Source organism: Eubacterium maltosivorans (assembly GCF_002441855.2).
GTDB classification, from domain to species: Bacteria; Bacillota; Clostridia; order Eubacteriales; family Eubacteriaceae; genus Eubacterium; species Eubacterium maltosivorans.
Window position 1 is genome coordinate 2,586,590 of sequence record NZ_CP029487.1, and the last position, 115,343, is coordinate 2,701,932.

104 protein-coding genes, 1 tRNA gene and 1 other RNA gene (2 of these 106 running past the window's edge) are annotated in these 115,343 nt (G+C 47.2%); 19 read left to right on the forward strand and 87 right to left on the reverse strand.

Going from position 1 to position 115,343, the window contains the following annotated elements:
• The 3 genes in view from CPZ25_RS12270 to amrA are tightly spaced (at most 18 nt apart) and all read right to left on the reverse strand, a layout consistent with a single transcriptional unit that may run on beyond the window.
• On the reverse strand, positions 1-439 hold the 5' portion of the coding sequence (locus CPZ25_RS12270; protein ID WP_096918714.1) for a response regulator transcription factor. 254 nt of this gene lie to the left of the window's left edge; only the first 439 of its 693 coding nucleotides appear in the window; it begins with the start codon at positions 437-439; its stop codon lies off the left edge, out of view.
• A gap of 1 nt (position 440) precedes the next feature.
• Positions 441-1,955 (reverse strand): HAMP domain-containing sensor histidine kinase, encoded by a 1,515-nt coding sequence (locus CPZ25_RS12275; protein ID WP_096918715.1) that lies wholly within the window; start codon positions 1,953-1,955, stop codon positions 441-443.
• Between the two features lie 18 nt (positions 1,956-1,973).
• Positions 1,974-3,440: an AmmeMemoRadiSam system protein A gene (amrA, locus tag CPZ25_RS12280; protein ID WP_058696158.1), complete on the reverse strand. Its 1,467-nt coding sequence runs from the start codon at positions 3,438-3,440 to the stop codon at positions 1,974-1,976.
• Between the two features lie 165 nt (positions 3,441-3,605).
• Between amrA and CPZ25_RS12285 the strand changes: the two genes are divergently transcribed.
• A complete protein-coding gene (locus tag CPZ25_RS12285) occupies positions 3,606-4,607 on the forward strand; it encodes a zinc dependent phospholipase C family protein (RefSeq protein ID WP_096918716.1) in 1,002 nt (333 codons plus the stop codon).
• A gap of 232 nt (positions 4,608-4,839) precedes the next feature.
• Here the strand turns inward: CPZ25_RS12285 and eno are convergent, their stop codons facing one another.
• The 5 genes from eno to CPZ25_RS12310 form a co-directional block, all read right to left on the reverse strand.
• The gene (gene eno, locus CPZ25_RS12290; RefSeq protein ID WP_096918717.1) at positions 4,840-6,135 is read right to left on the reverse strand and encodes a phosphopyruvate hydratase; all 1,296 of its coding nucleotides are present in this window, start codon (positions 6,133-6,135) and stop codon (positions 4,840-4,842) included.
• A 153-nt stretch (positions 6,136-6,288) separates the two neighbouring features.
• The gene (locus CPZ25_RS12295; protein ID WP_013382635.1) at positions 6,289-6,483 is read right to left on the reverse strand and encodes a DUF6440 family protein; all 195 of its coding nucleotides are present in this window, start codon (positions 6,481-6,483) and stop codon (positions 6,289-6,291) included.
• A 126-nt stretch (positions 6,484-6,609) separates the two neighbouring features.
• Entirely contained in the window at positions 6,610-7,845 is a 1,236-nt protein-coding gene (locus CPZ25_RS12300; RefSeq protein ID WP_096918718.1) for a phenylacetate--CoA ligase family protein, read from the reverse strand.
• A gap of 328 nt (positions 7,846-8,173) precedes the next feature.
• Positions 8,174-10,324, reverse strand: a complete 2,151-nt coding sequence (locus tag CPZ25_RS12305) for an ATP-dependent helicase (protein ID WP_243129301.1) — start codon at positions 10,322-10,324, stop codon at positions 8,174-8,176.
• A gap of 23 nt (positions 10,325-10,347) precedes the next feature.
• Complete coding sequence (locus CPZ25_RS12310) at positions 10,348-11,088, reverse strand: alpha/beta hydrolase (protein ID WP_096918720.1); 741 nt, start codon at positions 11,086-11,088, stop codon at positions 10,348-10,350.
• Positions 11,089-11,245: 157 nt separating this feature from the next.
• Here CPZ25_RS12310 and CPZ25_RS12315 point away from each other — a divergent pair, with 157 nt between their 5' ends.
• The gene (locus tag CPZ25_RS12315; protein WP_096918721.1) at positions 11,246-11,947 is read left to right on the forward strand and encodes an ABC transporter ATP-binding protein; all 702 of its coding nucleotides are present in this window, start codon (positions 11,246-11,248) and stop codon (positions 11,945-11,947) included.
• Between the two features lies 1 nt (position 11,948).
• Positions 11,949-13,523, forward strand: a complete 1,575-nt coding sequence (locus tag CPZ25_RS12320) for a putative ABC exporter domain-containing protein (protein ID WP_167495225.1) — start codon at positions 11,949-11,951, stop codon at positions 13,521-13,523.
• Positions 13,524-13,740: 217 nt separating this feature from the next.
• Here the strand turns inward: CPZ25_RS12320 and CPZ25_RS12325 are convergent, their stop codons facing one another.
• On the reverse strand, positions 13,741-15,228 hold the full coding sequence (locus tag CPZ25_RS12325) for a hypothetical protein (protein WP_074616495.1): 1,488 nt from the start codon (positions 15,226-15,228) through the stop codon (positions 13,741-13,743).
• A gap of 230 nt (positions 15,229-15,458) precedes the next feature.
• Complete coding sequence (locus CPZ25_RS12330; RefSeq protein ID WP_058696167.1) at positions 15,459-16,616, reverse strand: 1-propanol dehydrogenase PduQ; 1,158 nt, start codon at positions 16,614-16,616, stop codon at positions 15,459-15,461.
• 303 nt (positions 16,617-16,919) lie between these two features.
• Between CPZ25_RS12330 and CPZ25_RS12335 the strand changes: the two genes are divergently transcribed.
• The gene (locus tag CPZ25_RS12335; protein ID WP_096918723.1) at positions 16,920-18,650 is read left to right on the forward strand and encodes an ABC transporter ATP-binding protein; all 1,731 of its coding nucleotides are present in this window, start codon (positions 16,920-16,922) and stop codon (positions 18,648-18,650) included.
• Positions 18,650-20,533 (forward strand): ABC transporter ATP-binding protein, encoded by a 1,884-nt coding sequence (locus CPZ25_RS12340; protein ID WP_058696169.1) that lies wholly within the window; start codon positions 18,650-18,652, stop codon positions 20,531-20,533. The genes CPZ25_RS12335 and CPZ25_RS12340 overlap by 1 nt, the downstream gene beginning before the upstream one ends.
• 58 nt (positions 20,534-20,591) lie before the next feature.
• On the opposite strand, the gene ffs is transcribed toward CPZ25_RS12340, so the two are convergent.
• The 4 genes from ffs to CPZ25_RS12355 form a co-directional block, all read right to left on the reverse strand.
• Positions 20,592-20,857, reverse strand: an RNA gene (gene ffs, locus CPZ25_RS12345) — signal recognition particle sRNA large type.
• Positions 20,858-21,034: 177 nt separating this feature from the next.
• Positions 21,035-21,571 (reverse strand): DUF1097 domain-containing protein, encoded by a 537-nt coding sequence (locus tag CPZ25_RS12350; protein WP_096918724.1) that lies wholly within the window; start codon positions 21,569-21,571, stop codon positions 21,035-21,037.
• Positions 21,572-21,582: 11 nt separating this feature from the next.
• On the reverse strand, positions 21,583-21,723 hold the full coding sequence (locus CPZ25_RS20520; RefSeq protein WP_167495226.1) for a hypothetical protein: 141 nt from the start codon (positions 21,721-21,723) through the stop codon (positions 21,583-21,585).
• Between the two features lie 9 nt (positions 21,724-21,732).
• Positions 21,733-22,887, reverse strand: coding sequence for a uroporphyrinogen decarboxylase family protein (locus CPZ25_RS12355; protein ID WP_058696171.1), 1,155 nt, complete (start codon positions 22,885-22,887; stop codon positions 21,733-21,735).
• A 141-nt stretch (positions 22,888-23,028) separates the two neighbouring features.
• Between CPZ25_RS12355 and CPZ25_RS12360 the strand changes: the two genes are divergently transcribed.
• Positions 23,029-23,709, forward strand: coding sequence for a TetR/AcrR family transcriptional regulator (locus CPZ25_RS12360; RefSeq protein ID WP_058696172.1), 681 nt, complete (start codon positions 23,029-23,031; stop codon positions 23,707-23,709).
• A gap of 31 nt (positions 23,710-23,740) precedes the next feature.
• Here the strand turns inward: CPZ25_RS12360 and CPZ25_RS12365 are convergent.
• Positions 23,741-23,832 (reverse strand) — tRNA-Ser (locus tag CPZ25_RS12365).
• 191 nt (positions 23,833-24,023) lie between these two features.
• Here CPZ25_RS12365 and CPZ25_RS12370 point away from each other — a divergent pair.
• The 3 genes from CPZ25_RS12370 to CPZ25_RS12380 are packed head-to-tail and all read left to right on the forward strand — an operon-like array spanning position 24,024 to position 25,582.
• Positions 24,024-24,632: a TVP38/TMEM64 family protein gene (locus CPZ25_RS12370; RefSeq protein WP_058696173.1), complete on the forward strand. Its 609-nt coding sequence runs from the start codon at positions 24,024-24,026 to the stop codon at positions 24,630-24,632.
• A gap of 2 nt (positions 24,633-24,634) precedes the next feature.
• The gene (locus tag CPZ25_RS12375) at positions 24,635-25,123 is read left to right on the forward strand and encodes a hypothetical protein (protein WP_074616490.1); all 489 of its coding nucleotides are present in this window, start codon (positions 24,635-24,637) and stop codon (positions 25,121-25,123) included.
• A gap of 3 nt (positions 25,124-25,126) precedes the next feature.
• On the forward strand, positions 25,127-25,582 hold the full coding sequence (locus CPZ25_RS12380) for a YaiI/YqxD family protein (protein WP_074616489.1): 456 nt from the start codon (positions 25,127-25,129) through the stop codon (positions 25,580-25,582).
• Position 25,583: 1 nt separating this feature from the next.
• Here CPZ25_RS12380 and CPZ25_RS12385 read toward each other — a convergent pair whose 3' ends face one another.
• From CPZ25_RS12385 to CPZ25_RS12455, 15 genes are all read right to left on the reverse strand, one after another.
• Positions 25,584-26,297, reverse strand: a complete 714-nt coding sequence (locus tag CPZ25_RS12385; protein WP_058696176.1) for a hypothetical protein — start codon at positions 26,295-26,297, stop codon at positions 25,584-25,586.
• A gap of 1 nt (position 26,298) precedes the next feature.
• Positions 26,299-26,658 (reverse strand): arsenate reductase family protein, encoded by a 360-nt coding sequence (locus CPZ25_RS12390; protein WP_096918725.1) that lies wholly within the window; start codon positions 26,656-26,658, stop codon positions 26,299-26,301.
• Positions 26,655-27,089 carry an N-acetyltransferase gene (locus CPZ25_RS12395; RefSeq protein ID WP_167495227.1) on the reverse strand — a complete coding sequence of 145 codons (435 nt, stop codon included), beginning with the start codon at positions 27,087-27,089 and terminating at the stop codon, positions 26,655-26,657. Before CPZ25_RS12395 ends, CPZ25_RS12390 begins: the two co-directional genes overlap by 4 nt.
• 1 nt (position 27,090) lies before the next feature.
• Complete coding sequence (locus tag CPZ25_RS12400; RefSeq protein WP_058696179.1) at positions 27,091-27,447, reverse strand: GIY-YIG nuclease family protein; 357 nt, start codon at positions 27,445-27,447, stop codon at positions 27,091-27,093.
• 1 nt (position 27,448) lies between these two features.
• On the reverse strand, positions 27,449-27,931 hold the full coding sequence (locus CPZ25_RS12405) for a DUF6530 family protein (RefSeq protein WP_013382657.1): 483 nt from the start codon (positions 27,929-27,931) through the stop codon (positions 27,449-27,451).
• Positions 27,932-28,023: 92 nt separating this feature from the next.
• Positions 28,024-29,565 (reverse strand): ABC-F family ATP-binding cassette domain-containing protein, encoded by a 1,542-nt coding sequence (locus tag CPZ25_RS12410; protein WP_096918727.1) that lies wholly within the window; start codon positions 29,563-29,565, stop codon positions 28,024-28,026.
• Between the two features lie 362 nt (positions 29,566-29,927).
• Positions 29,928-30,788 (reverse strand): Cof-type HAD-IIB family hydrolase, encoded by an 861-nt coding sequence (locus CPZ25_RS12415; RefSeq protein WP_074616485.1) that lies wholly within the window; start codon positions 30,786-30,788, stop codon positions 29,928-29,930.
• A gap of 178 nt (positions 30,789-30,966) precedes the next feature.
• Complete coding sequence (locus CPZ25_RS12420) at positions 30,967-32,496, reverse strand: aryl-sulfate sulfotransferase (RefSeq protein ID WP_058696182.1); 1,530 nt, start codon at positions 32,494-32,496, stop codon at positions 30,967-30,969.
• A 74-nt stretch (positions 32,497-32,570) separates the two neighbouring features.
• Positions 32,571-34,169 carry a ClC family H(+)/Cl(-) exchange transporter gene (locus tag CPZ25_RS12425; protein WP_096918728.1) on the reverse strand — a complete coding sequence of 533 codons (1,599 nt, stop codon included), beginning with the start codon at positions 34,167-34,169 and terminating at the stop codon, positions 32,571-32,573.
• 188 nt (positions 34,170-34,357) lie between these two features.
• Positions 34,358-35,392, reverse strand: coding sequence for an ABC transporter ATP-binding protein (locus CPZ25_RS12430; protein WP_096918729.1), 1,035 nt, complete (start codon positions 35,390-35,392; stop codon positions 34,358-34,360).
• Positions 35,393-35,395: 3 nt separating this feature from the next.
• Entirely contained in the window at positions 35,396-36,139 is a 744-nt protein-coding gene (locus tag CPZ25_RS12435; protein WP_096918730.1) for a tyrosine-protein phosphatase, read from the reverse strand.
• Positions 36,140-36,142: 3 nt separating this feature from the next.
• A complete protein-coding gene (locus tag CPZ25_RS12440) occupies positions 36,143-36,976 on the reverse strand; it encodes a carbohydrate ABC transporter permease (RefSeq protein ID WP_058696185.1) in 834 nt (277 codons plus the stop codon).
• 9 nt (positions 36,977-36,985) lie between these two features.
• Positions 36,986-37,960 (reverse strand): carbohydrate ABC transporter permease, encoded by a 975-nt coding sequence (locus CPZ25_RS12445; RefSeq protein WP_096918731.1) that lies wholly within the window; start codon positions 37,958-37,960, stop codon positions 36,986-36,988.
• Positions 37,961-37,978: 18 nt separating this feature from the next.
• Positions 37,979-39,322 (reverse strand): ABC transporter substrate-binding protein, encoded by a 1,344-nt coding sequence (locus tag CPZ25_RS12450; protein WP_096918732.1) that lies wholly within the window; start codon positions 39,320-39,322, stop codon positions 37,979-37,981.
• Positions 39,323-39,348: 26 nt separating this feature from the next.
• Positions 39,349-40,209, reverse strand: coding sequence for a metallophosphoesterase family protein (locus CPZ25_RS12455; RefSeq protein WP_096918733.1), 861 nt, complete (start codon positions 40,207-40,209; stop codon positions 39,349-39,351).
• A gap of 173 nt (positions 40,210-40,382) precedes the next feature.
• On the opposite strand from CPZ25_RS12455, the gene CPZ25_RS12460 reads away from it, so the two are divergent.
• A complete protein-coding gene (locus CPZ25_RS12460; protein WP_074616479.1) occupies positions 40,383-41,039 on the forward strand; it encodes a GntR family transcriptional regulator in 657 nt (218 codons plus the stop codon).
• A gap of 24 nt (positions 41,040-41,063) precedes the next feature.
• Here the strand turns inward: CPZ25_RS12460 and CPZ25_RS12465 are convergent, their stop codons facing one another.
• From CPZ25_RS12465 to CPZ25_RS12505, 9 genes are all read right to left on the reverse strand, one after another.
• Positions 41,064-41,975, reverse strand: a complete 912-nt coding sequence (locus CPZ25_RS12465) for a sensor histidine kinase (protein WP_096918734.1) — start codon at positions 41,973-41,975, stop codon at positions 41,064-41,066.
• 24 nt (positions 41,976-41,999) lie between these two features.
• Positions 42,000-42,749, reverse strand: coding sequence for an ABC transporter permease (locus CPZ25_RS12470; RefSeq protein ID WP_096918735.1), 750 nt, complete (start codon positions 42,747-42,749; stop codon positions 42,000-42,002).
• Between the two features lie 13 nt (positions 42,750-42,762).
• Positions 42,763-43,497, reverse strand: a complete 735-nt coding sequence (locus CPZ25_RS12475; RefSeq protein WP_096918736.1) for a hypothetical protein — start codon at positions 43,495-43,497, stop codon at positions 42,763-42,765.
• A gap of 9 nt (positions 43,498-43,506) precedes the next feature.
• Positions 43,507-44,229: an ABC transporter permease gene (locus tag CPZ25_RS12480; RefSeq protein WP_096918737.1), complete on the reverse strand. Its 723-nt coding sequence runs from the start codon at positions 44,227-44,229 to the stop codon at positions 43,507-43,509.
• Positions 44,222-45,145, reverse strand: coding sequence for an ABC transporter ATP-binding protein (locus CPZ25_RS12485; protein ID WP_096918738.1), 924 nt, complete (start codon positions 45,143-45,145; stop codon positions 44,222-44,224). Before CPZ25_RS12485 ends, CPZ25_RS12480 begins: the two co-directional genes overlap by 8 nt.
• 85 nt (positions 45,146-45,230) lie before the next feature.
• Entirely contained in the window at positions 45,231-45,917 is a 687-nt protein-coding gene (locus CPZ25_RS12490) for a response regulator transcription factor (protein WP_058696195.1), read from the reverse strand.
• A gap of 14 nt (positions 45,918-45,931) precedes the next feature.
• Entirely contained in the window at positions 45,932-47,893 is a 1,962-nt protein-coding gene (locus CPZ25_RS12495; protein ID WP_096918739.1) for a GTP-binding protein, read from the reverse strand.
• Between the two features lie 215 nt (positions 47,894-48,108).
• The gene (locus CPZ25_RS12500; protein WP_058696197.1) at positions 48,109-49,512 is read right to left on the reverse strand and encodes an aspartate ammonia-lyase; all 1,404 of its coding nucleotides are present in this window, start codon (positions 49,510-49,512) and stop codon (positions 48,109-48,111) included.
• A gap of 259 nt (positions 49,513-49,771) precedes the next feature.
• Positions 49,772-50,758, reverse strand: coding sequence for a D-isomer specific 2-hydroxyacid dehydrogenase family protein (locus CPZ25_RS12505; protein ID WP_096918740.1), 987 nt, complete (start codon positions 50,756-50,758; stop codon positions 49,772-49,774).
• Positions 50,759-50,872: 114 nt separating this feature from the next.
• On the opposite strand from CPZ25_RS12505, the gene recQ reads away from it, so the two are divergent.
• Positions 50,873-52,714: a DNA helicase RecQ gene (recQ, locus tag CPZ25_RS12510; RefSeq protein ID WP_096918741.1), complete on the forward strand. Its 1,842-nt coding sequence runs from the start codon at positions 50,873-50,875 to the stop codon at positions 52,712-52,714.
• Between the two features lie 38 nt (positions 52,715-52,752).
• Here recQ and CPZ25_RS12515 read toward each other — a convergent pair whose 3' ends face one another.
• The 3 genes from CPZ25_RS12515 to CPZ25_RS12525 form a co-directional block, all read right to left on the reverse strand.
• Positions 52,753-54,024 carry an HD-GYP domain-containing protein gene (locus CPZ25_RS12515; protein WP_096918742.1) on the reverse strand — a complete coding sequence of 424 codons (1,272 nt, stop codon included), beginning with the start codon at positions 54,022-54,024 and terminating at the stop codon, positions 52,753-52,755.
• Positions 54,025-54,302: 278 nt separating this feature from the next.
• The gene (locus CPZ25_RS12520) at positions 54,303-54,629 is read right to left on the reverse strand and encodes a branched-chain amino acid transporter permease (RefSeq protein ID WP_341473475.1); all 327 of its coding nucleotides are present in this window, start codon (positions 54,627-54,629) and stop codon (positions 54,303-54,305) included.
• On the reverse strand, positions 54,626-55,324 hold the full coding sequence (locus tag CPZ25_RS12525; protein WP_341473476.1) for an AzlC family ABC transporter permease: 699 nt from the start codon (positions 55,322-55,324) through the stop codon (positions 54,626-54,628). The genes CPZ25_RS12520 and CPZ25_RS12525 overlap by 4 nt, the downstream gene beginning before the upstream one ends.
• A gap of 153 nt (positions 55,325-55,477) precedes the next feature.
• Here CPZ25_RS12525 and CPZ25_RS12530 point away from each other — a divergent pair, with 153 nt between their 5' ends.
• A complete protein-coding gene (locus CPZ25_RS12530) occupies positions 55,478-56,029 on the forward strand; it encodes a helix-turn-helix domain-containing protein (RefSeq protein ID WP_058696200.1) in 552 nt (183 codons plus the stop codon).
• A 17-nt stretch (positions 56,030-56,046) separates the two neighbouring features.
• On the opposite strand, the gene CPZ25_RS12535 is transcribed toward CPZ25_RS12530, so the two are convergent.
• Together CPZ25_RS12535 and CPZ25_RS12540 are read right to left on the reverse strand one after the other, a co-directional pair.
• Positions 56,047-57,327, reverse strand: coding sequence for a serpin family protein (locus CPZ25_RS12535; protein WP_096918743.1), 1,281 nt, complete (start codon positions 57,325-57,327; stop codon positions 56,047-56,049).
• Between the two features lie 92 nt (positions 57,328-57,419).
• Positions 57,420-57,878 carry an Lrp/AsnC family transcriptional regulator gene (locus tag CPZ25_RS12540; protein WP_058696202.1) on the reverse strand — a complete coding sequence of 153 codons (459 nt, stop codon included), beginning with the start codon at positions 57,876-57,878 and terminating at the stop codon, positions 57,420-57,422.
• 161 nt (positions 57,879-58,039) lie between these two features.
• Between CPZ25_RS12540 and CPZ25_RS12545 the strand changes: the two genes are divergently transcribed.
• A complete protein-coding gene (locus CPZ25_RS12545; protein WP_096918744.1) occupies positions 58,040-59,377 on the forward strand; it encodes an MATE family efflux transporter in 1,338 nt (445 codons plus the stop codon).
• A 42-nt stretch (positions 59,378-59,419) separates the two neighbouring features.
• On the opposite strand, the gene CPZ25_RS12550 is transcribed toward CPZ25_RS12545, so the two are convergent.
• The 10 genes from CPZ25_RS12550 to CPZ25_RS12595 form a co-directional block, all read right to left on the reverse strand.
• Entirely contained in the window at positions 59,420-60,370 is a 951-nt protein-coding gene (locus CPZ25_RS12550) for a 2-hydroxyacid dehydrogenase (RefSeq protein WP_058696204.1), read from the reverse strand.
• Positions 60,371-60,464: 94 nt separating this feature from the next.
• Positions 60,465-61,358 (reverse strand): ATP-binding cassette domain-containing protein, encoded by an 894-nt coding sequence (locus CPZ25_RS12555; RefSeq protein ID WP_096918745.1) that lies wholly within the window; start codon positions 61,356-61,358, stop codon positions 60,465-60,467.
• Positions 61,358-62,392 (reverse strand): ABC transporter ATP-binding protein, encoded by a 1,035-nt coding sequence (locus CPZ25_RS12560; protein WP_058696206.1) that lies wholly within the window; start codon positions 62,390-62,392, stop codon positions 61,358-61,360. Before CPZ25_RS12560 ends, CPZ25_RS12555 begins: the two co-directional genes overlap by 1 nt.
• Before the next feature lie 76 nt (positions 62,393-62,468).
• Entirely contained in the window at positions 62,469-64,025 is a 1,557-nt protein-coding gene (locus CPZ25_RS12565) for an ABC transporter substrate-binding protein (protein WP_096918746.1), read from the reverse strand.
• A 43-nt stretch (positions 64,026-64,068) separates the two neighbouring features.
• Positions 64,069-64,971 (reverse strand): ABC transporter permease, encoded by a 903-nt coding sequence (locus CPZ25_RS12570; RefSeq protein ID WP_096918747.1) that lies wholly within the window; start codon positions 64,969-64,971, stop codon positions 64,069-64,071.
• Entirely contained in the window at positions 64,968-65,918 is a 951-nt protein-coding gene (locus tag CPZ25_RS12575; protein WP_074616518.1) for an ABC transporter permease, read from the reverse strand. Before CPZ25_RS12575 ends, CPZ25_RS12570 begins: the two co-directional genes overlap by 4 nt.
• Before the next feature lie 354 nt (positions 65,919-66,272).
• Positions 66,273-67,025: an ABC transporter ATP-binding protein gene (locus CPZ25_RS12580; protein ID WP_058696208.1), complete on the reverse strand. Its 753-nt coding sequence runs from the start codon at positions 67,023-67,025 to the stop codon at positions 66,273-66,275.
• Positions 67,022-68,089: a FecCD family ABC transporter permease gene (locus tag CPZ25_RS12585; protein WP_058696209.1), complete on the reverse strand. Its 1,068-nt coding sequence runs from the start codon at positions 68,087-68,089 to the stop codon at positions 67,022-67,024. The genes CPZ25_RS12580 and CPZ25_RS12585 overlap by 4 nt, the downstream gene beginning before the upstream one ends.
• A gap of 23 nt (positions 68,090-68,112) precedes the next feature.
• Positions 68,113-69,192, reverse strand: coding sequence for an iron ABC transporter substrate-binding protein (locus CPZ25_RS12590; RefSeq protein ID WP_096918748.1), 1,080 nt, complete (start codon positions 69,190-69,192; stop codon positions 68,113-68,115).
• A 14-nt stretch (positions 69,193-69,206) separates the two neighbouring features.
• Positions 69,207-69,731 carry an FmdE family protein gene (locus CPZ25_RS12595; protein ID WP_074616516.1) on the reverse strand — a complete coding sequence of 175 codons (525 nt, stop codon included), beginning with the start codon at positions 69,729-69,731 and terminating at the stop codon, positions 69,207-69,209.
• 352 nt (positions 69,732-70,083) lie between these two features.
• Between CPZ25_RS12595 and CPZ25_RS12600 the strand changes: the two genes are divergently transcribed.
• Both CPZ25_RS12600 and CPZ25_RS12605 read left to right on the forward strand, forming a co-directional pair.
• Positions 70,084-70,620 carry an ECF transporter S component gene (locus tag CPZ25_RS12600; RefSeq protein WP_058696212.1) on the forward strand — a complete coding sequence of 179 codons (537 nt, stop codon included), beginning with the start codon at positions 70,084-70,086 and terminating at the stop codon, positions 70,618-70,620.
• A 7-nt stretch (positions 70,621-70,627) separates the two neighbouring features.
• On the forward strand, positions 70,628-71,212 hold the full coding sequence (locus tag CPZ25_RS12605) for a class I SAM-dependent methyltransferase (protein WP_096918749.1): 585 nt from the start codon (positions 70,628-70,630) through the stop codon (positions 71,210-71,212).
• Between the two features lie 34 nt (positions 71,213-71,246).
• Here the strand turns inward: CPZ25_RS12605 and CPZ25_RS12610 are convergent, their stop codons facing one another.
• Positions 71,247-71,585, reverse strand: a complete 339-nt coding sequence (locus tag CPZ25_RS12610; RefSeq protein WP_074616462.1) for a helix-turn-helix domain-containing protein — start codon at positions 71,583-71,585, stop codon at positions 71,247-71,249.
• Positions 71,586-71,984: 399 nt separating this feature from the next.
• The gene (locus CPZ25_RS12615; RefSeq protein WP_058696216.1) at positions 71,985-73,025 is read right to left on the reverse strand and encodes a uroporphyrinogen decarboxylase family protein; all 1,041 of its coding nucleotides are present in this window, start codon (positions 73,023-73,025) and stop codon (positions 71,985-71,987) included.
• Between the two features lie 276 nt (positions 73,026-73,301).
• On the opposite strand from CPZ25_RS12615, the gene CPZ25_RS12620 reads away from it, so the two are divergent.
• On the forward strand, positions 73,302-73,925 hold the full coding sequence (locus CPZ25_RS12620) for a GTP-binding protein (protein ID WP_096918750.1): 624 nt from the start codon (positions 73,302-73,304) through the stop codon (positions 73,923-73,925).
• Here the strand turns inward: CPZ25_RS12620 and CPZ25_RS12625 are convergent.
• From CPZ25_RS12625 to CPZ25_RS12690, 14 genes are all read right to left on the reverse strand, one after another.
• On the reverse strand, positions 73,886-74,629 hold the full coding sequence (locus tag CPZ25_RS12625; RefSeq protein ID WP_096918751.1) for a putative ABC transporter permease: 744 nt from the start codon (positions 74,627-74,629) through the stop codon (positions 73,886-73,888). The two genes, CPZ25_RS12620 and CPZ25_RS12625, sit on opposite strands and share 40 nt — an antisense overlap.
• A 137-nt stretch (positions 74,630-74,766) precedes the next feature.
• The gene (locus CPZ25_RS12630) at positions 74,767-77,106 is read right to left on the reverse strand and encodes a hybrid sensor histidine kinase/response regulator (RefSeq protein WP_096918752.1); all 2,340 of its coding nucleotides are present in this window, start codon (positions 77,104-77,106) and stop codon (positions 74,767-74,769) included.
• Positions 77,107-77,268: 162 nt separating this feature from the next.
• The gene (locus CPZ25_RS12635) at positions 77,269-78,354 is read right to left on the reverse strand and encodes a radical SAM/SPASM domain-containing protein (protein ID WP_096918753.1); all 1,086 of its coding nucleotides are present in this window, start codon (positions 78,352-78,354) and stop codon (positions 77,269-77,271) included.
• On the reverse strand, positions 78,338-78,979 hold the full coding sequence (locus CPZ25_RS12640; protein WP_158577866.1) for a TetR/AcrR family transcriptional regulator: 642 nt from the start codon (positions 78,977-78,979) through the stop codon (positions 78,338-78,340). Before CPZ25_RS12640 ends, CPZ25_RS12635 begins: the two co-directional genes overlap by 17 nt.
• 84 nt (positions 78,980-79,063) lie before the next feature.
• Entirely contained in the window at positions 79,064-79,807 is a 744-nt protein-coding gene (locus tag CPZ25_RS12645; RefSeq protein WP_074616455.1) for an ABC transporter permease, read from the reverse strand.
• Positions 79,794-80,522, reverse strand: coding sequence for an ABC transporter ATP-binding protein (locus CPZ25_RS12650; protein ID WP_058696223.1), 729 nt, complete (start codon positions 80,520-80,522; stop codon positions 79,794-79,796). Before CPZ25_RS12650 ends, CPZ25_RS12645 begins: the two co-directional genes overlap by 14 nt.
• 172 nt (positions 80,523-80,694) lie before the next feature.
• The gene (locus CPZ25_RS12655) at positions 80,695-81,609 is read right to left on the reverse strand and encodes a helix-turn-helix domain-containing protein (RefSeq protein ID WP_096918755.1); all 915 of its coding nucleotides are present in this window, start codon (positions 81,607-81,609) and stop codon (positions 80,695-80,697) included.
• 69 nt (positions 81,610-81,678) lie between these two features.
• Positions 81,679-82,542, reverse strand: a complete 864-nt coding sequence (locus tag CPZ25_RS12660) for a S66 family peptidase (RefSeq protein WP_058696225.1) — start codon at positions 82,540-82,542, stop codon at positions 81,679-81,681.
• 118 nt (positions 82,543-82,660) lie between these two features.
• On the reverse strand, positions 82,661-84,700 hold the full coding sequence (locus CPZ25_RS12665; protein WP_096918756.1) for a copper-translocating P-type ATPase: 2,040 nt from the start codon (positions 84,698-84,700) through the stop codon (positions 82,661-82,663).
• Between the two features lie 54 nt (positions 84,701-84,754).
• Entirely contained in the window at positions 84,755-85,438 is a 684-nt protein-coding gene (locus tag CPZ25_RS12670) for an ABC transporter ATP-binding protein (RefSeq protein ID WP_096918757.1), read from the reverse strand.
• Positions 85,439-85,448: 10 nt separating this feature from the next.
• Entirely contained in the window at positions 85,449-87,944 is a 2,496-nt protein-coding gene (locus CPZ25_RS12675; protein ID WP_096918758.1) for an ABC transporter permease, read from the reverse strand.
• 105 nt (positions 87,945-88,049) lie between these two features.
• Positions 88,050-89,447, reverse strand: coding sequence for a sensor histidine kinase (locus tag CPZ25_RS12680; RefSeq protein WP_096918759.1), 1,398 nt, complete (start codon positions 89,445-89,447; stop codon positions 88,050-88,052).
• A complete protein-coding gene (locus CPZ25_RS12685) occupies positions 89,444-90,163 on the reverse strand; it encodes a response regulator transcription factor (RefSeq protein ID WP_074616449.1) in 720 nt (239 codons plus the stop codon). The genes CPZ25_RS12680 and CPZ25_RS12685 overlap by 4 nt, the downstream gene beginning before the upstream one ends.
• 80 nt (positions 90,164-90,243) lie before the next feature.
• Positions 90,244-90,627, reverse strand: coding sequence for a carboxymuconolactone decarboxylase family protein (locus CPZ25_RS12690; protein WP_058696230.1), 384 nt, complete (start codon positions 90,625-90,627; stop codon positions 90,244-90,246).
• 86 nt (positions 90,628-90,713) lie between these two features.
• Between CPZ25_RS12690 and CPZ25_RS12695 the strand changes: the two genes are divergently transcribed.
• Complete coding sequence (locus tag CPZ25_RS12695) at positions 90,714-91,064, forward strand: MerR family transcriptional regulator (protein ID WP_096918760.1); 351 nt, start codon at positions 90,714-90,716, stop codon at positions 91,062-91,064.
• On the opposite strand, the gene CPZ25_RS12700 is transcribed toward CPZ25_RS12695, so the two are convergent.
• On the reverse strand, positions 91,065-91,538 hold the full coding sequence (locus CPZ25_RS12700; protein WP_096918761.1) for an LURP-one-related/scramblase family protein: 474 nt from the start codon (positions 91,536-91,538) through the stop codon (positions 91,065-91,067).
• Positions 91,539-91,632: 94 nt separating this feature from the next.
• Here CPZ25_RS12700 and brnQ point away from each other — a divergent pair, with 94 nt between their 5' ends.
• Positions 91,633-92,961, forward strand: coding sequence for a branched-chain amino acid transport system II carrier protein (gene brnQ, locus CPZ25_RS12705; protein ID WP_341473477.1), 1,329 nt, complete (start codon positions 91,633-91,635; stop codon positions 92,959-92,961).
• A 15-nt stretch (positions 92,962-92,976) separates the two neighbouring features.
• On the opposite strand, the gene CPZ25_RS12710 is transcribed toward brnQ, so the two are convergent.
• The 10 genes from CPZ25_RS12710 to CPZ25_RS12755 form a co-directional block, all read right to left on the reverse strand.
• A complete protein-coding gene (locus CPZ25_RS12710; protein ID WP_096918762.1) occupies positions 92,977-94,812 on the reverse strand; it encodes a penicillin-binding transpeptidase domain-containing protein in 1,836 nt (611 codons plus the stop codon).
• A gap of 154 nt (positions 94,813-94,966) precedes the next feature.
• A complete protein-coding gene (locus tag CPZ25_RS12715; RefSeq protein WP_058696234.1) occupies positions 94,967-95,470 on the reverse strand; it encodes a YbhB/YbcL family Raf kinase inhibitor-like protein in 504 nt (167 codons plus the stop codon).
• A 19-nt stretch (positions 95,471-95,489) separates the two neighbouring features.
• A complete protein-coding gene (locus CPZ25_RS12720) occupies positions 95,490-95,945 on the reverse strand; it encodes a hypothetical protein (protein ID WP_074616444.1) in 456 nt (151 codons plus the stop codon).
• Between the two features lie 15 nt (positions 95,946-95,960).
• Positions 95,961-96,812 carry an AraC family transcriptional regulator gene (locus CPZ25_RS12725; RefSeq protein ID WP_058696236.1) on the reverse strand — a complete coding sequence of 284 codons (852 nt, stop codon included), beginning with the start codon at positions 96,810-96,812 and terminating at the stop codon, positions 95,961-95,963.
• Positions 96,813-97,012: 200 nt separating this feature from the next.
• Positions 97,013-98,338: a sensor histidine kinase gene (locus tag CPZ25_RS12730; RefSeq protein WP_058696237.1), complete on the reverse strand. Its 1,326-nt coding sequence runs from the start codon at positions 98,336-98,338 to the stop codon at positions 97,013-97,015.
• A gap of 325 nt (positions 98,339-98,663) precedes the next feature.
• On the reverse strand, positions 98,664-99,362 hold the full coding sequence (locus CPZ25_RS12735) for a triose-phosphate isomerase (RefSeq protein WP_058696238.1): 699 nt from the start codon (positions 99,360-99,362) through the stop codon (positions 98,664-98,666).
• A 2-nt stretch (positions 99,363-99,364) separates the two neighbouring features.
• Positions 99,365-99,886 carry a YjbQ family protein gene (locus CPZ25_RS12740; RefSeq protein ID WP_058696239.1) on the reverse strand — a complete coding sequence of 174 codons (522 nt, stop codon included), beginning with the start codon at positions 99,884-99,886 and terminating at the stop codon, positions 99,365-99,367.
• 22 nt (positions 99,887-99,908) lie between these two features.
• The gene (locus CPZ25_RS12745) at positions 99,909-100,748 is read right to left on the reverse strand and encodes a class II fructose-bisphosphate aldolase (protein WP_096918763.1); all 840 of its coding nucleotides are present in this window, start codon (positions 100,746-100,748) and stop codon (positions 99,909-99,911) included.
• A 15-nt stretch (positions 100,749-100,763) separates the two neighbouring features.
• Entirely contained in the window at positions 100,764-101,411 is a 648-nt protein-coding gene (locus CPZ25_RS12750) for a ribulose-phosphate 3-epimerase (RefSeq protein WP_074616441.1), read from the reverse strand.
• A 27-nt stretch (positions 101,412-101,438) separates the two neighbouring features.
• Entirely contained in the window at positions 101,439-102,980 is a 1,542-nt protein-coding gene (locus CPZ25_RS12755) for an FGGY-family carbohydrate kinase (RefSeq protein WP_074616440.1), read from the reverse strand.
• A 256-nt stretch (positions 102,981-103,236) separates the two neighbouring features.
• On the opposite strand from CPZ25_RS12755, the gene CPZ25_RS12760 reads away from it, so the two are divergent.
• The gene (locus tag CPZ25_RS12760) at positions 103,237-104,178 is read left to right on the forward strand and encodes a sugar-binding transcriptional regulator (protein WP_074616439.1); all 942 of its coding nucleotides are present in this window, start codon (positions 103,237-103,239) and stop codon (positions 104,176-104,178) included.
• A gap of 253 nt (positions 104,179-104,431) precedes the next feature.
• On the opposite strand, the gene CPZ25_RS21185 is transcribed toward CPZ25_RS12760, so the two are convergent.
• From CPZ25_RS21185 to CPZ25_RS12790, 6 genes are all read right to left on the reverse strand, one after another.
• Entirely contained in the window at positions 104,432-104,641 is a 210-nt protein-coding gene (locus CPZ25_RS21185) for a DUF6429 family protein (RefSeq protein ID WP_082669421.1), read from the reverse strand.
• 3 nt (positions 104,642-104,644) lie between these two features.
• A complete protein-coding gene (locus CPZ25_RS12770; RefSeq protein ID WP_096918764.1) occupies positions 104,645-105,394 on the reverse strand; it encodes a plasmid pRiA4b ORF-3 family protein in 750 nt (249 codons plus the stop codon).
• 79 nt (positions 105,395-105,473) lie between these two features.
• Complete coding sequence (locus tag CPZ25_RS12775; protein WP_096918765.1) at positions 105,474-107,642, reverse strand: DUF3841 domain-containing protein; 2,169 nt, start codon at positions 107,640-107,642, stop codon at positions 105,474-105,476.
• Between the two features lie 31 nt (positions 107,643-107,673).
• Positions 107,674-112,200 (reverse strand): DEAD/DEAH box helicase, encoded by a 4,527-nt coding sequence (locus CPZ25_RS12780; RefSeq protein WP_096918766.1) that lies wholly within the window; start codon positions 112,198-112,200, stop codon positions 107,674-107,676.
• Between the two features lie 277 nt (positions 112,201-112,477).
• Positions 112,478-114,427, reverse strand: a complete 1,950-nt coding sequence (locus CPZ25_RS12785) for a UvrD-helicase domain-containing protein (RefSeq protein ID WP_167495228.1) — start codon at positions 114,425-114,427, stop codon at positions 112,478-112,480.
• Positions 114,406-115,343: the final stretch of an AAA family ATPase gene (locus CPZ25_RS12790; protein ID WP_096918768.1), read on the reverse strand. 1,210 nt of this gene lie beyond the right edge of the window; only the last 938 of its 2,148 coding nucleotides appear in the window; its start codon lies beyond the right edge, outside the window — the gene reads right to left on this strand; it ends in the stop codon at positions 114,406-114,408. The genes CPZ25_RS12785 and CPZ25_RS12790 overlap by 22 nt, the downstream gene beginning before the upstream one ends.

Sequence of the window (115,343 nt, forward strand, 5' to 3'; positions counted from 1 at the left end):
TTCTGGCGTCCTTATCAATTTGAAGGCGGTTTATTTCTATTATATGGTGCCGCTCTCTTTTTTCCTGGCTGGTCAGCCGCTCAAACCTGGCAATATGCGCCTTAACACGGGCTACCAGCTCCGCAGGGCTGAAAGGTTTGACCATATAGTCATCAGCGCCTAAACCGAGTCCTCTTACTTTATCGACATCATCTCTTTTGGCTGAGACCATTATAATCGGAGTTTCCTTTTCTTCACGGATGCTCCTGCAAATTGTAAAGCCGTCTATACCAGGCAGCATTAAATCCAATACAATCAAATCAAAGTCATCATTCACAGCAGATGAAAGTCCGGTGCCGCCATCGGCCGCAAGTTCTACCCGGAAACCGTTAATTTCCAGGTAGTCTCGTTCCAGCTCTGCGATTTTCAGATCGTCTTCTATAATCAGAATTTTTTTCATTTTAATCCTCCGCTATCGGCAGCACTATAACTATCGCCAGCCCACCCAGTTTTGAAGCCTCTGCATAGATTCTCCCGCTAAAGCCCTCAATAATCTCACGGGCAACAGAAAGCCCTAACCCGCTGCCTTTTTTCAAGCTGCTTCTGGCAGGATCTGTCCGATAAAAGCTGTCAAAAATTTTTTCGAGCGCTTCCTGCTCCACGCCTGGTCCGTTATCTTCAAAGCGCAGCACCACTTTTTCTGCTTCTTCGGCCAGGGTTATTGTTATTTTCACATTTTTTTCTTCGGCGTATTTGAGACTGTTTTCAAGTAAATTCCAGAGCACCCGCCCAAACTGTGTCTGGTCAATACTCACAAACTTTTTGTCTTTTAGCTGATTATCCAATTGAATCTCCACTGAACGTCCCTGTATCTTTAAACCTGCCTCTGCACAAAAATCTGTAAGATACGCTTTTATCGGGATACTTTCCATTTGAAAATCCATTTTACCCATATCCAGCTTAGAAAACAGAAAGAGATTATCTACAAGCCCCTCCATATCACAGGCAGTATCGTAAATGGTTCGCAGATAATGCTTTTGCTTTTCCGGGGTGTTGGCTACACCGTCCAAAAGACCTCCGGCATACCCTTTAATGGAGGTAAGCGGCGTTGACAGGTCGTGGGATATTCCTGCAATCAATTCTTTTCTGGAGCTCTCATAACGCTGCTGCAGCTCAACGGACTCCTTAAGGCGAATCCGCATTTCTTCAAAATCATCACACACTTCGCCAAGCTCATCTTTACTGTAGACCTCTACCGGATGGTCCAGTACGCCGTCTCGAATCTCCCGGGCGCCGTCTCGGATACTTTTAATGGGATAGATCATGGTTTTGTAAAGCTTCCCCGCCAATACCAGTCCAGTCAGCACTACGATGACCACCGCAATACCCGCGACCACTGCCGCGCTGATTTTAATGATGAGCTTGATCTTATCCCAGTTATCCCAGATCGCGTATGAGGAGCTTTCTTCAAAATCCATCTCACTGCTGACAACGAGCAGACGTATTTTCTCACCAGTCTGGTTGGTAACTGGCATGAGGTACACGAGTCCCCGGTCATTCCGAAGAAACAACGGCTGATTTTCGAGATCTGTAGCCCCTGCGATTTCCCTGGCCTCCGTCTCGATTTCATCGACGGTGACACCATCGGTGAGATAAGGCAGCTCTCCCCCGGTTACAGCGATTGATGCTCCAAGCTTTTCCAAAGCATTCGTCAAAGCGGTCAGATCGTTCCCATCCTCTTTATCCTTTCCTGAAATTTTCTCACACATGGAATCAAAGGCCAGCTGTAACTGATAGGTCGACACAGTGCCGTCTACCTTAAACAGCATATTGGCCTGGTTTTCCGGAAGCATGATCATCAGAAGACCAAACACTGTACCGCCGATAATGATCAGAATTAAAACAACCGGAATGACAATCATCATTATATTGGAGAGAATCAGCTTTTTTCGTATGGACCAGTCTCTCAGCCCCATGCTCTGCCTCCTTAATTTTTAAAATGCAATATCGGTTTGGTGGCGTTCTACTTCAAACCGCTCTATGACCACCCGCTCGAAATCATCCTGCATATCAATGATGCCTGCTTTTTCTTTGGCGATCTCTACCTGCTGCTCAACTGTTTCAATACCTGGCAGATTCGGCAGCAGCAAAGCGCGGTTCACCCCCTTTTCCACGATAATACCGTAACGATACGGGTCCAGCTCGTTTAAAGCCTCAATATATTCCGGTCTTCCCAAAATATCCACAGAGATTTCCAGTTGATAAAGCTCCTGGGGCTCAACGGGCAGAAAACGCGGGTCATAGGCACAGGCTTCGATGGCATTGCGCACAATTTCTTCCGCGATATTTTCTGTTACGGCCTGGGATGTTCCCATACAGCCCCGCAGCTCACCGGCTTTATAGATAGAGACAAAAACACCGCCCTGCTGATTTTCAAGGGCTGTCTTTGCTTTCTGATCTTTCACCTCATCCAGATATTGTTTCCAGTCAAATTTGCGTCCTTCCTCTACCCAGGTATCAATGGTCAGACGCGCCAGCGCCAGATAAGCGTCCTCTGCCTTTAGTCTTTTCTCATGCTGTCTGACCATGTCCTGCTCGTATCGGGTAATAAGGCTTTCGTTAATCGGGTCTTTTTCCTCTAAAGCAAAATCGATGAAGGCGCTCAGGTAGCCGACGCCAAAAGGCCCTTCATAAGAAAAGAGTCTCGAGTGGGTTTTTATGCTGTCGGTTGCCCCAAGAGCCATAACGATCGGACGGAGTCCACATTGACTGGCAGGCTCATAAATTTTAGGCGACAAGGTTAAGATGGAATAGTAATCCTTCCGCTCTATCCCCTGGGTGACCCTTTCGTCAAACACCGGGCCCATGGCATTAAAATGGTAAGGTCCTTCATCTTTAAGGCAATGGGACAAGTCCGCGCTGGCCAGGATCAGCGTATCCTTCCCGTAGGCTTCGATGGCTTCACGCAGAACGCGTCCGGTTCTGAAAAGCTCAATGAGACTGAGTTCTCCAATGGTAAGGTGAACCAGCTTGTAATCCTGATAATACTTTTCGATATAATAAAGCGGAACCATACAACCATGATCCAGTTTCCGCTCAATGTCGAATTCTTCAGCTGTTTTCTGGTTTAAAAAAATGCTCTGACAGTCTGACTGAGCAAATCGGCGGTTCATTTCCTCCAGAAGCCCCATATCACATCGTTTTTCCAGTCGGATTTCCGGTGCGCCGTACGCTGCCATATCTCCTTCAAGCTTGGTTTCATAAATGACACTGACACCATCCTGAAACACATTTCCATGAGGTGTAATACAAATAATCACTTTTGGTTTGATTTCTGCTATCTTTAACGCCAGATCACGCATTCCGCGTATAGTCTTTTCTGCCATCAGTTCTCTGCCGCCGCCAATCTCAGGTATAATCACCGGCGGATGTGACGCGATTCCGATTCCTTTTAAATACATATAATACTTCTCCTTCTATATTATTTTATGAATTTTCTTTATTTATAAAAACATTATAACCAACCCGTCACTTCCTCACAACTCTTTATTTTTATCAAGGAATTTTAATGCTGTTTATGGTAAAATAACTTTATTAAAATGACCAACAAGGAGGTTAAACCTTTTATGTCAGACATGTTGAACCATTACTGCTGCGGACGTGAAGCACTGAACACGCTTCCGGAACACAGCGCCATGAACGCCATTATCCTTAACCATTACGACGCATATCGTCTGGGTACTCAGGGCCCGGACTTCTTTTATTACCACCATCCTATGCCCTGGAAAGGCACAAAGCCTTTGCACCGCTATGGTAATCTCATCCACAAGAAAAGGGTCGACGCCTTTTTTTACTATGGCTTTAAGTACGCCTTTACCAATGAGCGGGACCGGGATATTATTCTGAGCTATCTTGCCGGCTTCAGCTGTCATCACTCCCTGGACGTAGCCACCCATCCATATATCTTTTATAAAACCGGTCATTGCGACAGCACGGTTCCCGGAAGCCGAATCTATTCTTATTACCATAAATACTTTGAGGTTCTCCTGGATGTTGCCCATTACCAGTATGAATATCAGAAGCTTGGCTGCTTCTTTCCCCTCGAAAAGCTTTTTACACCCAGTCCAAGAACGCTCAACGCACTGGAACAGTTTTTCACTTTTATTATGAAATATATTTATGGCGAAACCACGCCCCGAGACTGCATAAAAGACACAGTAGCAGATACTGCCCAGCTGGCCAGACTCTTCTCTGACCCCAAAAACCGGAAAAAGCATTTCCTTCAGCCCATCGAAAAACTGATCCAGGAAGAACGGCTGGTAACACGAGTCTTTTACCCACTGTATACAAATGAATATCTTGTGCTTAACATAGCAGAAGAACCCTGGCAGCACCCATGCACTGGGGAAACCTTCACTGACAGTTATCCACAGCTTTTCAAACAGGCCGTCGATGACACCGTGCGCAAAATCAACATGATGGATAACTTCCTCATTAACGACAAAGTCACAGTTTCCGAGGTTCACGAAATGTACGGAAACAAATGCTATGACCGGGCTCTTCCATGTGGTTCCAATTTGGAAATGACACATTTTGATGTCATTTTTGAAAAGCACCCACAGCTTTAACCTTAGTTATGCACAATCTGTGCATAACTAAAAAAGTAATATTACACATCTTATCCACAAACATAGAAGATATTGTGGATAAAATGTGGGTAAATCATCGTCAGACCACAAAAGGCCGGGAATTACACTGCTGTAATTCCCGGCCTTGTTCTGTCGCTATTCGATTGTTCTTGTAAAAGAGAGGGGGATTCTCTTACAATGCTAATGATACGCCCCCGCCCTTAATTCTAACTTAAACATTTTTCAAATTATAGAAGGAATTGATCCCGCCGTAAATGGCTGTCTGTCCCAAATATTCTTCAATACGAAGCAGCTGGTTATATTTTGCCACACGGTCTGTCCGGGACGGCGCACCGGTTTTAATCTGGCCGGCGTTCATGGCCACTACCAGGTCTGCAATGGTCACATCCTCTGTTTCACCGGAACGGTGTGAAACGATGGCAGTGTATCCAGCGCGTTTTGCCATTTCAATGGCGTCCAGTGTTTCGGTCAAAGTCCCAATCTGATTTACCTTAATGAGAATGGAGTTTGCAACACCAAGGTCAATCCCTTTCTTCAGGCGCTCTGTATTTGTGACAAAGAGGTCATCGCCAACCAGCTGGATTCTTTTTCCAAGGCGCTCTGTCATAATCTTCCATCCTGCCCAGTCTTCTTCGTCCAGGCCGTCTTCGATGGAAATAATAGGATATTTGGTAATCAGGCGTTCGTAAAAGTCAATCATTTCTTCTGTTGTCAGCTCTTTACCCTCACCCTTTAATATATATTTTCCGCTTTCCTTATTGTACATTTCAGAGGCCGCAACGTCCATTGCCAGACGCACATCGTCGCCTGGACGGTAGCCGGCTGCCTGGATACCTTCGATGATGGCTTCAAGAGCTTCCTCGTTGGATTCAAGATTTGGCGCAAATCCGCCTTCATCGCCAACGCTAGTTACCAGTCCTTTTTTCTGGAGTACCTTTTTCAGGTTATGAAAGATTTCTGAACCCATGCGCAGTGCTTCGGAAAAGCTTTTTGCGCCTACGGGCATAATCATAAACTCCTGAATATCCACATTGTTGTCGGCGTGTTCGCCGCCGTTTAAGATGTTCATCATCGGGGTTGGCAATGTCTTGCCATTGACACCACCTAAATATCTGAACAAAGGCAGTCCCAGAGATTCCGCAGCCGCATACGCATTGGCCATGGAGATTCCCAAAATGGCATTTGCACCCATTTTCCCCTTATTGGGGGTCCCGTCAATGGCGATCATGGCTTCATCCAGCGCAACCTGATCTAAAGCATCCATCCCTACCAGATGTTCCGCCATATAATTAACATTCTCAACTGCTTTTAAAACGCCCTTTCCCATGTAGCGGCTGTCATCACCGTCGCGCAACTCTACCGCTTCAAAGGCACCGGTCGATGCGCCGGAAGGTACCATGCTTCTGCCCATGGAACCATCTTCCAGGTAAACATCCACCTCGATGGTCGGATTTCCTCTTGAATCCAGCACCTCACGTGCCATAATATCTTCAATATATGTACTCATTCTTTTTCCTCCTGTATTGGTTTCCTATTTCGCTATCTTTAATTATACCCACTTTTTCTTTGATTATCATTAATTTTGTTATTTTTGGCTAACTTTTTCACCAAAAAAATCCTCCTGCCCATACAGGAGGATCGTCTATTTAAAATAGTCCTGTTATCTCTCGGGGGCCACAGCCGGCTCTCCCTCTTCGTCCAGCAGAACGGTTAACCCTGCGCCGCCTTCACCATAACAGTAAAGATAAGTAATACCAGTCTCTGTATCTTCTATGATCTTCGTTCCCGCGCCATCGTCGGATACTTCATGTAAAATAACCTTAAAACGGTTTGACTTATTCTTTTTATTTTTCATCTTGAGTTTTTTGCACACTCCTTACATTTTTTAATATTATATCAGAGTCTCTCTTCTTTTTCGAGATTTTTCTGAAATTTTACCGGTTATTCACAGGTGCTTAAGCGAAACTTAAACCTGCAGCGCCTATTCAAACCGGTTATCGATGATTCTCACGGATTTCTTTTCTGAACGCGGCAGTGAACCGATAAATCCTGCTTCGGGGATAACTGTAATGCCAATTTTAGACTTAAACTGATAATTGACTTCCTTCTGGATTTCCTCCTTATCGACACCGTTCTCCACCTCAAACCGCAGATGCACAACATCCTTGCCGTTTTCATTTGCCACGATGGCCTGATATTCTGAACTGACGCCGTCGATTTCCTTTAGCAGCTCATCGATCTGCCCCGGATAAATATTAACCGCCTTCACTTTGACCATATCGTCAGTTCTTCCCACAATACGGTCGTGTCTTGGATGGTCTGAGCCACACGGGCATGGCCCTGGGATAAAACGGGTGATGTCATGGGTGCGATAACGCAGCAGCGGCCCGCCTTCCTTGTGCAGGGTCGTGAGCACCATTTCTCCATAGGCACCCTCCTCCACCGGCTTTAGCGTATCGGGGTCGATGATTTCCATAAACAGGTAATCATCCCAGTAATGCATACCACAGTGATGATGACAGTCAATGGAGATACCCGGCCCGTAAATTTCGGTCAGGCCGTAAATGTCAAAGATCTCAATTCCCAGCTCATCCACAATACGCTTACGCATTTTATCACCCCAGCGTTCTGAGCCAATAATTCCCCGCTTCAGGTTAATTTTATCCTGCAATCCCTGTTTAGCCACTTCCTCTGCCAGCACCAGAGCATATGAGGAAGTACTGGCCAGAACAGTGGTCTGCATATCCACTAACATTTTCAGCTGCTTCTGTGTATTCCCCGGCCCCATAGGGATAACCATTGCTCCAAGGCGCTCCGCCCCTGCCTGGAAACCAATCCCCGCTGTCCACAGACCATAGCCCGGCGTTATCTGGATACGGTCTTTGTTGTCCATACCCGCGTAGCGGTAGCAGCGCTCAAACATAATGGCCCAGTCCTCCACATCCTTTCTGGTATAAGGGATAATGACCGGCTGTCCAGTGGTGCCGGAAGATGAATGGATACGGACTACCTCTTCATCCGGTACAGCCTGAATTCCCAGGGGATACGCCTTTCTGAGCTCATCTTTATCGCTGAAGGGCAGCTTTCTGAAATCTTCCATGGTTTTGATATCTCCGGCCTCTACGCCGCATTCCTTAAATTTTCTCTGGTAAAAGGGACTGGATGCTTCCAGCCGGCTGACTAAACTTTTTAATTCTTCTAAGGGTTCTCTGATCATCTTTATCTCCTTGCTCGTTCTACAAATAAAAAAGACCCATCCTTATCTTATAAAGGATGAGTCTGTTATAACCCACGGTACCACCTTTTTTCGCATTGCTGCGCACTTTGTCCAAGATGCCAACACACCTTCTCCGGTTAACGCCCTCGAAACGTTGTGAAATACTCGATTACTCTTTCATCACACCCTCAGATGCCCATTATGCCATGCTCGTTTATTACCGGCTTCCAGCTCCCCGGCTCTCTGTTAATACGTCACACGCTTTACTCCATCTTCAACGGTTTTACATTTGTTTACAGTATACCGTTCGGCCTGTTTCTTGTCAAGTTTAATCCTGCAATCGGATAATTTTATTGGTGACACAGACCTTTATATTCAGCTTTTTACGACCGCAGCCCTCAAAATCAATGGTGGCCATATCCTTCTTAATCTCCAGAATAACACCTTCACCAAAGCCCTGATGCAGCACTGCCGCCCCAGGAACATACGCAGAACAGTCCACGTCTTTCATCTCTGCCTTTCTGACAATGGATACATCAAAAATGCCGAAGCCCTTTCCCTGGGCCAAGGACCCTCCTGCAATCACGCTGCCAGTGCTTTTTCTGCGCGCCGCCGGAGGCTTTTCCCCCAGAAAAATGCGGACAAACTGTGATACTGGCCGTCTGTTATGCCGGCCGTTCTTTTTTCCCACCGAAATAAACTCCAGCTCCCGTTTCGCGCGTGTCACACCTACGTAAAAAAGGCGAACCTCCTCGCAGAAAAGCCGACGACCCTCCTCGCTGTCATCAAGAGCTGCCATTGATGGGAATTCCCCCTCCACCGCGTCAATGATAAAGACCTTTTCAAACTCTAGCCCCTTGCTGGAATGGATTGTCGAAAAGGTCACGTCTGCCTTCCGAGGCAAAGCTGACCCCCGCAGGGCCTCCTGCAGTGTGTCCAGACGTTTCAGGAAAGCGTCCATGGTACTCTCCCTTCCCGCCAGCGTTTTTAGAATATCCAGCTTCTGATTCAGCTGCTCCTCCCGATAGCCGCAGGAAATCCGATAATCCAGATGTTCCCGATAGCCCATATTCCAGACGATAAAGTCGAGTCCCTCCTGAGCGCTCATGGCCGACAGCCGCTTAAATGCCGTCCGGATATTTTTCACCTTTTCTACAAGCCATTCAGGAATTTCATCAAGGGACAGCAAAGCCTCGAAAACATCCTGCCCAGGCTGTCTTAACTTTCCTGCCTCCAATACATTTTTTCTGGAAATGTTGCAGTTCATTTTATAATATATTTTCTCAAAGGTTTCAAAATCCGACAGATCTGCGGCCAGAGTCACAAAACTTCTGATATCCTGCACGATAAAATGTGTAAAGAAGAGAGGATTATGTTCTTTAACCGCATAAGGCACGCCCTCCCGCTCAAAAAGATCTACCAGCGGGATAACCGACTCGTTGTTGCGGTAGAGCACAGCGGTTTCCTTGCCCTCGTTTTTAACGGATTTAAGGATAAACCAGTACTGATCCTCCACAGATTTTACATATTCATGAACTGCTGGCACCCCTTTTTCGTTATCTGTCCGCATATTTTTAACATAGCGCTCCTTGTTAAGCCGGATAAAACGGTTGGCTGCGTTCACAATCTGCTGTGTGCTGCGGTGGTTCGTCTCCATGAGCAGCACCTCACCGCAGGGATAAGTTTCCTTAAAGCTCAACAGCCCATCTGGATAAGCTCCTCGAAACCCATAGATGCTCTGGTCCTCGTCACCCACCATAAAGACATTGCCGTCCTCTCCCGCCAGAAGCCGGATAATTTCATATTGGATTTTCGAAGTATCCTGGGCTTCATCAATATTGATATACTTGTACTGGCCGGTAAAAATCTTCAGCAGCTCAGGGGTCTTCTTTAAGAGCAGCCAGGCATATTTGAGCATATCATCAAAATCCATCAGATGATGTCTGCGTTTGTACGCTTCATAGGCCTTGAACAGTTTAGGAAACTCCACATCACCCACTTTCATTTCTTCGATTTCTTCCTCAGAAAGCAGCATATTTTTACAGTAGGTAATAGCCGATACAATATCCACAATGTCATTTTCTGCCGGATGGCTCTTAAAAAGTTCCCGAAACAGCTCTCTGATAATACTTCCGCTACTCTCAACAATCTGAAAAGCACGGCGGTGATATAAACGTTCATAATTTCGGATAACCGACAGGGCAAAACTGTGAATCGTGCTGAAGCGAAGGCCTTCTGCTCCCTTTTCGCCAAAAATTTTCAGATAACGCCGGCTCAGGTCACGGGCGCCGGCTTTGCTGAAGGTCAGCGTTAAAATAGACTCGGGAGATATTTTTTTTACTCGGATCATATAGGCAATACGGCAAATGACCACCGTTGTTTTCCCACTGCCTGGCACAGCCAGGAGCAGCGTAGCTCCAGAAATCCTGCCAACAGCCTCACGCTGCTGGGCATTTAGCTGCAATCGGTACTTTTTCATAAAGGCGTCCAGATTTTCCATCGCTAGCTGATTTTCTCAAGCAGTCCAAGAATTCCCTCTGCTGCCTGATGCATTTGTTCCGTATTTAAAATGACCGCCTGATTATCCCCCTTCTGTGCACCATAATCGGCAAAGCCTGCATGATTTCCACCTTCAATCTCTGTCATGACCGCTGTTTCTGGATAAAGAGCTTCCGCTGTCCTCACTTTATCTAAATCAGCGACGCCGTCATCACTTCCCCAGAGCGAAACCACCTGAACCTCCGCATCCTTTATGCCGTCATCCGCCGGATAGGCGGCCAGAAAAAAGATTCCTTTTACTTTGTTATGAGTCTTTGCCAGCTCCGGCGCCATAGCTCCGCCCAGGGAGTGTCCACCAACCGCCCAGTTTTCAATTTCCGGGTGCAGCGCCATTATCTCACTTCCCCGTTCTGGCGAGAGTACTGCCAGATTCATGGGCATTCTGACAATATAAACAGGATACCCCTGCTCCGCAATTTCCAGAGCCAGAGGGGCATAGGCTTCAGGCGATACAAAAGCGCCGGGATAAAAAATGACGCCAGTCTCTCCCTTTTGGTTTTCCGGTTCAAAGGCAATGGTTCCTCCATCCTTTACCACCACGTGGCTGTCCCCTCTTAAGGCCTGCTGTGCTGCCGCTTCCGGCTGATAAGTCATACAGTTGACCGCAATTCCTCCCGCTGGTAATAAAAGCAGCAGTGCCAGCCCAACGCCGGCAAGAGCTTGTTTTAACTTCTTATGCTTCATATTCTTTCCTTCTTACGACTTTAAATTTCTCAGCTTGACAACTTTCCTTGTCAATGATATACTTTTTGACAAGAATTCTTGTCAAATTAATTCTCTGGTTTCTCTATTATACCCGATATCCAAATCGCTGACAAACCGGAACCGAAAGGAAATAACCATGATCACAATAAACAACGTCACGAAAAAGTACGGAAAAACAAAAGCCAACAACGACCTCACTTTTACCGTCGGAGATGGCGAAATCGCCATACTTCTTGGACCAAACGGCGCTGGAAAATCGACCATTATCAAATGTATCTGTGGGCTGCTCCGGTTTAAAGGCGCCATTGAAATTAACGGCGCACCCTGCCGTTCTCTTGAGGCTAAACGCCAGCTTGGCTATATCCCTGAGCTTCCTGCCCTTTACGATATGCTGACGATCGAGGAGCATCTGGAGTTTATCGCCCGTGCCTATGGCCTTGCGGACTGGGAAGCAAAAGCGGACGCCCTCATCGAACGCTTCGAGCTTGACGACAAGCGCAAAAAGCTCGGTAAGGAGCTGTCTAAGGGAATGCAGCAAAAGGTCAGCATCTGCTGTGCCCTGCTGTTTGAGCCAAAGGTCATCATCTTTGACGAGCCCATGGTAGGCCTTGACCCCCATGCCATCAAAGAGCTGAAGCTGATTTTTTCTGAGCTCAGAGATCAGGGTGTTTCTCTCCTCATCAGCACCCATATGATCGACTCGGTGGAGGATTATTGGGATGTGGCCCATATTATGATGGATGGCGAGATCCGGGCAACCAGGCGGCCAGAAGAGCTCACCGAAACTGACGAATCCCTGGAGGCGCTTTTCTTCAGCATTACCGAGGGGGAGGCTTAAGATGTCCAGTATTTTCTATCTTTGGAAAACCACCTTCAAAAACCGGCTTCTTGACCTGAAGAACCATCCCAGCCATCTGGTTGTGACCATTCTTATGGTTCTGTTTTTCGGCTTTGCCCTTGTGACAACAGTTTTTACACCAGGAGAGGATATGCCTCTGTCGCAAGGCCAGAATCTGCCACTGCTGGGCGCAATCCTCATCGGCCTTTTTCTGTTCCTTCTGGTCACCCAGATTCAAAAGGGACTTTCCTCCGGAGGCAGCTTTTTTACCATGGCAGATGTCAATCTGCTTTTTCTGGCGCCGGTTTCCCCGAGAAAGATCCTGGCCTATGGCTTGGCTAAACAAGTAGGCATGTCACTGCTACTGGGTTTCTTCATTTTGTTTCAGGGAACGACTCTCCGGTCATTCTTTGGTGTCGGCACTCCTGGACTCATTGCCCTGTTCGCGGGCTACTGTTTGTTTCTGGTGGTCGGCGAAATCCTTGCGCTTGCCATTTATTCTTACACCAGAGGAGAGGACAAGCGCCGCCGCGTGGTAAGGGCAGTGCTTTATTGTTTTGGCTTCCTGATGGCCGCCCTCTTTTTGACGACACTTTTTAAAACCCAGAATTTTTATGAGGCACTGCTCAGCACGGCAGATTCCAATCTGATGGAATACATCCCTGTCCTTGGCTGGACAAAAGCCTTCACCATGGGTTTGATTGCGGGAAATTTCCTGAAGGCACTTGTCTTTCTGGTGCTGCTCATCGCTCTGATCGGCCTGATCATCCTGTATATCTGCCGGAGCGAATCCGATTATTACGAGGATGTGCTTCAATCCGCTGAAAAAACCTATACCACCAAAGCCGCCGCCAAGGACGGACGCATCAGCGATACCAAGGACGCCTCCAAAATCAGCCGTAAAAAAACCGGTATCGGCCACGGCCATGGAGCCTCAGTTTTCTTTTTCAAGCATCTGCTGGAAAACCGCCGCTCGGGTTACCTGTTCTTAAACCAGTTTACCCTTATCTGCACCGTGGTGGCTATTCTTGCCAGTCTGCTGGTAAAGGAGCATATCAGTCTGGTGCTGATCTTCGGCATGCTGTGCTACCTTCAGGTGTTAACAGGGGCCATGGGACGGTGGGTCAAAGAACTGACTCTGCCCTACATTTACATGATTCCCCAGAACCCGTTTAAAAAGCTGGTTTTTGCCAGTCTGGAATCTGTGGTGGACAGCTTTGTCAGTGGTTTGATTATTTTTATCCCCTGTGGCTTGATTCTGGGCGCTCCAGCCGCTGAGATCATTGCGGTCATCGCCGCCCGTGTGGGACTGGCTACCCTTTTATCCGCCGGTAATATTTTAATCGAACGTATTCTCGGCAATATGCAGAGCAAGGTTCTGGTCGTAATGCTCTATTATCTGATCCTTGTTATCCTGCTGATCCCAGGCGTTATCGCCGGTGTAGCGGTCGGCCTCATCGCCGGAAGCCTGGCTGCCGGACTGTTTGCAGACTGCGCTGTCAATGTACTAGTCGCTCTGATCATTCTCGCTCTCTGCCGTAATCTCCTGCACACTATGGAAATGAATATTCAGTAGAACAAAAAAAGATGTGCTTTTCAGCACATCTTTTTTTGCATTAATGAGAACATTGTCACTGGCACCGTGGCGCTCGGTATCCAGTGGTACTACTTTTTTGTGTAGTTCTTTGGAGAGCTCATTGATACATTCGGCTTCTTTATTATAGCGCTTTGGCTCTGGTTTTTAAACCCATCGGAAAAACATTCACGTTACTAAGTTGACACATATGTGACACTCAAAGCTTTTCCCCGCTGATTTTACTGATCTGGTCATAAACCCATTCCTTGTCTTTGCTGTCATAAGGGAGCTGCTCCCAGTATTTATCAACCATCGTATAAAAGGTATTGACCGCCGCGAACTCCTCAGTCACTATACGGGTAGAAAGATCATTGTCAAAATGGAAGTAGGCGGCAGCACCCTCCTTTACCCAGATATTCAGATTTTCAATTAACTCTGGTGATGCCGATGGCCTCAAAGCAATCTGGACCTTAGGATCACTTTTCACAAATTTCAGAAAAGAGACCAGCTCTTTGATAATATGCTTCCCCGCAACCTCCACCTTACGCTTCAGCAACGCGGAAAAAACTGGCACCTCAATCACGGGGCGCTGTGCAAGACTTTTGATATAATCGAGACTCAAAATAATCCGGGTATATTTCTCCTCAGATAAAAACTGTCCAAGGCCTACCCGGCAATTGTCGTAATAGTCGATGAGGCTATGCTCTTCCTCACTGCTCAGGCACAGATCCATTAAAATCCCTTCAATAATACTTCTCCCTGAAGAGAGAAAAGACATGGATGTGGCAATAACATACTGATCGGTGTCATTGCGGTTAAAGCCTTCCATATTTTCCCGGGTGAAATCGCTGCAGACCACGCGGCTTCCTAAATTTTTAGTCAGCGGCTGGAAATTCTCCAGATGCCTTTTTAGAAAATTATCAAACTGTCGCTGGCTCATAGGGTCGGTGTAAATGGCGGAATAAGTATCGCCATTTGTCCCGTTTATTCCCACCAATGTCTGTTTTCCCTTAATGCTGAAAATATAATCATAGAAGGGACGCTCCACATCATAGGTATAGTAAGCTTCAGCATTTGTGGAAAGCAGTATGGGCAGCCAGTATTCAAACATGTTATAAATCTCTTCCTGTGAGCGGTTTAAATAGAACATGGTCATGAGCTTTGTCTTATTTTTTTCCGCCTCCAGAAAGCGCTTTTGTATTTTTCGTGTATCATTATTGCTTTGTTTAAAGATTCTTGAATCTGCATCATAGCCCCAGAAGATTTCTCCCTTTGGCAGTGACGCCAGTGTGTCAAACATATCGTCCAGAGCATCCATTTTACCAGTGATGCCCTTATAAATTTTATAGGTTGCGGTATAGAGACTATTCCCTCTTTCCTTATCTGCATATTTTGCTTCAAATTCTTTATCGACCAGCCACCGGGATACACAGCTTTCCAAATCCTGTTCTGTGTCTACAGCGATCCCCGGTTCCAGCGAGGAAAAGAACCGTTCCAATGTATTCAATCCCTGTTCTCTGTTAACTTTTACGATGGCACGAATAATTTCTTCAAAATAAGGTGATTTAGGCCCCAGCTCAACACGTCCATTTCTCCACCGGCTGATAATGGTTCGGTCAACATGGACAGTTCTTGCCAGCTGCGAACCCTGAATATAAAGCATATCCATCAAGTAAGCCAGCGGCGTAGCGGGTTTCTTTGCCATTTCCTTTCCTCCTTTTATAATTATTATAATCTACTTATTTATATACACTAAATGGTATTTTTAAAACAAAACGGTGGCATATTCTCCATTTAAGTCATTTTTACTTTTAATTTTTTCAACAAATGCACCATCTTCTTTATTTTAATCTTTTAAATCTAAAAGTGCAAGCGTATTTTGTGTACTAAAAAAGAGCACCCCGGAGGAGTGCTCTAAAGGTCTATTCTGACGGCTTATGCGCCGTAATAAATCTGATCCAGAAGCTCGCTGAACTGTTCTTTGGTCGGTGACAGCGGATTGGTCTGAGTGCAGACATCTTTCATAGCTTTTCCAATAATAATGTCCTTGCTGGCCTTAAAATCTGCCTCATCAATGCCCTGTTCTTTAAGGGATGTTGGAATATTGATTTCCTTACAAAGGGTAATGATGCTGTTGTACAGCATTTCTGCGGCATCTCCGCTGACATTTGGAATACCAATGGCACTCAGGAGACGGTTATATAAATGCTGAGCTCTGCCGCACTGCCCATTAAAGCGTACAACATATGGCAGACCGATAGCGTTGGCTAAACCGTGGGGCAAATGCCACTGTGCGCCAACTGCATGGGCAATACTGTGAGTGATGCCCAGACCTGCGCTGTTAAAGGCTATCCCGGCCATACAGGATGCAATCTGCATACTGGCCTTAGCTTCCAGATTACCACCATTCACATAGCATTCATACAGGCTCTTAAAAACCAGCTCCGCGGCCTTTGCCGCATAGCAGCGTGAAAACGGGTTATTATTGGTGGAAACGTAGGCTTCCACCGCATGAGTTAAAACGTCCATTCCTGTGGCCGCCGTCGCTGCTGGCGGAACGCTCTCGATCAATTTTGGTTCAAGAATCGCGGCGTCCGGCATCATAAGAATGTCGGTAAGCGGAATCTTAGTATTGTTTTTCTTGTCGGTAATAACCGCGTATTCCGTTACTTCAGAACCTGTGCCGGCGGTTGTCGGCATAGCGATAAAGTATGGTTTTTTAATGTAGTCTTCCTCAAAGAACATTTTTTTGAAATTGTAGCAGTAATAGATAATGGCCTTTGCTGAATCGATGGCTGATCCGCCGCCAAGGGCAATTAAAGCATCTGGTTTTTCCATCAGGATATGTGTCAGTCCCTTTTCAACAATTTCTGTAGACGGGTCTGGTTCAACGTCAGAAAAAACATGGTATTTGATGTTATGTTTATCCAACACGTCTGTCAGCATTTTCAGCAGGCCAAATTTGACCATCCCTTCATCCGTTACAATGCAGACCTGCTTAAAGTCGTGGTTTCCAACCTGTTCTATGGCGCCAATGCCATAGTAAATGGCCGGTTTTACCTGAAAAAACCGTATATCATTCAATTTGCTCATATTACCCTCCTTAGTATATTCGCTCAATAGTTTACATAATTCGTCAATTTGTATTATATCAAGTTTTTTGATGAGCGGAAAGGCAATCGCAAAATTTTGTTGTAAATGAACCAGTATGTATCTGTCCGACAAAAGTTTAACAAAGCTTTTTCTTTAAGTTTTTATCTTGAAAAGCATTTTGGTTTTACTTGACATTAATTTTCCGTTCCGATACACTGGGATTACCCCTATTTCTTATTTAGAAAAACAGAAAATAAGGGTATGTATCATGCATAAATACTACTAATTAAGAAGGAGCATCCCATGATTAAACAGCTAAAGCCCTACCTCGCGAAATACCGCCTTCCGTCGATATTGGCGCCACTCACGGTTATCGTCGAGGTTCTTCTGGAAATCCAGATTCCTTTTTTAATGGCTAAAATCGTGGATCAGGGTATCACAACGCGTGACCTGAACTACGTTTTTCAAATTGGCGCCATCATGGTGCTGGTGGCCCTCTGTTCATTGCTTTTCGGCGTTCTTTCCGGTCGTTTTGCCGCCAAGGGTGCCATGGGTTTTGGCAGTGAGCTCCGCAAAGCCGTTTTCGACAAAATCCAGGAATTTTCTTTTGCGAACATCGACCGTTTCAGCACTCCGTCACTGGTCACACGTCTGACCACGGATATTACCAATACTCAAATGGCCTACATGATGGTCATCCGCGTTCTGGTACGCGCACCCGTTATGCTGGTCAGCGCCACCATCATGGCGGCCGCCATCAACGGCGACCTTGTCCGCGTTTTTCTCATTGTCATTCCCATACTGGCCATTGCCCTGGCCACCATGTCCACCCTGGCCTTTCCGCGTTTTAACGCCATGTTGAAAAAATACGACGGGCTCAACGCGCAGGTTCAGGAAAACCTCATCGCCATCCGCGTTGTCAAAGCCTTTGTACGGGCACGTTACGAGAAGAAAAAATTTGCCGAAGCCAACGATAGCCTCATGCAGGCATCTCTTGCCGCTGAAAAAATCATTATCCTCGGCATGCCCATCATGATGCTAACCATGTATGCCACCATTATCGCCATCCTGTGGTTCGGAGGCAACATGATCATCGGCGGCACACTGCTGACAGGAGAACTCATCAGTTTTATTTCCTATGTGACGCAGATTCTTATGTCTCTGATGATGATCGCCCAGGTTTTTATTATGATTGTTCTCTCCCGTTCCTCTGTATCACGTATTATCGAGGTGCTGGAAGAACCCATCAGCATTACTGATGAAACGGCCGCTCCATCCCTCACAGCTGACGACGGCAGCATCGAATACCGGAACGTTTCCTTCAAATATCAGGAGGACGCGGCGGAAAATATCCTGACCGGCATTGATTTCTCCATCGCCTCCGGCGAAACCGTCGGTATCATCGGAGGAACTGGCTCGGCAAAAACTACGCTGGTTCAGCTTATTCCAAGGCTTTATGATGTAACAGACGGGCAGGTGCTGGTCGGCGGCCATGATGTTCGGGACTATACCCTGGACCACCTGCGATCGGTTGTCGCCATGGTCCTTCAGAAAAACGTCCTGTTCTCAGGCACAATCAAAGACAATCTGAAATGGGGCGATGAAAACGCCACAGACGAAGAAGTTATCGCCGCCGCCAAAGCAGCCTGTGCCCATGATTTTATCATGTCTTTCCCAGAGGGCTATGACACCTATCTTGGCCAGGGCGGCGTCAACGTATCCGGCGGCCAGAAGCAGCGTCTCTGCATTGCCAGAGCACTCCTGAAAAAGCCCAAAATCATCATTCTGGATGACAGCACCAGCGCGGTGGATACCGCTACCGACGCGGCCATTCGCGAAGGCTTCCGTCAGAATCTAAAAGATACTACCGCCATCATTATCGCCCAGCGTATTTCTTCGGTTAGCGATGCGGACAAGATCATCGTGCTGGACGAGGGCCGTATCGACGCTATCGATACCCATGAAAATCTCCTGGAAAACAATGCGATTTACCGTGAGGTCTTTCATTCACAGCAGAAAGGAGTTGAGGAATAATGCCAAAGAAAAAAAGCGTTCAAAAGCCCAAAAATATCAAAAAGACACTGCTTCGTATTTTTGGCTACATGGCAAAACGCAGATTGCTGCTTATACTTGTCATACTCTTTGTCTTTATCAGCTCCGGCGCCACCGTGGCCGGCACATATTTCCTAAAGCCCATCATCAACCAGGGCATTGTGCCTCTTATCGGAAAACCCCTCACCCCCGGCGCGCTCATGCCCTTTATCCAGATGCTGCTGCTAATGGGGGGAATCTATCTGGCCGGGGCGGCCTGTGCTTATGCCTATAACCGGATGATGATCGTCATCTCCAACGGAACCCTCAACGCCGTGCGGCGAGACCTTTTTAACAGCATGGAAGATCTCCCCATCAAATATTTTGACACCCATACACACGGCGAACTCATGAGCCGCTATACCAACGATGTTGATACTCTGCGCGAAGCCATTGCCATGAGCCTTCCGCAAATGCTGACCGCCACCGTCACGGTGGTGGGAACCTTTATCATGATGCTGATCTTAAGCCCGCTGCTGACTTTGATCGTCATCGGCATGCTTGTGATCATGTACTTTGTGATAAAAACTGTGGGAAGCCGAAGTGCCCGGGGCTTTAAAGCGCAGCAGAAGGCGCTCGGTGAAACTAACGGCTATATCGAGGAAATGATCGAGGGACAAAAAGTTATCAAGGTTTTCTGCCATGAGGACATTGTCAAAAATGATTTTGCCGAGCTCAACGACAAGCTGAGAAGCGCTTCTACTCAAGCCCATACCTACGCCAATGTGCTCATGCCTATCATGGGAAACCTCTCCTATGTGCAGTACGCTTTGACAGCCGCTTTCGGTGCAGTACTTGTTATTTTTGGCAGCATGGACTTAGGCTCCATCGCTTCCTTTTTACAGTACACACGCTCCTTCTCACAGCCCATCACCCAGATTTCCCAACAGTTTAACGCGCTGCTGACCGCTCTTGCCGGGGCTGAACGAATCTTTGAAGTCATTGACGCTGAGCCTGAAAAAGACGATGGTTATGTAACCCTCGTCAATGTCTGCGAATCCGCAGACGGCACTCTGACCGAATGTAAGGAAGTTACTAATACCTGGGCCTGGAAACATCCGCATCACGATGGCACCCTGACCTATGAAAAGCTCAGGGGGGATGTGCGTTTCCATGATGTTACCTTTGGCTACAGCGATGACAAAATGGTGCTGCACAATGTTTCTCTTTTTGCCAAGCCCGGCCAGAAGATCGCCTTTGTAGGCTCAACAGGCGCAGGCAAAACCACGATCACCAATCTTATCAACCGATTTTATGAGGTTCAGGAAGGCAAGATCACCTATGATGGTATCAACATTAAAAAAATCCGGAAAGTCGACCTGCGGCATTCCCTCGCAATGGTCCTTCAGGATACCCACCTGTTCACTGGTACTGTAGCCGATAATATCCGTTACGGCCGTCTCAATGCCACCGATGAGGAAGTCCACGCTGCCGCTGAGCTGGCCAACGCCGACTTCTTTATCCGCCATCTCCCTCAGGGCTATGATACCATGCTGACCTCCGACGGAGCCAACCTGAGCCAGGGGCAGCGCCAGCTGCTGGCCATCGCCCGGGCCGCTGTCGCCAATCCGCCGGTACTTATCCTCGATGAAGCCACCAGCTCCATCGACACCCGTACCGAGGCCCTTATTGAGCGCGGTATGGATCAGCTCATGGAAGGCCGTACTGTTTTTGTCATCGCCCACCGCCTGTCCACCGTCCGAAACGCCGACGCCATCATGGTACTGGAACACGGCCGGATTATCGAGCGCGGCGACCACGAAGAACTATTAAAACAAAAGGGGAAATATTACCAGCTTTATACCGGACAGTTTGAGCTGGATTAAAAAAAGAGGCCGTCTGGCCTCTTTTTCAGCATTTATCAAAAAAATAAAACATACTTAATCACACACCCCGCATTGATAACCAGTCTCCAAACGTTACGCGGACAGCCAGCTCTTGTCAGAGAGTCCTCCGGCACATACGAGATCTTACTTACTGCTGCTTCCTTCCGGACCTGACAGGGTTCATAAGTTCATATTGCGAAGGGTCCAACCGTCAACACCACTTATCCGCGGCAGACTCCAAATTCTGGCACCTCTTTGGGGAATTCAGCCCTGCTGTAGCGGATTGCAGGTTACAGGGCACCGCTAGTTCCCCGCCTAGTGTGATTAAGTATGTTTACTGCGAATACGCAGTGAATCTACAATATTTCATATTATACAGAACAACCTCTTTACTGTCAAGGGCTTTAAGCAGAAACAAGAATTGCCCCTGTATTTCCCTGTCGGCATGGTCAAATCAAAAGTTACCTTCACCTAAAAAAGCCCCGAAAACCGGGGCTTTTTTTACATTTTTTCTTCTAATAGAGATTTTTGTCTCTTTTTTTCTGCATTTTCTTTTTTCATGAACATCTCCGTGACCGGCTCAATGGCTACAGCAACCAAGATACCGCAGGACAATCCCAAAATTACACCAACTAGGTTCTGCCCTCCCTGGGAGAACGTTACTGTCAAACCAGCAAAGACAAGCGGAACTACGTTGAACCAGGTCTTTGCCAGGGGGATCATGTGCACAGCACAAACCACAAAAGTGATAACCAGAGTGCACACACCTGTCACCACACCAATGTTTATGCCAGTACTTCTTAAAAAATTATCCATTTGCAGATAAATTAATGCCCATATAACCCCGCATACCATACAGCATAAATAATTCGGCGTTTTTTTAAGCTCTGCTCCAGATGCAAATGTAACTCCTAATCCGATAAAAATAGGCCACATAAGATTTCCAAAAGGCCCAATTTGATAAATTCCAAGGACCAGTCCGGCCAGCACTCCAGATACTAAACTCATTTTTAACAAATAGCTGGTATTTTCATTCATTATTTCTCCCCTTAGCTGATTAAAAAAAACACATAGCTGTAAACAAGCTCTTCCATTCCCTGAAGACTGTCCATAGCATAACCCGCATCTGCTTCTGCTATTTCATATTTTTCAAGCGTTTCTGACGGATTTCTATAGTATTCTGATTTCATCTTTTCCCCCTATGCATAAACAGCGTATTCCTTGACAAATCGGAGCACTGTTTTTAAATTCTCCGGATTAATATCCCGAATCGTTAATAAATTTTTGTCCAGTGTAAAAATATACTTCCCACCAGGAGCCAGAATATCTACGATTTCCTTAGCTTTATCCAGACATTCCTGCTCTGTTCCTGTTTTTAACACGCCCATAGGATAAAAGCCAGCCAAAATATGTTTTTTTCCAAGTTTTTCTTTGACTTCTGATGGATTCCCCTCCTCAAAAATCATCATTGTATTTTCTGGCAATTCAAAGAGATAATCATAATAACGGGACCAGTCCTGTTCAACAAAGATCGTCGCGCCCACTCCTGCTTCATCCAGTGCCTCTACGTATCTTTTAAAGGTCGGCCAATAAAAGCGCTCAAAATCCTTTGTACGCATATATGGCGCCATATGCAAAGGTATAAATGTTCTCTGATATCGATTAGAATTTGGCTTGATTCCTGCTTTCACCATACAAGGCAGCAGCGCTTCACAGGCCGCTTCCACCTTATCTGGACAGCGTCTCATATCTTTGCTGATACCAGTAAAAGAACGAAGCTGGTCAGACAAGACATCAAAAGGTGTACAGGCGGCCGTACAAGCCATATTATAGACGGCCTTTCCGTGTTTTTCCGCAATTTTCAAGTATCCCTTATCAAGCTGTTCCATTACTGAATAAAAGGTAAACATCCCCTTCGCAAAAGCAGACTTTCCCTCAAAACCTTCTTTACCAAACTCACTATAAATTTGCGGCAATGCTTTGTCACAAATGGTCTTGAACGGATCTGCAACTAAGTCCTCATAGTCATTTTCATTTAGACTGGTCACCTCTGGATGTTGTAAAAATCCATCTCCCCCCATGACAAAATTTTTTGCTCCCAGTATTTTATACATCTGGGGGATACGTACCATTGTTGCAAAAATTGAGTCTGTGTCAAAATCTTTCGTCGTTTTTTCAATGGCCTCTAAATTCTTTTCAATGCTGTATTGTTCTCTTCTTAAATCAAATCCAACATAGCCAAGACAAAAAGAATTATCTCCTGAACTAAGAATTGGAACTCTTTTTGGTGTTTTTCCATTAAAGACATCTTCGAACAGTTGATTTTTTTCTGCTGTTCTTTTTTGATTATTCATATTTTTCCCCTTATTGTTTGTATTTACTTGCAAGTAATTACCTGTGAGTAAATATATCAAATTTTTAGAAAGTTGTCAATATTAATTTGCAACATGTTCAAAATTATGTTTTAATATTTAATTAGTCGGAGGTAAAGTACAGTGAAACACAAAGAAAACGGCAATACTAAACAAAAGATTTATGAAACCGCAAAACGGCTCTACATTGAGCATGGCTATTTTAATATTTCCAACAAACGTCTCTCGGAGGAATCCGGCATTAACCAGGGACTGATCACCTATTATTTTAAAAGCAAAAAAAATATAGCCCTTGCTGTATTAACAGAAGACTACTATATTCTTTCTGGCTATTTAAAGTATTTTATGACACCTGAAGATGATCCTTTGATGTATATTGTCACCTTTATGAATGTCACCTTTCAAATTCGAAAGCACGACCCAAAAGCCAGACGTTTTATTTCTGATGTTATGCAGGAGGATTTACTTGAGGAGTTCGCTTTTGTTAACCAAAAAGAAGAATATTTAAAACTTTTGAAAAAAAACAGCTCTACTTCAGAAAATCCAGAGACCCAGCTAAAGCTGGTTTTGGCAACGGTATACGGCACACAACGTACGATCCAGCGATTAATCAATGAAAGCATGGAACTTAGCTATGACGAGTATTTTCGGTATATGATTGAAATTCTGCTGTTCGCCCTGCATCTTCCAGATAAATCGGATATGGTTGATACCTTGATCCACAAATCGGATCAGGCCACAAAACAATTATTTAAAACCCATCCTCATCTGTTAAACGAGTCTGATTATCTCTACAAAAAATAAAAAAAGAGCTTTCGCTCTTATTTTCATATTATGGCGGACAGGGAGGGATTCGAACCCTCGGTACGCTATTCACGTACACACGCTTTCCAGGCGTGCTCCTTCAACCAGCTCAGACACCTGTCCGCAGATGCAGCTGCTCTCTCTTTGAGACGCTATTTTATTGTAAGCACATTTAATAATTATAATGGCAAAGCAAGCATTTGTCAATCCTTATTTCTCTAATTTTTTCAAAAATAGTTGGCAGCCGACAAATTTAGATTAAATAAAGACAGCAGGCGGATAATTATGGTAAAATACAATTAAAGGACAGTGAAATGCTCGAATACTTAGACTCGGTGGATGCTGTCAAGCAGTGGCTGCTCAGCTTTGGCGGCTGGACACCGTTTATTTATTTTTTATTTCAGATTCTCCAGGTCATTATTGCGCCGATCCCTGGCGGTACGACCACTCTGGTGGGTGGTGCGCTTTTCGGCTGGATAAAGGGCTTTCTGCTCAGTGAAGCAGGCATTATGATCGGAACTGCCGCCGCCTTTGGTATTGCGAAAAAACTGGGGCGTCCAGTTATTTTTAAATGGGTTCCTTCAAAATGGACAGATAAGCTGGATAATATACGCGAATCCCGGCTGAACATGGTTTTATTTTTAATCTTTCTGTTTCCCGGCTTTCCTGATGATATTTTCTGTTATCTGGCCGGGCTTACCAGGATGAACTTTAAAACCTTTATACTCATTGCCCTTCTGGGGCGCACTCCGGGCTTTTTGATGACAACGCTCATGGGCGCAGGCATCATGCAGGATAACCCTGTCCGTCTGATTATTGTCCTTGGACTGTATGGCATTTTTGCCGGCGTGTTGATTTTTAACAAAAAACGGATGGAGACCTATCTGGAGAACAGTAAAAAACAAAAAGGAGATCATTCTTAAATATGGACAATAAAGATGCCAAGCAATGTCACCGGCTGTTTCTCAGCGAACTGGCAACCATGGTGGTCTGCGGCTATCTGGTATACCTTCTTTCCACCACGTTAGAGGGCGGCCTTGATGTACGTCTCATTCTGCCGGGGGGGGTTTTAATTTTCACCCTGCTTCAGGGCTGTGGCTACTGGCTGTACCGTGACCAGGCCGCCTCTGGAAAAGCGGTCAATCAGACGGCTGTTCTTCGGATTTTTTCCCTTCTCAAGAAGGTCACGCCCTTTGTGATTGGGCTTTATCCTCTGTTTTTATTGGTACTGCTGTTCGCAGACCGGGGCGCACTGTTTGTTCCCTTTAACCTTTTTGGGCTGATCCTGTTATTTTTCTCAATCGCCGAATACATTAATTACTATTACTTCAATATGAATATCTGGAACTTCAAGACGCGCGCCCCATCGGATTTATCTGTAGAGCTGTCTGCGTTTAAGAAAAAGGAGGAATGAAATATGCGCATAATTATTGACGGAGATGCCTGCCCTAAGGGTGTACGGACGATCTGTGAGGAGACCGCCGCTTCTTATAAAATCCCACTGCTGATGGTCGCCGACACCTCCCATGATCTTGAGGGCGACGACGACTGCGAGATTATCCGAGTGGACCAGGGCCGGGACGCCAGCGATTATAAAATCGTCGGCATGGCTGAGCCTCAAGACATTATCATAACCCATGACTATGGCTTGGCTGCCCTTGTCCTGGAAAAGGTCACAGCGGTTCTCAGCCCCTCGGGCTTTGTCTACAGCACCGCTAATATTGACGAGCTGCTCTACCAGCGCTTTTTAAATCAAAAGCAGCGCCAGGCAGGACACGCTGCCAAAATAAAAAAACGGACGCCGGAAGACGACGCCGTTTTTAAACGGATGTTGATGACTTTTGTGGCACCTGTTGAGCTGATTCAGGAATAATTTAATCACCCACCCCAAGATCGGTGTTGTTCATCAGAACACAGATTCTGGGGTCTTTTTGTAGTTTTGGCAGGCTGTGTACGGTGAACCAGCGGATCAGCTCCGGGTCGGCCTTTACAGCGGTGCTGTTATCATTGAAAATATTGACATAGACACGCGAGAAATACTTTAGGGCTGTGCTCATATCTTTCTCAAACTGTTCCGGCGACTGGCCGGTCATGCCGAAAAGCAGGCAGCACTCATCATAAATTTCGGCGATGGCGGAAGGTGCCTGGTTATAGCCCATCCCCTTGAGCATGATCTCTTCCCGGTATTGCTCGTCAAAGGTCTCGATACCAATGCGCGGATGAAGACATATCCCCTCTTTGTCCATTTTCTCTTTTAAGACCCGGGTTTTTTCGCGAAGAAGCCAGTGGCTCTCCATATGCAGATGGCAGATATTCCTTTGACGGCAAATCTCAAGAACCTGTTTTTTCGTTTCCTCTGGCAATTCAAAGTATGAGCCTGAATTAAGTACCACAAGGCGGCCAAACTCACCTGTCACCTGTTTCAAAACCTTGTTGTTCAATGAAACGGATACCGAATCCGGGCCACTGTCCATATGGTAATCGCAGAAGCTGCACTTTTTCCAGAAGCACCCCCGGCCCATAAGCAGAACGATCTCCTGGGGCAGGGCGTCCTCAGGCAGGCAGCTGTAGCGTTCTTCAAACTTCATCTTAAAGCTCCAGCGCAGCAGCCCATTCTTCTTCTTTAAAGCCTACAAGCACTTTATCCTCAAAGATCAACTCCGGCCTCTTGACAAGCATACCATTGGTGGACAGTACCTCCGCCATTTCTTCCCGGGTCATAGTTTTTACCTTATCCTTCAGCCCCAGCTCTCGGTAAGCCATACCACTCACATTAAAGAATTTTCTGGGCTCTCCGCCGTATAGCTCCATCCACTTTAACAATTCTTCTTTTTTAGGGTTTTCCTTCACAATATCCCGCAGCTCATAGTCCACATTGTTGTCTTCTAAAAAGCGTTTAGCTTTCTGACAGGTCGAGCATTTAGGGTAACATAAAAAAATTGGTTTCATTTACTTTCTCCTTGCATAATATACTCACGGTGTCCGCTTTCGGCTTCCGTTTCTTCTTCTTTGACTTCAAATCCCAGCCGTTTGTAAAAATTTACGGCGCGGATATTTTCCACATAGGCGGCCAGCGTAATCATTCCTTTATAGCGGTTAAGCGCATACTCCATCAGACCGCGGCCAATGCCCTGATGCCAGCAGTCTGGATCAACGAACAGAGCGCCGATATGACGGCCCCCGACCACGGCGATAAAACCGTTGATCTTACGATCCTGTTCATTTACATAGACTTCGGATTGGGGAATATATTCCTTTTTTACTACTTTGGCATGGCCTCTCCAATAATTTTCCGAAATAAAGGACTGCCCCCTAACGCTGGCATTCAGCCAGATTTCCATGACCCGTTCAAGGTCTGCTTCGGTCATTTTGCGAATCATTTCAGTATAGCTCCGTTCCCTCTGAGCGAAGCTTGCGCTGCCACTCGCCATAAAGCATTTCCAGCTCGTCGCCGTAGTCTTTACTGCCCTGATCATCCTCGTCGTATTCCAGCTTTTCCAGGATTACTACCTCAAAGGCGTCTTTCCCAAGGCGTTTCCAGTCCTTATTCAGGTCACGGTTACGCATAAAGGTTTCCATATTCAGCTGAAAAACATCACTGTTGATTTTTCCCTTAATATTGTTTGTCGCTTCTAAAAATGTCTTTCCCGTCTCAATATGGCGGATAACAAATATTCCCATTTCCGGACGGTAATTTTTGTATGCTTCTTTTAATTCCTTTTTACGATCCATATTCATTTTAATACCCCATTTCCTTTAAAATGCGTGACAGAGCGGCCAGCCGCTCGCCTAAAAGCTCACCGTCTTCCGCCAGTGCCTGCGCAAAAAGTTTAATGTCCTCATCAATCATTTCATTGTCTGTATCGACCGCGATGGTCATGGCGTCTCCCTGGAGCCCCACCCGGTCGATCACCGGATTTTCCGGGTCATAAAGCTTATCGTGGCGGTAGGAATCTTCTCTGAAATACTGCTCTGCCCGGCAGATCAATATGGCCAGGTCAATAACCCGGTGCAGAGGCAGCTCCTCGGACTGACGCGACCACTTTTCGCCCGTGTAACGCCATACCTTGGCCGAAGCGTCCACGCGCCCACGGTCATTCCACTGGGCCAGCCCCAGCGAAAGCCCCTTGGCATCACTGTCGTAGGCCTTTCTTCCATCAATTTCCTCATAGTTTTCAACCTCAATAACAGGCTTATGTTTTAAATGTGTTGGTATCTTCATTTTGTTTGTCCTTAAATTTTATTTAGTAATTTACTAAATTTAGTAAATTACTACTTTCAATTATACGCGCAATTTAGAATTTGTCAAGTTTCTTAAAAACCCATCTTCTCAATCTCCAGCACCTTATCGGCCCAATCCCGATAAAAGGCGGCTTCGTGAGATACCAGAATAACGGTGCCGTCAAAATCCTGCAATGCTTCCTGAAGGCTTTCTTTTGCCAGATAATCCAAATGGTTGGTAGGCTCGTCGAGAATCAGCAGATTGCAGGGTGACAGTGTAAGCTTGCACAGCTTTACCCGGGACTGCTCACCGCCACTCAGGGTGGTGATGGGCTGCAGCACATGCTCAGCTTTAACACCGCATCGTGACAGAGCTGAGCGCGTCTGCTTCTGTGATAGTTTCGGAAAAGCTTCCGTAATAATTTCCAGTGGTGTCTGTCCTTCTCTCTCCCATTTCAAATCCTGTTCATAATAGCCAATGACCACATTTCTGGCGAACTCAAACCTCCCGGAAATAGGCGGAATTTCACCAATCAGGGTTTTTAACAGGGTCGATTTTCCGATACCGTTAAAGCCGGTGATCACCACGCGCTGGTTCTGCTCCAGCACAAAGTGCAGTTTTGGCAGTAAGGGATAGTAATACCCCACTTCCAGATCCTTAACCTCGAGAACCCTCTGCGCGGTGATTCCAGTGGATTTAAAGCGGATCATCGGCTTTGTAAGACCAGTCGGCGGCGCCATACGTTCGATTTTATCCAATTTTTTCTGGCGGCTTTTGGCCATGGCCGCGGTGGAGGCGCGCACTTTATTCTTCGCAATATATTCTTCAGTCCGTTCGATAAGTTTTTTCTGACTTTCATACTGCCTGATATATTCTTCCCGTTTCTGTCCCTTCTGTTTTAGAAAGGCGCTGTAATTACCATGATACTTGGTAATGGTGCCAAACTCAATATCCCCAATACAGGTCGTTACCTGATCCAGAAAATCAAAATCATGGGATACAAGAATAAAGGCACCCTCAAAGCCTGTAAGATATTTCGACAGCCACTCTACATGTTCTTTGTCCAAAAAGTTGGTGGGCTCATCCAGCAGCAGCACTTCTGGCTTTTCGAGGAGAAGCTTTGCCAGGATCACCTTTGCGCGCTGTCCGCCGCTCAGCTTTTCAAGAACCTTGTCCATGCCGATGGCTGTAATGCCAAGGCCGGCGGCCACACGGTAAATATGGCTCTCGATGCTATAAAAATCCCGGTCCTCCAGGGTTTCCTGCAAATTGGCGGCCTGATTGATCAGCTTTTCGCTGGTATCCTCTGCCATTTTTTCATACAGCCCGTTCAGCCGCTCCTCCATCCTGTATAAATCGGCGTAAGCCTGCTTCAGATACTCAAAGACAGTGATGCCCGCATCCACCTGGGCATACTGGTCCAGATGCCCTACAGATGCCTTTGGAAACCATTTGATCAGGCCGTCATCCGGGATGACTTCCCCAATCAGGGTTTTGATCAGGGTACTCTTTCCCGCACCATTTTGTCCGACCAGCCCCATATGCTCCCCATTGTACAGCTCAAAGGAGGCGTCATGATATAATACCTTGTCTCCATAGCTGTGAGACAGATCTTTTACTTCCAGTAAACTCATTGTTATCATTCCTTTCAAATCTAAAAATTCCAATAAAAAAGAGCGCACAGCGCTCTCTGCCTGAGGAGGGTTCTCCCGCTCCAAACAAAAAGGCTGCGGATGAAAACATCATCCACAGCCCGTTATCCCAAATTGCTGTCCTCCGGTAAAAAGCGCGTACGAAACAAAGCCGCCTGAGGCCGCCTGCAAACACTTTTGACCGATGAACTGATGGAGGCTACGCCTCCGGATTAAGCTCCGCACAATGTCTCATCGTTATCCATTTATTCGGAGCCTTTGCAATTGTAAGTGTCATGATAAAAATTCCCTTCGCTAAAATCGAACGGTATTGATTATACTCCCAATTCGGTGTTTTGTCAACTTCAGCTGGCCAGTTCCTGGCGTTTATCTGCTTTTGGGTTAAGAATAAACTTTTCCAGCGCATAGGCTACGCCGTGTTCATCATTGGTTTTTGTAATAAAATCCGAAATTTCCTTAACACGGTCAATGCCGTTTTCCATGGCTACGGCCAGCCCGGCGTGCTTGAGCATTTCATAGTCATTGTTGCTATCGCCCATGGCCATGACCTCTGTGCTTTGAATATTTAGATGACGGCACAAATGCTTTAACCCGTCCCATTTATTGGCTGTCGGGTTGTTGATCTCCAGATTGTTTTCCACCGCGGACGTGATGGTCAGATCCGTAGTGTTCTCGAGAACAGCTTTAAGCTCGCTCCGGTTTTCCATCTGGCTGAAAAAGATATTAAACTTTTCAACAGAATGTGTGTATAAAAAGTCAAAATAGTCTTCCGGGTCGGCTATGGTGTGTCGGGTTTCCCTGAAGAAATCCCAGTAAGCCCGGGGTACATGAAACCTGCTCAAGTCCTTCATGCAGTCCTCGATCACAATGGTTTTTCCTTCCACATAGGCTTCGATCATCAAATCATATTGCCTGAGCACCTTCAGAACTGTATCTAGATCCTGTTTTGTCAGGGGATTTTCGTAAAGCGTTATTTTGCGGCTCAGGTCGGTTACCTGTGCGCCGTTTGATGTAATGGCGTAGGAGACTCCATCGATGTCTGTAATTTCTTCGGGCAGCTCTCCAAACACACGCCCAGTCGTCGGCACGACAATGATTCCCTGGCTGACGGCTTTTTCAATGGTCACGATTGTCTCACGCGCCAGTGTGATGTCACTCTGAAGCGTGGTGCCATCCATATCCAATGCTACTAATTTAATTCCCATCGCTTTGTTCTCCTTGATTTTTATTCCATCATGATTCTATCACTTTTCCATGATAATAAGAAGCCGATTTTCCTTAAAAAGCATCTGAAAACCGTTGCCAGTTTACATCAAACCTTTTCAGAATAAGGCATGGCAGAAAAAACTGCCATTAAAAAAGCAGGCTGACGCCTGCTTTTTATCAGTTTTTTACTTTGTCAAACTTCTGAACCTTAAAGGTATGCTCACCGTTGGGGAACACGACTTCCAAAAGCTTTTTATTGTCGGTAAAATTCATTTCAGTGAGTACGGGCTGGTTCGCTCCATTAACACCCCATCCAATGATATAGGCGTCTTTCTCGTTGTCAACCTTCTGGGCGCTTCCAAATTCGGAGGAAGTGTAACCGTCCATGCTGTATTCTTTAAAATCAATGACTGTCTTGTTTTTTTCATCAAGCTTATACTTCAGCACACGGGTTTTTCCAGTGCCCTGGCCATTGTCAAAGACGACCAGGTAGCCATCATCCGTTAAGGATAGGCTGCTCTGACCAGAGGTTTTCTGATGATCGGCCAGGCCAAATTCATCACCCTTTCCGGAGAGCTTCCAGAGAATGTCCCCGGTGCTGCGGTCAATCTTCACAATGGTGTTGGCGTTTTTAAAGGATACGATCAGATTATTGTCTGACGGATCGAGTATCATAGCGTTGATATGCAGATAGTCCTGAGGTTTCATATTGCTGTTCGCAAAATCATTGCCTTTTTCGCTGAGCGCGTACAGCTCCGGATGGTCAGTGGATTTCCATGTGAAGACCGGTTTTCCATCCTTCACTTCCTGAATAACCGCAGCTACTACTTTTGATCCGAGAGGATTGGGATTTAATTCCGCTGGAATATTATCCACAGTTTCTGCCACATAGGATTCCGTAATCCAGTTTTTATCCCCAAGAAGAACAAAGTCATGCCCATCGACCGGATCACCCATGACCTTTTTATCATGATTGGTTTCATTAGGGTCCAGCAAAGAGATACGGGCGCCGTCGCGTTTGACTTCCTTGTATTTTTCATCAAGAACCACACGCGTTCCCGGCAGATAGTCTGTCAGGCCCATTGTGCTGACATCCGGGTCAACAATCTGGTAGCTGTAGCGGATATCACCGTTCTCCAGCTTATGCTGTCTGAAATCTGTAAAAATTTTGCCGTCAGCCTGTTCCGGGGTCAGGGCAACATACCAGGTAACATTCCCGTTCTGGTCCAGCTTGTACATGGCGGCCTTCTCGGTATCTGTCACATAAAAATCACCTTCGTAAGGGCTTTGTCCAGTCGCCAGCATTTCCGGGAGCTGCTTGGAAAGAGTTCTCAAATAAATCGTGCGGGTATCTTTACCATTGGTTACGACCATCTCCAGCACTTCATTACTGTCGATTTTCTTGACCGTTACCTTTGCCTTTTTATTGGTCTGAAGCTTTGCCTCATTGACCTCAATGGACGCTCCGGCATCATTCATCAGAATAAACTCGTTCTCATGTTCCGTTGTAAGGCTGGGGATATCATAGGTTGCTCCATCCTCGTTCAGCGGAATTTCCACCGCATAGCCGTTCACGCTGATGTGAACAATTCTGTCCTGCAGCAGCGTAATGTCTCTTCCGGCATACGCCAGAGCCACGCTGACCATAATGATAAGCACAAGCGCCAGGCCCGCAGCCACTGCGAGAACCTTTGCTGATTTGTTCATAGTTTACCTCCTCAATCACTTCAGATAGTATTGATATCAATGTTAGACTTTATATATAACGCCCGCCTGAAAAATCAGCTGTTGCCGGCGGCAGACGCTTCCTCACAAAGAGCGTGCAGCTCTGTATTTATCCTGTTCAGGTCGGTCTCATTTGCCAGAGCCACAATGGTATCGCTTGGCCTTATTTTAGTATCACCCTTGGGGATCAGTTCTTTTTCTCCCCTTCGGATAGCCACCAGCAGGCAGTTCTCCGGCCACTGAATTTCCCAGATACGCTTACCGACCAGACCGCAGCTGTGATGCACAGAGACGGCGATCAGCGTTTTGTTGCTGGTTTCAGGCAAAGGTTCTTCCCCGCGTCTCGCGACAATGCGGTCAAGCAGCATTTCATAGACCGGCTCAGATTTAAGTGCCGCCGCAGTGATCTCCGCAGTGATGGCAACAACCGATAAAGACAGCAGATGCGTAAAGGAGCCCGTCATCTCAGAAATCAGGACGATTCCTGTAATAGGCGCACGGACAATGGCGGTAAAATAGCCGGCCATTGCCAGAATGATAAAATTATTGATGAGCTGCGGATCCATCCCCATTCCGCGGACAACGACCATGCCATAAAATCCACCGATATACGCGCCCAAAACTAAAAGCGGAAAAAAGATACCGCCCGGCGCGCCGGAACCAAAGCTAAACATGGAGAAGATAAACTTCACCACCAGCAGCAGCAGGATCATGGTCAGGGGCAGATTACCCGGCGCCAGAAGCTCGATCATCATGTGTCCGCCGCCCAATACCTGGGGCAGCGTAAAGCCCAGAATCCCAGCCATTAAAAAGGGGATAACCGGACGGAATTCAGCTTTTAAAAAGGTCATCCTGGCGTATAAATCCTGGGTACCTGCCAGCACCTTATTGTAAAAAGCGCCGCCTGCTCCCAGAATAATTCCCAAAAGAATGATAAAGCCATAGTATTTCAGCGGAATCGAGGAGTCTACCCGAAACTGAAATACCGAACCCAACCCAAAAACATATTTTGAAACAAAGTCCGCAGTGACGGAAGCCGTCATAGCGGAAAAAAGCACAGTTGCAGAGAAATTTTTATGAACCTCCTCCAGAGCAAACATAATGCCTGCCAGCGGCGCGTTAAATGCCGCTGCCAGCCCCGCGCTTGCCCCGCAGGTCATCAGATAGCGTTCTTCAATGTTAAGGCGTTTAAAAATCCTCGAAAAGCCCTTGCCGCCCATGGCGCCAAGCTGTACAGACGGGCCTTCACGCCCCAGGGACAACCCCCCGATAATGCAGAGAATCCCCCCTACTAATTTTCCGATGATAACCTTGAGCCAGGGCTCTTCAAAATATCCCTGAAGCTCCCCTTCTACCTGGGGAATCCCGCTTCCAGAGATCATCGGCTCCCACTTGACCATCCTCCCGACAATTACCGCCATCACGATAAGGGCGGCAAACCATGCCGCAATGGCCCAGTGGTGTTCACCCGCGTAAGATAAAATAAAACTCATATTTTTTTCTGAAAAGTTCAGGGCCAGCCGGTAGATAATCGCGATACCGCCTGCGATCATACCGACAAAAATCCCCTCCATCGCCAGGAGGTATTTCATATTACGCGTATGGGCTATTAAATTTTCTGTGCTGTTCTCAACAGGCTTAAACACTTCTCTCACCTTTAAATTTCCTTAGAAATCTTTATAAGTTTACCATAATTTGAAAAAATATACAAATATTGAGGACTTTTTACGCCTTCTACAAATGGTTTTTCTTAAAAAATTTAATACAAAAATAAGAGGCCGCCACCGGTTCACCGGGACTACCTCTTGAAATAAGGAAAAGAAATGTATGTTAAGCTTTTTTACTAAGACACCAGCATATTCTCAAGCGCCTGTACCTCGTCACCCGTCACGCCCATGCGGCTACCGTCTTTGCCGAACAGCATGGCGTCACTGCGATCAAAGGCCAGATCGACCTGTGGCGGCAGGGTATTCCAGCAAGTCGGCGTCTTGACATTAACCTTGCCAAAGCGCGTCTCAAGATGATAGATAGACTCTCCGCCCAGCTCTTCCTTTGACAGAACAGAGGCTGGCAGCCGGAAGGCATCCTCCCTTCCGGCACTTCTGATTTTAATATTTTCCGGACGTACTCCAAGATAAAAGTGATTCATATCAATGATATTGGTGGGCGGCGCGCCGATAAACTGCGCCACAAAGAGATTGGCAGGGTTGGTGTATATCTCCTTCGGGGTTCCCTTCTGCATAATCTCCCCCTGGTTCATGACCACGATATAAGTTCCCATGGACATTGCCTCAACCTGGTCGTGGGTGACGTATAAAAAGGTGTTCTTGACCTTTTTATACATTTCGATGAGCTCAAAGCGCATCTGAGTTCTGAGCTTAGCGTCCAGATTGGACAAAGGCTCATCCATGAGAAAAACCCGGGGATCTTTGACAATGGCCCGGGCCAGCGCCACACGCTGCCGCTGTCCGCCGGACATCTGGGCAGGCAGTTTTTCTGCCTGGTCCGACAGATCAACCATCTTCAAGACGTCGTCCACCATTTTTCGGCGTTCCTCCTTTGGAATTTTCTTAATCTTCAGACCATACTCAACATTTTTAAAAACGCTCATATGGGGATAAAGGGCATAATTCTGAAAGACCATGGCAATCTCCCGGTCCTTCGGCTCGCTGTCGGTCACATCTTTATCATCGATGAAAAGCCCGCCGGAGGTAGGCGTCTCAAGACCTGCGATAATCCGGAGCAGCGTTGATTTTCCGCAGCCCGATGGCCCCAGCAGAATTGTAAAGGAGCCATCCTCTATTTCCAGAGAGATATCCTTTAATACCTTGGTTTTGTTAAAATCCTTCACGAGATGCTCTATCGCTATTTTTCCCATGTTTTATACTCCTCTCACAAGCCTTTCCTTCAGGTCTTCTGTCTCTCCGGCAGAAAGGCCGGCTTCCAGAAAATACTGCCTGGCGCTTTTGAAATACCGTTCCAGATAGTCCAGCGTTTTTTCCATATATTCGGGTTCTGACCCCAAAAGCCGCGCTGCCACCAGGTCCATCGCCTCACTTTTCGGAAGCCCCGGAGGCTGCATCCGCCGGAATTTTTCACGCATGAGTTCCGCACTTTTAGCGTAGCTGTCCACTATGAGCCGCCGGTCTACGCCCGCAAGTCCCAGCAGCAGCGCTGCGGTCACTCCGGTTCGGTCTTTGCCCGCAGTGCAGTGGAACACCACGCCGCCGGGCGCATTTAAAATAATCTGACCAATTTTTTTAAATCCGGCGGGCTGGTTTTCCAGCAGGTCAATGTATAATTCCGTCAGTGTTGACAGTTGTGTGATATCCTCTAAATCAGCCGCGCTCTGGTTCATAAGGGACAGTGTAATATAGTCAAAATCCGCATCTGAAGCTATCACGTCCGGCACTGCACTCCGCTCCTCTGGTGTTCTCAGGTCAATGACTGTGGATATTCCCAAATCCTTCATGCAGGTAACATCCCGCTCAGACAGCTCACCCAAAGCGTCCGCCCGGTAGGCTACCTCATAACATGTAGCGCCGTCTGTCCCTGGAAAACCGCCGAGATCTCGAAAATTATGACATCCATCCAATTCGATCTGGTATTCTTTATAGTCAAGCATTTTTTACTTAATCCCCCATTTCACAAAAGAGTCAACAATCTGCCGTTGCATAAAAAGATAGAGCAGCAGAATGGGAATACATGAAATTGTAGTGGCTGCCATCAAAGCCCCCCACATATTGGTGTCTGAGCTGACAAAAGTCCGCAGGCCAATCTGTATTGGGGCATTCTCCAGCTTTGATGTAATGAGCATAGGCCACATATAATCGTTCCAGGAATTGATGAACAGTAAAATTCCCAGGGAGGCCACGGAAGCCTTAATATTTGGTAGGATAACGCGGGTCAGGATTCCCCACTCACTGTCGCCGTCCATGCGGGCCGCGTCGATGAGCGCTTTGGGAAAGGCCTCAAAAACCTGAAAGAGATTCAGAATCGCAAAGGCTGTGGCCGCCGTCGGCAGCACAATTCCCAGCAGGTTTTCTTTCAGCCCCATATTGACAATGGTCACATAATTGGGAATCATGATGGCCTGAACAGGTATGAGCCAGCATAGGCTCAGCAGCCCGTAGATCAGCTTTTTACCTTTGAAGTCCCAACGTGTCAGCGCATAGGCCGCCAGCAGGCTGGTGCACAGCTGCAGCGTCGTCATCAAGACCGACATGACAATGGAATTGCCAAGCATCCGCCAGATGGGCATGCTCTGAAAGGCGTAGATATAATTGTTGAAGGTCGGCGCTGCGGGCAGCAGTGCCGAGCCAAAAATCTCCGCTTCATTTTTAAAGGAGGAGACAATCATCCAGTACAGGGGAAACACCGCGATAAAGCTGAGCAGGATCAGCAGCGCGTGCTTTACTCCGGCCGAGGCCTTGCGGCTGGCTTTTATGGTTGTTGCTTTCATAGAGGCCTCCTAATTATCATAAAATACAAACCTGGCCGAAAGCCGGTTTAACAGCAGGGCGATGATCCCGAAAATAATGAAAAAGATTACCGCTGAGGCTGAGCTCATGCCCACGTTCAGGGATGAAAAGCCATACTTGTACATCTCATAATAAATATTGGTGGTGGTACCGTATGGGCCTCCCTGCGTCAGCAGATCAATGTAGGCGAAGGTCCATTGGCTGGCAAAGAGAATGCTCATCATCAGCATAAAAATGACAGTGGGCGAGATCAGCGGCAGGGTAATAGTCGTAAACTGGCGCAGCTTGGAGGCTCCGTCAAGACGGGCTGCCTCAAAGTAATCCCGGTTAATCCCTGTCAGTGCCGCCGAAAACATCAAGGTGCTGAAACCAATCATTTTCCAGCCTGTAATGAGCAGAATCGTCATGCGCGCCACGCCTTCTGTCAGGAAAAAGGAGATGTTGGTATCACTGATTCCCAGACCCACGATGAGCTGATTAATGAGTCCGCTGCTGGGGTTCAGCAGCCAGCGCCAGATGGTGGCTGTGGCAACCGGCGCCATAATCATGGGAATAAAGAACAGGGCGCGGTAAAAATTCTTGGCTTTTGACGGAAGGTCGTTGGTGGCAGACGCCAGAAACAACGGAATAATCACTGAGAAGGGCAGCAGGCCAACGATATAAAAGACGGTGTTTCCAATGGAGGTAAAGAAATCCTTGCTGGTCAACAGCTTGGTAAAATTGGAGATACCTACAAACCTCGGAATGGTTCCCGGCACCATGCCCCAGCTATGAAAGGCGTAGTAGACAGTCTCAGCCAGAGGCCTGTAGAGCCAGAAAGCAATGAGCACAAGAGCGGGCAGCAGAAACAGCCAGGGTTTATAGTTAAACTTAAATTTCGGCCTTGGCTTTATCCGTTCCCCTGCCCTTTCAATATCCGGCGCCAGGGTATAAACCTGGGCCGGAAGCTTTAAAAATTTTTTCATCTGTTCATCACCTTATTGTTAATTGTTCTTTAGAAGGTCATTCATCTGTTTAGCCGCGTCCGATAAAACATTCTGAACATTGCCTTCAGTGATGGACTTGACAGTAGCGTCAAGGAATACCTGATACTCTTCCTTTGCTCCAGTTCCTGGCCAGATGGTCACCGGTTTGATTCTTTCAAGTTGCTTCAGGTTTGTTTTGACAATGGGGTTCGCGTCCACAAAATCCTTGAGATACGCCGGATCTTCGGTAATATCCATTCTCAGCGGCAGATAGCCGATTTCAGAAGTGATGATGGTGTATCCTTCCTTTCCGGTAGCATACTTGATAAACTCCCATTCGGCTGCAGACTTGGTCGGATCATCTGAACGGACTGCCAGGCAACTCCCGGAATTTACCGGAACAGAGGCTTTATCACCAAACTGCGGCATTTCTGCACCTAACAGCTCCCAGCCGCCGGCCTTTGCCGCGCTCTGGTAACCGCTGAGCAGGGAAGTGGACTGGAGATTCATGGCCACGTTGCCAGCCATAAAAGCATCCATGACATCCTTGTCGCTGCCTTTTACCGCTGCGCCACTGCTGTAGAGCTTATTCCACATTTCATAAGCCTCAACAGCTTCCGGGCTGTCAAACTTCGCCTCGGTTTTATTGCTGTTCAACACCTCACCCCCGTTTGAAAAGATCAGTCCCTCGCTGATCCAGCCATTATCCGGCGCGAGGCCAAAGCCATCTTTACCGGTTTTTTCCTTGATCTGTACCGCTGCTTTATAGACGTCATCCCAGGTTTTTGGCAGATTTGTTGTATCCAGGCCCGCCTGTTCAAAAAGCCCTTTGTTGATGTAGAGGATCGGTGTGCTGAAGGTAAAGGCCAGCCCGTACATCTGCCCGTCAATTTTCCCGAGTTCCAGAGCATTTGGAATCATCTGACCTGTATGCTCTGCCAGCTCATCCGCAGGAAACAGCTCTTCATAAGATTTAAAGCCAAGGTTCAGCCGGGAAGCGTCCAGCATTCCAAAAGCGTGCTGGACAATATCCACCTCCATACCCGCGGCGATATCCGCGCTGTTCTGGCTCATGTTGTTGTCCACAACGCCCTTAACGACAACACCCTTTTCCTTACCGACTGTCTCATTAAAGCTGCTGATCAAATGCTCCATGCCAGACTTCATGGTTGGGTATCCCAGGCTGTAAGAATAAAAGGTAATCTCGGTGGGATTGTCAGGATCAAGCTTTCCTGATGATGCGTTGACCGCTGAATCGCTTCCGGCTCCTCCAGTACCTGTACTGCTGCAGCCTGCCAGGGTTGTGCCTGCGACCGCTGCCGACAAAATAACGCCTAAAATGCCCTTAACAAATTTATTCATTGCATTGCTCCTTTTCTTTATGCCGCTTACGCGTTTTTCATCATCTGTCCAAGCGCTTCCAGAGGGATAGGCTCTGTAATAGGTTGGTCATTCGGCGGATAAGACAAGGTCTCAACCCGAAGCGTACGGTCTGTTACCGTGCAGAGATTAAAGCCTGCTGCCGGGGTCATGTACATCCCCTTTTCATTGATGGCCACACCAAAAGCAGTGCTCTCAGCTGTATAGGCTGGTACGCCGTAAAAGGTGGTATTGATATTCTCATGCGTGTGTCCGCTCAGCAGTGCCAGGACATTTTTTCCGCTGATAATCTCTCCAAGCCGTTCGGAGCCTTCCACACCAAAGGCGCTGACCCGTTCATCTGCCCACTCGTCAAAGGCCGGGTGGTGAAAAGCGACAATATGCCCGCGGGGCATCTTCTTTTCCAGTGCCTTTTCAAGGAATACAAACTGCGCCTCGTCAAAGCGCCCGGAATGATGCGTGGCATCACAGCCAACGCTGGAGTCCAGCACAATGAGCTGGAGCCCGTCAAATTCTCTCGCGTAGTATACAGGTTCTGTACCCGGCTCACTGTTTTCATAGCCCTCATGGAAAGCTGCCACTCTGTCATGATTTCCAAGAACCGGACAGACCGGCGTGCCGTCAAAATATTCTTCCAGAAGCATTTTCAGGTAACAGTATTCATCTGCGCCACCCTCATGAACCAGGTCGCCTGTCAAAAGAACAAAATCCAGTTTTCCGGCGTTATCCCTGAGCCAGCCGGCAATTCCTTCAAGAACCTCGCAGGGCTTTTTTTCCATATGGCCTACCATGTCCTTAAACATCGAGTTGCCATAGTCCTTTAGAATGTGCAGATCGGAAAGATGTGCGAAAGTGATTGTCTTCATCATTTTCTCCTTTTCAGATATTTATCGACTTGAATACTTGTTTTTTTACCGTAATTATTATATGATAATACCAAACTTACCGTGTCGGACACCTGTAGTATACTACTCGTATTCGATATGAAATATCACAAACCCGTTAATTTAACGTTAATAATCGGTTAATGGAGAAAAGGACTATGAAAATTCAAAACAGAGAAGAAGACGCCCACAGACAGCTCAAGGAAAAAATCCTGGCCGGCGAGCTGATTCCAGGGGATATTTTATCCGAGGCCTCCCTGTCCCAGGGGCTCGGCATGAGCCGCACACCGGTGCGCTATGCTTTGAAACAGCTGGAGTACGAGGGTTTTATTACCTATCATAAAAACCGGGGCATCTCCATCCGGGAAACTTCCAGCCGTGAAATGGTGGATATTCTGGAAATGATGATCCTGTTTGAACACAGCGCTGTCAAAAAAGTCAAAAACGGCGAAACCATCTTTGATATTGCCGCCTTAAAGCGCCTCGGCGATGAGGCCCAGGTCCTGCGGAATGAACGCCAATACGCGTCCTATATTGAAAAAACCCATCAGTACAACAGCTGCTTTATCGCCAGCGCGGGCAACAGCCAGCTGAGCGTTGTCTACAACACCTCCTGGGAACGCGTAATCAGCACGTCTGTTTACAACAAAATGACACATCCCACAGCTATCCCGAAGAAAACACAGACCACCGTCGGCTTTATTCATCAGCTCAACCAGTCCATCACTGATGGGGCCTACGACCACACCGACCGGCTGCTGGAAGAATACTTTGACTATGCCAGAAACCAGATTCTGTATTATGGGCAGATATAACAAACAGGCTTGAAGACAACCGCTTCAAGCCTGTTTGTTTTTTTCTTCTTGGAATACAACATAAATCGACAGTGTTTTATTCTCAAGAGAGGCACTCACCGCACCCTGCATTTTTTCCGCCAACAATTTCACAATGTACAGCCCCAGTCCGGCACCTCCGCTGTTTCTGGAATCATCCGCTGTGTAAAAGCGCTCAAAAAGTCTTTCCATATCCGGAGAGGCGTCAGGCCTTACCTCGTTGGCAACCGTCAGGATTATTTCTCCATCTCTTTCCTCAAGGGTAACCTCTACCCTGCCTGCGGTGTATTTAAGGGCGTTAGACAAAAGGTTCTGGACAATGCGCCGCAGAGCAGTTCTGTCCCCCGCCATATACAGGCTTTTACCTCCAAGGTCAATATCGGGTTTTAGCTCTGCCGCTTCAAACCGCGGGATAAAATCCACCACCGCTTCTGAGACTATATTGGTAAAATTAACCGGTTCTTCCGCGAGCTCCGACTGACCCGATTCCATGACAGAGAGTTCAAAAAAGCTTTCAACCAACTCCCGCATGGCGTCGGCTTTTTTTAAAATCACTGCAGCTTTTTCCTGCTGCTCCCCGCTCAGTCCGCTGCGCTCAAGCATCTGAACGTAACCGATGATCGCTGTCAATGGTGTCCGCAAATCATGGGAAACACCCGCGATGGAATCCTTTAGCCGCTGCTCTCTTTTTCGCGTGTCAATGCGCAGCTGCTTCTGAAGCTCCATATTCTCATTGATCTGAGCTGCCAGCTCGTTTAGCCGGGCATCCACTAAGGTCAGACTGATCTTCTTCTCAGTCCGTCCGGCGGATAAGTCCTCCAGCTGGCGGCTCATACGCCTTATCTCCCGCCGCATAACCGCTGTCCGAACCGCTAATACCGCCACAGCCACAGCTAAAACCACGATGATTCCAAACATTGACCCCACGCTTTCTGTTTTGTTTTATTTTATCTCTCTCTTCCTGAACACAAAATATCCAGCGCCCAGGAGTAAAGCCGTAAAACCAAGACAGGCTGTCAAAATCAGGATAACCTGGGATATATTCAAAGGTGTGAAAACTGCTGCCCTCGCCATATAAGGCGGAAGCCAAAGCGGCGACATCCTCCTTGACAGAAAAAATATCATCCCAAAGGATTCCAGAATAATGGCCAGCGTTGCGCAGGCCGTTGTCTTGGCCGCGTCCTGAAAAACGGCCATTAACAGGATTGAAACGCTGAAAACCGCGCAGTTTGCCAGAAAAACCATACCGGTAACCCTGAGAAGATACTGGGCAAAAGGCTCTGTAATAATGCCTTTGTCAAACCCGTGCGCCGCACCAGTGACAATGAGTCCCGCGAAGGGATAAAGAAACATGACAATATTGACAGTCAGCAAAAACACAAGCGCCTTGCAAAAATAAACTGAAGCGCGGCTGTGTCCCGCGGATACAGCCAGCGCCAGCGTTTTATCCGAGGCGCTCTGCCCGAGCATCAGAGCGCTCATCGCCCCAATGACAATGAGCCACATGGTAGAATCATAGACCATTCCTCCAAATACAGATAATCCATCTGCCATCGGGATACCAAAGGGATTTGTATCTCCAATATATCCCGAACTCATCAAGGCCCCGAAAATAATACTGATTCCAGCCATCAGATAAAACAGCCTGTTACGGACAAGCTGATAAAACTCCATTTTGATTAAAACAAGCATTTCGTCATCTCCTCTACTTCAACTCACGCTTTGAAAAAATCAGACAGGCCAGGAAAGAAGGAATCACCAGAAAAGCAAAATCGATCCCCATAGCTGTCAGCCACTCTGCCATCCCCAGTTCTGAAGCCTGCATTTGATTTAAAGGCATACACCACTGCACTTCTGTTAATACATTGCCAGATACTGCCAGAAAAATGTGCAGCATCAACGCCAGAATTGAAAACAGTGTTGTTTTTGCCGCGTCTCTGAATATTGCCAGAAACAGCGGCGCCATTCCACACATTGCATAACCTGTCATAAAAAAAGCCACTGCTATTTCAAGTCCATTAAATCTTGAAAGCCCCCCGGTGAAGTTCAGGGTAACAACTGCGACCATCACGCCCGCCAATATGTAAACCATCATAGCCAACGAAATAACCATGAGGTAAATCAGTATTTTACTCAAAAAAACAGCATTTCTGCCGGAGCCGCTCTCAACTGCAAGATTTGGTGTGCGTTCTGCAAATCCCTGTCCCAGATAAATAACGCCAAAAATCGAAGCAAGAAACCCCATCGGAACCGCTTCTGACATCATCTGCTGGATCAGCTGCACACCTCCATTTCCTTTGGCGGCAGCGCTTGCTACAACCTGTCCCTCTGTTTCGGACGCGCCGATGAACAATCCAGCAATAAAAATACCCAACAACAGTCCCCCGAAAAGCCTGCTGTGCCTGAGCCTGTACCATTCCATCTTCATCAAGTTAATCATGGTACACCTCTACTGCAGAGCACGTCTGGCAAAACAGAAAAATGCTCCTGCCCCCAGCACTGCAATCCACACTGCGCCTGATCCTAAAATTAACCACAGCGACGCTGCTGGGAGAATCTCAGTCATGAGCAGACGTTCAGCGGCCATGGGAATCAGGAAACTCAAAAAACTCAGTTTTGCGCCGTAAAGATTTAAAACAAAAGTCAAAATCCCAAAAACAAACAGGCTGATACCAATAGTCTTTGCGACGTCCCGGCATAAAAAACCCAAAAGAAGGCCTGTTGCCATTGAAGCTGCGTTGAGCACTACCACAATCCCGGTCACCTTTATCAGGTACAGGGCAATCTCAGCAGACATGGTTTTACCAAAACCAAAAACCAGGCTGTGAAAAAACACATTGGCAGCCGGAAAGGCCATCATAAGTACCTCACACCCGATAAAAAATACCACTGATTTAGCCAGAAATACCTGAAACCGGCTGTGGCCGCTCTCAATTCCGTGATAAATAGTGCCTTCGCCAAACTCGCGTCCGATGAACAGCCCAGGAAACACACAGACTGGCAGAATCAGCAGATTAGCTGTATGAAGCGACGCCCCCATAACCTGCAGCCCGGTCACACTGTGACCGTCAAAGCTGATACAGATTCCCAGAAGCACAGTCACGCCAAACACTGCGTAAAAAGTTTTATCCCTCCAGAGCTTGTACCATTCCAGCCGAAGCAGATTACCCATTTTCCCGGCCTCCGATGCTTTGCAGAAAGTAGTCCTCCAGACTGTCACCCCGGACGCTGATGCCTGTCAGAAGCAGCCCACTCTGAGATAAAGCTGCTGATACAGCGCGTATCTCCTCCAGATGGTCGTAAAGCTTAATGGTACCGTCAGGCATAACCCTGTAATTATCAGTGTGAAGGGCTTCCTCAATGACCGCGGCAGCTCTGGCCGCATCATCCACCTCAATGGCGATGTGGCGGCGGCAGCGCTCATCCAGTTCTTCCTGGGTCAGCGATTCAATGATATGCCCCCTGTCGATAATAATAAAATGATCCACCGTCTGATAGAGCTCACTGAGGATATGGCTTGAAATCAGCAGTGTGGTACCTCGCTCTGTGTTTAACCGTTTTAAAAGCTCACGAATTTCCACAATCCCCACCGGGTCCAGCCCGTTGATGGGCTCATCGAGGATCAGAAATTCCGGATCGCTGATAAGGGCCATGGCAATCCCCAGCCGCTGTTTCATCCCAAGAGAAAAATGCTTAACCGTTTTCCGCTCTGTATCCGTAAGCCCCACCAGCTCCAGAGTTCTCTCTGCGGCTTTCTTATCCGGGATTCCTCTCTGAATCCGCTGTGCCTCCATATTTTGCCTTGCTGTCATACCCTGATACAGCGCCGGCGTCTCCACCAGGCAGCCCATGCGCTTTCTTCCCTCGCGCATTCCTTTCTCGTCGCTTTTACCAAAGAGCGTCAGCTCCCCGCCAGACGGGTAGGAGAGTCCGCACACCTGTCTTATAAAGGTTGTCTTTCCTGCGCCGTTCTTGCCGATCAAGCCATAGGTTTTCCCCTTCTCAATGGTCAGACTCAAATGGTCAAGGGCTTTAAAGCTCCCATAATTTTTACACAAATCCGTCGCTTTTAATACAACTTCGTCCATTTTAGTGTCTCCTTTTCCTTGATGCTTTCATTTTACGCCGCAAGAATAAAGAAGTTCTTAACCCAGTTCTAAAGAAAACCTTAAATTAATTCATCCGGTACCCCATACCCCAGACCGTTTTGATATACTCTGTCTCCGGGTCTGCCGCCTTCAGCTTATTCCTGAGGTTGCTCATATGCACGTTCAAGGTATTATCCTCACAGGCATATTCCTCGTTCCAGATACTTTCAAAAAGGTTGGCCTTTGAAAAAACCTTGTGGGGATAGCGCGTCAAAAGCTCTAAGATACCGTATTCCTTGGCCGTCAGTACCAACTCCCGGCCATTGACGCTGGCTGTCTTTGCCTCCGTATCCACAGCCAAATTTCCGGCTTTTAAAATTTCCGGGGCTCTCTGGACTCCGCCGCTGCCACATCGTCTGAGGACAGCCTCGACCCGTACCAGCACCTCATCCAAATCAAAGGGTTTTGTCAAATAGTCATCCGCGCCCAGGTGAAAAAGGTCAAGCTTGTTCTGTACGGTATCCTTGGCTGAAATAACAATGGCCGGTAAGCTGGAAAAGCTCCTGAGCTCCTGCAGCACTGCGTCGCCGCTTTTATAGGGCAGCATCAAATCCAGTATCAACAGATCATATCCTCCGTTTCTCAGTCTGGACAACCCCTCCATACCTGTAAACGCACCCTCTGCCGCATAGCCGTTTTCATCCAGCATTTCACACAGCATGCTGTTAATCTCCCGGTCATCCTCAACGACTAAAATTTTCGTCTGCTCCATTCTTTACACCGCCTTTACTTACAATGAATATATTCCGCCACCTGATCCCAAGGAACGTTAAAACCCGCGCCATGAGAACAAAAAACCGAATCCGAGGTATTTTCCACATCATGCTTTTTATCATAACCGACGCGCTCGATAACCTCCTCCGCGTTATGACAGGGCTCATAACCGAAAAAGGATGTTCTGAGTATCCCCCGCCCTTTGGTAAAGGACAGAATTTCCTGACTGTAGTTCATCATCGTGCCCACCGGACAAAAGCCGGTAATCAGGGTCTGGTCGCCCTTGAGCTCGGGTGCTTCAAGACGTCCGGCCATTTTCTGGATATCCGACATGACACGCCCCATCGCCTCTGAGGGAACCTCGATTTCAAACCGGTAGACCGGCTCGAGTAAAATGGACTCTGCCTGCTCCAGTCCCTGGCGAATCGCCCGGTAAACCGCCTGCCTGAAATCGCCGCCCTCGGTATGCTTAAGATGTGCCCGCCCGTTGATCAGAACGATACGCATATCGGTGATGGGCGACCCGGTCAGCACACCCCTGTGTTCACGCTCAAACACATGGGTCTTTATCAGATTCTGATAATTGGTATCCAGAATATCCACAGAGCATGCACTGTCAAAGGTAATACCTGTGCCCGGCGCAGCGGGCTCCAGCCTGAGATGTACCTCTGCGTAATGCCGCAGGGGTTCAAAATGGCCGTAGCCAGTTACCGGAGCCGCGATGGTTTCCTTATAAAGAATCTCACAGCCTCCGAAGTGGACAGCAAGGCCAAAGCGTTCTCTGACAATCGCCTCAAGCACCTCCAGCTGAATCGCACCCATGATATGGATATGCATCTCCTGAAGGCTTTCATTCCAGACGACCTCCAGCATGGGGTCTTCGTCCTCAAGCTCCTTAAAGGCCTCGAGCACTGTTCTTACATTCAGGCCTTCATCATAGATGACGCTGGCCGTCAACAGCGGCACAGTAGTGTAGCCCGCATGATACAGCCTTTCCCCGATACCGTCGCCGGGCTGGGTAGCAATGAGGCCTGTCACAGCACAGAGATCCCCGGGCACTGCTTCCGGCACTGTGGTATACCGCCCGCCGCTGTAAATCCGGATTTCGTTGATCTTTTGCCGGATCATCCTGCCTTCCCTGTCCTTCCCGGTCGGCACCTCATCCTTGACCTTCAGCTTTCCCGCAGTCACCTTGATAAAGCTTAGCCGGGTGCCCGCACTGTCATGGAGTATTTTATAAACATGTCCGCTGAAGGGCTTTTCAGCCTGGCTTTCCTCCTCATGGAAAAGACCGGCCATGGCCTTGATAAAATCGTCAATTCCCTTATCGTTTAAGGCCGAACCTGCAAAAACCGGAAAAATTTCTGTCTTTTTAAACATCCGGCTCAGAGCGCCCTGCCATATTTCTGATTGATAGCCCCCATCCAGATAGGCCTCGAGCAGGTCTTCATCCCTTTCCGCCACAGCTTCTGCCAAAGTTGTGTCCATGAGGGCATCCTCATAGTGCCCGGTAAACAAAATGCAGTCTGGACTGCATTTTGTTTTCAGCGCTTCCATGACTCGTGAAATATCTGCGCCTTCCCGGTCTGTTTTATTGATAAAAATCAACGTTGGCACATCGTATCGCCGCAAGAGTTTCCACAGCGTTTCGGTATGGCTCTGAACTCCTTCTACACCGGATACCACGATCACAGCCGCATCCATCACCTGAATGGCCCGCTCGGTTTCTGATAAAAAGTCTACATGTCCCGGGGTATCCACCAGATAATAAGTGTCTCCCCCAATCTCAAAAACTGCCTGATCCGAAAAAATGGTAATGCCCCGTTCACGTTCAATGGGGTGATGGTCCATAAAAGCGTCCTGGTGATCCACACGCCCAAGCTTTCTGATGGCCCGGGTGTGGTACAGCAGCTGTTCTGAAAAGGTCGTTTTTCCGGCGTCTACATGGGCCAGAATTCCTAGTACAAGCTTCATAAAATCTCCTGTAAAATCTGCTTTAGTGTGGGTCTATTATATCACCATAGCTTTAGACGTACAAATTAAAAAAGCTGCCTGAAGGCAGCTTCATGAAATTTATCATTTAACGGCGTCTTAATCGAGTGGCGCTCTCGATGCAATCGCACAGGCTTTATCGCGGCTGGCAATTGCATATGAGAGAGGCAATTCCGAACTGCGCCAGAGTCTTTCTTTTAGGAAATCTGCTGTTCCTCCATGGGCTCAGTCATCAACGACGGGTCAAGGATGGTTTCCAGCTCTTCCTGGCTCAGCAGTCCCTTTTCCCTGACAATCTGAGAAACCAGCTTGCCGCTCAAAATGGATTCCTTGGCAATGTCGGAGGCTTCCTTATAACCGATATATGGGCAAAGCGCTGTAACTGTGACAATGCTGTGTTCCAGCAGCTCCTCACATCGGTCTTCATTGGCGGTAATCCCTGTGATACAGTTATCGATAAAGGTAGAAATCCCATTGGTCAGGGTTTCGATGGATTCAAACAGATTATAAAACAGCACGGGCTCAAAGGCATTGAGCTCAAGCTGTCCGGCTTCAGCCGCCATGGTGATGGTCAGGTCATTGCCGATGACATTGAAGGCCACCTGAGAGACAACCTCTGGGATAACCGGGTTAATCTTACCCGGCATAATAGATGAACCGTTCTGTTTAGGCGGCAGATTAATCTCCGCAAAGCCAGTTTTTGGGCCACTGGACAGCAGCCGGAAATCATTGGCCATTTTGGACAGGGTAACTGCCGCTGCCTTTAACGCGCCGGAAACCGACACAAAGGCGTCCAGGTTCTGGGTCGCGTCGATCAAATCCGCAGCCAGCACCATATTAAAGCTCGTGGTCTTTTTCAGGTTCACGGGAATCCGCTTCAGATATTCTGGGTTGGCGTTGATGGCTGTACCGATGGCTGTACCGCCCATGTTCACAATACAAAGCTCATTCTGAGTTTTCTTCAGCCGGAGGGTATCCCGGTCAATAGCGGAACGGTAAGCATTAAAAGCCTGACCCAGACGCATGGGTACCGCATCCTGAAGCTGGGTACGCCCTACCTTAATAATATTGTCGAACTCAATGGATTTCTGCTTTAATGCCTCGCCCAGGCGTTCCATCTGGAACAGCAGCTTCTGAGTAAGCTTAAGCGCAGTAATCTTACCCGCAGTCGGGTACACGTCATTGGTCGACTGTGACATGTTCACATGGTCGTTGGGGTGGACAATGCTGTAATCGCCCTTTATGCCGCCAAGCTTTTCGATGGCAATATTCGCCACCACCTCGTTGGCGTTCATATTGGAGGAGGTTCCCGCGCCTCCCTGAATGGGATCGACGATGAACTGATCATGGTATTTTCCTGAAATCACATCATTACACGCCGCGATGATCGCGTCAGCGACTTCTTTATTTAACTCACCGGTTTCATAATTCGTCATGGCCGCAGCTTTTTTGACCTGCACCAGACTGACAATCAGATCCGGGTGGAGCTGCTTTCCGGTGATGTAAAAATTCTGTTTTGCCCTTAAGGTTTGTACACCGTAATAGGCATCGACTGGAACAGGAAGCGCTCCAATCGAATCGTGTTCGATTCTTTCTTGCATTTTAACCCCTCTACAAAAAATGTATTTACTTTATGGACACATCATAACGCCACCCAACCTAAAAATCAATGTGCTATAATAAAGTTTTTCCTAAAAAACAACTGTTTTACAAGGTTGAAACCGATTTGTTACATTTATCTTCCAATGATTGGCGGTTGTCTTTATTTTACGGACAACCCGCTGAATAATTGAGCTTTTTTATTTGAATATCAGGCACAAAGAAAGCACCCCATTATAGCGGGGTGCTTCGATCTTGCTGCTAAAACAGCTCAAAAGCGCTGCTTCCTGTTTTACTCAGGTCTCTCAGATTTTTTACCGCGCCGTAAACCATGCTGCGGACAGCCTCCTCGGTATAAAAGGCCATATGCTGGGTCATGGTGACATGGGGGAACTGGCGGATATAAGCCATATCCCGGTTGCTGATAATATCCACAGTATGATTGACATGGTAAATACCATCCTCATGCTCGATAACATCTAATCCAAGAGCGCCAAACTTCTGCTTTTCAATGCCGTCGATCACATCGCCTACATCCATCAGAGAACCCCTGGCGCAATTGATGAGCACCACGCCGTCCTTCATTTTCGCAATGCTCTCCCTGTTGATCATGTGGTAGGTGCTCTCCAACAATGGCGTATGCAGCGTTATGACATCACTTTCGGCGTAGAGGGTATCCAGCTCCACATATTTTGCCATATCGGCCACGGAGCCGTTTGGGTAGGCGTCATAGGCGAGAATCCGGCAGCCAAAGCCCTGCAGAATCTCAATGACGGTCCGGCCGATACGTCCGGTCCCGACAACGCCCACGGTCATATTTTTGAGTTCACGGCCCTCCAGCCCTTCCAGCGAATAATCATTAACGTTTCCCCGGAACATGGCCTGCTTATACTTTCTCAGAGACATAAGCATCAACATAACAGTATACTCCGCTACCCCGGTCGGCGGATAGCTGACATTACAGATTCGAATGCCCAGCTCCCTGGCATATTCAAGATTAATATGGTTATAACCCACTGTGCGGGTACAGTAAAAACGGATACCCGCATCCCGCATAAGATTTAAGATCACACGGTCGATGCGGCTATGCCCAAGGCTCGTCACTGCGCCGCAGCCTTTGGCAAAATCAAAGGTCTCCACACTCAAGGGCTTACCCGTAAAAATCAGCTCAACATTATATTTTTCTGCGGCTTTCTTAAAATCTTCTATTTCATCCCTTCGCACTTCAAAAGCGGCAATTTTCAGCATTATTTTCTCCTTGCTATAAAAATTTCTTTTTATCATTATATACCCAAAAGCAAATTACGGAATAAATTTTTTGGTTGTGGTATAATAAAATTACTTTTGTTTGGAGGTAACTTTATGGATCAAGGCAGCAAGCACGCCGTTTTAAAACAATACTTTGGCTACGACACCTTCCGGGAGGGGCAGGAATTTCTCATCGACACAATCCTGTCTGGACAGGACGCAGTGGGCGTCATGCCCACAGGCGCGGGAAAATCCATCTGCTTCCAGGTGCCTGCCATGCTGATGGACGGTATAACACTGGTGGTCTCTCCACTGATCTCCCTTATGAAGGATCAGGTAGGGGCGCTTACCCAATCCGGCGTCCCGGCTGCCTTTATCAACAGCTCTCTGAGCAGCGCAGAATACCGGGAAGTGCTCTTTGATATCCGCCAGGGTCAATGCAAAATTCTTTACATTGCCCCGGAACGCCTTTTGGCTGAAGGCTTTCTAAGCTTTATCCGGGAGCAGGATATCGCAATGGTCACCGTTGACGAGGCTCACTGCGTATCCCAGTGGGGGCAGGATTTCCGCCCCTCCTATCTCGAAATCGACCGTTTTGTCAAAAGCCTGGACAGCCGCCCTATCCTCTCAGCTTTTACGGCGACAGCAACCGAGCAGGTGCGCCGCGATATCGTAGGGCTTCTGGATTTAAATGAGCCTGAGGTGCTGGTAACTGGCTTTGACCGGAAAAATCTCTACTTTGAGGTTCAGAAGCCACCTAAAAAGCTGGATGCCCTTCTGGCGATTCTGGCTGACCACCCTGATAAAAGTGGGATTATCTACTGCGCGACCCGCAAAAATGTCGAGGAGGTCTGCGAAAAAATCTGCGCGGCGGGTTACCCTGCAGTCTGCTATCACGCGGGGCTTCCCGACGCGGTGCGAAAAAAAAATCAGGATCTGTTCATTTTTGACGAAAAACCCATTGTGGTAGCCACAAACGCCTTTGGCATGGGTATTGATAAATCCAATGTTTCCTTTGTGGTGCATTACAATATGCCTGGGGATATGGAGAGCTATTATCAGGAGGCCGGCCGGGCCGGCCGCGACGGCGAGCCCGCAGACTGTATCCTCCTGTACAGCGGACAGGATGTACGGACCCAGCAATTCTTTATTGAGAACTCTGACCGGGAAGGTGGAGATCCCGAAACGAACGCGCTTCTGAAACAGCGTGACCGCCAGCGTCTGAAGGACATGACCTTCTACTGCCATACCAACGACTGCCTGAGAGGCTATATGCTGAAATATTTTGGCGAGGACGCGCCCGTCTGCTGTGACCACTGCGGAAATTGCCAGACGCAGTTTGAAATTCTGGACATCACCATCGAGGCTCAAAAAATTCTGTCCTGTATCAAACGCACCGGACAGCGTTTTGGCATTAAAGTAGTGGTCGATACCCTGCGCGGCAGTAAAAACCAGCGTATTCTTGGTCTCGGCTTTGATAAGCTCTCGACCTATAATATCATGGCAGACATCAGCGAGAAGCGTATCCGGGATATAATCCATTATCTGGCCATGGAGGGCTTCATCCACATCACCGATGATGAGTACCCGGTCATGCGCTTCGGGCCCCGGGCACGCGATGTGCTCTTCGGCGGTGAGCGCATTGAAATGAAGCTGCCAAAGGAAAGAGAACCCGCGCCAAAATCCACAGGAGGCAAAACGAAGGCGTCCGCCGAAGCTTTGGAAAATCCCGGGCTTTTCGACCGGCTGCGCAATCTGCGCGGCAGGCTCGCAGCGGAGCAGAACGTTCCGGCTTATGTGGTCTTTTCAAACGCTGCCCTCACCGATATGTGCCGCCGTCTGCCAAAAAACAACAGCGAATTCCTTGAGGTTTCTGGCGTGGGCAAGGCCAAGCTTGAGCGCTACGGCGAAGACTTCCTCCATGAAATCCAGGACTGGCTCAAGGCGCAGGCATAATAAAAAACAGGTGGCGGAAAAAGTCCGCCTCCTGTTTTTTATAGCTTACTGACCAGATTGTAGATACGCTCATATTCAAGCAGCAGATTGTCGTATACACTTAAGAAAGCCTCACAGCTGCTGTCCGCGTTTTCCATCACGGCGTCGTAATGGTCGATCACCAGATTGCAGATTGCCGGGCAGAGCTTACCTTTTTCACTCTGTTCCTTTAATACCTCGATGATCTTTTCCTTGGGGAAGGCCTCCTTATAGCTCCTGCGCTGCCGAAGAGCGCTGAGCACATCGGCAATGGCCACAATCTGCTGGCCTTCTGTCAATTCCGCTGCTGACAGCCCCTTGTGATATCCAGAGCCATCCAGCTTTTCGTGGTGCCGTATTGCGATCTCGCAGATATCATCAGCTACAGCTCCCCGCAGGATATCCTCCGAAATCTGCACATGGGTCTTCATAATCTTCATGGCCTGCGGGCTCAGCTTTCCGGGATACTCCAGTATCTCGAGAGGAATGGCAATTTTACCTACATCGTGAAGCAGAGCGCCGTAATAGATTCTTTCCCTGTCTCCGTGGGAATAGTTCAGAAGCCTGGCAATCTCAACGCTGATTCCCACAGTGGTTACCGTATGGGTAACCGTGTACTCACTCCTGAAATCAATGGAATATGCCAGCATTTGGAGATAAAGGTCGATATCTTCCGGTGACAGTACCAGCTTTTTCTGAATCCCCTCAATTTCCTTTTCGTAGGCGCCGCTGTTTAAGCCCTCGATAATATGGTATTTCGCGTCGGCTTTTAAAAACAGATCCACATGCTCCGGGTTAAAGCGGCTGCCAGCCCCACTTTTGATTTCCTTTAAATCAAAAGCTCCGCCGCGGCCCTGCATACTGATATCCACCCGGTCTGTCAGCTTGATCATCAGAGCAATGTCTTTAAAGTCGCTGTCAACTTTATCATAGCGGTCATAGTTCAGATGATGAAACAGGATCGCCTCTGCCTGTTCCTTCAGCGGCGACAAATATTTTAAAAACAGATAGCCGTAAATTGAATGCTCCCAGACGTTGTCTGCCTCAAATTTGACCATTTTGTCGATCTCGTCCGTTTTATACGCGCCGATATCGTGAAAAACACCAAGATTGAAAATGTCAAAGGCTTCCTCTTCACTGTAGCGTTCACTCTCCCTGAGCATCTGATACAGCATATAGCCAACCCGTTCCCCATGATTCACCAGCCGCTCATCCACCAGCCCAAGGGTTTTTCTCACGATCTGAACCGCGTCCCCGCCCCTTATAATATCTGCCTTTCTAACTTCTTCCATTCCTTTTCCTCTCGCAAAGTTTATGGTTCATTATCGCATAAAAGCTTTTTCTTTTCAACGCTGAAACAAAGCTGAAGCCCAAAAGACAAATTTCATTGTGCAATATCCCGCAGATGCTATAATGCATAAATATAAAAACAAAATCTTAGCCCGGAGGTATCCGCAAAATCTAAAAACGCTTACACCCAAGCAGACAGAAGCGCTGTATCGCGTATGACAGCAGAGATTTTAGAGGGATGTAACCATATAATCTACCGTCTCCACTCTGTGAAGGGAGATTAAAACAAAACCTGTACCAGCATCATATAGATCGCCGTACCTGCACCTATGCTCAGAAGAGTATTCTTCTTCCATTTATGAATTACAGCAATGCAGAGAATCGCGATGAGCTCTGGAAGACCGTGAAAACTCCCGCTGAAGGAATCCTTTAGACAGTAGACAACAAGCAGCCCGATGACCGCGTAGGGTAGTACGGTCCCGAGATACCGGATATAAGCCGGCGGCGTTTTACCATCAGGGAAAACGAAAAACGGCACAGCGCGGGTTAATATCGTGCCAAACACCACGATCAAAATGGTGATTATGCTTTGTGTTGTTGTCATCATCGAAGAACCTCCTTCCCTTTTTTCCTGAGCTCCCGGTTTAATGAAAAGCAGAGGATAATAGCCCCCATTGCTGGCAGCATAAAATTCTGACTTCCGAATAAAAACAGACAGGCCAGAGAACAGCCGATTCCGATAAGGACAGGTCGATGATCGGCGTTTTCCTCCCACTGGTTGATGAGCATGACTACAAACAGCGCTGTCATGACAAACTCAATCCCCTTGGTATTAAAGTGAATGATATATCCCAAAAGACTTCCCAGCAGCGCACCCGATACCCAGTAAATATGGTTAAGCAGCGTTACAAAGAACATAAACCACCCGCGGTCAATGCCTGGCGGCGGCGCCACTGTGCAGTTGATGGAAAAAGATTCATCACACATCCCAAAGACCAGATATAACTTTTTCCAGCCACAGTTTTTATATTTTTCAAGCATGGATATGCCGTAAAACAGGTGCCGGGCATTTACCATAAGCGTCAGAAAAAAAGTATACACTGGATTAAAGGCCGACAGCAGCAGATTGACCGTGACAAATTCCATGGAGCCTGCGAAGATAAACAGGCTCATCAAGGTTGGATAAATAAAGGAAAAGCCCTTGCTCCTCATGAGAAACCCATAGGACATTCCCAGAAAAAGAAATCCCACACAAATTGGTATAGTATATGGCAGGGCTGCCTTGAACGCTTTCATCTTCATTAACCAACGCCTCCTTTTATTTATCCTTGATTTTGTACGGAAAATTGAATACAATAACATTATCATATCTTACATTCGTTCGATATATCAACCGATCGTTTTGTATATTTTACGACCGTTCGATATATTTGTCAAGTCAAAAAGGAGAATTTTATGGAATTAGGCAAAATCATTGCATTTAATCTAAGAGAGCTGCGGAATGAACGGAATTTAAGCCTGGGCCAGCTCTCAAAAGAATCCGGCATCAGCAAGGCCATGCTTTCGGATATTGAAAAAGGGAACAGCAATCCCACCATCAACACCATCTGGAAAATCGCAAACGGTCTGAAAGTTCCCTACACAAGACTGATCGATGGCGTCGAGAAAGAGGCAACGGTCGTCCGCCGGTCTGAGCCAAAGGCCCAGACCGGCGAAACCGATGCTTACCGGGTGTACTGCTATTATAAAACTACACCCGTGCGTAACTTTGAGCTGTTCTATGTCGAGCTGGACCCTGGAGCTTCCAACAAATCCATCGGACATTCCGAAAAAGCTCAGGAATATATTTACATCATCAAGGGCGAGCTTGTCCTCGATACTGAGAACGGCGATTACACTTTGCAGGAGGGTGATTCTCTGGTCTTTGATTCATCCATCGGCCATACCTATACCAACCGGCTGGATACCCTTCTCAAATTTATGGTCATTAACTACTATCCAAATTAGAGCTGCGCGTTCCTGGTTCATGAAGGGTCATCCATGACGCCCATAAAAAGTGGAATGCCACTTTCACTGTCCATAATAAAGTAGGCGTAGGGTGAGTCCAAGACCAGCTTTACTGGTCCCTTCTGGTTTTCCATCGGCAGGGCTGCCATTTCCATTTCCACCTCTGTGGCAGCGGCGGCCTCCGTTCCTCGCTCATCTACCCTGACAGCAGATTTCTGAATAACCTTTGAAACAAATAACGGATATCCATTCATTGTTCCCATTTTAGAAAAATCTGCCTGGTTTTGATCAAAAATTATCCCGAGCTCCATATCTCTGAGCAGGTCACTCATGTCAATTTCATCCTCCTGTTCAAATTTTGGCATGGACAGATCCACATCCCGCATTTCTGCCGCGGACAGAGCATTTTTCAGCGTGTCCTTCTCAAAAGCCGCGGCAAACTCATGAATACTTTTTCCATCTGTTGGCCGAAGCGCAACGAAGGACTGCCTGTAATCATTGTAGAAAAGCCTGACCCCTTCGGCGTTCTCTGTTTTAATGTACTGCGTCCTGTCCTCATGCTTGTTCATAAAGGGGAGCTCCACAGTTGTTCCGTCTTCTCTGTAAAATATCCGGTCCTCTGTAAGACTCTCATCAAAGGGTGTATCCCAGACACCGTTAAAATACAGGGCATTGAGCAAAAGCATGGCGATATCGCTTCCAGGCTCCTCATCCAACATCTGTGGAATCATTCCATTGGTTTTCTCAGATACCCAGCTGTTCACGTCGTCTGCGGACTCACTGAGCGCCGCTTCAAATATTTCCGCTTCATAAATTTCTTTGGCCGTATTGATAAAATTATCCCCGACCTCCAAAGTCTCATTGAGCCAGACAGCGTTGGCAATATCCAGTCTTCCCCCATCTTCCGAGCGCATCCTGAGCTTCGGGATCAGCTGCTCACAGGCAGCGTTCATCTGGTCTACCGGCATACCCAGTACTATCTCAAAAGCCTTCTGCGTCTCAGCATCTGAGCCGTTTGCCGCCATCGACAGCGCGAAATAGGCTGATGCCGGAGAGATCAGAAAATTATCCTTCTCCGCTTCGGCGCTTTTAGCGTAAAGCTCCGCCGCAAAATTACTGTATCCGTCACCGCTGCCAATCAGCATGCCGGGCATAGGCTCTGGCGTGCGGGCAGGCGTCGGCGTCACACTCGGCGTTGACTTTCCCGCGTCTGCTTTTCCATTATCTTTTGCCATACAGGCTGTGAATATCCCAAGCATTATCACGGCTATCAGAACAAAGACCACTCCTTTTTTCATATTGCTTCTCCTTTACATTAATCTTTTTTAATTATACCTGATTACCGTCAATAAAAAAAGGCAGATTCCCGGTTACAGGTATCTGCCTTTGGCTACAGTCTCAGCCCCTTTATATCTTTAATACGTGATAAAATAACATTACAGCTCATCTCCCGGATGCCTGGCAGAGAATAAATCACGCAGTTTAAAAATTCTTCCATCTCCTCATTACCTGCAGCCACAGCGTGGACATGGAGCTTACTCCTTCCCGATACCTGATAAATCTGAGTGACCAGATCGTTTTTATTCAGGATATTCACCACCTCTGCAAATCGAGCAGGCTCCATTTCCAGTTCAAAATAACAGGAGATGGCCCCGCTGATCTTCTGCGGGTTGATAATGGTCGTATACTCTTCTATAATTCCTCTGTCTTCAAGGGCGCTGATCCTGGCCTTAACCGCTACCCGGGACAGCCCGACCGCTTCCCCGATATCCGAATAGGACATCCGCGCGTTCTTAATGAGCAGATTTACAATCTGCTGATCTGTTTCATCTAATCCGCTTAAAAACATGATGGTTCTCCCTCACAAAATATTTATTTAATCTTACCGCGTTTCATAACAAAAGGCAACCCCTTCTTTCCGTAAGATTTTCTTTGACTTTTTGCTGTTTAGGAAATATAATATTTACAAATAGTAAGTTTTATATTTCGAATCGAAAGGATAAGATTGTTATGCAAAGAGACCTCACTGCCGGAAGCGTCACAAAAGGAATGCTGTTGTTCGCCGGCCCCATGATTCTCGGCAACCTGCTTCAGCAGCTTTATAATGTGGCGGATACCCTCATCGTCGGCCAGTTTCTCGGCGCGGGGCCACTGGCGGCCGTAGGCTCTTCCTTTACCCTCATGGTGTTTTTAACTTCCATTATCCTGGGACTGTGTATGGGCAGCAGCGTTGTTTTTTCCATGCTCTACGGCGCAAAACGCGAGGATGATTTAAAAACCAGTTTTTTTATCGCCTTTGTGTTCATCGCGGGGGTTACCCTTGTTATCAACACTCTGGCCTTTGCCTTCATCGACCCTTTGCTGCGGGTACTGCAGATCCCCGCCCTTATCCTTAAAGATACCCGAGCCTATCTGCTCATTATCTTCGGCGGCATTGGTTTTACCTTTATCTATAATTACTTTGCCTCTCTGCTCCGGGGTATTGGCAACTCCGTGGTGCCGCTGGTCTTTCTGGCTGTCTCGGCAATTTTAAACATTATTCTTGATCTTGTTCTGATCCTGCGCTTTAATATGGGGGTCTCCGGAGCGGCGCTGGCGACCATAACGGCCCAGGGGGTCTCAGCCGTTTCCATTGGTATTTACAGTTTTCTGAAAATCCCGGTGCTTCGGCTGAAACGTACGCATCTCCGGTTTAACCAGGCCATTGTACAGGACGTTGTACAGTATTCCCTGCTGACCTGTGTCCAGCAGTCCATCATGAACTTTGGCATTCTCATGATTCAGGGGCTGGTCAACAGCTTCGGCGTGTCTGTTATGGCGGCTTTTGCCGCGGCGGTAAAGATCGACTCCTTTGCCTACATGCCAGTGCAGGACTTCGGCAATGCCTTCTCAACCTATATCGCCCAGAATTACGGCGCGGGAAAGGCTGACCGTATTCAGAAGGGAATCCGCTGTGCAATATTGACAGCGCTTGTGTTCTGCATCCTTATCTCTGTTATTGTCTTCTTTTTCGGCAGCTCCCTGATGCTGATTTTTGTGAGACCAGAGGAGACGGAAATCATCGCCATCGGCACCGTCTATTTAAAAGTCGAAGGGGCCTGCTACTGCGGTATCGGCTGTCTTTTCCTGCTCTACGGCCTTTACCGGGGTATCGGCCGCCCTGGCATTTCCGTAGTGCTGACTGTGATTTCTCTCGGCACACGAGTCGCGCTGGCTTACCTTCTGGCGCCGGTTCCCGCCGTCGGCCTCCTGGGCATCTGGTGGGCCATCCCTATCGGTTGGTTTCTGGCCGATATTACCGGGCTCCTCTACTGGCGATTCCGGCATAAGCAGCTCATGCCCGGATAAAAAAACACCGAACCGCAAAACAGCGGCTCGGTTTTTTTATTCTTACAGTATAATATTCTGCTGTTCTCCTGCCATCCAGGTTTCAATATTCTTGAAAACAATATCCGCCCGGATTTTCATGGACTCCTTGCTGGCAAAGGCGATGTGCGGCGTAATGATGGTGTGTTTTGCCTTAAGCAGCGGATGCTCTGCCGGGAATGGCGGTTCCATTTCCAGAACGTCGATGCCGGCTCCGGCGATTTTATCATTGTTCAGCGCATCGGCCAGTGCCTGTGAATCAACAACCGGGCCTCTGGCGGCATTGATCAGATAAGCGGTAGGCTTCATGTAAGCGATGGTCTCAGCGTTGATCATCCCCCGCGACTGATCTGTCAGCGGGCAATGCAGCGTGACAATGTCAGACTGCTCAAGCATTTCCTTTAAAGGCATATATGTGATGTAATCCGGCTTGTTTTTGCCGCTGCCAAAACCATTGTAGGCAATAACCCGGCAGCCGAATGCACGGCACAGTTCGGCGGTGCGGCTTCCAATAGCTCCTGTACCGATAATTCCAACCGTTTTTCCTTTGAGCTCGCTGCCCACCAGACCGTCCTTAGTTTTCCCGTCGCGGGCGCGGGCATCCATCTGAGGGACATTGCGTAACAGGGAAAGCATCATTTCGATGGCCAGCTCAGCCACCGACTCATTAGAATAGCCCGATGCGTTGCTGACTGCCACTCCCTTTTTTCTGGCGGCTTCCAGATCCACATGGTCTACCCCAGTAAAGGCAACATCGATATATTTAAGATGGTCACAGGCTTCGATCACCTCTCCCTTCAGCGGCATATTGGCAAGCATCAGAATGTCAGCATCCTTTGCCTCCTCGATCAGAATCTGTGGATCGTCGTTTCGCTCATAGGCCTTAAAGCTGTGGCCCGCGTCTGTCAGGGGCTTTACCAGCGCTTCCAGCGTTTCGTCGTCAACTGCCAGGGATTCTAACAATACAATATTCATGGTAATTCCTTCTTTCTGGATCAATTATTACCCATAGTGTACCCCTAAACGCTGCAAAAATCAATGGTCTGACCAGCTGGTTTTATTATTCCTCTTACTCGGCCATAAAAACAAAGTGTCCTGGCGACACCTCACGCCATACCGCCTTTCCCTCACCCCTCTCAGGCTGGTACCTCGTTTGACTGTAGGCTTGCGCCGCTCTGGGGTCTGGAACTGGAATAGCCTCGATCAGGCTTTGGGTATAGGGATGTACCGGATGGCTGAACAGCTCTTTTCCGGGCGCCAGCTCCACCAGCCTGCCGCGGTGCATTACGCCGATACGGTCACTGATGTAGCGCACCATTGCAAGATCGTGGGCGATAAACAGACAGGTCAGGCCGCATTCCTCCTGCAGCTTTTTAAAAAGGTTCACAATCTGTGCCTGAATGGAGACATCGAGAGAGGCGATGGGCTCGTCAGCGATGATCAGTTTTGGATTTAAGGCCAGCGCCCGGGCGATGCAGGCCCGCTGAAGCTGACCGCCGGAAAATTCGGAGGGATAGCGGTCCATCACACTGCTGCTGAGGCCTGTGAGCGCCATGAGTTCAGCCGCTTTTTCCCGAAGCTCTCTTTTTCCCGCCTTTCTGCTGCGTATCCTGAAGGGCTCGGCAATGATCTCACCAATGGTCATACGGGTATTGACGGCTGACGCCGCGTCCTGAAAAATCATCTGCATCTCTCCAGTGATACGCCTGCGGTTTTTCCTGTAGACGGATTTATCCGAAATTTCCAATCCATCAAAACAGACGGAGCCGCCGGTGGGTTCAAAAAGGTGCACCAGCGCTTTACCTGTCGTCGATTTTCCTGAGCCGCTCTCACCAACCAGGCCAAAAATTTCACCTTTGTAAATATCAAAAGAAACGCCGTCCACTGCCTTAACGGCAGTGTGCTTGTCCAGTCTGTAATATTTTTTAAGGTCCCGGATTTCAATCAGCTTATTCTCATTCATCAAAAGACCTCCTGTCGCTTGATGACCCGGCCATTTTCCACCCGCACAGGCGGTTCAATTCTCGGCGCCCGCGGGTCCAGCAGCCAGGTTGCCGCATAGTGTGTATCGGATATTTTAAACATCGGAGGCGCTTCCTCATAGTCAATGGCCAGCGCATAGGGGTTTCGCGGCGCAAAGGCATCGCCTTTTGGCGGGTTGATCAAATCCGGCGGCGTACCGGGAATGGGGTTCAGGGTTTCCTCATCACCATCGGTGGAGGGCAGCGATGACAGCAGCCCCCAGGTGTACGGATGGCGTGGATCATAAAAAATATCATCTGTGGTTCCCAGTTCTGCCAGCTTGCCGGCATACATCACGGCTACCCGGTCTGCCATTCTGGCCACCACCCCCAGATCATGGGTGATAAACAGGATTGCCACGCCTGTCCGTTTTTGAATTTTCTTAAGCAGCTCCAGTATCTGAGACTGGATGGTCACATCCAGCGCGGTTGTCGGCTCATCGGCAATCAGAACATCCGGGCCACAGGCAAGTGCCATGGCAATGACACTTCTCTGAAGCATGCCGCCGGAAAAATGATGGGGGTACTGGCCAAAGCGTTTTTCCGCCGCGTCGATGCCCACCTGCTTCATCAGCGAAACTGCCAGCGCTCTCGCCTCTGCCCTGTCCACCTTCTGGTGCGCTTTTACCGCCTCCACAATCTGGCTGCCAATGGACATGGTCGGGTTTAAGGAGGATACAGGATCCTGGAAAATCATGGAGATTTCCTTTCCCCGAACCGCTTCCAGCTCTTTCTCTGAAAGCCCTGCGAGATCCCTGCCTTTAAAAAGAATTTCACCGCCGGCTACCCTTGCTCTTGCCGGCAGAATCCCCAGAATACTTTTGCAGAACACAGACTTTCCACAGCCCGATTCTCCCACAATGGCCAGGGTTTCCCCAGGCTTCAGTGACAGGCTCACGTCCCGCACTGCGTGAACATCGCCCTGATCTGTTGCAATATTGACAGACAGATTTTTAATCTCCAGTAATGTTGTCATCGTGTATTCTCCTTAATGAAAATGCAGAAAGGAGAACTGAGGTTTTTTCAAGTGTCCTCAATTCTCCAATTTCAGCTTAATTTAAAGACCAGTCAGCGATATTCCAGAAAATACCGACGCCATGATGGCCTAAAATGGTATCCGGGGTAATCCCCTGAATATTGGCCTTAGCCACATAGATAGCATCCACATAGGCGATGAAAGTATAAGGCATATCCTTTGTCAGCTCTTCCTGGAAAGCCTTGTAGTATTCCATTCTCTGCGCGTCATTATCGGTTTCGCGGGCCTTCTGGAGCAGCTCGTCCACCTTGGGATTAGAGTATCCACTGTAGTTTGAGCCCTTGTCTGTTCCGAAAACCTTGTAGGTGTGATCGTCCGGGTCAAAGGGGCTTCCCCAGCCGATAAGATAAGTTTCCTGGCCTGCCCAGTCAGTTTCAGCATTGACGGAAACCGTTGCGTCCACCCCGATATCTTTCAGATTTTGTGCCGCGACATTGGCGATATCCACACGCACCTGGTCGCCCTCTGCAATATTAATTTTAAAGGCCAGACGGGTACCGTTCTTCTCATAGACGCCGTCGCTGCCTTTTTTCCATCCAGCGGCCTCCAGCATTTCCTGGGCTTTGGCCGGGTTATAATCAAATTTCTCGATATCCGGGTTGTTATAAGGCCCTGCCTGAAGCGGCGAGTAAGCCAGCTGTCCTTCTCCAAGCAGTACGGAATCAATGATGGACTGGCGGTCAATGGCATAGCTCAGCGCGTTTGGCAGCTCGCGGTTGTTTTTAAACAGATCATTGTTAAAATTATACAGAATCCCCCGGTAGTCGGCTGTCTTCATATCATAAATTTTAAATTCATCATTGCCCTCAAACTGCCTGGCGTCATTCGGCGGCACCTGCGCCATATCCAGCTCGCCGGATTTCAGCTGCATGGCGCGGGCCTTGGTATCCTCGACAATTTTGAAGATAACCTTATCGATTTTGGGCGCGCCTGCATAGTAGTTATCAAATTTTTCCATGGTAATGCTCTGGCCTTCATCCCAGGATACCAGCTTATAAGGGCCGGTGCCAATGGGATTGCGGTTAAAATCATCTGTGGCCAGGTCCTTGCCCTCCAGCAGGTGTGCCGGCAGAATACCAATGGTCAGATAGTCCAGCATCGCAACATTGGGCGCTTTGAGAGAAATTTTGACAGTCTGGTCATCCGGCACTTCAATTTTCGTGATATCCTCATAGTTTGAGGCGATTTCTGACGCGTTGTCTGGATTCATAATTGCTTCCAGTGTAAACTTGACGTCATTGGCAGTGAATTTCTCACCATCCTGCCAGGTAATACCATCCCGGATGTGGAAGGTGTAGGTGTTATCAGCGGCGTTCCAATCCCAGCTCTCTGCCATTCCCGGAACCACCTTGTCATTTTCATCGTGAGCTGTCAGCCCAGCGAACAAAAGCAGATTGATTTCGCCATGCTCATACAGTGCCGGATTGATCGCTGTATAATCCTGGCTGCCATACACCAGTGTGTTGTCATCCTTTGCGTCTTTGCCGGCTGTCTTATTACCGCAGCCTGCAAATACTGTTGCTGTGAGCACCAGGGCAACACCCAGCGCCAGCAGCTTTTTCACTTTTTTCATTTCTTTCTCCTTTTACTTTTATAACAGACTTCGCTGTTTTAAACTAAATTTCCCGCATACCGCGGTTATTGCGCTTACGGATATAATTTCCGATATCCGTAATACAGACCAGTGTCACCACCAGAAAAAGCCCTGGTATCAGAATAATCCACCAGTCGTTTGACAAAAGTGCCTGGTCGGCGTTCGAGAGCATACTCCCCCAGGAAATAATCTCAACGGGAAGGCCGATGCCCAAAAAGCTCAGCGTTGCTTCTGTCCCGATCGCAGCGCCGATGTTTGTCACCACCATAAACATAATGGACGATACAAAATTTGGCAGCAGATGCCGCCTCAGAATGTAGAAAAAACCGCCGTCCATCGTTTTTGCCGCCAGGATATAATCCGCGTTGCGGATCTGCCTGACCTCGCTGCGCACAATTTTTGAAATGTTCATCCAGCTGGTTACGCCAATGACAAAAGCGATGGTCAAAGGGCCTGTCTGACCGATGATAGCCTGAATAAAGATGACGATCAGGATAGACGGAATGCTCAAAATAATCTCCGTAAGACGCATCATGCCATCGTCGACCCACTCACTTGAAAGGCCGCTGATGCTGCCGTAAACAACAGCGATCAGCGTTGAAAGTGCCGTCGCCGCCAGGCCAATGAACAGGGAAATGCGGCCGCCGTACCAGATCATGGAAAAAATATCCCGGCCCATCATATCTGTTCCAAAATAAAACCGGCTGTCTGGCGGCGCCGCACGGTTTGCCAGATCCATATAGGTCGGATCATGGTTCATAACCGCCTCACAGAACACGCATCCCAGCACAATGACAGCCAGCAGGCCAGCCGCCGCAAAGGGAACACCTTTCAATCGCTTCAGACGCCCTCTGGCCAGAGTTATGTCCGTCTTCTCCATGGGTCTGTAGTCTGGCCCAACCAGCTCAAAGGCTTCGTTTTTCACAAAAGCTCACCCCTTTCGTGCTTCATGCGCGGGTCAATCTTATCATTAATAATCTGAGCGACCATATTTGAAAATACCACCACGATGCCGGTCAGCAGACAGAGCACCATAAGCATGTTGTAGTCGTGGTATTTCGCGCTTTCAAAGCTCAGCGTCCCCAGTCCCGGGTAGGAAAAGACCTTTTCGACCACGTAGGTCCCTCCGATAATATGAGGTACTGAGATAGCCATAATACTGATGAAAGTCGGCATGATGTTGCGCAGGCAGTGCCGCCATACAATCTGCCGCCAGGTCATTCCCTTTGTCTTGCACAGCAGCACGTAATCCTTACGCAGCTCCTCCAGCATCCGGTTTCGCACCATATAGGTGTAATACCAGAGATGCCCCAGGATCATAACAGCCAACGGTAAAATCAGGTGGGCGGCCCGGCTCGCGGCATTGTCTGCCTGACCCATGGCGTAAGCCCCGCTGGAGGGCAGAAGCTCCAAATTAATACTGAATACCAGGATGAGAACCAGCGCCACCCAAAAAGAGGGGATACAATTGGTAATCGTCCCAACTTTGCAGATAACCCGGTCTATGGGCGAGTCCTCGTGGGTGGAACAGAAAACGCCCAGTACCAGCGCAAACGCAAAGGTCAGAATATAGGACAATCCTCCCAAAATCAGCGTGTTTGCCCAGACCCCCTCAATGACGCCCATGACATCCTGCTTGTACTTGAAGGATATGCCAAAATCTCCGTGAAAGGCCTCCCCAACCCAGATGCCATACTGAACCCAGATCGGCTCATTCAACCCCAGCTTTTCCCTGGCCTTTTCCTGCTGCTCAGCGCTCATGCGCTCAACACTCTCGCCATAATATGCCCGAAGCGGATCTCCCGGCGATAACCGGGCCATGTAAAACACAATCAATGACAGTAAAAATATTACCAGCACAAACTGCAGCATTTTTTTAAAAAAATAAATTAGATTGTTTCTTAAGCGTACTCCAATACCTGCTCTCCCCCGTTCCGCTCTATAAAAAAGCAACAACAAAAAAAACCATGAAATCCGTCCGCGCTTTCAGCGCAAAACGAACCTTCATGGCTCGGTTATTTTGATTAATTGATTTGCACGGTTAATATATCATGAAAAGCACTTGGTGTCAACAAGTATATACAGGTAAAACCAGTTTTTTGAAAATGTACTCTTAAATTGCCGCCGCGCCGTATTTCTAGAAGGATTTGAGAGGACTCTGGAGAAAATATTGGTGTTTCGGCGCGGTGGCTTCTATATAAAATCCCATATGGGATGATACAAGCTTTATTCCGGCACCACCATTTTATAGCCGTTAATGGTACCGATACACACCGGCATCTGGTAGACCTCACCGATACATTCGCAGGTCATGACCTCCTGCCCGCCGTAGGCGTGGACATTGCCGTCTTTTAAAAACAGGAAGCGGTCACAGTATCTCAGCGCCATGTTCAGATCATGAATAACGATGATGACCGCAATATTTCTGGAATGGCAGATTTTCCGTACCAGCCCCAGCACTTCCAGCTGGTTTTTTAAATCCAGGCTGCTGGTCGGCTCATCGAGGAGCAGAACTTTAGGCTCCTGGGCCAGCGCCCGGGCAATCATCACTTTTTGAAGCTCCCCGCCGCTCAGTTCATCCAGATATCGAACTGCAAATTTTTCAAGGTGCATCTGGCTGATCACACTGGATACGATCTCCTCATCCTCTGGGGTGACCCCCCATTTGATAAAGGGAATCCGTCCCAGCATCACTGCCTCAAAAACAGTGATACGGTTATTGTCATTCTTCTGCGCTACAAAGGCCATATGCCTGGCAATCTCCCCTTGTTTCATGGCTGTGATTTCCATCCCGTCAACATGCACCACCCCCTTGCCCGGCGAGAGGATACGGTTCAGACATTTCAACATCGTGCTCTTTCCCGCTCCGTTATTGCCGAGAATAGCAATGCAGTGCCCGTCCTCCACATCAAATGAGATTTGATCAATAATTTTTTGGCTGGCATTATAACCAAAAACAAGATCCCTGACCTGTATCATCGCTTTGCGCCTCCCTTAAATAAAAGATACAGAAACAGCGGTGCGCCGAGGAATGAAGTGATGGCGCCGATGGGCAAAATGACCGGCGCGATAATCACCCTTGCCAGCACATCGCCCAGAAGCAGCAGCACAGCCCCGGCCATGGCGGAAGCCGGCAGCAGCCAGCAGTAATTATTGCCCAAAAACCGCCGCATAATATGTGGCGCGACCAGCCCGATAAAATTGATGATCCCGATAAAAGACACGATCACCGCAGCGGTCAGGGCACAGACCAGCATATTGATAATCCTGGACCGCGCCACGTTGACGCCAAGGCTGGCGGCTGTCTGTTCCCCGCTCTCCATGGCGTTGTAATGCCATCGGTTGAACAGAAAATAGACCAGTGTGATGACTACCACCACTGCAATAATCCGCACTTCCTTCCATCCTGTGCGCCCCAGATCGCCAAAGGTCCAGAAAACCACCGAGGCCAGCTGGACATCGTCGGCAAAATACTGGAGCAGTGTCGTCGCTCCGGTAAACATGGCGCTAAGCGCTACGCCGCAGAGCACCATAGCTTCTGGCGTAATTCTCCGGAAGCGTGAGAGCACCAGAATCATAACCGAAGCGCTAATGCTTCCTCCAAAGGCGCAGATAGTGATAAGATAGGGATTGTTAAAGCTCATGTTAGCTGCACTGCTCCCCTGCACGCCGGCGCCCAAAACAATAATGGCAAAGGCCGCCCCAAAACCCGCGCCCTGGGAAATTCCCAGGGTGGTGGTATCTGCCAGAGGGTTCTTAAGTATCCCCTGAAGCACCGCTCCGGTTACACCGAGGCCTACTCCGCTAAGCACGGCTGTCATAATACGCGGCAGACGGATGTTCCACATAACCATGTTATTCTGCTTTGTCGACTGTCCGCCAATGGCTTTTAGAATATCACCCATGCTTAACTCCGAGGAGCCCGCTCTCAATGAAAACAGCATCGCCAGCGCCAGAATAAGGCCCAGAATCACTAAAACCATAATATTCTTTTTTTTAAGCGCCTGATAATCCTTAAGCTCTGTTTTCTCCGCTCCGGTCATTTCAATTATTCTCCCAGTGTAATTTACCTGAAGTTAAGGCCTGCATCCTTTAGCTTCTGGCTGTAGGGTACACCCAGCATTTTTTCTGTGATTTCATCGGTTTTTTTCGTAATGTCCACATCCGCAAAGGCTTCTGGATAAACCACTGTTCCCACATAATAGGCGTTGGCCAGAGCCAGCTCGGTATTTGTTCCGTTAAAGCGGTAGGCCACCTGAGAATACACCTTTTTGTCCTGCACTGCCTTCAGCTCATTGTAAAAATCCGGTCTCACCGCGTAATCGTCATTAACCAGCTTAAGATTACCCGCGTCTAAAAACAGATAATCCGAGTTCCACTTGAGAATCTGCTCAAGGTCGACGTCAAAAGCGCCCTTTTTGCCGGTTTCATCTGCTACGTTTGTAATGCCGAGCGCCGAAAACGGCGGATAACCCGCCTCAGTCCCCTCAATGCCGTGCGCGCCCTTGAAGGACACAGCGCCGCAGTAGGCTGTCGGTATTTTATCCTTCGGGATATTTTCTGTACGGCTCTTCAATTCCTCTGCCACCGATTTCATATAGTCCACAACCTCCTGGCTGCGCTCCTGTTTCCCCAGAACGTCGCCTACCAAATTCAGAGCATTGTAAATCTCGTCGTCAAAAACTTTATCGGTAATCGGCATGGTCACAACCGGTATTCCGGTTTTATTCTGCAGGTCGTCAGCGGCCTTGCCGTCGTTGGAGGTAATGATCACATCCGGTGCGGCTTTCATGAGCTCTTCCTCGTAAGGTGTTCCGCTGTCTCCAATGACTGGCAGCTTTTTAAGCTCTTCCTGATAAGCGTAGCTGGCCGCCTTGGTTACTGGCACGTCCAGATCGTTCTGCTCCACGCCCGCCAGCTGGTTCACGCCGCCGTCATACAAAATATAGCGCAGTGCGCCCACACCGAGGGGCGCCACCTTTTTCACCTCGGAGGGAATGGTCACCACACGCCCTGCCGCGTCGGTAATTTCCCGTGTGGCCTCCGCGTCGCCGGTCCCGGCGTTTCCGCCGCTGCATCCCGCTAAAAGCATTACCGCCAGCAGTACACCAAGTACCGCCTGCCCCAGTCTCTTTTTCATTTTCATTACTTTCCCCCTCTCTACCAGCCTCTGTTGTAAGGCTTAAAGCAGTCCTCACAGACTTTTTTGCCTTCCTGCAAATGCATTTTATGCTCTGGTGCGCCCTCTCCGCAGATGTCACAGTAAATAGTGCTGAAAATACGGGCTTTTTCCGGCAAATCGAAGTCCGGTACCGAAAACTCAAAAATTTTCTCCACCGGAGCATCCAGAAGATAGTACATGTAAGCTTCCCTGTCCATTTCATGGTTTTTAGGCTTCATACACATCCGTACCTTTTCCCCGGTTGTCCGGTTAAAAAACGAAAAGGCCTGCTTTCCAGTTCCGCGGTACAAAAGATTCCCTTTTCCTATCGTGCAGCTGAGAATAGCCTGAACCGCATCGACGCCGCAGGCGTCGTTCTCCGTTACACAGACAATTTCCTCGTCTTCAGACTGGCCGATCCCAAGCTTTAAAACAGCTGCCTCACTCGCTTTAACGCCAATGGCCAGTCCCGGACAGGCATGTCCGTGAAACGCCACTGCTTTTTTCCACAATTCTTGATTCATTTTTTCCTCCAGTTTTAATGGTTCTGTATAAACGCTACCATAAATTTATGAATCACATCATTCTCCAGAATGCCTGCTTCAAAAAACAAAAAACGGAAAACTCCACAGAGCTTTCCGCTATGTTCAGACTGGTTCATCCAGTCTTGTATATACATGTAATCCATTTACTTAAATCATACAGGATTGTCCGTTAATTGTCAAGCTGTGTTTTTTTATTTTTCACTTGCATTCTTTTCATTTTTATAATAGAATGAAAACAAATCAAATAAAGTGGACAACAAACCGGTAAGGTGGTGATTTCCTGAAGGAAATCTCTGTTTTGCCGGTTTTTTGTTTTCCAGGAGGTAATATCATGAACCACTCACAAACTAAAAATCTTGTCGGCACAGCCCTCTGCATTGCACTTGGGCTCATCCTTCCCCAGGTTTTTCACCTCATCGGCGCCGGTCCTGTTTTTCTTCCCATGCACATTCCAGTGCTGCTGTGCGGCCTGTGCTTCGGCTGGCCTTTTGGCCTGATCTGTGGGGCTGTCACACCGCTTCTTTCCTCTGTTATGACTGGCATGCCGCCGCTCTTTCCCACCGGTACCGCCATGGTTTTTGAATTGGCCGCCTACGGAGCCTTATCTGGCCTTCTGTACCGAAAATTCCGACAAAATATCTATCTTTCACTTATTGCCGCCATGCTTGGCGGACGCGTAGTCTCTGGTCTCGCCTCAGCCATTTTTTACGGTGTGGCGGGCAAGGCCTATGGTCTCCAGATCTTTCTGACAGGCGCATTTGTCACAGGGCTTCCGGGAATTATCCTTCAGATTCTTATTGTTCCGGTTCTGGTCATTGTACTGGAAAAAAGCAGGGTTATTTCCAGCCCTGGACTCATGAAAGTGTAGGGCCTTTATGAATACCGAAGCAACAAAAAATTATTTTGACAATCTCGCGGAAAACTGGGATAACATGTGTCATCATGACGCGAAAAAAATCGACGCCATCATTACCCTTGCCCAGCTGCCTGAAAACAGCCGGATTCTGGATATCGCCACTGGAACAGGCGTATTGATCCCCCGTCTGCTGGAGACAAATCCCCAAAAGATCGTCGCCATCGATCTTTCAAAGCAGATGCTTTCTGTAGCGAGTAAAAAATATCCTGACACGCGAGTCCATTTCCAGGCTGCTGACTTCTACGGCTTTGAATCTGACGGCTTTGATTTTGCCATAGCTTACAGCGCTTATCCGCATTTTGAGAATAAATCACTTTTTTGCGGCCGGCTGTCAGCCTGTCTAAAATCCGGCGGCCGTTTTATGATTGCCCATAGCGAAAGCAAAGAAACCATCAACGGCCGGCATTCCGGACAAGCAGTCCGAAAGGTTTCGACCGGCCTCAGAGATGCGCAGTCCGAAAGCCAGATTTTTTCTTCTGCTTTCAATGTTGACATAACTGTCGATACCGCGGCTTTCTACATTCTTTCTGGAACAAAAAAATAAAAAAGCCGGCGTAATCCGTTACGCCGGCACATTCTTATTCAACTGGGTCGTGACTCAGAAGATAGATCGTTAAAATTTCCTGAGCGAACTTGGCCTTCTCAGGCGAACAGCGTTCTAAAAGCTCCAGAAGCTCTGTATATTTGACGCCTTTGTATTCTTTTGGGCCGTACAAAATAGCATCCGAAGACATTTTCAAAACATCGCAGAACCGGTTCAGGCTCTTCAGCGAAAAGCCCTTTGTTCCGAGTTCAATATCTGCCAAAAAGGTTGGCGTAATTCCAATTTTACGGGCCAGCTCATCACGTGACATATTTAAAAATGTACGTTGCTTTCGAATCCGTTGGCCAATCTCTTTAGGATTGAGTTCTTTCATATGATTCCTCTCCCTTAATTTTAATTTTCCCTATAAATCATTATATACTCTCAACGGATCGTTTGCAAGCGTTTATTATTTATCATACTTTTATTTAATACAAATTTTTCTGATTTCATTCCCGGAAATAAAAAACGACTGCCCCTGGGCCGCCGCTTTTCATTAGGTATCCAATCTCTCTATCAAAATGAGTGCATCTGCTCCACCAGGCACTCGTTTCAACCCACTTTGTTGAATTATGAATCATTTTACTTACTTGTTTTTTTTATATTATAAACAATTTTTTTGAGAAATTCAATATTAGGTTCAAAAAATTTGATTTTCATTATGCCACTTTGTTGCTTTAATTGAATATCTTTACTTTCAATAAAAAAGCAGGCATAATGCCCGCTTTCAATTTTATTCATATTTACCATATGTCTTTGCAACTTCAACCATTGTTTTCGCATGCTCAAAATCCATCTGAGCCGGATATTCACAGCCGGTCGCCAATACAAAGCCCCCGTCCTTTTTATAAGCGTCAATCTGTTCTTTACATTGTTTAATCAGATCTTCCTTGCTGGTGACCATCAGCTCTCCCGGGTCAATATGACCCAGCAGCGTAGTCTGGTGCCCATATTTTTCTTTGAGCTCTTCCATGCTTTCGCAGTCATCCGGTAAATACAGAAAGGAGATCAGCTCAGGGTGCATCCGCTTGATCTGAACATCGAAATAAATGCCGTCACCACAATTGTGGATCATTACCATCTTGCCTGCATCGTGTACCAGCTGAGCCAGTTCTTCGATATACGGCCCTTCAAAATCATCCCACATCTCCTTGCGCATGATGGTTTTTGAGGAGAAAAGGGTGTCAAACATAATCGCGTCTGCTCCGGCTTCGATTAATGCTTTACAATATTCTTTGAGTGTATCTGTAATGGTTCTGAGCGCCTTGTGTACTTTTTCGGGGTACATTATCAAATCCATAAACATATAGTCGTGTCCCCGAAGCATACCGAGAATCCCCAGCGGGCCAAAAACAAAAGCTACAATCGGTTTGGTTTCTCCTCTGGCGTCCACAAGTGTTTTCGTCATTCGGATCATCTCACTCATGCGCGGCGTTTCTCTTGGATTGATCACCGGCAGCGTTTCATAATCATTTTCAGATTTCAAAAAGAAATCATTGTGGTCCGGGCAGGCCGCCTGATCTTCGTAATAGATCATCTTCATACCCCAGTCAGCTGCTTCCACGGATAGGTCTACCAGCGTGCAGATGCAGTCCACATCCAGCAGATCCGTCGCTTTGATAATGGATTCCGCGCATTTATCCGCATCCTTTGTCCATTCTTCATAATTACAGCCAATGGTTTGCCGCGACGCGCTGTTGATAAGGGGATAAACGGGCACATGGTCGGCTTCCTTATGCTGAAGGGTCAGCGTCATTCTTTCTCTTGAATTCATTCTCACATTTCTCCTTGTTCTTTTGGGTTTTAAAAATAAAAGCTACAATCCTTATGACATTATTATAAGCCTGGCGCTTTTTTAAGTATTGTTTTTAAACCGGTATTTTTGTAAAAAAGCAAGCGATTTCAAACACTCGGTCACCATACTTTTTTCAGAAAAACCACAATTTTTGTAATCTTTTATGCTTTTTTGCACTCTTTTAGCCGATTTTACTTAAAGCTTTTATTCATTTTCAAAATATGCTATTCTAAGCACAAAGAAAAGGAGAATACCATGAACACTTTACCGAAGCTTTTCCTTTTTTCAGGATTTCTGGGTTCAGGAAAAACGACCCTGCTGAACCGTACGGCCCGTTATCTGACTGAAAAAGGATATAAAATTGCCATGATCATCAACGAGGCTGGAGAAACCGGCGTGGATAACCTGTATATGAAGAAAAAGGGCTATACGGTCAAAGAGCTTTTCGGCGGCTGTATCTGCTGTACACTGGCCCAAAATCTTAGAGAAATGGTTCTGGACTTAAATGAGCACTACAGCCTTGACGCCATTCTTATGGAACCCTCTGGTACCGCCAGCCCAAAAGCCCTTTATAAACCCCTGTGTCAGGCCGGCTATACGGAAGACTCTATCCATCACATCTCTATCCTCGACCCTCTGCGGATCGAAATGTTTCTCTCCATCCTGGAACCGCTCCTCGAGGAGTCTCTTCCTCTGGCGGAAGGCATCGTCCAAAATAAAATCGACGCCGCCACTCCTGAAATGTTAAGCTTTTCCGATGAAATAAGGAACCGTTTTAACAGGGCAGCCCCGGTGTACCGCATGAATTTACTGGAAGGGCTTTCCGATACCTATTGCAGTTATCTGGATGCGGTACTCTCAGCGGATACGCCCTCCTGAAGATCTGCCGGAAAAGACATATTCGGATAAACCCGCTTCATAAGCGGATCCGGATATTTCTGATCGATCAGAACTGCTACGGCGTTTGTCGCGGGCACGCCTTTTACTCTTTCAGACCATCTCGCCACCGCCAGGCCTGAAACCGTCATATTGACGATCATAAAAATTACCAATACCCAGGTCAGCCGGATACCGGGTTTTTTAGGGATTCGTTCAACGCCCTTTGACAGCAGGGGATAAAAAACCTGTATCCATAAAAGCCCAAGGGCTCCCCAGAAAAAAGCAAACATAAGATTTGTTCTGCCGTTTAGGTTCATAAAAGTGCCGCTGTATTCCCAGGACAGTGTCCCAAAGCTCATCTCCTGCACCAGGCTGCAGAGATATTCAACCCCGCCGCCCAGCAGCATACTACCTGAAAATATCCACACAGGCCCTTTTCGGGAAATCCGTTGAAGCCCCAGCGTCAGTGCCACAGCTCCACAGCCATATACCGGATTAAAAGGCCCGTAGAGAACACCGCTGCGGCTCTCGATACAGGATCGTGTCCAGTAACACCAGAGGGTTTCCACAACAACACCCAGAACGCACCCCAGCAGAAAAATCCAAAACAGCTTGTAAAAGCACAGTCCCTGGGCAAAGCCGCTCTTATCCGCCTCTTCCGAAGCGGTCCAATATCTAAAGGTTCTTTTTAATGTCTGGATCATTGTCTTGGCCTCCTTTGTTTTATAGCTTTATTGTACGCTCCAAAAATAAAGAAAGACCTACTCAATTTCTTAAGAATTATTAAATTAATGTTTAAGTAAAAAAAGCGCTGCTTGAAAGGCAGCGCTTTTTGAAAGGCTTATATGAATTTCCGTATTTCTCTAAGCACGACTTCCATTTCCAGCGGCTTCGCCAGATGGCCGTTCATCCCGGCTTCCCGGGTGGCCTTAATGTCTTCCGTAAAGGCATTGGCCGTCATGGCTAAAATCGGGATTGTAGCGGCGTCTGGCCGGTCCAGCTTCCGGATGGCCTTCGTGGCTTCCAGCCCGTCCATCACCGGCATCCGTACATCCATCAGGATCATATCGTAATAACCTTCAGACGAAATTGAAAAGCGGCGGACTGCACTTTCTCCATCCTCCTCAGCTTCAATATCAAACCCTTCCATCCCGAAAAGTATTTCAGCAATTTCCAGATTCAGCGGATTATCCTCTACAATTAAAAGCCGTTTCCCCACAAAGTCGCCTTTTGTTTTTTCCAGCTCGTCAGTCTTTTTCTTTTCGGAGGAAGCCTCCGGCCAGTTTCCCTCCTCCTGCACAAAGGGCAGTTCAACTGTAAATAAGCTTCCTTTGCCCGGTTCGCTGGAGATGGAAATGCTCCCGCCCATCAGATGCACAAGGTTACGGGTAATTGAAAGTCCCAGACCTGTTCCTTCCTGTCTCTTTTCTCCTGTGTTTCCATCCTGCTTAAAGGGTTCATATATATGCTCCAAAAATTCCTCAGACATACCAATGCCGTTATCCTCAACTTCAAAACGCATCACGCTCTTTTTACCCTTTTTCCGGTCTTCATTAATCCGGAGGGTAATCTGGCCGCCATCGGGTGTGTACTTTACTGCGTTGCTGAGCAGGTTCATCAAAATCTGGTTAAGGCGCAGGCTGTCACCGTAATACTCTGACTCCATATGCGCGGGCACGAGCACGCTGAACCGCTGGCCCTTTTCTCTGGCCTGCTCGTCGATGATAGCTTCCAGCTCCTTGACAAGGCCACAAAGGTCAAAGGGCTCTCGGTTGATGGTCATTTTTCCGCTTTCAATCTTCGACATATCCAAAATATCATTGATTAAAGCAAGCAGAAAATTGGCTGAAGCCTGAATTTTATGAATGCAGTCCTCTGTTTTTACAGTGTCGCCAATATTGGCCTCGGCAATGGAGGCCATGCCGATAATGGCGTTCATCGGCGTCCGGATATCATGGGACATTCTGGAGAGGAAATCTGATTTTGCGTTGTTGGCCTGCTCAGCCAGATTCAAGGCATCCAGAAGCGCAGCGCGCTTCCGTTCCTCTTCCTTTCGGATATCGTCCATATCCCGGAAGGTCAGCACCACGGTTTGCTCTTCTACGGCCGCGCCTATTACCAAAACGCCAATCATCTCAGTCCATCGGTAAATCCCATCCGGCGACAGCCGCCGCAATTCCCGGACAATCACCCTTTCCCCGGCCGCCACGCTTTTTCGGATACTCTCGAGCGAGAAGGCTTCCCGGAACATTTCACGATCTTCAGGGTGTATCAGGGCATTACAATACTCGATGTTCTGAGAATCAAAATCCCCCTGCACCGGGAACTCTGGAAAGGAATTGTCAAACTTTGCGGTTGTATAAGTGCCGTCCTCCAGATTCAGGAGCATACACTCTCCAAAGAGCGTGGTAACACCCGCGTTAAAAGCCTCCCATTCCTTCTCTAGGCGTTTCCTGCTGTCAATCTGGGAAAGCATCAAAATTGCCTTTCCTTTGTCCGCGGCACTGCCGACGCGAAGCAGAAGCGTATTCATCCAGTGATATGTGCCATCCTTATCTTTTTGTCTGAGGTCAAGCTTTAGCTCACGCTTTCCGCCTCCAAAGGCTTTAAGAATGTTTTCGCGGCCAAAGGTTTCTCTCAAAGCCTTACTGTAGGAAGGATGTGTAGACCGGATTCCATACTCCAGCAGGTCATCATAGCAGCCATACTCTCCATCGGGAAACCAGCTGCTCTCATCGCAGCCGATGATCTCATAGGTATTCTGGCACAAATCTACAGAAATGATCAGTTCATAAACCCTGAGTGCCGCCGCTGCAAGGTAATCTCTTCTCTCCTCTGCCTTTCGCTCTGTTTCAGTTAAGATATGCGGTGTTACCGAGATCAGTACAGCCGGGATTTTGTCCTCCCACATCATTTTTGAAGCAGAAATGTCCACCACCTCACCAAAAGGGTCGTTATAATTGATAGTGCTGTTCTGCTCTTTGTCTTCAAGTCCCGGGAGCGGGCAGTTTGCACAGGTACCATTCCAGAGTTCATGGCAAACCGATCCAATTCTGGCGTCTGGTGTAACTTCTTTTACCCGGTCATTAAAATATAATATTCGATGGTTATCCTGACGAATCACATAGATCGCTGTTCCACTCAGGTTATTAAGAATGGCTTCAATGGTATTTTGTGTCATACTGCTTCCCTCCTTTTTAACGGGCCTTTTTTAAAAATTTTGTGCTTATTATGGTTTATTATACGCATAATATCAAAAATTGACAAGCAAGCAACGCTTTCTTAACACGACAAAAAATAAAGAAAGCAGGGGCTTCCAGGAAGCCGCTGCTTTCTTTTAAGCTTATTTTAAAAGAGCCTGAACCTTGGCCCGCTTCTGGAAAAGTGCACAGCCGCCGTCATGCTCGCCGCCTACCAGCGATTCCTGCTGCAGCCTGGCAAAAAACGGTGAGTCCAACACCTCCAGCAGAGTATGCTCTCTCAGGCTTCTGTCTGAATAAGGTGAAAATGGGCAGGCCTCCGCCGCACCATAAGCATTGATGTGGAAAAACCCCCGCCCGGCTGCCAGGCACCCACCCATATGCTTTTCATCTCCCGGGAATGAAAGAAAGACCATCCCCGGCATGCCTTCTCTCAGCACAGTTTGCCGCTGCTCTAAAACGGTCCGTTCGGCTTCTGAGGGCGCCAGCAGCTCGCTGCCCGTCTCCACCGGCACATACTCCACAAAAAAGGCAATCCTGCAGCCCTGGCGGTTGAGCATTCTGATAAAGGCGTCATCGGTAACGGCATGAAGGTTCCCGGTGGTAACAGTGATGGACACGCCAAAGAGGACCCCTCTTCTCCTGAGACGTTCCATAATCTCCTGAATCGCGCTGTACGTCCCATCGCCGCGGCGGGCGTCAGTCTGTGCTCTGTTGCCTTCAATGCTGATTACGGGGATTATATGCCGGTTTTTATCAAAAAAATCCGCCGTGTCCTCGTCAATCAACAGACCATTGGTAAAAACCGGGAAGACCATCTCCCTTGCACGGGCAGCCGCCTCCAGAACATCCCGCCGCATGAGCGGTTCACCTCCTGCCAGAAGGTTGAAGGAAACACCCAGCCCGGCGGCTTCCTCAAATATTTTCTGCCATTCCTCTGCGCTTAGCTCCCTTTCTTCGCCAGAGCCGCAGATACCGTTTGCCCGGGCATAACAGCCCTTGCAGTGAAGATTGCATCCGGTAGCAATGCTGGAGATCAGAAACGGCGGAATATGGCGGCCCTGCTGCTCAGCTGCCTCACGTTTCTTCATGGCCCGCCTAAGCCTGTCCCGAAGCTTCAGAATAAAAACAGTCTCCCTTGGATTCTTAAGGGTTCCTCTCACAACGCCAGCCGCCAGCTTTTCAATGGCCCGGTTCATATAACAGGTAAGCTCACGATTCTGCTTCATGGCTTTTCTCCCGCACATCATAAAGCGCTGCGAACTGCCGGACATGTCTCTCCAGAGTCTGCATCACTGCTTTCATATCCGTAACCCCAGGCTCAAACTGGTTAAAGATCATATAGATTGGGCCGTGAAACTGCATTGCAGCCATTTGGGGATCTGCCCTGACAAAATAGCCGTTGTCAATCATCCAGGCAAATAGCTGAGCCTGATAGTCGAGAGCCCCGTCAATAAACATTTTCTGATAAATAGCCTGAACCTTTTCGTTGTTAAAACGCTCAATGGACAGCATCCTGAAAAACTTAAAAAAATAATCATCACAGAGATACTGCTCCACCGACACCAGCACCATATCAACCAAACCGTCAAGGGTCTTCATATAAGCCATATTCTCAATGACATTTCCCTCAAGATGTTCTGGCGAGGCAAACTGGCCGAAGAAGGCGTCCGCGCGGGCGTCATAGGTCTCCACAAGCTCGTCAAAAATAGCCTGCTTTCCCTTATAGTGATTGTAAATGGAGCTTTCCTTTATGCCGACGGCCCGGGCGATATCCCGAACGGATACGGCGCTGTAGCCTTTTGAACTGAATAGTGTCAGTGCTTCACAGGCAATCCTTTCCTTGGTATTCATCATTATTCTCCTCAATAAAAACTAACGATCGTTAGTCTTATTGTACACGAACGATCGTTAGTCTGTCAATAAATCTTAAGGATTTTATTCCCATCTAAAAAAACGGATGGATACAATAACGCAGATAACTGCCAGGATAACCATCACCGCAACCGGCACCGCGGCATTTTCGATGGGCAGCCCCAGCGCGGCGTTTTTCATGAGCTTTACGCCCTGGGTCAGAGGCATAATATCCGCTACGCGCTGCAGCGCTGCGGGCATAACCTCATAGGGGAGCGTCGCGCCGGAAAAAATCAGCATTGGAAAATACAAAACAGTACACAGCAGATTGGCGGTCTTGATATTTCCAGCCACGCTGGCTACCAGCATTCCCAGGCTGTAGATGGAGACTGTGACAAGCAGAAAAGACAAACCAAAGTAAAGGAGGGATCCCCCCTTCCACCCGCCGCCAAACATCCGGCAAATTCCATAAACCATAATCATGGCCACGAGGGCGTAAACAAAATTGACAATCATTTGCACAAAGAGCAGCATTCCCGGACTTACAGGCGTTACCTCGAAACGTTTAAGTATTTTACGGTGACGGTAATCTGCCAAAGCCAGGGGCAGCCCCATCAGGCCTGTGGCGCAAATGCCAATGCCTGAGAGCGCCCCGAAGGACTGTGCCATAAATGAGTACCCCGCTCCGTCAAAGGCAGGCTTTGCTCCGTAGATGACACCGATAATCACAGCCACAACAGCCGGCGAAAAAAGGCCGAAAAGCACCAAATTCATAGCTCTGACAGAAAGCTTGAGCTCGACCCAGAATAAACTTTTAAACGCGCGCATCTTCGTCTCCTCCCGTATACCAGAGATAAGCCTCCTCAAAGCAGCTTCGAGGACTTTTGGCTGTTATCTCCTCAATGGTTCCGCAGATCTGAGTCTCCCCCTTTTTCAAAATTAACGCCCGGTCACACAAAACTTCCACTTCATCCATAAAATGGGAAGTCAGCACAATGGTCAGCCCGCCCTTTTTCAATTCCTTCAGATAATGCCAGACCTCGCGGCGTGCCCGGGTATCCAGCCCTGTGGTCAGCTCATCCAGAAACACCAGCTCCGGGTTAGGAAGCAGGGCCAGCAGCACAGAGAGACGCTGACGCTCACCGCCGGACAACTGGCTTACCTCCTGCTTTTCAAGTCCCTGTATACCAAATACTTCAAGCAGCCGCCGCCAGTCTGCAGACTGTCTGTAGAGAGCAGCCGTCATCCGGCAGACCTCATCCACCCGGATTTTATCCTGATAGCCTGTCTCCTGAAACTGGACGCCGACCTGTTCAAAAAGTATTTTTCTCCCTTCCGATGGGTTTATCCCCAAAATATCCACAGTTCCGGCACTTGCCTTCTTCACACCCAGCATGCACTCAATACTGGTGCTCTTTCCCGCGCCGTTTGGACCCAGAAGTCCAAAGACCTCTCCCCGGGCTACGCTCAGGCTCAGGCCGCTTACTGCCTTTACATTTCCGTAGCTTTTGCTCAGGTTTTCCACCTGTAAAACCTTTTCCATTTTTGCACCTCCTTTTTATCTCTGCCAGAAAATTATACATTACAGGCAATGAAAAGGCTTGACCGCGCTTGCGAAAAACAGATTTATCCACAAAAGTGCTGAAAATCCTCCACATATCCACAGCCTTTCCCAATAAAAAAAGCGGCCAAAGCCGCTTAATCTGATCATTTTCTCAATTATCCATCGCCTTTACCGGACGGGCCTCAATATATCCACGGTATCCCTGGGGCTCCATCTGAAAACGCGGGCCATCATTATCTGCCCACTCGAAACCGTAGAGTTCAGGCTCATAGCTGTCGATTACTGCCTCAATATCTTTGACAGCCTGATAAAACTTTTCATCCTCGAAAGGCTCCCCCTGAAAGACCATCATTTTGCAGGGAGGCAGCTCAATCAAATCGAAGCCCTCGGCCACCGGCCCGTCATAATCCACAGGAAGCTCTACCCCCTGTGCATAACGCCCTGTATCTGCAGGACGGAAACGCTCAGGCACCCACACCCCCACTGGCTCGTACAAAGCCTCCTTAACACTGCACAGCACACCCCAGATATCACAGCCAGCCTCCTCGCAATAGGCAAAGTATTCCCCTGCCGATTTTGCCCACTTAACCATCAGCTTACGGGCAGGCCTTTCAATGACCTGGACAAAAACCGTATCGATTTGTTTTTCATAAATTTTCATGCGTTCTTCTCCCTCCTTCATGGTGAGATACCAGTCCTTTACCGGATCTGGCATAAACAGCCTGATCGGCGGAGGATTTTTGCTGTAGCGGCGGGGTGTAATGCCAAAAGCCCGTGAAAAAGCCCGTGTAAACCCCTCGTGGCTGTCAAAGACAAAATCCAGTGCCACATCCACCACCTTCACCTTTTCCTCATCCCGCAGCTTAAGGGCTGCCTGGCTCAGGCGCAGGGCCCGGATGTAGTCAAAGGGCGCCTTACCCGTCAGCTCCTTAAAAATTCTGGAGCAGTGGAAGGGCGAGTAACCCGCACAATCAGACAGCACTTTCAGTGTGATGGTTTCTGTCATATGATTTTCGATATAATCCTGCATCCTCTGGACTGCCAGCACTTTTTCTTCCCGTTTCATCAGCTCACCTCCGTTTTACCAGTATAGCCTTACTCCCCAGGAGATTCTTGACCGCATTTGCGAAAATTTTTAATCTGCTTTAAGTGTCAGCGGCATACCGATCACAATGGCTCTGGAATCCGGGCCGTGGCCGATTTCTCTGGTTTTGACAATGGGCATGGCCTCGTTGCGGACAACCTCCTTTATAATGTCTCCAATCTCAGGTTTTTCCTCCGCCTCCTCCATCTTTGTGAAGCTTCCCAGAATAATTCCGTTTATCTTGTCAAAAACCCCCATCTGGCGGTACTGGTTGAGCAGGGAGACCATCCGGTCTGCGCCACCGCTGTAGCTCTCCAGGAAAAGCAATTTTTCTGAAAAATCCGGCAAATAGGGAGTTCCTGCCAGCTTCAGAAAACAGCGGATATTGCCCCCAACCACTACGCCTTCCATACGGCTGCCCTGCAGAAATTCATAGTCGAAGTCAAACAGGGCTCCTCCTTCCTGAAAAAGGGATTCCTTAAAACGGCTGAGCTGCTCGATTCGGAAATCATAGATCAGATTTCTGATCTGGTAAAGATAGCCTGGATGGCCGGTTTCTTTATAGATGGCATTGATCACAGCCGTCACATCACTATAGCCAAAAAAGGGCTTGGCATTGTCCTTAAGAACCTGGTAGTCCAGATATTCCAGTACCTCATTGGCGAGATCGCCACCCGACAGGTCAAAAATAGCTCTGATCGTATTGTCATTGTAAAAGTCCATCAATGCTCTGGCCTTTTCCTGCGCCGTTCCGCTGAAAAAACGTGATTTCTCAAAAATGTAAGGACTGCAGACGGGGTTCAGGCCTGCCTGTCTCAGGGTTTCAAGTAATTTTTCCACATGCGTCCGGTTGGCTGCAGGCTGCGCGTTAGAACAGGCCACGATGCCAACTTTATCTCCGGCTTTCAGTTTCATTTGTGTTGCTCCCTTCGTCAGTAAATTTGCCCTGCCGTTTGGCACTCTGCCTTTACGAGGACATCTTATTTCTATTATAGTATGAACCCCAATCTTTGTCTATTGTTAAGCTTTTGACCTATTTTTTCGGCAATTTCAACAGACGCGCGTTAATGGCGACAATAATGGTGCTCAGTGACATCAGCACCGCTCCTGCTGCCGGACTGATAACCACTCCCTGGTAATAGAGTACCCCCGCGGCCAGCGGCAGAGCTACCACATTATAAGCTGTGGCCCAGATCAGATTCTGTACCATTTTTTTAAAGGTTGCCCGCGAGAGCTTTAGGATGCCGACTACATCCAGAGGATCACTCTTGACCAGAATAACGTCAGCAGTTTCAATGGCCACGCTGGTTCCGGCGCCGATGGCAATACCCAGGTCTGCCTTGGCAAGTGAAGGCGCATCATTGACACCGTCGCCGGTCATGGCAACCCTGCGCCCATCACGGTGAAGCTCATCAATCTTTGACGCCTTATCGCCCGGGAGCACCTCAGCAAACACCTGATTGATATCCAGCTGCCGAGCCACATAGTCCGCGGCCCGCTGGTTATCGCCGGTAAGCATAATGGAGGCGACCTCCATCTGTTTCAGCTCATCCACAGCTTCCTTCGCTGTCGGGCGCGCCACATCAGACAATGCAATAAAGCCCAGCAGCTTGTTTTCGCGCAGAATAAATACAACGGTTTTCCCCTCTCCGGCAAGGCTGCTATAGGATTTTTCATCAAAGGCAATGCCCTCACGCTTCAGATAGCCAGGACTGACAATCTTGACAGGCCGTCCATCTACGCTGGCCCGCAGCCCCTCACCGGTCAGATTCTGATAATCCGTCACCCTGAGCATCGCAAGCTCTCTACTTTTTCCTGCTTCCACAATTCCTCTGGCAATAGGGTGCTCAGAATTTTCCTCAACCGAAGCTGCGATAGCCAGGAGGTCATCTTCCGAAACGCTGTCGGCCTTTATATCTGTCACGCCAAAACTGCCTTCTGTCAATGTACCGGTTTTGTCAAACACCACCGTATCCAGATTCCGGGCATTTTCAAAGGCGACACGGTTGCGGATCAGCAGTCCGTTTTTTGCTGCGAGGCTGGTCGACACCGAGGTTACCAGCGGCATGGCAAGGCCAAGGGCATGGGGACAGCAGATGATAATAACAGTCACTGCACGGGTAACAGCAAAGTTCAGGTTTCCCTCAATCGCCATCCAGGTGATAAAGGTAATGATCCCTGTAGTCAGCGCGATATAAAACAGCCATTTGGCCGCCCTGTCCGCCAGCCGCTGAGTATTGGATTTGGAGGCCTGGGCATCCCTCACCAAACGGATCACCTGGGATAAAAAGGTATCATCCCCAACATGGCTTACCTTAAATTTCAAAATCCCATCGCCGTTTACAGAGCCGCCGATCACCTCATCTCCCTTCCCCTTTTCAACAGGTACTGCTTCTCCGGTAATCATGGCCTCGTTGACCTCTGAGTCCCCTTCATACACAACGCCGTCAATGGGGATTTTCTCCCCAGGCTTCACGAGCACTGCCTGCCCTGCTTTCAGACTGCTGACCGGCATTTCCATGGTCTCGCCGTTGTCCATAATCATATGAGCGCTTTCAGGCATGAGCTTGGCAAGTTCCTCTAAAGCCTTAGACGCACCCATCACCGAACGCATCTCAATCCAATGGCCGAGTAGCATAATGACGATCAGACTCGCCAGCTCCCAGAAAAAATCTGATCCCTGCACGCCAAACACCGTTGCTGCACTATAAACATAAGCGACAATGATCGCCAGTGCAATCAGCGTCATCATGGCTGGAGATTTATGTCTCAGCTCGTCCTTCGCCCCTTTGAGAAAAGGCCATCCACCGTAGAAAAACAAAAACGTTGACAGGGCCAGCAAGATGTAGGAATCCCCCGGGAAACGCCAGTCAACGCCTAAAAACATCTGGATCATGGGTGAAAGAACCAGAATGGGAATCATTACAGCCAAGGACACCCAGAACCGTCTTTTAAAATCCTGAACCATCATGGCGTGGTGATCCATACCGCTCATTTGCATCGATGAATGGTCCATTTCACCCATTGCCTCCATGCTGTGATTGTGCTCCATTTTATGATGTGTATCGTTCATGGTACCGCTCCTTTTTTAAAAGGTATATACCCTGAATTCTGGTTTCACATCATCTCAGACAATCCGCCCGTCCCTCACTACCACCGTCCGGCTGCCACACTCTGCCGAATCGGCAGAGTGTGTGACCATAAGAATTGTCACACCGTTTTCATGGTTAATGCGCTGCAAAAGCGTCATGATCTCTCCCCCGGTCTTGCTGTCGAGATTGCCGGTAGGCTCGTCGGCAAACAGAATCTCCGGATCATTGACCAAAGCCCGGGCTATGGCTACACGCTGCTGCTGACCGCCAGAAAGCTCACGCGGCGTGTGCTTTCTTCGGTTCGTAAGCCCCACGATCTCCAGAAGATTGTCGAGCCGGGGCTGTAGGGCTCGGCGGCTTTTACCGTCCAAAAGCACAGGCAGCAGAATATTTTCCTCAACGGTCAGATTTGGTATCAAGTTATAAAACTGAAAGACAAAACCAATATTTCTGCGGCGCAACAGGCTTTTCCGTTTATCATCCCACTGCGAAATATCCTGTCCCTGCAGGATAACACTGCCGTCTGTGGGCTCATCAAGCCCTCCCAAAATATAGAGCAGCGTGCTTTTCCCAGAGCCCGATGGCCCCATGATGGATACAAATTCGCCCTGATATATTTCCAGGGAAATATTTTTCAGAACCGAGGTCGACACTTCACCCATCTGGTAATCTTTAATGATGTGGCGAGCTTCCACTGCTATTTTTTTCATATGCTTCATTTTTTCTCCTTTACTCACATTTAATTTCTTCAACCAGTTCTATCTTTGACCCTTTGATCACCGGAACCACTGCCCCTGCCAGATTGATGAGGACTCCTGCAAGTCCGGCGGCCAGAAACACCTTTATATCCAGTGTCGGCGTCATGGCGATCTGCGGTCCCGCCACCAGAAAGATGGTCTGAATTAGCAGCCATGAGACCAGCACACCGATAAACGCTCCGATAATACCTGAGGAAAAGCCTTCCAGAAGGGTCATTTTAATATTTTGTCCATTACTCATTCCGACAGATTTATACATGGCAATGGCACGCCGCTTCTGCAAATAATTGATGAGCAGATTATTGATCACTCCCACGGCAGCCAGAAAAAGGATAAAATATGTCAGCTTGTGCATAGGCGACAGAAAAGCGCTAACCAAACTCATGGCGTCCTTGTTAAACTCCTCAACGGTCCGGCTCCAGTTTTCCTTTTCGCCGAAAAGATTGCGGATATGGATCATCACCGCATCGGGATCATCGGCTGTGTAGGCCAAAAATCCATATTCTGACTGACCAAAATCCGATGCGGCACAGGCTGCCGGAATCACTGCCTGTGCGTCATCCGCCCGGGATTCCATGCTGCCAATCACCCTGTAATCAAAAGCTCTGCCATTCGCTGACAGCTCAATGGTATCACCGACCCCAAGGCCTCGCTGCTTCATGGTGTCTGCATTTAAGAGGATCACTCTGCCCTGTCCAAAGCCAGATAGCGCGGAATTTTTCGCCGCTGTATCAGAGTATTTGATGGCAAGCATGGCAGTGTACTGCCCCAGGTCCTCCACAGCCTCCAGACGATCAAAGAGAACACCATCTCCTTCAATCTCGCTATTCATGACAAACATGGGCATAACCTCATGGACTCCGTCAATCTCCTGCACCTCTTTAACAAACGCTGGTGTCATCTGCGCGTCGGCAAAACCATCAAGTGCTGCCCCATTAAATACATCGCCGATATACTGATTCACAAAGCTCCCCACCACACTGATGGCAATGATGGCCGAAAGGCTGATAAAAAGCAGGACAATATTCTGATGGATGCTGTGGTTCTTTCTCAGGTTTCGGGCTGCCAGCATTCCCTCGTTTCCAAAGCAGCAGCCATATAATTTCTCCATAACCCAGGCGGTCCCGTCCACCACCGGCGGGATCATCAAAATCGCCGCGGCAAGAATACCCAGCAGCGAGAATCCTCCAACAAGAAACAGCCCATTATTCTCAAGGAGCAGCAGACGCGGCGCGGCGATGGAGATCATCATCATTAATGTACCCACAACCAGCCGTACCCGTGTTGACGCCCGCTTCTGTGTCACACTGCCGAGCACCACCTCCTTGACTGGCAGCCCGCTGGCACGGCGCGCGGGAATATATGCGCTGAGCAGCGGCACTAGCACTGCCACAGCGGATGACAGCAGCACATTGAGCGGCGACACCACCATGGGAATAACGATTCCCTGGGAAAGTGATTCTCCCAGGCCCTGGAGCAGCAGACTCAATACCACTGCCCCAACCGGAACCGCAATGATAACACTAAAAACGCCATAAACCAGGCTTTCCATCAGCAATATTCCTGTGACTGCCCGCCTTGTGGCGCCAATACTCCTGAAGGTCCCAATGACTGGAAGCCGTTCCAGTGTGATTACCTGATAACTGCTAAAAATAATAAATACACTCATAACCAGGGAGAAAAAGCTGATCAGAAAAAAAGGCATGGATTTTTGCCGGGCATCAGCTTGAACCTGCGCTTCATTGTACGTTTTTTCAACCGTATACTGTGCATTTGGCAGGGCTTCGGAAAGTGAATTGACCAGCTGCCCTGTCGACACGGTCTCTTCTGGCGCCACCAGTATCCGGTTATAGCCCTCTGCCACTCCATCCAGCCCTCTCAGACATTCCTCAGAGACAAGCGCGTTAAAGCCCCGCGTATTTCTCAAAAACACCGTGTCATAAGCCGCGACAGACGCGACTCGAAAATTTCTTTCCGTCCCTCCAAGCTCAAGTCTCAGGGTGTCACCAGCCTTCACCTGATATTTTGAGGTAAATTTTTCCGGCAAAATAATCTCATCTTCATTAAGTGGGCTGAACTTTTCGCCTTCCAGCAGCCGCGGTTCATTGATGGCGGACAAATCCCCTAAATCAGCCGCAAACAGATCAAAATTCTCGTAGTATCCCTCTTCGCTGTAAAGAGCTTTTGCCTCAAGCATTCCCACAGCTTTGCCGATCTCCGGCAAATCAGGAAGCTCCTCTTTACTTATCTTTCCCGCTCCCCCCTCGCTCGTATGAGCCGTTACAGACACTGAAGCACTTCCAGCCATTCCTTTTGCCATTTTACGCTGGGCGGCCTCATAAGAATCACCGATGCACAGCGAGACAAAAAGCAGCACAGCAGAGAGTACAATGGACAGCAGCATCACCGCTGTCCGCAGCTTTCGCTCACGAACGTTGTTTAAAATATACCTGAATATAATTTTCAAAATCTCACCTGCTTTCCTGAGTTTTGCCGCACGAAAAAACCGGCGGCTTACTCTAAGAATAAACCGCCGGCCTTACGTCTGCTTTCAACAAACCTTATTTTAATCTTAATTTTGAGGAAGCGTGACTTTAAACGTAGTCCCGGCCCCCAGACAGCTGTCCACCGAAATTTTTCCGCCGTGCAGCGAGATGATCTCCCGGGCAATGGCCATGCCAAGGCCCGTCCCTCCGCTGTCTGCGCCGGCCGAGACACCCCGGTAATAACGGTCAAAAAGCCGGTTTATCTGCGCTTCAGTCATCCCCTCTCCCTCATCCCATATCCGGATTTGACAGGGAACTCCTGAAATAATTTCTACCCCGATCCTCGCATCGGCGCCGCTGTACAGAAGTGTATTGATGAGCAGGTTATTAAGGGCCCGCTTCATAAGTCCGGGGTCAATGTTTAAAATCTGACTGCCCTCTGCCTCAAATTCTACAGTGCGTCCGGCATGACGGGGATCATTCAGACAGTCAATCACCAGCTCCCGAACAAACCGGATGATGTCCATGGTTTGCAGATTAAGGGGCATCATGCCATTTTCAAGCTGATAGGTAAGCTTCAGATCATTGATGAGCGTCTCGGCGCAGGCGGTATTCTTCAAAATCGCGGCGCTGTATTTTTTAAGCTCGGTGCTGTCCGGCGTATCATCTGAAGCGGCCAGCAGTTCGGCATAGCCCCGTATGGGCGACAGCGGCGTTTTAAGATCATGTGTAATATTGGCGATCCATTCTTTCCTCAGCTGCTCGTCTTTCCTGCGGGCTTCCTCTGCCATTTGAAGGGTCCTGTCCAATGTATTTAAACTGACATGAATATCCTGAAAGACGCCTTTTTCCTGTATTGGCATATAACAGCGGCCGGCGATTTCATCCACTGCTTCAGTCATCTTTGAAAGCCTGCGGGTAACGGCAAAGCCATAGGCGAGCCCGAGAACAGCGGTCAGGAAAATCACCGCGCCCGCACCAAACAGCGCATAGGACTTCCCGGAGGAAAAACGCCCAGCATTGACATTCATCGTGATTTTTGCAATATCCATGGGAAAGCCAATGAGATAAGTCCAGCCCGTACCGCTATCCTCTGCCACACCAGAAAAAACAGCTTTGCTTCCACGACTGTCCAAAGTGTTTAGCAGCCTGTCCGGGGAATACTCCTCTGGCTGCCCTTCCGGCACAGAGACGCCCTTAACCACGCGGCCAGTACTGTCCAGAATCTGAAGCCAGAGGCCGTTATCCTTCAGTGCTTCAAACCCCCTCTGGGTGATTACCGGCTCACCCTCTAAAAAAATGATCTCCTCTGAAAAAGCCCTGGTAAACTCAGCAGGCCAGTCGCTGCGGACAATTTCCCCATCTGACTTCTGGACAGTCACGGCATAGACCACCATGCCCGCCCCGGCGGCCAGAATAAGAATCATGAGGATTAAAAATAACCCGTAGATGTGAAAAGCCGATTTATAGCCGGACCGTTTCATTGCCCTGTCCCCACAGCCAGCCGATAGCCCAGTCCCTTAACGGTCAGGATAAGATCTGGACTTGAAGGGTCTTTCTCAATCTTTTCCCGAAGATGGTGGATATGGACCATAATGGTATTGTCACACACTGCGCTCAGCTCACCCCATACCTGCTCATAAAGCCGGTCTTTACTGATAATCTTTCCCGCGTTTTCGGCCAGATATAAAAGAATGCCGAACTCCCGGGCAGTCAGCTCAAGCTCCCGCCCATTCTGGTAAACACGGCTGCCGTCCACGTCAATCTCCAGCCCGCCAGCGTTTATCCGTCGGCCAGCGGCCGCATCTGCTGTTTTATTGTATTCCATCCGCCGGAGCTGGGCCTTGACGCGAAAAACCAGTTCCTTTGGACTGAAGGGCTTGGTGATATAATCGTCTCCTCCGCTGCCGAGCCCGAGAATTTTATCCACATCATCGTTCCTCGCAGATAAAAACAGTACTGGACAATAGGAAAATTCACGGATTGCCCGGCAGACCTCGATTCCGTCCATGTCTGGCAGCATGATGTCAAGAATTACCACATCCGGCGCATTTTTCTCACAAACCGCAAGCGCTTCACTTCCTGTAAACGCCCTGTTAACACAGCGGAAGCCCTCTTTTCTGAGGGCTGTTTCCACTAATTCGGTAATATCCGGCTCATCATCGACCAACAAAATTCTTTTGTCATAAACGCTTTCCATGGCTCCTCCTTTTTATGGCTTTATTTCTATTTTTATTCACTATATGCCATTTAGAGCACCCTGTCAAGCGCAGGCTCAATTCAGCCTTTCACTTTACGTTCCTTAAAAACTGTTTTTGCTGCAGTTACTGCGTTTAAAACCCTGGGAAAGCCCACGTACGGGATACACTGGATAAAAACCTCGATGATTTTTTCCCGGGAAAGCCCAACATTTAAGGCGCCGTTGATATGAACCCTCAGCTGGGCCTCACAGCCGCCTGATGTCAGCAGACTGGAAATGGTGATGATCTCCCGCTCCTCCAGTGTAAGCCCGGCCCTGGGGTAAATATCCCCAAAAGCAAATTCCACAATATAACGCCCCAGATCCGGCGCGATATCCTTCAAAGACTCAATCACACCCTCACCCGCATTGCCGTCAATCTGGCGTAGCATTTCCATGCCTTTATCAAATCTTTTGTCATTCATTTGATCTTACCTCCTGTTTCTTTTATAATAAAAGTGTAGTCCTTAGACTATAGTCAAAGTCAAGCAAAAGGTAAAGGAGTCTTAAAATGACCATCGGTGAACTTACCAAAAAGACGGGTATCGGCGAGCATACCCTGCGCTTCTACGAAAAAAAGGGCCTTATCCGGGTCCCTCGAGATGGACAAGGCCGCCGTTTTTACACGGAAAAAGATATCGAATGGGTATGCTTCATCAAACGTCTGAAGGATACCGGCATGCTGCTAAAAGATATTAAAATTTATGCCGACCTCCGTTACGAAGGCGACCATACCGCCGCCGAGCGCTTGAAAATTCTTAGAAGGCACCGTGAATACGTCGAAGAACAGCGCCGCAAATGGGATGAGTATCTCAAAAACCTCGATGCAAAAATCGGTATTTATGAGGAGATGGTAAGGTGATCAGTCTCTCTGCGAGCATTTGGCCGCGTCAATGGCCAGGACAATCATTAGCGATAAGAGTATGTCCTGCGGGTCTGTGATGTCGATCACATAGGTGTCGGTAAGGTTAAACAGCTGCTTGGACGCCTGCATAATCATACGACCTTGGCGGTCCACCACCTCGTATTCCCACTCAAAGAGATCTCCTTCTACACTCCAGTCGTTACAGTTTAAGGTGAAGGCCGGCCTGAAGAAAGTAAACTTTTTCTGAATCTCTCCAATCTCCCGGCCATTCTGGTACAGGGCGAACCGCTGCAGCAGCGTAAGCACTTCCTCTTTTACAGTTCCCACATGCTCGCCGAAGCGGTCATAAATCTCAAGGCAATGTCCCCAGGACAGGCGGCCCTTAACTGTAAAAACCGTTTCTCCCGCCTCATCATAAATATCATAACTGTCAAACCAGGAGAACAGCCGCTGTTTGAATAGTAATTTCATCTTTTCCTCCTTTAATGTATACTTGCCATAATACAACTATTTCCTTTAATTTTATGCTATAATGCACCTATTAATTGTATTTAGGGGAGACATTATGCAGAGATTATCACGAAAAAACACTTTTCTCATCGGGATTACGCTTTTCTCGATGTTTTTTGGCGCGGGAAATTTAATATTTCCGCCCTTTCTGGGGGAACAGGCAGGAAGCCTGGCCTGGCTTGCCTTTGCGGGCTTTGCCATCAGTGCCATTGGTCTTCCGATACTGGGGGTTGCGGCTGTGGCAAAATCCGGTGGATTGAGTGCTCTGGCCGGCCGGGTGCACCCTGTTTTCGCGGCGGTATTTACCTTTTTAATTTACCTGTCCATCGGCCCCTGCCTTGCCATTCCGCGTACGGCCAGCACGTCCTTTGAAATGGCTGTGCTGCCGTTTTTGCCCGAGGGCAGCGGCGGCAGTCTTATATTGTTTCTTTACTCCATTGTCTTTTTTGCCGTGGCGCTGCTGCTGGCGCTCAAGCCAGACAAGCTCACAGACCGGCTCGGCAAAAAACTGACGCCCTGCCTGCTGGCTTTGATTTTTATTATCTTTGCCGCCTGTGTGCTCTTCCCACCGGGCAGTTATGGTGCTGCTACTGGCAGCTACGCCTCCAATTCCTTTGTCCAGGGCTTTCTGGACGGCTACCAGACAATGGACACCATCGCGGCGCTTAACTTCGGCATTATTATTGCTTTAAACATAAGGGCCTTCGGCATCGGTGAGGACAGGCTGGTCGTACGTGAAACCATTAAGGCCGGTTGGATTGCCGGCGGGCTTCTGCTGGCTGTCTATGCGGCGCTGACCCATGTAGGCGCTTTATCTGGCGGCAGCTTTGGCGCTACCGCCAACGGCGCGCAGACATTGACTCAGATTGTCATGCATCTTTTTGGCCCGGCCGGGCTCATCATTCTGGCTTTGATCTTTCTCATTGCCTGTCTGAACACCTGCGTGGGGCTGATCAGCTGCTGCAGCGAATATTTCAGCGGTCTTTTTCCGCGGTTCTCTTATAAAAAGTGGGCGGTCTTTTTTGCCTTTATCAGTATGGTTATCTCAAATGCGGGGTTGAACAAAATTCTGGAGGTATCCATTCCAGTGCTCAACTGCCTTTATCCGGTGGCCATTGTGCTCATTCTGCTAGCTTTTCTGCAAAAATGGGTCGGTGGCTTTTCCTGGGTCTACCCTACGGCCATCCTGTTTACCGGCGTGGTCAGCATTATCTATGCTCTGGATCTGAAAAGCCTGGTCATACCCTGGCTGACCAGCCTGACGTCCAAAATTCCTCTTTACAGTCTTGGCCTGGGCTGGCTGATTCCCGCGGCCATCGGCATTGCCCTGGGAATTCTGCTGTCCCTTGTCTTTAAAAAGAAAAGCCCTCAGGACAATGGCTGAACAACTCATCTTTTTTCAGAAAACCGCGCGTATCTTTTCTGCCAGATATCCGGCGCCGCCCCGGCCCTCAATATCCACTGCCGCAGCGACTACCAGCAGTGGATTCTCGGCTGCCGGGTCTGTATAAAACATGGCGCACAGAGCCGTATCCTGATTTTTCGCGGCATCCGCTGAACCTTTCTGTAACGCTGTACCTGTTTTTCCCGCGAGGGCTCTTCCCTTTGAGCTTTTTTCTGCCTGCGCGAGGCTTTTTCTGATGTTGTCGGCCTTTTCCTGGGAAATCACATTCTTTTTCCAGTACTTCACCATCGGGTTGGCATCATATTTGATATAGGGTTGAACCATATTACCGTCATTCACAAGGGCAGAGTAAATTAACGCCAGATGCAGGGGACTGGCGGCCATGCCCGTTGTGCCGTTCCCCGCTGCCGTCAGGTCGCCGTCAATTGTACCGTTTTCTGAAATTTTGGAGACTTCCATAGTAAAATCAAAGGGCAGTGCTTCTCCAAAGCCAAGCTTTTTGAGCTGTTCGACGTACTCCTCGCCGGTTTTCACGCCTGCCTCAAGTGTTGCTGGCTGGATAAGCTCACCCGGCGCATAGACTTTCACAAACCGGTTAAGAAGCGGATTGTCCGGATCGCTGTTCAGGCTGTCCTTTTCAGCATGACTCATGCCAAGAATAAAAGCATTGGGATTATAGGACGGTGTGCTGACCAAGGCCAGCACCGCGCCGTTTTTCGGATCAATGGCGGCCGCGGCGCTTTTATCCCTGGCAAGCTGATCGTAAAGGGCTGTCTGAAGCCCGGTATCGATGGTCGTCTGGACATCAAATCCCTTTACTGGTGAGCTTTCACACAGAACCCGGCTTGTCTTAATCCCGTCACTGCTGGTATCGTTGACGGTGATGGCGCCTCCGTCCTTTCCTCTCAGCTGACGGTCAAAAATCTTTTCAAGCCCGCTTTTGCCTACAATGCTCGTATCCCGGTAGTCTCCTTCACCCTTACGCGCTTCCAACTCCTCAGCCGTGATCGCGCCGATATAACCTGTCAGATGCGCAGCTTTTTCCCCATAGGGATAGCTGCGCACCGCTGCTTCTCCAATCATTACACCCGGCACCTGCAGAAGCGCCGCCTCCAGCCCCGCGTCGATTTCTGGCAGTGTTTTTACCGGAACATAAATTTCCTCTGTCACCCAGGAAGCGGACAGCGCATCCTCAATATCTTCTGTGGTAATCCCCAGAATTCCGGCCACTGCCGCCAGATCTGCCGCCCTGGTCTCTGCGTTTATTTTTCCAGGGACAAAGCCTACCGAGGGGGCTGTGCCGGGTCCTGCCAGCATATTGCCGTCCTTATCCAGAATACTTCCCCGCTCTGCTGCCGTTGTGGTAACGCTTACTTTGGTGGTCTCGCTAAGCCCCGGCAAAATGACCGCTGAATTCCAGACAAGCCGGTACTCTCCGAAGAAGGTGTCCTTCCTCAGCCTCACATTGCCTGGGTTGGCAAGCACCCCGGCCACAGTTTCCATCTTCAGGTTATAATAAGCCTGCTGCTGTTTTGAATCAATTTTTTCAACACTCATGACCTCCAGCTTCAAATCCCTGGCTTCAATGCCCTCATAGATATTTTTATTCCGCGTGATAAAATCCTCCCGGCTGATGAGCTTTTTAGAATCATCACTGATGAGCAGATACATTTTGACGTAATCCCGCTCTTCTACTGCCTTGAAGTACCGTTCCAGAGCACGCTCCGGCGTGTTGACTGAACGATAGGCCGCAAGGGCCAGCGCTGCGACGATGACCACCAGCGCCGCTATACCGACAGCCATCTTGATTTTTTTACCGTCTGCTTTCATGGTTTCACCTCCACTTCTTTAAGCTTATTATATGATGATTATACTTTGACGTAAAGAAGTTTTAAGCGGGGATATTAAAAAAGATGCTCCTTACTGAAGCATCTTAAGTAATACCATGCGAACATCTCATAGCTGCGGCTGTTCCCATAATTTTTCAATCTCTGTATGTCCCCTTGATGGTGACCTGATCTAAAACATGGCCTTCCATCTGGCGGTACAGCTCGTTGTAATAAAAGCCGTTTTCCAATTCCAGCAGCGTATTCAGGGCATACACATGGATTTCGTAGATATGCGGCGCGTTCGGCGGCGCCATACCTCCGTAAAAGGACGACAACGCTCTGCTCTGTCTGCCTCCCTGGATACTCATGCAGCTGTTCGCACCTTGGACAAAATCCGTGGCAGTCTGGCTCTCATTTTCCAGAAGCTCATTACGCGTAATGTTTGCCGCCGTCCAGTGAATCCATGAAAAGCCGCCTGTGACAGGGAAAGCGTCCTTATCCTCCAGAACCAGCGCAAAGGATTTTGTGCCTTCTGGTGCGTCCTCAATTTTCAGCGGTAAGGAATATGTCGGCATACCGTTTTCGTTAAACTGGCTGCCGCGTTTTCCGTATTTGTCCTCAATAATGCCGTTGACAATTCCAGTGCTTGTTACAATCATTTTTCTGCCTCCCGAATTTTTATTTTAATTTTGATTTCTCATAGTTGTAGGGAATACTGCTCCCCACCACCACGTCCTCAATCTTTTCAATGATCAGCCAGTCGTCCATATTGCCCTGATGGTCGAAAGCCAGAGGCTCAATAGCCTCCACCTTTTCAAATTCTACCAGACAGAGACATTTTTTATGCCAGCGTTTTTTCTGTTTTTCGGATAAATTAAGCCTGTCCTGGTTTGACTCAAGGGCTTCATCAATGGCTTCCTCTGAAAGCTTGACATAATTTTTCACACTCTTTACCGCCGCCCTGGCCGAGATGGTTTTGCTGCCTTTTGTCATAAAGTATAGTTTCTCACCCTCAAACACCCGGCTGTGGGGGATCTTCCTGCCGGCCGCGCCCCTCACGACCATGGTCTTTGTGCCATTCATAATCTTTTCCAATACTTTTTCTTTGTCATCGCAATAAACCAAATGTTCCATTACTGCCTCCAGTCTTTATAAAATTGGTATCCATATTTCACTTTTATAATCCTCCGCAAAGCTGTTACCCGCCGAATACCACTCTATTTCCGGGCAGTCTGCATGGTCAAAGGGATACTTGATAACCCACTCCTCATTTAAAAATCTCCAGCCCTTCTGGATAGCGCCCGGCATCGGGCCGACACACTCAAAAACAGCCCAGGCCGCCGGCGGAATCTCAATGGCCTCAAGCCCTCTTCCCGCGGGCCTGTCGGTAACCCCGGCAATATAATAGTCCATTCTCCCATCCTGATAATTTCCAAACACGCCAAAAGTGCCCGAGGGCTTATGGGACTCTGTATAAGAAATGATCTGCGCCAGCCTGCCATTCTGCATGACCTCATTCCAGAAAGCTGGAATTGCCCTGAAATTCTCACCATTTATGCAGCTGATGGAACGCCTGACACCCAAAAGCCGGAAGCCTTCCTTATGCTCGACCCGCCATTTAATATCATTATCCTCGACAAAGTTCATCCGTGGGTACACCTTTAAAACAGCGCTCTCCTTTCTGGCCTCTGTGGGCGTCATGCCGTGAAAGGACTGAAAGGCCCGGGTAAAAGCTGTCGGCGAATCATAGCCGTATTTTACGCTGGCGTCCAGCACCTTAATCTCTGTGCTTTTAAAATCATATCCTGCCAGAGTAAGCTTGCGGCTGCGGATATATTCCGCCAGCGTAATGCTGTTCATGTAGCTGAAAACCCGTTGAAAAAGCGAGTAGGAGCAGCAGGCCAGCTGCTCAATTTTTTTCTGGTCAAGCTCCTCGTGGCCCAGCTGCAGGCTGCTCTCAATATATTCAATAATTTTGTTTAAGCGTTCTGTCCAATCCATCCTTACTTCCTTTCTGTTTTATCATAGCACACTTTCTTAAAGCCTTCCTCTCTTTTTGCGCCGCAAAAAGCGGACTAAAGACTTTATTAAAAAAGGGCGGAAAATCCGCCCTTCAAATTTCATTCGATTTTAATATACCAGCCCGCTTCATATCTGCCTCTAAAAAATCCAGCCACACTGCACATCTCCATACGATCGCCTTAAACCACCTTTAGCATGACCTGCACTGTAAAGTCATTTTTATCATAGTGGATTTCCATCACTCCCTTATTTTTTTCCACAATCCTTTTTACCGATGCGATGCCCATACCCTCGCCCTCGTGCTTTGTGGAATAATACTGCTTATCTCTGAAAATCACTGCTTTCTGATAGGTATTCCGGATGTCCAGTACCAACTGGCGGCCCTCCACATCCGCCTTGATCTGGATCATTCTGGGATTTTTTTCACAGGCGGCACATGCCTCTACAGCATTTTCCACAAGATTTCCAAAGATAATGCACAAATCCGTATCCGGTATATCGAGCGACTCCCGCACGTTGGCTTTTACTGTCACCTCGATTCCTTCTGCCCTGGCCACAGTGTAATAGTGCATTAGTATCGCGTTAACCACCGGATTCTGGCAAAAGGAGATATCCTCACCGGCCAAATATTCCGGAGCCAGGGCCTTCATGTAATGCTGCAGCCCCTCCATATCCTTATTGTCCAGAAAGCTGTCGATGGACAGCAGATGATGCCGCCAATCATGCCGGAGCCTGGCGTTATTTTCCACATTTTCAATCATCCGCTGATACTGGTCCTCCTGCATCCGCAGCTGAGATGAAATAAGCTTTGTCTGCTGTGCAGCCGTTATTCCCCTGTAGGTCTGAATCAGCATCAGGAGGGTCACCAGAAAAAAAGTGTAGGTAGTAACAGCCCAGAGAACCGTAAATGTAATATCCACGCCATTGGTTGGCACATGGGCTTTCCAGTAATCTCCGACAATCTTTACAAAGAAAATCATATAAATCAACGCCGGGATCACCCAGATATACTTCCAAAAGCTGAAATCACCCTCAAACTCAACCACCTGTTTATACAGCCGGACCATCAAAATCCAAAGCAGCGGAAAGCACACAACGAGCACGCCGATCACCACAAGGGCATACACCATCGAAAACGGCAGATTCAGACTCAGGGAATTGACAATCACCTTGGCAATGGCGACAATATTGACATACAGGTTTAAAACCATCAAAACAATGAACAATATCTCAAAAAAACTGCCCTTAATAGCGATGTGGAAAATAACCACCGCTGTGATAATCCACAGCACAATCCCAAAGCTGCTGTACTCTACTAAAAACTTTCCGGAAGTTAAAAACAAAACAATGACCACGACCGTAATGGCTGTCAATAGCCCGGCTAAAACCGCTGTCACAAGATTATTGTAACGAAACCGGCTTTTGAAGGGTGTAAACAGGCAGTAGGCGAAGACAATACAACAGACGACAACCCGGAGCGTTGTGCTTATAATATCAATGAGCATACGTTCCCTCTCTTTTCCAAAATCTGATTTTTATCGTCCTCTCATCTATCTCCATTATAATACATTTTTTTCTTCTTTTGTAGCAGCATTTCTGTTTTTAATGCATTTTTCGATGACAGTCTCTGATTTCTCCTCTGGACCTCCGGCAAAAACAGCCTGTTCGCCTGTTCGCTGTATTATAGCCATACCCGGCAGACAGCGGCAGATTCCATGAGGCATGGCAGGATCTGGACGATTATTTTAGCCTGCTTTCAACTTTGCTTAATTCTGACGCGGCATATAAAAAACCGCCGGCCACAGATGCGCCGGCGGTAAATAATCCTGTCTATTCTCTATTCAGTTCATTCTGCGCTTTTTTCAAAGCGTCCAGCATTTCTATAATCTTTCCCTTTCGGCTCGGCGCGTTCAGAATACCGCTGGTGCCACCGCTTCCATGGGCGCCTTCCATGACTACTCGGTAAACATCATCGCCGGTGCTGACTCCGGCAGCCTGAACGATCAGAATTGTATCGTCAATGGACTTCACCGCGTCATTTGTCGCCTTAATATAATCCTCGCTGCTCGTGCTGCCTGTCCCGATCAGGCTGGTCGGTTCACAGATCATCATATCTGGTTTCAGCTGTGCGACAGCTTTTGATTCCTCCGGAGAATCGGCGCACACAATGGTGGCGATCTCAAGCTCATCGGCGCGCTTGATGATTTTGTCAAGCTGCGCGGTGGTTACAGGGTGCTCCGCATGGTTTAAAACAACGGCCTGAGCGCCGGCGGCCTTAAGCCCTTCGGGTAAAATGTGGCCCATCCCCCGGCCCGGCACAATGCCGTCCATGTGCTGGGCGGTCACGACGATATGCTCTGTGGCGTCGGCGACTTTCTGAATATCCACATGCTGGGCGGTAAAGAGAATATCCAGATCGTATTCTTCAGAGAGCTGATCGCAGACCCTCGCCAGCTCCACAGATTCTTCTCCATAAATGTAAGCCTTGGGATTGACGATTAAAAAAGGCGCGCGTATTTTTCTTTTCATTTCTATTCCCCCATCACCACAATTTTGCACTGGCGTACCCGCGGGCGGGCACGGTCAAAATCCGCAAAATAGATATAGCCTGTTTTTCCAACGCCCAGCGCTCCGTCATCCACGTCGAACACCTCGCTTGCGCCGATCAAAGTGGCTTTAATGTGAGCGTCACAGTTCCAGATTGCGGTCCGGTCACCGCCCGGAAGGTAGGACTCGATGTTCGGCCATTTTTCAACCTCCTCAAAATGCTTTTCTCCGGGATAGCGGTACTGCTCCCAGCTTACCTGATTTGGAATAATTTTTTCCAGAACATCGTTGAGATCAGCCTGAAGATACTCATCTCCATCCTCAGTATAATCGTGCACAAATTCTTCAAAGAAGACCGCACAGGTAGTGTGGGGTGAAATTACAGTGCAAGTGCCGTTTTTAATGCCGCTTTTAGCAATGGCTTCGCGGACCTGCGGTGTAATATTGATATAGGTTGGGGTATTTCCATGAGATTCTACGCTAATTTGTTCTTTATATACAGTCATTTTCATCCTCCAGATTGGTCTGTCAGTCAATTGGTTTAGTCTCAAAGACAGAATAGTAGTGCTCCAGGCAGTCCTGCATGCCCTTCTTTGATAATGCCTTCACATCAAGGTAGGTTTTCGGCGGTGCTTCTTCCAGTGATTTCATGGCCGCAGCCAGCAGATCCGAGAAAATATTGATCTTGGAAATACCATTTACCGCACATTTGTTGAGGTTTTCGTCCCCTGAGGAAGAACCTCCGTGCAGCACCAACGGTGTGTCGATGGCCCCGGCGATTTCCTTCAAGCGGTCAAAATTGATTTCCGGAATGCCCTTGTACATACCGTGGGCTGTCCCGATGGAGATGGCCAGAGAATCGACACCAGTTTCCTCCACAAAACGTCTGGCTTCCTTCACAGTGGTGTACTGCGAATCGGACTCATCGTGATTTTCGTAATTCTCACCAGCGCCCACATGGCCGATCTCCGCCTCAACCACCGCGCCCCGCGCGTGGGCATAGGCGATAATTTCCTTTGTTCTGCGGACATTTTCCTCAAAGGATTCCATAGACGCATCGATCATTACTGAGGTGAAGCCCATATCCACTGCCTTTTTAATGATCTCGGGATCGGTCCCATGATCCAGGTGCAGCGCAACCGGCACCTTTGCCGCTGCCGCGTATTTTTTTCCCACAAGCGCTGCATCTTCAAGGGTTATATTTTCCCCGATATGCGCCTCTGCCAGCGGCAGAATCAACGGTACATTCAGCTTTTCCGCTGTCTCCACATGCCAGCGCAGAGATTCCAGATCAATAAAATTCGGAGCTGGTATAGCGTATCCGCCTTCCCGCGCTTTTTCAAACATTTCTTTTGATGTGACTAACATTGCATCCTCCTGCTGTTATAAATTTTTCAGGTTTTGCACCCGCTCTGCCATCGCGTCATCCTGGAATACATAGCTGCCGGCAATCAGTACGTCAGCCCCAGCCTCGACCAGTTTCTGACCATTGCTGCCATTTACACCGCCGTCCACACTTATGGGGACGCGGCTTTCTGTTTTTACCATGATTTCCTGAGCCTCCCGCAGCTTTTCATAGATACATGGGTTCAGCGGCTGCCCGCCATAGCCTGGCTCCGCGCTCATCATAATCAGCCAGTCAATACAGGGCAAAAGATAGGCAAGCCGCTCTGTGCCGTAGGTTGGCCCAATTCCGATACCGGCTTTTATCCCCCTTTTCCGGATCTCCTGGATCAGATGCAGTGGGTTGGAGCAGGCATCCAGCTGAAAGGTCACGATATCTGCTCCACAGTCCGCAAAGATTGGAAAAAAAGTTTCCGGGTGGCAGACCTCAAAATGTACAGATATGGGCAGCCCACTAATCTTTTTTAAATCCCTGATCAGCTGGGGGCCATAGGTCATGTTCTCCACATACACGCCGTCCATGATGTCGACGTGTATGTAGTCAATGCCGGCCGCCTCAGCCTTGATGATCTGTTCTCCAATCCTTGTCTGGTCACAGGCCAGGATTGAAGCTGATACTAATGCCATAGTATCCTCCTTTTTCTGTCAATTATCTTATTTGTGTGTGGTGACTGCGTGCATCCAGTCTTTAGCCAGAGCGTAAAATTCCTTATATTTTTCATAATAGAACATATAAGCGTCATGGCGCTGCTGGTCTGGCTCTACGGTATAATCAACCGTTGTCATGGACTCGGCGGCAGTCTGGATATCTGGATAAACGCCGCCAGCAACAGCGCCGAGAATCGCTGAGCCAAGGCATGGGCCTTCTGTTACCTTTGTAACAATGATCGGAACATTGCAGACATCCGCATGGGTCTGGAGCCAGAACCGGCTCTTGACCGCGCCGCCGGAAACCACAATGCCGTCCGGTGAAAAGCCTGCCTGACGGAAGGAATCAATGATGGTTTCCGTACCGTAGCAAATGCTCTCAATGACCGCGCGGTACATATGCGCTGGCGTGTGTCCCAAAGACAGTCCGTAAAACATACCGCGGACATCCGGATCAACATGTGGCGTGCGGTTCCCCTGGAAGAAATCTAACGCGATGATGCCATCTGCGCCAATGGGCAGAGCTTCCGCCTCACGGTTCAGAATATCATAAACGCTGCACCCTTCCTCTGCTGCTTGTACTTTCAGGTTGCCGCAGAGCTGCTCCTTAAGCCAGTTGACAATGGAACCGGTCGAGGTCTGTCCCCCTTCGACCATCTGAAGTCCCTTGACGATGGCGTCAGGATAGGAGCCCCAGACACCCTTGCTGTGGATGGCTTCCTTCACCTGGGCAATGTGCAGGTGCGACGAGCCTGTGATGAGCGTAAGCTTTCCAGGCTGAACCGCATTGAGGCCGATGACACCGACGAAGGCATCCGCACCGCCTTCTCCCACCGGAATGCCAGCCACCAGACCAAGCTCCTCGGCTGCGGCTGCAGTCAGCCCGCCGACCAGCTCTCCCATTGCCAGAACACGCGGCGGCAGCTTTTCCACCAGATCTTCCAGCCCAATCGTGTTGTAAAAGTCAACAGGATAGCCGCCCTCCTCCGAATTGTAGTACCAACGGCTGGAGGCACAGTTGATACTGGCGGTATACTCGCCTGTTAAACGGTAGGTGAGCCAGTCTGTACATTCATAGAAGCGCGTAGCCTTGTGGTACAGCTTCGGCTCGTTTTCCTTCAGCCAGAGAGCTTTTGCCGGCAGACACTCAGCCGAAACCATGCCGTATCCATTATATTTCAGCGCATCATGACCGGTTTCGTACATGCGCTTTGCCTGCTCTGAAGCACGGATATCCATCCACATAATTGCCGGTCTTAAGGGTACCATATCCTCTCCAGATAAAAGCACCGTACAGCAGGTGGTATCCACACTCATCCCCTTGATACAGGATGGATCAATACCACTTTCCCTGATGGCCCTGCGTGATGCCTTACAGATTGCTGCCCACCATTCATCCGGGTTCTGCTCCGCACGCCCGGATGCCGGCGTATACAGCGGATAAGGCTCCTCACAGAATACAATCGGCGTCCCCTTTAAATCAAAGATACCTACACGCGCACCACCGGTGCCCATATCAATCCCTAACACGCAATCCAACTGTTTCATTGTATTACCCCCTTAAATTTTTGTACAACCAGGATTGTATTCTCCCCCATGAGATACATTCGTTCCTACTTGTAACTTTTGATATCAACATCATACAACAATAACATATGTGTGTCAATATTTTTTTGTTTTTTAAACCAAAACCTTTATATTTCTTGACTTTTTAACAATGCTTAACGTATAATCAAACTAGATTTAGTAACAAATGTGCCTCTAGTGTGATAGAGGTCAAAGCCACCGAGAAAAGGAAGACAAAATGAATAAAATCGAATCATCAGATTCCATGTTTAATAAAATGATCCTCATCGCAAATCTTTACTATAAAGAAAAATTGTCACAGCAGGAAATTGCAAAAAAACTGAATATTTCAAGACCGTGGGTTTCAAAACTCCTGGCCCGCGCAGAGGAAAGCGGTATTGTAAAAATTGAAGTCATGACGCCCTTTACCGAAAACGCAGCCCTGGAAAGCGCGCTCATGCACAAGTATTACATCAAGCATGTCGGCGTCATCAAAAGCGATAATACCACCAGAGACGATCTGGCCCTCGCCGCCGCCAACTATTTTATTTCAGAGCTGCGCCCAGAAGACATCGTTGGCGTCGGCTGGGGCACCAGCGTCTCAAGGCTCATCTCAGCCACCGAATCCCTGTGTTTTCCAAAGGTTAAAGTTGTTCCTCTGGCCGGCAGCTTCGGCAATACCATGGATCTTTTCCCCAACCTGAGCAGTATCCGCCTGGCCAAAACCATCAACGGCGTTGCCGAAGTTATCCACGCTCCGGCTGTGTGCAGCTCGCCGAAGGAATACGAAGCCCTGATGAACAACGACCAGACACAAAAGCTTCTGTACATGGGTGAACACGCCGATATCCTGCTTCTGGGCATGGGTACCTTTGAAGTTTCCTCACAGCCACAGTTCGGAATTTTTACACCCGGCGATATCACCGAGCTGAAGGCCAAACAGGTCATGGGCGATATTGCCCTTCAATACCTCGACGTCAATGGAAACCCCATCGATACAGATTTCACAAGAAGACTGATCCGGGCAAATATCTTTAAGGCCAGCGCCAACGCGCGGACCAGCATTGGCATTGCTGAAGGCGCTTATAAAAAGGATATTATCCACGCTGTGCTCTCCCTAAAGCTGGTAAATGCGTTATTTACCGATGAGGAGACTGCGCTGGCGCTGTTGGGAATATAAAAAAAGGGTCGTCACATTAGCGTGACGCCCGCAAATACCAGCGCTATTAAAGGAACGGCAGCGTTTTAAGTCAATGAATCGTACAAAAAAGCTGTCCGCGGATTAAAGAACACCCGGTTCAAAATTAAAATGCACACCAAAGGTGTCGCATTTTACCAAGAGAGTGTTTTAATCCACGGACAGCGGCAAGGGCAGCTATCTTTCGCAATCCTTTGACGGTGTTTTCTGCTTAGCTTAGTGCGACGGCCTCTTTTTAGCCCTCTTTCCAATCTTCAATGCCATATTTTTTAAGCAGTTCTCTTGCTTTTTCTAGCCCTTCATCGTAAATGTGTACATATTTCGACCGATGACTTCTCTGATCAATCAAGTTCCTTTCTTCTAGTACATCCAATATTTGAAAAAAATATCCTTTCCATGAACTGTTTTCGTCAAATTTACCGTGAATTGTTCTGCTATACTCCAAAACCTATTTTTTATATTTTCTCACAAGCAAATCCATGGACTGCTTTGTGGGTTCCAGACCGTATTCATAGGCATCTTTATAAATTCGTGGCACCTTCTTTAGGCGGTAATTCATGTCTTCGAGATCAAATGAGGATAGATCCAGCTCATCAACACCGAGCCACTCCGTGTATCGCTGATACTGCGGCCCTTTTTTCTCCTTAAACGCTTTTGCAAGCTCCTCAAGACCGCCGGGCCCCCCACAATCCTCGATAATACCGTAGCCCTCACCCTCAAGCACGCGCGGCAGCTCATTTCCGGACAGTTCCTTCTCCGCATCTATTTCCTCCAGCACGAGCTCTATTTCCCAGCCATCACCGTAATCGTAGGAAAAAGTCATGGTCTCCATTTTCTCAGTAAGAATATGCTTAACTTTTGTTTCTGCGGCGTCTGAAACGCGGCCTTCAAATCCGAAAAAACTTTCCTCATCAATCAATTCAACACGCAGCTCGGAATGTTTAGGATTTTTCCGAAACATGTCAACCATAAGATCAATTGACACTTTTGTGTCTCTGCCCTCTATGCTTTTGCGCAGATTATCGATTACATGAACATCGAAACAAAACAGATGACTCGCCTGCATTTCAAACAGCGTCATCAGGATATAACCCAGGCGCGCCATTGTGATATTGTTCATCAACTGAAAGCGACGCCATATCTTTGGTTCATAATCCTTCAGTTCAGCGTAAAATTGATAAATTGGTTGTGAGGCCATTTTTCTTCACTCCTTTTTCGTTTACTGTTATCTGTATACCAAGTGGCCTTTTCCAAAATGGAAACAACCACTTTTCAGACTAATCTAAATCCTCCTCATCGCACTTCTTCATAATATGCTTTGTTTTCCCGATGGGAAAGGGCGCCGCATCTTTTGAAAAGTATTCAATCTCCACCACCTCAACAATCGCTGTGTGATCTTCTTTTCCGGCAGGAACTACGACCCAGTCACCGATCTCAATGGTATCATCCTCAGTGAGGTAGTAGTATGTTTTACCTCCATCTGCAAATGCGACACTGCAAAAAATATAATCACTGGCGCGCCGCTTTTCTTTATAATAAACAGACGGCCTAAAAATTTCTCCGAAGTCATAATGCCGCATAACCCATGAGAGCTCCTCGATGAACTCCGGCCAGTCTTCGGGAAGGCCGTTTTTATCGTAACTTCCTCGAATAATGCGCCGAGCCTTTTTTCTGAAGTCAATCGTTATAGTGTACTCTCTGCTTTCATTTGGGTCTTCAACAGCATCGGCCGGATTGCCTTCAATAGATTCAAACAGCGTATCCGAGTCGAAATAATCCAGAAAATCCAGCACAGCTTTTTTAATTTGATATTTATGGCTGACCGCGTATTCCGAATTTATGCGCTGTGTGTGTTCGATGCTTTCAGATTCCCGGTCAATTGTCAATTGCTCTGTGTAATCTTCTGTTTCCGTGTGGGAATTTTCGTCTTGAAGCCCTTTGGGGTTTGATTTTGTGATTCTATGGTAGTTTACTGCTATCCGTTCTATTTTATCCCAGTTTTTGTTGCCGTCAAAAACAAAAAGATCTTTAATTTTCAGGGCGTCACGGAGCATCTCTGAGAGGTACAATCCCTCAGCCTTGTAATCTACGCACAAAGAACTTTTAAAGAAAAATTCCCGCCCCTCGGTATTGGTCATTGTCATCTCCCAAGACCCGATGTCTTTAATAAGAATATCGTCAAATACTTCAGTAAAATAATTAAAAAGGACTGAAAAAATCTGGTTGATTTTTGCCTTTTCCAGATAAACCTGCTGCATACGAATGCATTCAAACTTTCCAAATCCTTTTCCATATTTAAAACCAGAAAACCACGCATATCCATCCGCCGTCATGGTCAGATACTGCTCCACCTCGTCTTCTGGTTCAGGACAGCGCCAAATATTATTTGTAACAATTCTGATTTTCTGTACCGGTTCCCGTAACATATCCAACTCTGTTTTATCTTCAAACGTCAAAGCTGCCAAACGCGAGAAAGCGATGATAAACCAAGGCCTGTGCATGTTCGAGAGCAGGCTTTCCCCCACACTCCAGTGGGTAATATAACGCCATTCCGAAAATATGGCTGACCCCAGCAATTGAACATCTGTCACATCATCAATGATGTATTCCAGATGCGCATAATCACAAAAAACATTTGCTTCCGGATATGCCGCTGTGAATGACCGACCACAATCCACCACAAAATTCAGGGCAAAGCACTCCTCCGCAAAGCCTTCTTCGACTTCGTGATCGGAGGTGGTGTTTTTGCAGTATTTATTCAGGTATTTGACGGCGAATTCGTGGATCTGTTTATTGGTAGGCATGACGTCTCCGTCTCCTTTCATTACTTTGCAGAAAAAAAATTCTACCTTCTTGATCTGTTCCTTCCTTAATTCCCAGAAAGTGGCCTGTATCGATTTCTGAGCCGGGGGACAATCCCAATCTAGTGTGTATCGATCCAAGTCAAATATTCTATCCCAACTCATTCTAATTTTATCTCTGCATTTCTCCAGCAAAGCGTCTTTCTTTTCAAAATTTATAATATCACAATGGGTAAATCCACCAGACTCTAACTTCTCATAGAAGCTGTTAAAATCCTGTTCATCAACGGCCAGATAACTATTACTCAGTACAAAATGCCAACCATCAAAATCTGAAAGCACAACCTGGCTGTCATCAATTTCAAAAGCAACCTGTACCATCTGAGTTCCTCGTTTAGCATATCCTCCACAACGTAAATCACAGCGTTTTCGCTCACCTTCCCATTGATACCAGGCCCACATTGGATACTTCACACCTTCAGGCCGACTTCCGATGCGCATATCCATCTGAGACGCCAACCAATCGTAAGCGTCACGAAATTCTTCATCAAATATTGAGTATGAAGGATCGGCTCTCCATATTCCGGTTTGAATAAATTTATGATATGCTTTTTCATGTTGAATGGTCCATAGCTTGATTTTCATATTCCTTTTTGGTATATTAACCTCCAATATGTTACCGCAATCTTTTCAATTCTTTACCTACTTGACTTTCAAACAAAAGTCCATCAATTTTTCTATCTCTATTTTTCTCTTTTTCATCTTTTCTAAATATATCACTTAACAGTGATTCATGATCTCTCCAAGTAAAAAGTCCAGCGTGGCAACACCTATTTCTTTTATTCGCACAGTCCTTCACTTTTTCCTGGAAGGAGCTCCACCAAAGCGCATCATGCACATTCTTTCCCCGCATTTTCATCATGTCTCCAAGCTTCGAGTTATTCTGCTTTAAAATTTGGGCAAATGTTCCTAGCGTAAGTTCTTTACTCCGAGCATCTTTAAGCGGTATCTCTCGTCTTCCTTTCCCCATTCCGTTGATCATGTCATTCGGGAAAAGCTCTTTTAAACTATCGGTAAAGCAATCCTTCATCTGCAATTCTATTGCTTTGCAGAAAAGAATCGAGCAACAAGAAGCATCCAATTGTTTGTTTGCGTTATTGTATACTGGCTTAAGCAGAAAATAAAGTTTCATTCCAAGGTATATATTTTTTTTGACGTCCACCGCCAATTTCTCCAAATCTTTTTTGCCTTTAAATCCAAAGTTTTCTAATTGTTCTGTTGTCAATTCTGAATTCAAAAACTCTTTATATAACCCTTGAATCAAGGTTGATGTATCAGCACTATCTTCGGATTTAGGGTCTATAAAGGAAGTCACCGGCGGCAATGCTTTTGATGCTTTTGCTAACGCCTCCAGTTTTTCCTGCTCTGTAAGATTTGATTCAAAAATAACCTTGATTTCCTTTATAGCAAATGTATCGATTATTTGTTTTGCTTTATGAATATAGGTTGACGCCTTCCATGCTTCTTCATCTCCAATGACATACAGCCTGTATTTAGCTCGTGTCACTGCAACATTTACAATGTTTTTGTTGACCCAACGAATTGCACCTTTTGCGTCTTCACTTGTATCACATCCCAGTAAAAAGATAACCTCATCAGCTTCTTTACCTTGGAAGGTGTGAACGGTTCCAATTTTTTTCTGATTGTTATCAAGAATATACTTTATATTTATCTTTGTTGTGCCGCTGCATTCTTGACAATATTTATCTATATACTCTTTTATTCCCGAAACAACGCTTGTGAATGGGCTGATAATGTATACACTAGGTTCTGGATTCTTAGAAAAAGCGATCTCCAACAATTCACAAACTTTTTGCCCCTGAGCATCTACAAAATGGTTTGTATTTCCTTTCTCTTTCCCTTTTACATTTATCCACTGTGATCTATCACAAATAAACTTCTCAACTTTTTCAGGTTTTGGTAGACTTGTCTGCTGTTTCATAATACCACTATAAGAAATCTCATTTGAAATCTCATACATCGGAGAAATACAACGCCTATGAACCAGTAATGGACAACCGACCCAGTCTGGATAATCCGATTCATTATCCAAATATGTCCCAAAAACATTTAACTGATCCGCGAATTCCTGTACAGAAAGTGTTTTTCTCTTATACGGCTTTAATTCATCATCTTTATATGCTTTTTTCAATAAAACCAAATCATCTGTGACAACAGGTTCAACTTGTTTAGGATCTCCTACAATCACAGCTCTACGGCTCCTGTACAGTGCTCCTAGAGCTATTTGAGGCTGGGCCTGGCCTGCCTCGTCAACGACAAGCATTCCAATTTTACCAGATTCTTTCACATCTTTTAGCAAACTTCCAACAGAGGCAAAAGTCGAAGAAATCACTGGCACTAATAAAAATAGCGTTTGGAAAAGAGCAGAAACCATTTTTTCCCTATCTTCTTTATGAAAAACAATTCTTTCATTCTCATCACCCAGCCTTAATCCCCAATATTGAGCTAAGGTTACAAAATTATCTCTACAATGATTTGATGAAATGACAAATTCTTTGTTCATTCTCATTGCATAGCCGAATAATTTTTCTCTTTCTCGGTTATATCTCTGTGTAAACCAAGGATTGTCTACCTGGGCAGCAGTTGACACATTTACATCATCAGAAAACAATTGTTCCATAAATTTTTTATCTAAAATAACATTTTGATCGACAACGTCTAAGCTTGAAAGCCTTGCTATCTCTGCTGCATACATTTTTTCAGCAGCTTCCAGTCTACTGCATGCTTGCTGTTTCTCGTTTTCATATTCTGCAATCTTTTGATTTTCACTTTCAACTTTCTTTGTCAATCTTTTAAGCTGCTCCTCCGTTTCAAGACACTCTCTTTTTGTAAAATTGCTTATCTCTTCTATTTGCCTCATGCTCTCCTTTATTTGGTTTATCTCCGCTTCCAATAAAGATACAATATTTTTTTGTTCATCAGCATCTTTTTTGTGTTCATCAGCAAGATTCATAGCCGCTCTATACTTGGATTTATTAAATATTTTAGAAATAACACCAACTGAATTTCTTGCTGAAATCTCTTTTTCCAAAAAGTTTTTAATCTTCGCTTTTTCATTTTTAAGCTCTGTTTCTTTTGTCTGCAGATTCTTTTCCACTTGATAAAGATCAGCTTCATATACTGTTGCTTTTTCTTGCTGTTCTCTCTCCCGATTACTTAGTTCGAAGATATTCTTTTGATCTTTCTCGATTTCATACTTGTTTGCTGCAATAACAGCTTTACATTGCTCACATGTTTTAGACACCGCTTTTTCTAGGGTTATCTTTTTAACCAATAAATTTCCGACTCTCCTCAAATCATTTTGCATATCTTTTACAATTTCCAGCTGTTCCTGGAATTTCTTTTTAGCAGTTTGAAAGGATTCAACCCGTTTTAGAGCTGTATCCTTTGTTTTATAGAAATCGCGTCCCAATGGATAGAGGACATTATAATAGAAATCATTTAAATTCGATTTTTTTCCCAAGGGTGCAGCTATTAATCCCCATACTTCGTCGTCGCCTAAAAGCATCTTTGCGTATTGAGTAAAATACACATCTTTATACGTCGCTCCCTGATGAGTCGTTTCTTCCACACCCGACTCATCTGCATCAAAAAGCTTTCTAACCTCTAACAACAGGGCTTTTAGTTCATCAGTATCATTTTCTAGAGGACGTAAATCTTTCAGCATACTCTTCGGGAGTTCTTTTGAAATGTTTTCAACCGCCGCATTGTTACAAGAGGTTACCAGTATACTATAATCATTGATTTTGTCGTTCTTTAAGCTATACCAATGACGTGTATATTTGGAATATGCATTCTCCGGACCATCTCCTTGTAGAAAATCATTTTTTTCAAATGCTTCTTTGTCAGGATCATCATATTTAGCTAATAAAACAGCCCTTTCAATGACATTATTTACCACAATCTCTTTGAGCAGAGTCGTTTTTCCTGTACCTGGCGGACCATTTACAGAAAATATCTTACTATTTTCTTTAAAAAGATTCGTTATGCCCGTACTTCTTGCTAAATTTATAGCTATTTGCTGCATAAACACTGGCATAAATCTTGATGGCCATTTTCCTAATGGCGCATTTTCAATATCTAAAATTTTATTTACTTGTTTTAATAATTCGTCTTTACCGTGCAATTTGGGATTAACCAAATCAAACCTTTTATTTATTCGGGAATCTTCCTCCTTCAATGCTGTGATGTAATTTAAGATGTCTTGTCTCATATAGGAAGATTTGTCTAAATCACCATCTTTTACTTTTCCAAGAATATATTTCAAATCATCCAAGTAATAATTACGACTTAATCCAAGATAATTATCATCTTCTTTTTTATTTTTTGTTTTTTCATCTGCAAACAGCTGAAAACTTATTCCATATACTTCCTCATATGCATTTTCTGTATTTTCAATATTTCCCTTTATATACATTACTTCTACAGCTTTATACAGTTTATGTAGAAGCTCTATTGATATAGCGGTCTCAGAAAATTCCTGTAATTCTTTCTCTCTAGCTGTTTCATGTTCCGCAAAATAATCTACTATTGTTTCCTTTGCTTGTTCATCAGCCAAAGTGCTCTCAATATTCTTATCAAAAAATTTTTTCTCAATTTCTTGTACTGCATTATCGTATAGTTTGCTGTCTAGAGAACTGGAAAAATCTTTTTTGCCAGATTTTATCTGGTTAAGTGCCCAGATAATTGTCGATAAAGACAGGGAGCCCCTTACATAGTTTCCTTCCGGCGAAAGCTGCAGACTCATCCATGCTATTGTATCATTATTTTTCTCAGGTCGCTTTTCGTCCTTTTGATCAAATGGTAGAATTTTGGAAATACATTCAATACACTTTTCTCTTTTAACTTTACCTATGTAAATAGTTAAGTTCCCCCACTTTTTCATGTCACAGTCAAATGCTTCATTAGCTACTATTTCGTAAAGATTTTTTTTAATGTCTTTGTTTGTCAGTAAAATAAAATCCCCAATCGATTTATTCTTTGCCGTTTTATTTATAACCTTTTTCTTATGTTTGTCTATTTTATTCTTTGTGTTCCTATAATCTGGATACTTGTCTTGTGACAAAAATTCTAGTGCAAACCAATATTCTAAAATTTTTTCTGCTGATTGCGTTCTGCTCATAAGCCCTCCTCATTTATTTATATGCGTGTAATGACTATAAGCGCGGATTTAGTATTCTCAGTTTGAATAAACCATATTAACAAGATACTTTGTTTAATCTTCCAACGTCATAGAGATTTCACGTTCAACTTTTGTTTCCATAAAAATCAAATATCTAGAAACCAACTTCCCATTGCTCTCAGTTTTTCATCCGAATAATTTGGGCCACACTTTGTTTCCTCAATGTTGGTTGTTCTCCTGAAAATGATATTGATTCCTTTACTGTCCGTTATCCCTTTTAATCATCCAAACAATAACAATTTATTAGACCAAATAAATTTCGAGCACTTTCGATAACTTCTTGTGTGGGAGATGGATAATACACCACTAAATTTTCCTTTGTCCTTGTACAACAGACATAAAATAACTTCTTCGTCCGGTTAAGAATCGTATTAAAGCTTTTCTTTTTTCCCGCCTTTAATGTATCCTTTATTCCCTCATTCAGCAAATATTCAAAATTATATTTTGCCCAATCGCCGTTATGAAGAATGACAAGTACGTTTTTAAACTCCTGTCCTTTAATTTTGTGCTGTGTCGATAGAACGGTTTTTCCTTCAATGTAATGATAACATTTTGCGAATCGTTCAAAAGGAATATCTAAAACGCGCCAATACTCATATTCATGTTCCTGAATATACATATTAAATGCATCATCTTTAACACAAAGTTTTGTGCTGTCAGCATAATCAATCATTTCTTTGATAGTCATTTCATTTGATTGGCTTGTGCATTGATCGACGATTTTTTTTAGCGCTTGCTTATCTTTTGTACTATAAACACGAAATGATGTTTTGCGTATCAGATCATGAAAATCTTTTGTCTGGTACAATAATAATATTTCCTGAATTTTGACAAGATGTCTGATAATTGCGCTTTTGCGCGGTTTATGCGTATTTTTTGCATCTATGCGGACTGCATCGTCAAGAAGCATCTCTTTATCAAGATATATTTTTTTTACTTTCAAATAAGGCCAGTCCTTCACATAATTAAAACATTCTTTTCTTTTTATATCTTGAAGAAATACATCCAGATGACTTTTTCTGCAATGCGTTTTACTGTTATAGTTCCATACCATACCTTTTAAAACCGTTTCAAATCCTGCGTCTTTGTCAAATTCATATTTTTGATTTCTTGCCTCTTTCTCAAACTCTCTTCTGAATTTTGTAATCGGATCTTTATCATAAACAGACAGCAAGTCAAGGAATCCCGCATCATCAGCGATCAAATTGTGTGTAAGCCTCAGCTCTTTCGTCTCTTTCGGGTTACTAAAATCCCATCCTGCACAAAATCTTGACTCGCGTACTTTGTCGATATCTAAACTCTTAGAATGCAAAAACGTGATACTGCCCTCAACCGGAATGCCATTTTGCATATTTGGCGCATTTTCATCATCTGAAGGGGTTTGTGTTAATCCGTCTGTTCGAATTGTGTTCGCCAAATTAATGACAGCTATAGGATTGCGGCGGTTTTGATTTTTCTGTACTTCAACAACATTGTTCTCAAACCATTCAGCCCTATCATTATCGGACTCTTTATAAACAGATTGCATGGTGTCGCCAAAAAAGCCAATCATATTCTTCTTAGTTATATTTTGTCCACTCAAATGTGAAAGAAGAAGTTCCATCACCAGTTCGTCTGTATCCTGATATTCATCCACAAAAATAAATGAATAGCTGTCTATGAGAATATCACAAAGCTTTGGGTAGTCTCGAAACATTCGATTCGCCAGCAATAACACTTCATCGTGGGAGATTGTTCCACTCCCAAGTTTTGTGTACTCCTGGTAGGTAATGTCTGAAGGAAAATCATTCATATCAACAGTAGCTTTGTCTGGATACCAAAGTCTTTCTTCGGAGTTATTCACCAGATGAATGAGTGTCTCTTTCATTTCCCTCTGAAATGATGAGATCACGCGCCAAAGAAAATCGTGAATCGTTGATACCCACAATTTTTCATTACTCACCCGGTTGCGTATTTCAATCGCTGCGGCATTTGTGTAAGTGATACACGCAATTCTGGCCCATGGTTTTTCTGCTTGAATCCGGCTCAATATCTGCACAAGCGAGTAGGTCTTTCCGCTTCCCGCACCACCTTTAAGAACAAAATTATGCCCTTCCCGAATAAGCTTCATGACCTTATCTTCTTCAGATAACCATCCTTTATCGGTCAGTTGTCCTTTCGCAGCCATAATAGTCCCTCCTCGATATACTGCGGTATCTGCCAGTTTGTGTAATCCCATCCTTTTCCTGAATCACTTGTACTGTTGATTAGTATATCCATTGCAAAAGAAGTTTTACTGTTAATACATTTTTCCGCCAGATCGTACGCATCATAATCGTCCTTTTTACTGATATATGGTTTGTTTTTCAATCCCTGAAATTTATCTTGATTCTCAATCAGCATATCGCGGTTAAGTTCTATAAAGGCGTCCTCGAAGCTCCGCGGATAATATGCTCCTTCCTCTGTTTGAAATGCGACTCTCAGTATACCCTCAGGATCCGCAACCCACTTTTCATTCTCATTCTTAAATATTTTTTGTTTACTTGTAAGTTTGTACAAATGCTCCAGCCCCTGCGCTTTTGTGATTGCTCCACCATTAAGAAAGAAATGGTTTAACGCCGCATTGCTTGTGTATTCTCCTTCTCTGGTACGAACCTTGCACTCACTTTTTTTAAATCTTCCGTTCTTGTCCTCAATAATTTTTTCTTTAACGGCATCGATGTCTGTGATAATCAAAGTCTTTATGCCTAAGAAAGCGATGAATTTATCAAACAGATGCGCAGAGGCTCCTGCCGCTACGAGCGTTATATTCTGAGACAAAAGATCCACATTGCCCTCATTATGCCGTTCTTGATCAATCTTTTTCATCATAGCGGGCAGCAGGATTCTTTCAGTATCTCCTTCGTACATGATAATCTTATTGGCAAAAAAGATCTCCGAATAATTTAAAGTCAGATACTGTTTCAGGAATTTATAAGTGGTATTATTCTTCTCGTTTTTATATGCGATCTCAAGTCCTTCAAGATTTTTTGAAATCACACTTGTCGGGGTCTCTCTGTAAAAATAGATGATATCCTCAAAATCGCTCTGTGAGACAATATGTG

What these genes read in the sequence shown, in the direction of transcription:
- CPZ25_RS12375 (WP_074616490.1), top strand. Translation starts at nt 24,635, where the DNA reads ATGGACAATAAAGATGCCAAGCAATGTCACCGGCTGTTTCTCAGCGAA.
- CPZ25_RS12550 (WP_058696204.1), bottom strand. Translation starts at nt 60,370, where the DNA reads ATGAATATTGTATTGTTAGAATCCCTGGCAGTTGACGACGAAACGCTG.
- CPZ25_RS12460 (WP_074616479.1), top strand. Translation starts at nt 40,383, where the DNA reads ATGAAAATTCAAAACAGAGAAGAAGACGCCCACAGACAGCTCAAGGAA.
- CPZ25_RS12700 (WP_096918761.1), bottom strand. Translation starts at nt 91,538, where the DNA reads ATGAAATTACTATTCAAACAGCGGCTGTTCTCCTGGTTTGACAGTTAT.
- CPZ25_RS12595 (WP_074616516.1), bottom strand. Translation starts at nt 69,731, where the DNA reads ATGAATCAAGAATTGTGGAAAAAAGCAGTGGCGTTTCACGGACATGCC.
- CPZ25_RS12655 (WP_096918755.1), bottom strand. Translation starts at nt 81,609, where the DNA reads ATGAAACGGGAAGAAAAAGTGCTGGCAGTCCAGAGGATGCAGGATTAT.
- CPZ25_RS12535 (WP_096918743.1), bottom strand. Translation starts at nt 57,327, where the DNA reads ATGAAAAAAGGAGTGGTCTTTGTTCTGATAGCCGTGATAATGCTTGGG.
- CPZ25_RS12615 (WP_058696216.1), bottom strand. Translation starts at nt 73,025, where the DNA reads ATGAATTCAAGAGAAAGAATGACGCTGACCCTTCAGCATAAGGAAGCC.
- CPZ25_RS12320 (WP_167495225.1), top strand. Translation starts at nt 11,949, where the DNA reads ATGTCCAGTATTTTCTATCTTTGGAAAACCACCTTCAAAAACCGGCTT.
- CPZ25_RS12585 (WP_058696209.1), bottom strand. Translation starts at nt 68,089, where the DNA reads ATGACCGGAGCGGAGAAAACAGAGCTTAAGGATTATCAGGCGCTTAAA.
- CPZ25_RS12645 (WP_074616455.1), bottom strand. Translation starts at nt 79,807, where the DNA reads ATGCGCGCGTTTAAAAGTTTATTCTGGGTCGAGCTCAAGCTTTCTGTC.
- eno (WP_096918717.1), bottom strand. Translation starts at nt 6,135, where the DNA reads ATGAGTACATATATTGAAGATATTATGGCACGTGAGGTGCTGGATTCA.
- CPZ25_RS12530 (WP_058696200.1), top strand. Translation starts at nt 55,478, where the DNA reads ATGGAATTAGGCAAAATCATTGCATTTAATCTAAGAGAGCTGCGGAAT.
- CPZ25_RS12435 (WP_096918730.1), bottom strand. Translation starts at nt 36,139, where the DNA reads ATGCTTGACTATAAAGAATACCAGATCGAATTGGATGGATGTCATAAT.
- CPZ25_RS12410 (WP_096918727.1), bottom strand. Translation starts at nt 29,565, where the DNA reads ATGAGTTTACTGGAAGTAAAAGATCTGTCTCACAGCTATGGAGACAAG.
- CPZ25_RS12640 (WP_158577866.1), bottom strand. Translation starts at nt 78,979, where the DNA reads ATGAATACCAAGGAAAGGATTGCCTGTGAAGCACTGACACTATTCAGT.
- CPZ25_RS12740 (WP_058696239.1), bottom strand. Translation starts at nt 99,886, where the DNA reads ATGACTGTATATAAAGAACAAATTAGCGTAGAATCTCATGGAAATACC.
- CPZ25_RS12605 (WP_096918749.1), top strand. Translation starts at nt 70,628, where the DNA reads ATGAATACCGAAGCAACAAAAAATTATTTTGACAATCTCGCGGAAAAC.
- CPZ25_RS12580 (WP_058696208.1), bottom strand. Translation starts at nt 67,025, where the DNA reads ATGATACAGGTCAGGGATCTTGTTTTTGGTTATAATGCCAGCCAAAAA.
- CPZ25_RS12680 (WP_096918759.1), bottom strand. Translation starts at nt 89,447, where the DNA reads ATGAAACGGTCCGGCTATAAATCGGCTTTTCACATCTACGGGTTATTT.
- CPZ25_RS12505 (WP_096918740.1), bottom strand. Translation starts at nt 50,758, where the DNA reads ATGCTGAAAATTGCCGCTTTTGAAGTGCGAAGGGATGAAATAGAAGAT.
- CPZ25_RS12525 (WP_341473476.1), bottom strand. Translation starts at nt 55,324, where the DNA reads ATGAAGATGAAAGCGTTCAAGGCAGCCCTGCCATATACTATACCAATT.
- CPZ25_RS12415 (WP_074616485.1), bottom strand. Translation starts at nt 30,788, where the DNA reads ATGGGAATTAAATTAGTAGCATTGGATATGGATGGCACCACGCTTCAG.
- CPZ25_RS12620 (WP_096918750.1), top strand. Translation starts at nt 73,302, where the DNA reads ATGAACACTTTACCGAAGCTTTTCCTTTTTTCAGGATTTCTGGGTTCA.
- CPZ25_RS12755 (WP_074616440.1), bottom strand. Translation starts at nt 102,980, where the DNA reads ATGAAACAGTTGGATTGCGTGTTAGGGATTGATATGGGCACCGGTGGT.
- CPZ25_RS12555 (WP_096918745.1), bottom strand. Translation starts at nt 61,358, where the DNA reads ATGAATGAGAATAAGCTGATTGAAATCCGGGACCTTAAAAAATATTAC.
- CPZ25_RS12775 (WP_096918765.1), bottom strand. Translation starts at nt 107,642, where the DNA reads ATGAAAATCAAGCTATGGACCATTCAACATGAAAAAGCATATCATAAA.
- CPZ25_RS12370 (WP_058696173.1), top strand. Translation starts at nt 24,024, where the DNA reads ATGCTCGAATACTTAGACTCGGTGGATGCTGTCAAGCAGTGGCTGCTC.
- CPZ25_RS12600 (WP_058696212.1), top strand. Translation starts at nt 70,084, where the DNA reads ATGAACCACTCACAAACTAAAAATCTTGTCGGCACAGCCCTCTGCATT.
- CPZ25_RS12575 (WP_074616518.1), bottom strand. Translation starts at nt 65,918, where the DNA reads ATGCTGCAGTTTGTGCTGGTAATATTTTTACTGTCATTGATTGTGTTT.
- CPZ25_RS12770 (WP_096918764.1), bottom strand. Translation starts at nt 105,394, where the DNA reads ATGGCCTCACAACCAATTTATCAATTTTACGCTGAACTGAAGGATTAT.
- CPZ25_RS12400 (WP_058696179.1), bottom strand. Translation starts at nt 27,447, where the DNA reads ATGAATATGGATCGTAAAAAGGAATTAAAAGAAGCATACAAAAATTAC.
- CPZ25_RS12300 (WP_096918718.1), bottom strand. Translation starts at nt 7,845, where the DNA reads ATGATCAGAGAACCCTTAGAAGAATTAAAAAGTTTAGTCAGCCGGCTG.
- CPZ25_RS12745 (WP_096918763.1), bottom strand. Translation starts at nt 100,748, where the DNA reads ATGTTAGTCACATCAAAAGAAATGTTTGAAAAAGCGCGGGAAGGCGGA.
- CPZ25_RS12725 (WP_058696236.1), bottom strand. Translation starts at nt 96,812, where the DNA reads ATGGATTGGACAGAACGCTTAAACAAAATTATTGAATATATTGAGAGC.
- CPZ25_RS12485 (WP_096918738.1), bottom strand. Translation starts at nt 45,145, where the DNA reads ATGGACGAAGTTGTATTAAAAGCGACGGATTTGTGTAAAAATTATGGG.
- CPZ25_RS12520 (WP_341473475.1), bottom strand. Translation starts at nt 54,629, where the DNA reads ATGATGACAACAACACAAAGCATAATCACCATTTTGATCGTGGTGTTT.
- CPZ25_RS12420 (WP_058696182.1), bottom strand. Translation starts at nt 32,496, where the DNA reads ATGAACAAATCAGCAAAGGTTCTCGCAGTGGCTGCGGGCCTGGCGCTT.
- CPZ25_RS12635 (WP_096918753.1), bottom strand. Translation starts at nt 78,354, where the DNA reads ATGAAGCAGAATCGTGAGCTTACCTGTTATATGAACCGGGCCATTGAA.
- CPZ25_RS12540 (WP_058696202.1), bottom strand. Translation starts at nt 57,878, where the DNA reads ATGTTTTTAAGCGGATTAGATGAAACAGATCAGCAGATTGTAAATCTG.
- CPZ25_RS12340 (WP_058696169.1), top strand. Translation starts at nt 18,650, where the DNA reads ATGCCAAAGAAAAAAAGCGTTCAAAAGCCCAAAAATATCAAAAAGACA.
- CPZ25_RS12470 (WP_096918735.1), bottom strand. Translation starts at nt 42,749, where the DNA reads ATGCTTGTTTTAATCAAAATGGAGTTTTATCAGCTTGTCCGTAACAGG.
- CPZ25_RS12665 (WP_096918756.1), bottom strand. Translation starts at nt 84,700, where the DNA reads ATGAACGATACACATCATAAAATGGAGCACAATCACAGCATGGAGGCA.
- CPZ25_RS12350 (WP_096918724.1), bottom strand. Translation starts at nt 21,571, where the DNA reads ATGAATGAAAATACCAGCTATTTGTTAAAAATGAGTTTAGTATCTGGA.
- CPZ25_RS12590 (WP_096918748.1), bottom strand. Translation starts at nt 69,192, where the DNA reads ATGAAAATGAAAAAGAGACTGGGGCAGGCGGTACTTGGTGTACTGCTG.
- CPZ25_RS12380 (WP_074616489.1), top strand. Translation starts at nt 25,127, where the DNA reads ATGCGCATAATTATTGACGGAGATGCCTGCCCTAAGGGTGTACGGACG.
- CPZ25_RS12545 (WP_096918744.1), top strand. Translation starts at nt 58,040, where the DNA reads ATGCAAAGAGACCTCACTGCCGGAAGCGTCACAAAAGGAATGCTGTTG.
- CPZ25_RS12440 (WP_058696185.1), bottom strand. Translation starts at nt 36,976, where the DNA reads ATGAAAGCAACAACCATAAAAGCCAGCCGCAAGGCCTCGGCCGGAGTA.
- CPZ25_RS12450 (WP_096918732.1), bottom strand. Translation starts at nt 39,322, where the DNA reads ATGAATAAATTTGTTAAGGGCATTTTAGGCGTTATTTTGTCGGCAGCG.
- CPZ25_RS12390 (WP_096918725.1), bottom strand. Translation starts at nt 26,658, where the DNA reads ATGAAACCAATTTTTTTATGTTACCCTAAATGCTCGACCTGTCAGAAA.
- CPZ25_RS12515 (WP_096918742.1), bottom strand. Translation starts at nt 54,024, where the DNA reads ATGGAAGAAGTTAGAAAGGCAGATATTATAAGGGGCGGGGACGCGGTT.
- CPZ25_RS12710 (WP_096918762.1), bottom strand. Translation starts at nt 94,812, where the DNA reads ATGAAAGCAGACGGTAAAAAAATCAAGATGGCTGTCGGTATAGCGGCG.
- CPZ25_RS12685 (WP_074616449.1), bottom strand. Translation starts at nt 90,163, where the DNA reads ATGGAAAGCGTTTATGACAAAAGAATTTTGTTGGTCGATGATGAGCCG.
- brnQ (WP_341473477.1), top strand. Translation starts at nt 91,633, where the DNA reads ATGCAGAGATTATCACGAAAAAACACTTTTCTCATCGGGATTACGCTT.
- CPZ25_RS12275 (WP_096918715.1), bottom strand. Translation starts at nt 1,955, where the DNA reads ATGGGGCTGAGAGACTGGTCCATACGAAAAAAGCTGATTCTCTCCAAT.
- CPZ25_RS12785 (WP_167495228.1), bottom strand. Translation starts at nt 114,427, where the DNA reads ATGGCTGCGAAAGGACAACTGACCGATAAAGGATGGTTATCTGAAGAA.
- CPZ25_RS12465 (WP_096918734.1), bottom strand. Translation starts at nt 41,975, where the DNA reads ATGTTTGGAATCATCGTGGTTTTAGCTGTGGCTGTGGCGGTATTAGCG.
- CPZ25_RS12630 (WP_096918752.1), bottom strand. Translation starts at nt 77,106, where the DNA reads ATGACACAAAATACCATTGAAGCCATTCTTAATAACCTGAGTGGAACA.
- CPZ25_RS12325 (WP_074616495.1), bottom strand. Translation starts at nt 15,228, where the DNA reads ATGGCAAAGAAACCCGCTACGCCGCTGGCTTACTTGATGGATATGCTT.
- CPZ25_RS12715 (WP_058696234.1), bottom strand. Translation starts at nt 95,470, where the DNA reads ATGATTGTAACAAGCACTGGAATTGTCAACGGCATTATTGAGGACAAA.
- CPZ25_RS12500 (WP_058696197.1), bottom strand. Translation starts at nt 49,512, where the DNA reads ATGCAAGAAAGAATCGAACACGATTCGATTGGAGCGCTTCCTGTTCCA.
- CPZ25_RS12405 (WP_013382657.1), bottom strand. Translation starts at nt 27,931, where the DNA reads ATGAAGATACCAACACATTTAAAACATAAGCCTGTTATTGAGGTTGAA.
- recQ (WP_096918741.1), top strand. Translation starts at nt 50,873, where the DNA reads ATGGATCAAGGCAGCAAGCACGCCGTTTTAAAACAATACTTTGGCTAC.
- CPZ25_RS12610 (WP_074616462.1), bottom strand. Translation starts at nt 71,585, where the DNA reads ATGAAAGAACTCAATCCTAAAGAGATTGGCCAACGGATTCGAAAGCAA.
- CPZ25_RS12475 (WP_096918736.1), bottom strand. Translation starts at nt 43,497, where the DNA reads ATGATTAACTTGATGAAGATGGAATGGTACAGGCTCAGGCACAGCAGG.
- CPZ25_RS12780 (WP_096918766.1), bottom strand. Translation starts at nt 112,200, where the DNA reads ATGAGCAGAACGCAATCAGCAGAAAAAATTTTAGAATATTGGTTTGCA.
- CPZ25_RS12445 (WP_096918731.1), bottom strand. Translation starts at nt 37,960, where the DNA reads ATGAAAAAATTTTTAAAGCTTCCGGCCCAGGTTTATACCCTGGCGCCG.
- CPZ25_RS12490 (WP_058696195.1), bottom strand. Translation starts at nt 45,917, where the DNA reads ATGGAGCAGACGAAAATTTTAGTCGTTGAGGATGACCGGGAGATTAAC.
- CPZ25_RS12455 (WP_096918733.1), bottom strand. Translation starts at nt 40,209, where the DNA reads ATGATGAAGACAATCACTTTCGCACATCTTTCCGATCTGCACATTCTA.
- CPZ25_RS12355 (WP_058696171.1), bottom strand. Translation starts at nt 22,887, where the DNA reads ATGAATAATCAAAAAAGAACAGCAGAAAAAAATCAACTGTTCGAAGAT.
- CPZ25_RS12385 (WP_058696176.1), bottom strand. Translation starts at nt 26,297, where the DNA reads ATGAAGTTTGAAGAACGCTACAGCTGCCTGCCTGAGGACGCCCTGCCC.
- CPZ25_RS12560 (WP_058696206.1), bottom strand. Translation starts at nt 62,392, where the DNA reads ATGACAACATTACTGGAGATTAAAAATCTGTCTGTCAATATTGCAACA.
- CPZ25_RS12330 (WP_058696167.1), bottom strand. Translation starts at nt 16,616, where the DNA reads ATGAGCAAATTGAATGATATACGGTTTTTTCAGGTAAAACCGGCCATT.
- CPZ25_RS12430 (WP_096918729.1), bottom strand. Translation starts at nt 35,392, where the DNA reads ATGGGAAAAATAGCGATAGAGCATCTCGTGAAGGATTTTAACAAAACC.
- CPZ25_RS12480 (WP_096918737.1), bottom strand. Translation starts at nt 44,229, where the DNA reads ATGGGTAATCTGCTTCGGCTGGAATGGTACAAGCTCTGGAGGGATAAA.
- CPZ25_RS12735 (WP_058696238.1), bottom strand. Translation starts at nt 99,362, where the DNA reads ATGAAAAGAAAAATACGCGCGCCTTTTTTAATCGTCAATCCCAAGGCT.
- CPZ25_RS12670 (WP_096918757.1), bottom strand. Translation starts at nt 85,438, where the DNA reads ATGAAGCATATGAAAAAAATAGCAGTGGAAGCTCGCCACATCATTAAA.
- CPZ25_RS12690 (WP_058696230.1), bottom strand. Translation starts at nt 90,627, where the DNA reads ATGAATGACAAAAGATTTGATAAAGGCATGGAAATGCTACGCCAGATT.
- CPZ25_RS12730 (WP_058696237.1), bottom strand. Translation starts at nt 98,338, where the DNA reads ATGCTCATTGATATTATAAGCACAACGCTCCGGGTTGTCGTCTGTTGT.
- CPZ25_RS12295 (WP_013382635.1), bottom strand. Translation starts at nt 6,483, where the DNA reads ATGAAAAATAAAAAGAATAAGTCAAACCGTTTTAAGGTTATTTTACAT.
- CPZ25_RS12565 (WP_096918746.1), bottom strand. Translation starts at nt 64,025, where the DNA reads ATGAAAAAAGTGAAAAAGCTGCTGGCGCTGGGTGTTGCCCTGGTGCTC.
- amrA (WP_058696158.1), bottom strand. Translation starts at nt 3,440, where the DNA reads ATGTATTTAAAAGGAATCGGAATCGCGTCACATCCGCCGGTGATTATA.
- CPZ25_RS12695 (WP_096918760.1), top strand. Translation starts at nt 90,714, where the DNA reads ATGACCATCGGTGAACTTACCAAAAAGACGGGTATCGGCGAGCATACC.
- CPZ25_RS12495 (WP_096918739.1), bottom strand. Translation starts at nt 47,893, where the DNA reads ATGAAGCTTGTACTAGGAATTCTGGCCCATGTAGACGCCGGAAAAACG.
- CPZ25_RS20520 (WP_167495226.1), bottom strand. Translation starts at nt 21,723, where the DNA reads ATGAAATCAGAATACTATAGAAATCCGTCAGAAACGCTTGAAAAATAT.
- CPZ25_RS12305 (WP_243129301.1), bottom strand. Translation starts at nt 10,324, where the DNA reads ATGAAAAAGTACCGATTGCAGCTAAATGCCCAGCAGCGTGAGGCTGTT.
- CPZ25_RS12650 (WP_058696223.1), bottom strand. Translation starts at nt 80,522, where the DNA reads ATGGAAAAGGTTTTACAGGTGGAAAACCTGAGCAAAAGCTACGGAAAT.
- CPZ25_RS12285 (WP_096918716.1), top strand. Translation starts at nt 3,606, where the DNA reads ATGTCAGACATGTTGAACCATTACTGCTGCGGACGTGAAGCACTGAAC.
- CPZ25_RS12315 (WP_096918721.1), top strand. Translation starts at nt 11,246, where the DNA reads ATGATCACAATAAACAACGTCACGAAAAAGTACGGAAAAACAAAAGCC.
- CPZ25_RS12720 (WP_074616444.1), bottom strand. Translation starts at nt 95,945, where the DNA reads ATGGAACATTTGGTTTATTGCGATGACAAAGAAAAAGTATTGGAAAAG.
- CPZ25_RS12625 (WP_096918751.1), bottom strand. Translation starts at nt 74,629, where the DNA reads ATGATCCAGACATTAAAAAGAACCTTTAGATATTGGACCGCTTCGGAA.
- CPZ25_RS12750 (WP_074616441.1), bottom strand. Translation starts at nt 101,411, where the DNA reads ATGGCATTAGTATCAGCTTCAATCCTGGCCTGTGACCAGACAAGGATT.
- CPZ25_RS12335 (WP_096918723.1), top strand. Translation starts at nt 16,920, where the DNA reads ATGATTAAACAGCTAAAGCCCTACCTCGCGAAATACCGCCTTCCGTCG.
- CPZ25_RS12395 (WP_167495227.1), bottom strand. Translation starts at nt 27,089, where the DNA reads ATGATTCGCAAAATGACCGAAGCAGACCTTGAACGGGTCATGGAAATC.
- CPZ25_RS12660 (WP_058696225.1), bottom strand. Translation starts at nt 82,542, where the DNA reads ATGAAACTGAAAGCCGGAGATAAAGTTGGCATCGTGGCCTGTTCTAAC.
- CPZ25_RS12310 (WP_096918720.1), bottom strand. Translation starts at nt 11,088, where the DNA reads ATGAAGCATAAGAAGTTAAAACAAGCTCTTGCCGGCGTTGGGCTGGCA.
- CPZ25_RS12760 (WP_074616439.1), top strand. Translation starts at nt 103,237, where the DNA reads ATGAATAAAATCGAATCATCAGATTCCATGTTTAATAAAATGATCCTC.